102 protein-coding genes and 1 pseudogene (1 of these 103 running past the window's edge) are annotated in these 115343 nt (G+C 64.1%); 60 read left to right on the plus strand and 43 right to left on the minus strand.

Features of this window, described 5'->3' with window-relative positions:
- The first annotated feature begins 408 nt into the window (after positions 1-408).
- The 4 genes from AB4037_RS05605 to AB4037_RS05620 all read left to right on the plus strand — a co-directional run bounded on the left by AB4037_RS05605 (position 409) and on the right by AB4037_RS05620 (position 4425).
- Positions 409-1299 (plus strand): phosphotransferase, encoded by an 891-nt coding sequence (locus AB4037_RS05605; RefSeq protein WP_441770834.1) that lies wholly within the window; start codon positions 409-411, stop codon positions 1297-1299.
- 93 nt (positions 1300-1392) lie between these two features.
- Entirely contained in the window at positions 1393-3837 is a 2445-nt protein-coding gene (locus AB4037_RS05610) for a GcvT family protein (RefSeq protein WP_441770835.1), read from the plus strand.
- Positions 3838-3898: 61 nt separating this feature from the next.
- A complete protein-coding gene (locus tag AB4037_RS05615; protein WP_434959733.1) occupies positions 3899-4132 on the plus strand; it encodes a CopG family ribbon-helix-helix protein in 234 nt (77 codons plus the stop codon).
- 5 nt (positions 4133-4137) lie between these two features.
- Positions 4138-4425, plus strand: coding sequence for a type II toxin-antitoxin system RelE/ParE family toxin (locus AB4037_RS05620; RefSeq protein ID WP_441770836.1), 288 nt, complete (start codon positions 4138-4140; stop codon positions 4423-4425).
- Positions 4426-4433: 8 nt separating this feature from the next.
- On the opposite strand, the gene AB4037_RS05625 is transcribed toward AB4037_RS05620, so the two are convergent.
- Both AB4037_RS05625 and AB4037_RS05630 read right to left on the minus strand, forming a co-directional pair.
- The gene (locus AB4037_RS05625) at positions 4434-5468 is read right to left on the minus strand and encodes an aldo/keto reductase (RefSeq protein ID WP_441770837.1); all 1035 of its coding nucleotides are present in this window, start codon (positions 5466-5468) and stop codon (positions 4434-4436) included.
- A 30-nt stretch (positions 5469-5498) separates the two neighbouring features.
- Positions 5499-6680, minus strand: a complete 1182-nt coding sequence (locus AB4037_RS05630) for an MFS transporter (protein WP_434958802.1) — start codon at positions 6678-6680, stop codon at positions 5499-5501.
- A gap of 116 nt (positions 6681-6796) precedes the next feature.
- On the opposite strand from AB4037_RS05630, the gene AB4037_RS05635 reads away from it, so the two are divergent.
- Positions 6797-7705: a LysR family transcriptional regulator gene (locus tag AB4037_RS05635; protein ID WP_441770838.1), complete on the plus strand. Its 909-nt coding sequence runs from the start codon at positions 6797-6799 to the stop codon at positions 7703-7705.
- Positions 7706-7785: 80 nt separating this feature from the next.
- On the opposite strand, the gene AB4037_RS05640 is transcribed toward AB4037_RS05635, so the two are convergent.
- Complete coding sequence (locus tag AB4037_RS05640; protein ID WP_441770839.1) at positions 7786-9150, minus strand: NAD(P)-binding domain-containing protein; 1365 nt, start codon at positions 9148-9150, stop codon at positions 7786-7788.
- 450 nt (positions 9151-9600) lie between these two features.
- Between AB4037_RS05640 and AB4037_RS05645 the strand changes: the two genes are divergently transcribed.
- The 12 genes from AB4037_RS05645 (at position 9601) to AB4037_RS05700 (ending at position 25210) form a co-directional block, all read left to right on the plus strand.
- Positions 9601-9807, plus strand: coding sequence for a DUF1674 domain-containing protein (locus AB4037_RS05645; RefSeq protein WP_434958799.1), 207 nt, complete (start codon positions 9601-9603; stop codon positions 9805-9807).
- Positions 9808-10018: 211 nt separating this feature from the next.
- On the plus strand, positions 10019-10255 hold the full coding sequence (locus tag AB4037_RS05650; RefSeq protein WP_434958798.1) for a hypothetical protein: 237 nt from the start codon (positions 10019-10021) through the stop codon (positions 10253-10255).
- A gap of 808 nt (positions 10256-11063) precedes the next feature.
- Positions 11064-13514: a PAS-domain containing protein gene (locus AB4037_RS05655; RefSeq protein WP_434958797.1), complete on the plus strand. Its 2451-nt coding sequence runs from the start codon at positions 11064-11066 to the stop codon at positions 13512-13514.
- A gap of 77 nt (positions 13515-13591) precedes the next feature.
- A complete protein-coding gene (tsaE, locus tag AB4037_RS05660; RefSeq protein WP_441770840.1) occupies positions 13592-15124 on the plus strand; it encodes a tRNA (adenosine(37)-N6)-threonylcarbamoyltransferase complex ATPase subunit type 1 TsaE in 1533 nt (510 codons plus the stop codon).
- A 139-nt stretch (positions 15125-15263) separates the two neighbouring features.
- Complete coding sequence (locus AB4037_RS05665; RefSeq protein WP_441770841.1) at positions 15264-15986, plus strand: nucleotidyltransferase family protein; 723 nt, start codon at positions 15264-15266, stop codon at positions 15984-15986.
- Between the two features lie 69 nt (positions 15987-16055).
- The gene (locus AB4037_RS05670; RefSeq protein WP_441770842.1) at positions 16056-16673 is read left to right on the plus strand and encodes a LysE family translocator; all 618 of its coding nucleotides are present in this window, start codon (positions 16056-16058) and stop codon (positions 16671-16673) included.
- A gap of 117 nt (positions 16674-16790) precedes the next feature.
- The gene (gene gyrB, locus AB4037_RS05675) at positions 16791-19217 is read left to right on the plus strand and encodes a DNA topoisomerase (ATP-hydrolyzing) subunit B (protein WP_434958793.1); all 2427 of its coding nucleotides are present in this window, start codon (positions 16791-16793) and stop codon (positions 19215-19217) included.
- A gap of 137 nt (positions 19218-19354) precedes the next feature.
- Positions 19355-20281 carry a polysaccharide deacetylase family protein gene (locus AB4037_RS05680; protein ID WP_441770843.1) on the plus strand — a complete coding sequence of 309 codons (927 nt, stop codon included), beginning with the start codon at positions 19355-19357 and terminating at the stop codon, positions 20279-20281.
- 452 nt (positions 20282-20733) lie between these two features.
- Complete coding sequence (locus tag AB4037_RS05685; protein WP_434958791.1) at positions 20734-21684, plus strand: phosphoribosylaminoimidazolesuccinocarboxamide synthase; 951 nt, start codon at positions 20734-20736, stop codon at positions 21682-21684.
- A 631-nt stretch (positions 21685-22315) separates the two neighbouring features.
- Positions 22316-23389, plus strand: coding sequence for an acyltransferase family protein (locus AB4037_RS05690; protein ID WP_434958790.1), 1074 nt, complete (start codon positions 22316-22318; stop codon positions 23387-23389).
- Positions 23390-23851: 462 nt separating this feature from the next.
- Complete coding sequence (locus AB4037_RS05695; protein ID WP_434958789.1) at positions 23852-24082, plus strand: helix-turn-helix domain-containing protein; 231 nt, start codon at positions 23852-23854, stop codon at positions 24080-24082.
- Between the two features lie 396 nt (positions 24083-24478).
- A complete protein-coding gene (locus tag AB4037_RS05700) occupies positions 24479-25210 on the plus strand; it encodes a glycerophosphoryl diester phosphodiesterase (RefSeq protein ID WP_434958788.1) in 732 nt (243 codons plus the stop codon).
- Positions 25211-25214: 4 nt separating this feature from the next.
- Here the strand turns inward: AB4037_RS05700 and AB4037_RS05705 are convergent, their stop codons facing one another.
- The 5 genes from AB4037_RS05705 to AB4037_RS05725 all read right to left on the minus strand — a co-directional run bounded on the left by AB4037_RS05705 (position 25215) and on the right by AB4037_RS05725 (position 29911).
- On the minus strand, positions 25215-25958 hold the full coding sequence (locus AB4037_RS05705) for an MBL fold metallo-hydrolase (RefSeq protein WP_441770844.1): 744 nt from the start codon (positions 25956-25958) through the stop codon (positions 25215-25217).
- Positions 25959-25988: 30 nt separating this feature from the next.
- Positions 25989-27065, minus strand: a complete 1077-nt coding sequence (locus AB4037_RS05710) for an ABC transporter ATP-binding protein (RefSeq protein ID WP_441770845.1) — start codon at positions 27063-27065, stop codon at positions 25989-25991.
- Between the two features lie 13 nt (positions 27066-27078).
- Positions 27079-27870: an ABC transporter permease gene (locus tag AB4037_RS05715; protein ID WP_441770846.1), complete on the minus strand. Its 792-nt coding sequence runs from the start codon at positions 27868-27870 to the stop codon at positions 27079-27081.
- A gap of 2 nt (positions 27871-27872) precedes the next feature.
- Entirely contained in the window at positions 27873-28736 is an 864-nt protein-coding gene (locus AB4037_RS05720; RefSeq protein ID WP_434958784.1) for an ABC transporter permease, read from the minus strand.
- A 92-nt stretch (positions 28737-28828) separates the two neighbouring features.
- Complete coding sequence (locus AB4037_RS05725) at positions 28829-29911, minus strand: polyamine ABC transporter substrate-binding protein (RefSeq protein ID WP_434958783.1); 1083 nt, start codon at positions 29909-29911, stop codon at positions 28829-28831.
- A 121-nt stretch (positions 29912-30032) separates the two neighbouring features.
- On the opposite strand from AB4037_RS05725, the gene AB4037_RS05730 reads away from it, so the two are divergent.
- On the plus strand, positions 30033-30656 hold the full coding sequence (locus AB4037_RS05730; RefSeq protein ID WP_434958782.1) for a TetR/AcrR family transcriptional regulator: 624 nt from the start codon (positions 30033-30035) through the stop codon (positions 30654-30656).
- Between the two features lie 60 nt (positions 30657-30716).
- On the opposite strand, the gene AB4037_RS05735 is transcribed toward AB4037_RS05730, so the two are convergent.
- Complete coding sequence (locus AB4037_RS05735; protein ID WP_441770847.1) at positions 30717-32006, minus strand: CynX/NimT family MFS transporter; 1290 nt, start codon at positions 32004-32006, stop codon at positions 30717-30719.
- Positions 32007-32242: 236 nt separating this feature from the next.
- On the opposite strand from AB4037_RS05735, the gene AB4037_RS05740 reads away from it, so the two are divergent.
- Entirely contained in the window at positions 32243-33910 is a 1668-nt protein-coding gene (locus AB4037_RS05740; protein WP_441770848.1) for an amidohydrolase, read from the plus strand.
- Positions 33911-34008: 98 nt separating this feature from the next.
- Positions 34009-35361 carry a hypothetical protein gene (locus AB4037_RS05745; protein WP_434958779.1) on the plus strand — a complete coding sequence of 451 codons (1353 nt, stop codon included), beginning with the start codon at positions 34009-34011 and terminating at the stop codon, positions 35359-35361.
- Between the two features lie 84 nt (positions 35362-35445).
- On the opposite strand, the gene AB4037_RS05750 is transcribed toward AB4037_RS05745, so the two are convergent.
- The 5 genes from AB4037_RS05750 to xdhA all read right to left on the minus strand — a co-directional run bounded on the left by AB4037_RS05750 (position 35446) and on the right by xdhA (position 42831).
- Positions 35446-35781 carry a hypothetical protein gene (locus AB4037_RS05750; protein WP_434958778.1) on the minus strand — a complete coding sequence of 112 codons (336 nt, stop codon included), beginning with the start codon at positions 35779-35781 and terminating at the stop codon, positions 35446-35448.
- Between the two features lie 171 nt (positions 35782-35952).
- Positions 35953-37896, minus strand: a complete 1944-nt coding sequence (locus AB4037_RS05755) for a solute carrier family 23 protein (protein ID WP_441770849.1) — start codon at positions 37894-37896, stop codon at positions 35953-35955.
- Between the two features lie 175 nt (positions 37897-38071).
- Entirely contained in the window at positions 38072-38962 is an 891-nt protein-coding gene (gene xdhC, locus AB4037_RS05760) for a xanthine dehydrogenase accessory protein XdhC (RefSeq protein ID WP_441770850.1), read from the minus strand.
- Positions 38955-41339 (minus strand): xanthine dehydrogenase molybdopterin binding subunit, encoded by a 2385-nt coding sequence (gene xdhB / locus AB4037_RS05765; protein ID WP_441770851.1) that lies wholly within the window; start codon positions 41337-41339, stop codon positions 38955-38957. The genes xdhC and xdhB overlap by 8 nt, the downstream gene beginning before the upstream one ends.
- Complete coding sequence (xdhA, locus tag AB4037_RS05770; RefSeq protein WP_441770852.1) at positions 41332-42831, minus strand: xanthine dehydrogenase small subunit; 1500 nt, start codon at positions 42829-42831, stop codon at positions 41332-41334. The genes xdhB and xdhA overlap by 8 nt, the downstream gene beginning before the upstream one ends.
- A gap of 540 nt (positions 42832-43371) precedes the next feature.
- Here xdhA and guaD point away from each other — a divergent pair.
- Positions 43372-44703, plus strand: coding sequence for a guanine deaminase (guaD, locus tag AB4037_RS05775; protein WP_434958774.1), 1332 nt, complete (start codon positions 43372-43374; stop codon positions 44701-44703).
- Positions 44704-44759: 56 nt separating this feature from the next.
- Here guaD and AB4037_RS05780 read toward each other — a convergent pair whose 3' ends face one another.
- Positions 44760-45002, minus strand: coding sequence for a hypothetical protein (locus AB4037_RS05780; RefSeq protein ID WP_441770853.1), 243 nt, complete (start codon positions 45000-45002; stop codon positions 44760-44762).
- 38 nt (positions 45003-45040) lie between these two features.
- On the opposite strand from AB4037_RS05780, the gene AB4037_RS05785 reads away from it, so the two are divergent.
- The gene (locus AB4037_RS05785; protein ID WP_441770854.1) at positions 45041-46498 is read left to right on the plus strand and encodes an NCS1 family nucleobase:cation symporter-1; all 1458 of its coding nucleotides are present in this window, start codon (positions 45041-45043) and stop codon (positions 46496-46498) included.
- Between the two features lie 106 nt (positions 46499-46604).
- Here the strand turns inward: AB4037_RS05785 and dctA are convergent, their stop codons facing one another.
- Both dctA and AB4037_RS05795 read right to left on the minus strand, forming a co-directional pair.
- A complete protein-coding gene (dctA, locus tag AB4037_RS05790; RefSeq protein ID WP_441771182.1) occupies positions 46605-47909 on the minus strand; it encodes a C4-dicarboxylate transporter DctA in 1305 nt (434 codons plus the stop codon).
- A 373-nt stretch (positions 47910-48282) separates the two neighbouring features.
- A complete protein-coding gene (locus AB4037_RS05795) occupies positions 48283-49290 on the minus strand; it encodes a carbon-nitrogen hydrolase family protein (RefSeq protein ID WP_441770855.1) in 1008 nt (335 codons plus the stop codon).
- Between the two features lie 529 nt (positions 49291-49819).
- Between AB4037_RS05795 and AB4037_RS05800 the strand changes: the two genes are divergently transcribed.
- Entirely contained in the window at positions 49820-50782 is a 963-nt protein-coding gene (locus AB4037_RS05800; RefSeq protein WP_441770856.1) for a hypothetical protein, read from the plus strand.
- A gap of 13 nt (positions 50783-50795) precedes the next feature.
- On the opposite strand, the gene AB4037_RS05805 is transcribed toward AB4037_RS05800, so the two are convergent.
- Positions 50796-51698, minus strand: coding sequence for a LysR family transcriptional regulator (locus AB4037_RS05805; protein ID WP_434958771.1), 903 nt, complete (start codon positions 51696-51698; stop codon positions 50796-50798).
- Between the two features lie 320 nt (positions 51699-52018).
- Between AB4037_RS05805 and gcl the strand changes: the two genes are divergently transcribed.
- The 6 genes and pseudogenes from gcl (at position 52019) to AB4037_RS05835 (ending at position 59446) form a co-directional block, all read left to right on the plus strand.
- Positions 52019-53794 carry a glyoxylate carboligase gene (gcl, locus tag AB4037_RS05810; protein WP_441770857.1) on the plus strand — a complete coding sequence of 592 codons (1776 nt, stop codon included), beginning with the start codon at positions 52019-52021 and terminating at the stop codon, positions 53792-53794.
- Positions 53795-53974: 180 nt separating this feature from the next.
- Positions 53975-54624 (plus strand): annotated as a pseudogene (locus AB4037_RS05815) (hydroxypyruvate isomerase family protein).
- 179 nt (positions 54625-54803) lie between these two features.
- Positions 54804-55571, plus strand: coding sequence for a 2-hydroxy-3-oxopropionate reductase (locus AB4037_RS05820; protein ID WP_441771183.1), 768 nt, complete (start codon positions 54804-54806; stop codon positions 55569-55571).
- A gap of 32 nt (positions 55572-55603) precedes the next feature.
- Entirely contained in the window at positions 55604-56878 is a 1275-nt protein-coding gene (locus tag AB4037_RS05825) for a glycerate kinase type-2 family protein (protein WP_441770858.1), read from the plus strand.
- Positions 56878-58128 (plus strand): allantoate amidohydrolase, encoded by a 1251-nt coding sequence (locus AB4037_RS05830; protein WP_441770859.1) that lies wholly within the window; start codon positions 56878-56880, stop codon positions 58126-58128. The genes AB4037_RS05825 and AB4037_RS05830 overlap by 1 nt, the downstream gene beginning before the upstream one ends.
- 94 nt (positions 58129-58222) lie before the next feature.
- Positions 58223-59446, plus strand: a complete 1224-nt coding sequence (locus AB4037_RS05835; protein WP_441770860.1) for a M20/M25/M40 family metallo-hydrolase — start codon at positions 58223-58225, stop codon at positions 59444-59446.
- Between the two features lie 663 nt (positions 59447-60109).
- On the opposite strand, the gene AB4037_RS05840 is transcribed toward AB4037_RS05835, so the two are convergent.
- The gene (locus AB4037_RS05840) at positions 60110-61381 is read right to left on the minus strand and encodes a urate hydroxylase PuuD (protein ID WP_441770861.1); all 1272 of its coding nucleotides are present in this window, start codon (positions 61379-61381) and stop codon (positions 60110-60112) included.
- Positions 61382-61615: 234 nt separating this feature from the next.
- Here AB4037_RS05840 and AB4037_RS05845 point away from each other — a divergent pair, with 234 nt between their 5' ends.
- From AB4037_RS05845 to puuE, 4 genes are all read left to right on the plus strand, one after another.
- Complete coding sequence (locus AB4037_RS05845; protein ID WP_441770862.1) at positions 61616-61765, plus strand: hypothetical protein; 150 nt, start codon at positions 61616-61618, stop codon at positions 61763-61765.
- Positions 61758-62711 (plus strand): LysR substrate-binding domain-containing protein, encoded by a 954-nt coding sequence (locus AB4037_RS05850; RefSeq protein ID WP_434958763.1) that lies wholly within the window; start codon positions 61758-61760, stop codon positions 62709-62711. Before AB4037_RS05845 ends, AB4037_RS05850 begins: the two co-directional genes overlap by 8 nt.
- 220 nt (positions 62712-62931) lie before the next feature.
- Complete coding sequence (gene uraH, locus AB4037_RS05855) at positions 62932-63285, plus strand: hydroxyisourate hydrolase (protein WP_434958762.1); 354 nt, start codon at positions 62932-62934, stop codon at positions 63283-63285.
- A 3-nt stretch (positions 63286-63288) separates the two neighbouring features.
- Positions 63289-64719: an allantoinase PuuE gene (gene puuE, locus AB4037_RS05860; protein WP_441770863.1), complete on the plus strand. Its 1431-nt coding sequence runs from the start codon at positions 63289-63291 to the stop codon at positions 64717-64719.
- Between the two features lie 353 nt (positions 64720-65072).
- Here puuE and AB4037_RS05865 read toward each other — a convergent pair whose 3' ends face one another.
- Entirely contained in the window at positions 65073-66134 is a 1062-nt protein-coding gene (locus AB4037_RS05865; RefSeq protein ID WP_434958760.1) for an AI-2E family transporter, read from the minus strand.
- Positions 66135-66145: 11 nt separating this feature from the next.
- Here AB4037_RS05865 and AB4037_RS05870 point away from each other — a divergent pair, with 11 nt between their 5' ends.
- From AB4037_RS05870 to AB4037_RS05890, 5 genes are all read left to right on the plus strand, one after another.
- On the plus strand, positions 66146-66283 hold the full coding sequence (locus AB4037_RS05870) for a hypothetical protein (protein WP_441770864.1): 138 nt from the start codon (positions 66146-66148) through the stop codon (positions 66281-66283).
- Between the two features lie 96 nt (positions 66284-66379).
- Positions 66380-66856, plus strand: a complete 477-nt coding sequence (locus AB4037_RS05875) for a DUF992 domain-containing protein (RefSeq protein WP_441770865.1) — start codon at positions 66380-66382, stop codon at positions 66854-66856.
- Between the two features lie 437 nt (positions 66857-67293).
- Complete coding sequence (gene glgX, locus AB4037_RS05880) at positions 67294-69411, plus strand: glycogen debranching protein GlgX (protein WP_441770866.1); 2118 nt, start codon at positions 67294-67296, stop codon at positions 69409-69411.
- A 133-nt stretch (positions 69412-69544) separates the two neighbouring features.
- Positions 69545-69922, plus strand: coding sequence for a response regulator (locus AB4037_RS05885; protein ID WP_434958756.1), 378 nt, complete (start codon positions 69545-69547; stop codon positions 69920-69922).
- A 150-nt stretch (positions 69923-70072) separates the two neighbouring features.
- On the plus strand, positions 70073-70561 hold the full coding sequence (locus AB4037_RS05890) for a response regulator (RefSeq protein ID WP_441770867.1): 489 nt from the start codon (positions 70073-70075) through the stop codon (positions 70559-70561).
- A gap of 9 nt (positions 70562-70570) precedes the next feature.
- On the opposite strand, the gene AB4037_RS05895 is transcribed toward AB4037_RS05890, so the two are convergent.
- Complete coding sequence (locus AB4037_RS05895) at positions 70571-71800, minus strand: MFS transporter (RefSeq protein ID WP_441770868.1); 1230 nt, start codon at positions 71798-71800, stop codon at positions 70571-70573.
- A 150-nt stretch (positions 71801-71950) separates the two neighbouring features.
- On the minus strand, positions 71951-72742 hold the full coding sequence (locus AB4037_RS05900) for a response regulator (protein ID WP_441770869.1): 792 nt from the start codon (positions 72740-72742) through the stop codon (positions 71951-71953).
- A gap of 389 nt (positions 72743-73131) precedes the next feature.
- Between AB4037_RS05900 and AB4037_RS05905 the strand changes: the two genes are divergently transcribed.
- From AB4037_RS05905 to AB4037_RS05915, 3 genes are read left to right on the plus strand one after another with little or no spacing between them, the layout of a single operon-like run.
- Positions 73132-73353, plus strand: coding sequence for a NepR family anti-sigma factor (locus AB4037_RS05905; protein WP_441770870.1), 222 nt, complete (start codon positions 73132-73134; stop codon positions 73351-73353).
- Positions 73340-73897, plus strand: coding sequence for a sigma-70 family RNA polymerase sigma factor (locus tag AB4037_RS05910; RefSeq protein ID WP_441770871.1), 558 nt, complete (start codon positions 73340-73342; stop codon positions 73895-73897). The genes AB4037_RS05905 and AB4037_RS05910 overlap by 14 nt, the downstream gene beginning before the upstream one ends.
- Positions 73898-73929: 32 nt before the next feature.
- Positions 73930-75597 (plus strand): histidine kinase dimerization/phosphoacceptor domain -containing protein, encoded by a 1668-nt coding sequence (locus AB4037_RS05915; protein WP_441770872.1) that lies wholly within the window; start codon positions 73930-73932, stop codon positions 75595-75597.
- 500 nt (positions 75598-76097) lie between these two features.
- On the opposite strand, the gene AB4037_RS05920 is transcribed toward AB4037_RS05915, so the two are convergent.
- A complete protein-coding gene (locus AB4037_RS05920) occupies positions 76098-78083 on the minus strand; it encodes a response regulator (RefSeq protein ID WP_441770873.1) in 1986 nt (661 codons plus the stop codon).
- Positions 78084-78727: 644 nt separating this feature from the next.
- Between AB4037_RS05920 and AB4037_RS05925 the strand changes: the two genes are divergently transcribed.
- From AB4037_RS05925 to AB4037_RS05935, 3 genes are all read left to right on the plus strand, one after another.
- On the plus strand, positions 78728-79006 hold the full coding sequence (locus AB4037_RS05925) for a DUF2934 domain-containing protein (RefSeq protein WP_434958748.1): 279 nt from the start codon (positions 78728-78730) through the stop codon (positions 79004-79006).
- A 233-nt stretch (positions 79007-79239) separates the two neighbouring features.
- A complete protein-coding gene (argS, locus tag AB4037_RS05930; RefSeq protein WP_441770874.1) occupies positions 79240-80979 on the plus strand; it encodes an arginine--tRNA ligase in 1740 nt (579 codons plus the stop codon).
- Between the two features lie 83 nt (positions 80980-81062).
- On the plus strand, positions 81063-82004 hold the full coding sequence (locus AB4037_RS05935) for a Gfo/Idh/MocA family protein (protein ID WP_441770875.1): 942 nt from the start codon (positions 81063-81065) through the stop codon (positions 82002-82004).
- A gap of 15 nt (positions 82005-82019) precedes the next feature.
- Here AB4037_RS05935 and AB4037_RS05940 read toward each other — a convergent pair whose 3' ends face one another.
- From AB4037_RS05940 to AB4037_RS05965, 6 genes are all read right to left on the minus strand, one after another.
- Positions 82020-82772, minus strand: a complete 753-nt coding sequence (locus AB4037_RS05940; RefSeq protein ID WP_441770876.1) for an SDR family NAD(P)-dependent oxidoreductase — start codon at positions 82770-82772, stop codon at positions 82020-82022.
- Positions 82773-82838: 66 nt separating this feature from the next.
- Positions 82839-83843 (minus strand): substrate-binding domain-containing protein, encoded by a 1005-nt coding sequence (locus AB4037_RS05945; protein ID WP_434958744.1) that lies wholly within the window; start codon positions 83841-83843, stop codon positions 82839-82841.
- A gap of 40 nt (positions 83844-83883) precedes the next feature.
- Positions 83884-84792: an ABC transporter permease gene (locus tag AB4037_RS05950; protein WP_441770877.1), complete on the minus strand. Its 909-nt coding sequence runs from the start codon at positions 84790-84792 to the stop codon at positions 83884-83886.
- A 313-nt stretch (positions 84793-85105) separates the two neighbouring features.
- Positions 85106-86092: an ABC transporter permease gene (locus AB4037_RS05955; RefSeq protein ID WP_434958742.1), complete on the minus strand. Its 987-nt coding sequence runs from the start codon at positions 86090-86092 to the stop codon at positions 85106-85108.
- A complete protein-coding gene (locus AB4037_RS05960) occupies positions 86089-87636 on the minus strand; it encodes a sugar ABC transporter ATP-binding protein (RefSeq protein WP_441770878.1) in 1548 nt (515 codons plus the stop codon). Before AB4037_RS05960 ends, AB4037_RS05955 begins: the two co-directional genes overlap by 4 nt.
- Positions 87633-88652: an aldo/keto reductase gene (locus tag AB4037_RS05965; protein WP_441770879.1), complete on the minus strand. Its 1020-nt coding sequence runs from the start codon at positions 88650-88652 to the stop codon at positions 87633-87635. Before AB4037_RS05965 ends, AB4037_RS05960 begins: the two co-directional genes overlap by 4 nt.
- Before the next feature lie 343 nt (positions 88653-88995).
- Between AB4037_RS05965 and AB4037_RS05970 the strand changes: the two genes are divergently transcribed.
- From AB4037_RS05970 to rhaM, 3 genes are all read left to right on the plus strand, one after another.
- The gene (locus AB4037_RS05970; protein WP_441770880.1) at positions 88996-89865 is read left to right on the plus strand and encodes an amidohydrolase family protein; all 870 of its coding nucleotides are present in this window, start codon (positions 88996-88998) and stop codon (positions 89863-89865) included.
- A 124-nt stretch (positions 89866-89989) separates the two neighbouring features.
- Positions 89990-90814, plus strand: a complete 825-nt coding sequence (locus AB4037_RS05975; protein WP_441770881.1) for a FadR/GntR family transcriptional regulator — start codon at positions 89990-89992, stop codon at positions 90812-90814.
- A gap of 85 nt (positions 90815-90899) precedes the next feature.
- Entirely contained in the window at positions 90900-91217 is a 318-nt protein-coding gene (gene rhaM / locus AB4037_RS05980) for an L-rhamnose mutarotase (RefSeq protein WP_434958737.1), read from the plus strand.
- Positions 91218-91240: 23 nt separating this feature from the next.
- On the opposite strand, the gene AB4037_RS05985 is transcribed toward rhaM, so the two are convergent.
- Together AB4037_RS05985 and AB4037_RS05990 are read right to left on the minus strand one after the other, a co-directional pair.
- A complete protein-coding gene (locus tag AB4037_RS05985; protein WP_441770882.1) occupies positions 91241-91738 on the minus strand; it encodes a hypothetical protein in 498 nt (165 codons plus the stop codon).
- 6 nt (positions 91739-91744) lie between these two features.
- On the minus strand, positions 91745-92479 hold the full coding sequence (locus AB4037_RS05990) for a M48 family metallopeptidase (protein ID WP_441770883.1): 735 nt from the start codon (positions 92477-92479) through the stop codon (positions 91745-91747).
- A 93-nt stretch (positions 92480-92572) separates the two neighbouring features.
- Here AB4037_RS05990 and epmA point away from each other — a divergent pair, with 93 nt between their 5' ends.
- Positions 92573-93616 carry an EF-P lysine aminoacylase EpmA gene (gene epmA / locus AB4037_RS05995; protein ID WP_434958734.1) on the plus strand — a complete coding sequence of 348 codons (1044 nt, stop codon included), beginning with the start codon at positions 92573-92575 and terminating at the stop codon, positions 93614-93616.
- A 253-nt stretch (positions 93617-93869) separates the two neighbouring features.
- Here the strand turns inward: epmA and typA are convergent, their stop codons facing one another.
- The 3 genes from typA to AB4037_RS06010 all read right to left on the minus strand — a co-directional run bounded on the left by typA (position 93870) and on the right by AB4037_RS06010 (position 97308).
- On the minus strand, positions 93870-95696 hold the full coding sequence (typA, locus tag AB4037_RS06000) for a translational GTPase TypA (RefSeq protein WP_434958733.1): 1827 nt from the start codon (positions 95694-95696) through the stop codon (positions 93870-93872).
- 255 nt (positions 95697-95951) lie between these two features.
- Positions 95952-96362 carry a GFA family protein gene (locus AB4037_RS06005; RefSeq protein WP_441770884.1) on the minus strand — a complete coding sequence of 137 codons (411 nt, stop codon included), beginning with the start codon at positions 96360-96362 and terminating at the stop codon, positions 95952-95954.
- A 178-nt stretch (positions 96363-96540) separates the two neighbouring features.
- Complete coding sequence (locus AB4037_RS06010; RefSeq protein WP_441770885.1) at positions 96541-97308, minus strand: class I SAM-dependent methyltransferase; 768 nt, start codon at positions 97306-97308, stop codon at positions 96541-96543.
- 178 nt (positions 97309-97486) lie between these two features.
- Between AB4037_RS06010 and AB4037_RS06015 the strand changes: the two genes are divergently transcribed.
- The 5 genes from AB4037_RS06015 to AB4037_RS06035 all read left to right on the plus strand — a co-directional run bounded on the left by AB4037_RS06015 (position 97487) and on the right by AB4037_RS06035 (position 101220).
- Positions 97487-98269 carry a helix-turn-helix transcriptional regulator gene (locus AB4037_RS06015; protein WP_434958730.1) on the plus strand — a complete coding sequence of 261 codons (783 nt, stop codon included), beginning with the start codon at positions 97487-97489 and terminating at the stop codon, positions 98267-98269.
- A 41-nt stretch (positions 98270-98310) separates the two neighbouring features.
- Entirely contained in the window at positions 98311-99219 is a 909-nt protein-coding gene (gene sppA / locus AB4037_RS06020; RefSeq protein ID WP_441770886.1) for a signal peptide peptidase SppA, read from the plus strand.
- A 185-nt stretch (positions 99220-99404) separates the two neighbouring features.
- On the plus strand, positions 99405-99692 hold the full coding sequence (ihfB, locus tag AB4037_RS06025; RefSeq protein WP_434958728.1) for an integration host factor subunit beta: 288 nt from the start codon (positions 99405-99407) through the stop codon (positions 99690-99692).
- A 30-nt stretch (positions 99693-99722) separates the two neighbouring features.
- A complete protein-coding gene (locus AB4037_RS06030) occupies positions 99723-100091 on the plus strand; it encodes a LapA family protein (protein WP_434958727.1) in 369 nt (122 codons plus the stop codon).
- 172 nt (positions 100092-100263) lie between these two features.
- Positions 100264-101220: an ornithine cyclodeaminase family protein gene (locus tag AB4037_RS06035; RefSeq protein WP_441770887.1), complete on the plus strand. Its 957-nt coding sequence runs from the start codon at positions 100264-100266 to the stop codon at positions 101218-101220.
- A gap of 148 nt (positions 101221-101368) precedes the next feature.
- On the opposite strand, the gene AB4037_RS06040 is transcribed toward AB4037_RS06035, so the two are convergent.
- Positions 101369-101842, minus strand: coding sequence for a MarR family winged helix-turn-helix transcriptional regulator (locus AB4037_RS06040; protein ID WP_434958724.1), 474 nt, complete (start codon positions 101840-101842; stop codon positions 101369-101371).
- 224 nt (positions 101843-102066) lie between these two features.
- On the opposite strand from AB4037_RS06040, the gene AB4037_RS06045 reads away from it, so the two are divergent.
- Together AB4037_RS06045 and AB4037_RS06050 are read left to right on the plus strand one after the other, a co-directional pair.
- The gene (locus tag AB4037_RS06045; RefSeq protein ID WP_441770888.1) at positions 102067-102495 is read left to right on the plus strand and encodes an organic hydroperoxide resistance protein; all 429 of its coding nucleotides are present in this window, start codon (positions 102067-102069) and stop codon (positions 102493-102495) included.
- Between the two features lie 127 nt (positions 102496-102622).
- Positions 102623-103324, plus strand: coding sequence for a hypothetical protein (locus tag AB4037_RS06050; protein ID WP_441770889.1), 702 nt, complete (start codon positions 102623-102625; stop codon positions 103322-103324).
- A gap of 24 nt (positions 103325-103348) precedes the next feature.
- Here the strand turns inward: AB4037_RS06050 and AB4037_RS06055 are convergent, their stop codons facing one another.
- Entirely contained in the window at positions 103349-104173 is an 825-nt protein-coding gene (locus AB4037_RS06055; RefSeq protein WP_434958721.1) for an alpha/beta fold hydrolase, read from the minus strand.
- A gap of 141 nt (positions 104174-104314) precedes the next feature.
- Here AB4037_RS06055 and AB4037_RS06060 point away from each other — a divergent pair, with 141 nt between their 5' ends.
- Entirely contained in the window at positions 104315-104623 is a 309-nt protein-coding gene (locus AB4037_RS06060; protein WP_434958720.1) for a putative quinol monooxygenase, read from the plus strand.
- 12 nt (positions 104624-104635) lie between these two features.
- Here AB4037_RS06060 and AB4037_RS06065 read toward each other — a convergent pair whose 3' ends face one another.
- Positions 104636-105004: a GFA family protein gene (locus AB4037_RS06065; RefSeq protein ID WP_434958719.1), complete on the minus strand. Its 369-nt coding sequence runs from the start codon at positions 105002-105004 to the stop codon at positions 104636-104638.
- 93 nt (positions 105005-105097) lie between these two features.
- Here AB4037_RS06065 and AB4037_RS06070 point away from each other — a divergent pair, with 93 nt between their 5' ends.
- Entirely contained in the window at positions 105098-105505 is a 408-nt protein-coding gene (locus AB4037_RS06070; protein ID WP_434958718.1) for a hypothetical protein, read from the plus strand.
- A gap of 4 nt (positions 105506-105509) precedes the next feature.
- Positions 105510-106283 (plus strand): AcvB/VirJ family lysyl-phosphatidylglycerol hydrolase, encoded by a 774-nt coding sequence (locus tag AB4037_RS06075; RefSeq protein ID WP_434958717.1) that lies wholly within the window; start codon positions 105510-105512, stop codon positions 106281-106283.
- On the opposite strand, the gene hemW is transcribed toward AB4037_RS06075, so the two are convergent.
- The 6 genes from hemW to nadE form a co-directional block, all read right to left on the minus strand.
- Entirely contained in the window at positions 106228-107388 is a 1161-nt protein-coding gene (gene hemW / locus AB4037_RS06080) for a radical SAM family heme chaperone HemW (protein ID WP_441770890.1), read from the minus strand. The two genes, AB4037_RS06075 and hemW, sit on opposite strands and share 56 nt — an antisense overlap.
- Positions 107389-107524: 136 nt before the next feature.
- Entirely contained in the window at positions 107525-108685 is a 1161-nt protein-coding gene (locus AB4037_RS06085; protein WP_441770891.1) for an enolase C-terminal domain-like protein, read from the minus strand.
- Between the two features lie 50 nt (positions 108686-108735).
- A complete protein-coding gene (locus AB4037_RS06090) occupies positions 108736-109161 on the minus strand; it encodes a DUF1284 domain-containing protein (protein ID WP_434958714.1) in 426 nt (141 codons plus the stop codon).
- A complete protein-coding gene (locus tag AB4037_RS06095; protein WP_434958713.1) occupies positions 109158-109748 on the minus strand; it encodes a biotin transporter BioY in 591 nt (196 codons plus the stop codon). The genes AB4037_RS06090 and AB4037_RS06095 overlap by 4 nt, the downstream gene beginning before the upstream one ends.
- 166 nt (positions 109749-109914) lie before the next feature.
- Complete coding sequence (locus tag AB4037_RS06100) at positions 109915-110583, minus strand: GntR family transcriptional regulator (RefSeq protein WP_434958712.1); 669 nt, start codon at positions 110581-110583, stop codon at positions 109915-109917.
- A gap of 62 nt (positions 110584-110645) precedes the next feature.
- Positions 110646-111455, minus strand: coding sequence for an ammonia-dependent NAD(+) synthetase (nadE, locus tag AB4037_RS06105; RefSeq protein WP_441770892.1), 810 nt, complete (start codon positions 111453-111455; stop codon positions 110646-110648).
- Between the two features lie 200 nt (positions 111456-111655).
- Here nadE and mutS point away from each other — a divergent pair, with 200 nt between their 5' ends.
- Together mutS and AB4037_RS06115 are read left to right on the plus strand one after the other, a co-directional pair.
- A complete protein-coding gene (gene mutS / locus AB4037_RS06110; protein WP_441770893.1) occupies positions 111656-114385 on the plus strand; it encodes a DNA mismatch repair protein MutS in 2730 nt (909 codons plus the stop codon).
- A 100-nt stretch (positions 114386-114485) separates the two neighbouring features.
- Positions 114486-115343: the 5' end (the start) of a [protein-PII] uridylyltransferase gene (locus tag AB4037_RS06115; RefSeq protein ID WP_434959729.1), read on the plus strand. It continues 1914 nt past the right edge of the window; 858 of the gene's 2772 nt are visible here — the first part of the coding sequence; it begins with the start codon at positions 114486-114488; the stop codon falls past the right edge of the window.

Raw genomic sequence — 115343 nt, forward strand, 5'->3', positions numbered from 1 at the left:
ACCCGATCTGTCCACCCGATCTGTCCGGCCGGCTACCATGTCACCGTTGCACTCGAATCACAAAAGAACTCCGGCCCTGCCGCAACGTCATTTTGCCAATGGAGACGATGAATCTCCCCTGAAGTCTCTCTTCGAGCCGATCGTAAATCCGATGTCTTAATATCGAACGGCTCTTTCCTAAACGTTCGCAAGCTGACGACTGCATTGCCGCCATCAGCCTTTTCCGGATCCCTTTTGTCGCATGCGACGCGAAAAGCCAAGGCTTAGACGGCATAAGAATTATTAAGGCGTCGGCATCGCGGGCACCGAAGCGCTGCGCAGCCTGGTATTGTGAGACGGGATATCTGGACGATTTGGTACCGATCGGGTTAGGCTCCCTCAACATTGAATAAACCATCCGGAGCCGCCATGCCCAAGGTGCCGCTTCATAGCCCCCGCGAGAGGGCGGCGACCCTGATGTGCTGGCACGGCAGGGTCGATCCGCAGCCGCTCGGCGGCGGCATCACCAACACCAATTTCACCGTCGATGACGGCAGCGGCCGCTATGTCGTGCGCATCGGGGATGACATTCCCCTGCACCAGATCAGTCGCACCAACGAGTTGGCCGCCAGCAAGGCCGCCTTCGCGGCCGGCATCTCGCCGGAAGTGGTGCACCACGAGCCGGGTGCCCTGGTGCTGCGCTTCATCGAGGGGCGCACCTTCACGCCCGAGGACGTGCGCGACCCCCGCAACCATCAGGCCATGATCGACCTCATCCGGCGCTGCCATCGTGAGATGCCGCGCTTCTTTCGGGGCCCCGCGGCGATCTTCTGGGTGTTCCAGGTCGTGCGTGATTACGGCCATACACTGAGGGAGGGAGCGAGCCGGCATCTGCAATTGCTGCCGCGCCTGCTGACCGAGAGCGAACGCCTGGAAGAAGGCGTCGGTCCTGTCGATATCGTCTTCGGCCACAACGACCTGCTCGCCGCCAATTTCCTCGACGACGGCAAGAGGCTTTGGCTTGTGGATTGGGACTATGCCGGCTTCAACTCGCCTTTGTTCGACCTTGGCGGTCTCGCCTCCAATTCCGAGCTCGATGCCGCGGCGCGCGAAACCCTGGCGGAGGCCTATTTCGAACGGCCCATCGATGACGGGTTGCGCCGGCGCCTTGCCGCCATGACTGCGGCCTCGCTGCTGCGCGAGACGCTGTGGAGCATGGTGTCCGAGATCCATTCCAGCCTCGATTTCGACTATGCCGGCTATACCGCCGAGAATCTGCGGCGCTACGAGGCTGCCTATCAGGCGTGGCGGGACGAGTAGTCCCTGGGAGCGCGGGCGTCCTCGCCCGCTGTTTCCTCCATGCGTCGTGTTTCCAAGAGCGGGCGAGGACGCCCGCGCTCCCAGGAGATCTCCATGTCCGACCTGCCCACTTCCGCCAAGATCGTCATCATCGGTGGCGGCATCATCGGCTGTTCCACCGCCTATCACCTCGCCAAGATGGGGCTCACGGACGTGCTGGTGCTCGAGCGCGGCAAGCTCACCTCGGGTTCGACCTGGCATGCCGCCGGCCTGGTGGGCCAGCTCAGGACCAATGCCAACATCACCCAGCTCCTCGGCTATTCCGTCGCCCTTTATGACCGGCTGGAGCAGGAAACGGGCCTCGCCACCGGCTGGAAGCGCAATGGCGGCCTCAGGCTCGCCTGCAACCAGGAACGCTGGACCGAGGTGAAGCGCCAGGCCACCACGGCGACCTCCTTCGGCCTGGAAATGCAGTTGCTCAGCCCGAAGGAGGCTCAGGACCTGTGGCCGTTGATGCAGGTGGACGACGTAGTCGGCGCCGCCTTCCTGCCGACCGACGGTCAGGCCTCGCCGTCCGACATCACCCAGTCGCTCGCCAGGGGCGCGCGCATGGGCGGCGTCAGCTTCCGCGAGGGCGTGACCATCACCGGCATCGAGGTCGAGGGCGGCGCCGCCAAGGCCGTGCTTACCGATCGAGGCCGCATTCAGGCCGAAAAGATCGTGATCTGTGCCGGCCAGTGGTCGCGCGAGATCGGCCGCATGGCTGGGGTCAACATCCCCTTGGTGTCGATGCAGCATCAATATCTGATCACCGAGCGGATCGAGGGCATCACCTCCAACCTGCCGACCTTGCGCGATCCCGATCGCCTCACCTATTGGAAGGAGGAGGTCGGCGGCCTGGTGATGGGCGGCTATGAGCCCAATCCGAAGCCCTGGGCCAATACCTCAGCCACCTCGCCATTCGAGTTCCAGCTCCTGGAGAACGATCTCGACCATTTCGAACCACTGATGGAGCTTGCCATCGGTCGTGTGCCCGCCATGGAAAATGCCGGCATCAAGCAGTTCATCAACGGGCCCGAAAGCTTCACGCCGGACGGCAATTTCATCCTCGGCGCGGCGCCGGAAACCCGAGGTATCTATGTCGGCTGCGGCTTCAACGCCTTCGGCATCGCCTCGGGCGGTGGCGCCGGCATGGCCCTGGCCGAATGGGTGGCCAAGGGCGAGCCTCCCTATGATCTGTGGGCCGTCGACATCCGCCGCTTCGGCAAGAACACGCTCGATACCGGCTGGGTGCGCCAGCGGACCATGGAGGCCTATGCCAAGCACTACACCATGGCCTGGCCCTTCGAGGAGTACCAGTCCGGCCGTCCCTTGCGCCGCTCGCCGCTCTATGACCGGCTGAGGGCGCAGGGCGCCGTGTTCGGCGAGAAGCTCGGCTGGGAGAGGCCCAATTGGTTCGCTGCCGCTGGCGAGGACGCCAGGGACGTCTATAGCTATGACCGCCAGAACTGGTTCGCTGCCGTCGGCCGCGAGCATAAGGCCTGCCGCGAGGTGGCCGTGGTGTTCGACCAGACCTCCTTTGCCAAGTTCACCGTGAAGGGGCGCGATGCCGACAAGGCGCTGTCCTGGCTCTGCGCCAACGACGTGGTCAAGAAGCCGGGCAGCCTCAGCTACACCCAGATGCTCAATCGCAAGGGCGGCATCGAGACCGACCTCACCGTGGCCAGGCTCGGGGATGGCAGCTACTACCTCGTCACCGGCACCGGCTTTGCCAGCCATGACTTCGACTGGATCCGGCGCAACGTCCCCGATGGGCTCGATGTCCAGGTCGAGGACGTCACTTCGCAATTTGCCGTGCTGGTGCTGATGGGCCCCAAGGCGCGCGAGATTCTCGGCGGGCTTACGGCTGAGGATCTCTCAAATGCCGCGGCGCCCTTCGGGAGTGCCAGGCCGTTGCACATCGCCGGGGCACGCGTCCTGGCGCTACGCGTGACCTATGTCGGCGAGCTCGGCTGGGAACTGCATGTGCCGATGGAGTTTGCGCTGACGGTCTATGACGCGCTGATGGCAGCGGGTGCTCCGCTCGGCCTGGTCAATGCCGGTTATCGCGCCATCGAATCGCTGCGCCTGGAAAAGGGCTACCGGGCCTGGGGCGGCGAAATCGGGCCGGACCATTCGCCTTTGATGGCTGGGCTCGGCTGGGCGGCGAAGCTGAAGAAGGACATCCCCTTCCTCGGCCGCGAGGCGCTGCTCGACCAGGCCGCCAAGCCGCTGCCGCGCCTGCTCGCGGGCTTCACCGTCGCCGATCCCGAGGTCATCCTGCTCGGCCGCGAAACCATCTATCGCAATGGCAAGCGCTGCGGCTGGCTGGCCTCGGCCGGCTTCGGCTACACGGTGGGCAAGAATATCGGCTACGGCTATGTGCGCGATCCCGCCGGCGTCGATGCCGACTATGTGCTTTCCGGCAGCTACGAGCTCGAAGTCGCCACCGAACGGGTGAAGGCGCAGGTGTTCCTCGAACCGCTTTACGATCCGAAGATGGAGCGGGTGAAGGGGTGAGGGCATATCTTGTGAACCTATGTGGTTCGATTATATTCAAAAAGAACCACATAGGTGCGGCATGAGTGCTTTCACAGTTCGACTCGCAGACGAAACGACGGACAGGCTCGACCGCCTGGCCGCCAAGCTTGATCGCTCGCGATCTTACGTCGCTGCTCGGGCGATTGAAGACTTTGTCGCCCGAGAGTCTTGGCAGCTTGCGGAGATCGAAGCGGGCCTTGCCGATGCCAATCGGGGAGACTTCGCCACGGACGCCGAGGTCGAAACCGTTCTGGCCAAATATCTGCGGTCCTGACGGGCGTGGCAGTCCTGCGTTGGACCAGGCGGGCGCTTGGTCGTCTCGATTCCATAGGCGATCATATTGCTCGTGATAACTCAGCAGCGGCCAAGCGAGTGGTTGCGCGAATTGTGTCGGCAGCCGAGCATTTGAAAGCCAATCCGGCCCTGGGTCGAGCGGGACGGATCGGCGGTACGCGTGAACTCGTTCTGGGCGATATTCTCTATATCGTTGCCTATCGTGTTGCGGACGCCGATATCGAAATACTCACGATTTTACACACGTCGCAGGAATGGCCTGAGGCTCTCTGACCCCCCCCTCACACTGCCGGCGGGTTCAGGCGGGCAAAGCCTTCCTGGCGGCGATAGGGGAAGTGGGGATAGGCCGCTTCCACGCTGCTGGCCGCGTCGAGCTTTTGGCGCTGTTCCGGCGTCAGGCTCCAGCCGATGGCGCCGAGATTCTGCCTGAGCTGTTCCTCATTGCGGGCGCCGATGATCACCGAGGAGACGGTGGGGCGGCTCGTCAGCCAGTTGATGGCGATCTGCGGCACGCTCTTGCCGGTTTCTGCGGCGACCTCGTTCAGGGCGTCGATGACGCGGTAGAGGCGTTCGTCCTCGACCGGCGGGCCGAAATCGGCGGTCTGGTGCAGACGGCTGCCGGCCGGCAGCGCCTGGCCGCGCTGGAGCTTGCCGGTGAGGCGACCCCAGCCGAGCGGGCTCCAGACCAGGGCGCCGACGCCCTGGTCGAGGCCGAGAGGCATCAGTTCCCATTCATAGTCGCGGCCGATCAGGGAGTAATAGGCCTGGTTTGCGACATAGCGTGTCCAGCCATGCCGGTCGGCGATGGCGAGCGACTTCATGATCTGCCAGCCCGAGAAGTTGGAGACGCCGAGATAACGGACCTTGCCTGCCTGGACGAGGCCGTCCAGCGTCGAGAGCACCTCCTCGATCGGCGTGCCCGCATCGAAGGCATGCAGCTGCAGGAGGTCGATATGGTCAGTGCCGAGGCGGCGGAGCGCAGCCTCGACGGAGCGGATGAGACGCTCGCGCGAGGTGCCGTAATCGCCGGGTCCGTCACCCATCGGCAAGGCGGTCTTGGTCGAGATCAGCACTTCGCTGCGCCGGCCCTTGATGGCGGCGCCGAGAACCTCCTCGGATGCCCCATTGGAATAGACGTCGGCGGTGTCGAACAGGGTCACGCCGGCTTCCAGGCAGATGTCGAGAAGGCGGCGCGCCTCCTTCTCATCCGTGGTACCCCAAGCGCCGAACAGCGGGCCGCTGCCGCCGAAAGTGCCGGCGCCGAAACTGAGGACCGGCACTTTCAGGCCGGATGCGCCGAGACGACGATAGTCCATGATGATGTCCTTTCGAGAAACGGAACTAGATCAGGCCGACTGGCCGATGGCCTCGGGATGGCGGTCGAGCGCGGCACTCCACAGCGTCAGCACGAGGGCGGCGGCGACCAAGACAGCACCGATCAGGGGCGTCATACCCAAGCCGAGCGGTGAAGCCACCACCAGGCCACCGATCCAGGCACCCAGTGCGATGCCGAGATTGAAGGCGGCGATATTGAGGGCAGAGGCGACGTCGACGGCGGCCGGGCGATGGGCCTTGGCAAGCTGCACCACATAAAGCTGCAAGCCCGGCACATTGGCGAAGGACAAGAAGCCGAGAGCTGCCAGCGTCACCAGGGTCAGCATGGGCGAGGCCGCGGTGAAGGCGAAGGCGGCCAGCACGGCAGCCTGCAGGGCGAACAGGACGATCAAGGCCTTGGCGGGATTGCGGTCAGCGATGCGGCCGCCGACGAGATTGCCCACGGCGATCGCCGCGCCATAGAGCACCAGGATCAGGCTGACGCTGCCGGCGGCAAAGCCGGTGATCTTCTCCAGGATCGAGGCAAGATAGGTGAAGGCGACGAAGGTGCCGCCATAGCCGAGCGCCGTCATGGCGAAGACGAGCAGCAGGCGGCCGCTGCCGAGAACCCGGACCTGATCGATCAGCCTGGCCGGCGGCGCCTTGCGCAGCGTGGCGGGCAGCAGCACGGCGATAGCAATGAAGGCGATCAGGCCGAGGCCCGCGACGCCCCAGAAGGTGGCGCGCCAGCCGAAGCTCTGGCCGATGAAGGTGCCAAGCGGCACGCCGGTAACGATCGCCACCGTCAGCCCCATGAACATCATGGCAATGGCCGAGGCACGACGATCGGGTGCGACAAGATCGGCTGCGATGGTGGCACCCACCGAGAAGAACACGCCATGGGCGAAGGCAGAGAGTACGCGGGCGACCAGCAGCAATTCATAGCTGGGGCTGAGCGCGGCCGCGCTGTTGCCGACGACGAACAGCGCCATCAGGCCGAGCAGCAGGCCCTTGCGGCCAAGACGTCCGGTAAGGGCGGTGAGGATGGGTGCGCCGAAGGTGACGCCGAGGGCGTAGACGCTGACGATCAGGCCGGCGAGCGGCAGGGTGATACCGAGATCGGCGGCGACCGTCGGCAGCAGGCCGACGATTACGAACTCCGTGGTGCCGATCGCATAGGCCGCGATCGTGAGGGCAAGGAGGGCGAGGGGCATGAGAATGGTCCCGATAAGGGTGAATGAGTGTTGGAACCAATATGATCGCTACGCATTGCCACGATAATCCGGCATAATGAGTGAATAGCTTTGAATTCAATTCATAAGAGGCTGCCATGGACAATCGGGCCGGCGAAATGGAGGTGTTCGTCACCGCAGCCGAGTTGCACAGTTTCTCGGCCGCCGGGCGCAAGCTGCATCTGTCCCCCTCGGCGGTGAGCAAGCTCGTTACCAGGATCGAGGACAGGCTCGGCGCCCGCCTGCTGGTGCGGACCACGCGGACCCTGCAGCTCACGCCCGAGGGGGAGACCTATCTCGCGCGCGCCCAGGCCATCCTTGCCGACATCGCAGAGACGGAGCGGATGATTTCGAGCGGTGGCGAGGTCGTGCCATCAGGGCGGCTGCGTGTCAGTGCGTCGGTGGGATTCGGGGCGCGCTGCGTGGTGCCGGTACTGCCCGATTTCCTGGCGCGCTATCCCAAGGTCGAGCTTGACCTCTCCCTCACGGACGAGGTCATCGACCTCGTCGAGGAAAGGGCCGACATCGCGATCCGTTCGGGCCCCCTTCGCGATTCGGGGCTGAAGGCGCGCAAGATCCTGGAAAGCCGGCGGGTGATCACTGCTTCGCCCGGCTATCTCGCCCGTCATGGCATGCCCGACAGGCCCGAGGACCTCGAGGGGCACAATTGCCTGCTGTTCAACTTCCGGCGCGGCCTCGACAGCTGGCCGTTCCGCGACCCCGGCTCGGTCATGGTGCGGCGTGTGCAGGTCACCGGCAATCTCATGGCCAATAATGGGCCGACCATGCGCAAGCTCTGCATGGACGGCCTCGGGCTGGTGCGCCTCGGCCGTTTCCACGTTCAGCCGGATATCGATGCCGGGCTGTTGGTGCCGGTGCTGGAGGACTACAACGCCCTCGACGTCGAGCTGATCCATGCCGTCTTCGTCGGCCATGACCACCTGGCCGCCCGCATCCGCGCTTTCGTGGATTTCCTGGCTGAAAAGATCGGGCGGGAGGAGCGTTGATCCCCTGGCGGTCCCAGGAAACGCAAACACCGGCCCCGCGTGAGTCGGGGCCGGCGTCCTGAATTCCGATCGCGGCTGCCTTACGCCACCTTGGTGGCTGCCTCCGGCTCCGTGCGCAGATAGGTTTCCATGCTGTCGTCGAGCGCCTCCACCCAGCTTGTATGGTGCTTGGGCGCCATGGTGCCGGTCATCAGAGAGCGGTAGCCATGGTCGCGGAAGCCCATGATGTCCTCCATCTTGTGGTGCTCCCACTCCATGAAGGTCTTGTTGGTGGCTTCGATGTCGAACTGCGGATAGTCGGTCTCGGCCAACAGTTCCTTCACATAGTCGCCCTGGTACCAGATCATCTGCTCGGCATTCTCGAGAGTTTCCTCGCGGGCACGCCAGGCGTCGAAATTGGCCTTGAGCTCGGCTTCCGGCGGCAGCTTGATGCGGCCCATCATCACGTCGCGGGCCCACCAGGCCTGCACGTCGAACATGTTGAAGGTGTAGAACTGGTCTTGCATGCCGATGTAGAAGAGCTGCGGGTTCCCGTCGAAAATCACGCCCTTGTAGAGATGGTCGGCCCACAGCCGGTTGGCCGTCTTCAGGCGCAGATCATCCGGCAGGAACGGGAAGTGGTGCTGATAGCCCGTGCACAGGATCAGCGCGTCGACCTCCTTGCTGGAACCGTCGGCGAAATAGGCCGTGCGGTTTTCGAGGCGCTGCAGCAGCGGGCGCTCCTCGAAATTGGCTGGCCATTTGAAGCCCATCGGCTTGGAACGGTAGGTGGTGGTGACGGACTTCGCGCCATATTTCCAGCATTGCGAGCCGATGTCCTCGGCCGAATAGCTGCGCCCGACAAGCAGGATGTCCTTGCCCTTGAATTCCAGGGCGTCGCGGAAGTCATGCGCATGCAGCACGCGGCCGTTGAAGTTCTTCACGCCCTCGAAATAGGGCACGTTCGGCGTGGAGAAGTGACCGGAGGCGACAACGACATAGTCGAACTCCTCGTCATACATGCGGTCTTCGGTGCGTTCATGCGCGGTTACCGTGAACTTCTTGGTGGCTTCGTCGAAGCGCACCATGCGCACCGGCGTGTTGAAGCGCACCCATTTACGCACGTCCGCCTTCTCGACGCGGCCCTTGATATAGTCCCACAGCACCGCGCGCGGCGGGTAAGATGGGATCGGCTTGCCGAAATGCTCCTCGAAGGAATAGTCGGCGAATTCCAGGCATTCCTTGGGGCCGTTCGACCAGAGATAGCGGTACATGCTGCCATGCACCGGCTCGCCATATTCGTCGAGGCCCGTGCGCCAGGTGTAGTTCCACAGTCCGCCCCAATCGGACTGCTTCTCGAAGCAGACGATTTCGGGAGTGGAGGCGCCCTTTCGGGCGGCGGATTGGAAGGCGCGGAGCTGAGCCAAGCCCGAGGGACCGGCACCGATCACGGCAACTCTTGTCATATATTCTTCCCCTCTGCCGTTATGGCGGTTGGTTTGAGCGTCTGGATTTCTATACTTATTGGCGCTCCGCCGGCCTCGTTCAAAGCCGTCGCCGCGCTGCTTGGCCGCCGCTGGCCCGATGGGGCTTGCTTGCATGACGCCGGGTGGGAGATGCTCGCCGGCATGCAATCCAAGCTCCGCGAACTTCACTGCGGATAATATTTATTTCCTGACTATAATCTCACCTGCCGCTGTGACAAGTCGGCTCTTCGTTTTTTTGATCTGGCTCCCATCTACGGGGAGAGTCTGCGGAGCGGGCTTGCCATTCCGACATGGTGAGCTTCACCTTCCAAAGGTCAAGTCTCATGGTCTTTGCGAGCGGGCAAGGCATTGCTCGCCGCTTCCCGCGAAATCGAGCCGGCTTTCGCAGAAGTACTTGATCGAACATACCATATTTGCGATGGAGGACCCATGTCTGCTCCTGAATCCGACACGCCTCCCAATGCTGCGCCCGGCAAGGTCCTGAGCGAAGCGGCCAAGCGCGCGCTCGTGGAGGCGGCCGAGCGCCGCAAGGCGGAAAAGCCGGTCGAGCGTCCGCGCGAGATCAATGGCCGCGATGGCCCCGAACCCGTGCGTTATGGTGATTGGGAAGTGAAAGGCATCGCTTCCGACTTTTGAAGCCGTCATTGCCGGATGTATGGCAGCGCGTTGATCGCAGAATTGCCGCAAGTATTGCTGAATTGTTTCCGATGTATTCCTATCAGTAAATTCGTCATCACGAATAATTCACGCCTCAGATCTTTCTCGTGAATTGCGAGTGTGGACGCTACGTCGTACCTTCTGGATCATTGCACGCTCGTTTTTCATATGAGTTTTCGAGGAGATGGTCATGAAGATCTTTGCGATTTCTACGATTGCAGCGTTTGGTATCGTTCTTGCCGCTACGGCCGCCAATGCCCATGGCCGTCTGGTTACCGGGCCTGAATTATACGGTGCGCCCGCCTCGGCCCAACAGACGGGTGACAGTGATCAGCGCTTCGGCACCAGCGACAATGCCGTCCAGCCCCGCAAGGTCCATGCCGTCCAGCACGGTGCCCACCGGCTTCCTGACAGCCAAGCCTACTGAACTGCCACGCCGGACGTTTCATCACCTAGGCGTAGAAAGGCGTTCTTTTCCATCAGATCATAGTGAAGTGATATTGCGCGCCGCCCCGCTTGCCGGGGCGGCGTTTTTGTTGTGCTGCCGATTGCATGTTCCCTCGGAGATTTCCGCCGGCGATCAAGGCTTGTTAAGCCGGTAGTAACCATAATCGGTGCCAAGATGGCGGGTCGCTTCGTCATGTCTGGTTCCCTCATTGGGAGCCTTCACCTGCAAATTTCCTTGCATAGCCGCCGAATGACCTCTTCCGGCGGGAGTCAAGGGGAGGGTAAAGTGAACTGATTCGGGGGACGGGTTCACGGTCGTGCAGACCGGGAGGCCGCGCCTCCGCGCAAGGCCGGACGTCATGCGCAATGACAGCCGGTTCCCTTTGTGGGCGGGGCCGATCTCCATTCGGTCCGCGGGGCCCGCAAATGTGCGAGGGCAGGGCGCGTCGGTGCCTGCGCCCTTGGCAGACGGGGTCGCAGCAGCCTGGCGGTTTCCGCCCGTCGAAGGACGGGCGAGGCTGTCGCGGTCCTGCCAACGTCGCGTTGCGTTTCAGGGTGAGCGGAACGTCATTCGCCGGCGCCTGTCCGGTACCGAAGGGATTCGTCGAAGCAAGATGCGACAGGACAGACGGCAAGCCAGGCACAAAGGGTGGAGATTCCCAGGCGGACTCCCAAGCAGATTCCTGCTGATCGGGCCACGGACCCGATCAGCAGGAATCTGCAAGATATCAAACACAAGCAGAATTTCCTGGCGAGGCCCATCCGCGGACCTTGCCAGGAAATTCTGCTTGGCCGCTGGCATTTCCTTGACGGCCATGCTGCCCGTATCTGCCGCATTGGCCGCCGATGCCGTGCCGGCGACATCGGGCCTGTTCGGCAATCTCTCCAGTGCCGATCGCCGCATCCTTGCCATGCTGGCTCTGTTCGCCGGCCTGCTGATCCTGGCAACGGGCCTCGCCGTATTCTATCTGCGCGCCCGCAATGCCTGGCTCAAGCGCGACCGCGTCGCCAAGGCCGAGGCGCAGGTGCTGGCCGCCCGCGCCGAGCGTGCCGAAGCCCTGCTGATGTCCGAGCCGCAGCTGATCGCGGTCTGGTCCGGCACCGAGGACCTGCCGCTGCTATCGGGTGAACTGCCGGGCGTCGCCATCTCTCCCTCCCGCCGCGGCCTGATTGGTACGGGTTGGCTCGATTATCACGATACCCGCACATTGGAGGAGCACATCGCGGCGCTGCGCGGACGCGGCGAGAGCTTCCACATGGTGGCGCGCTCGCGCCATGGCGGTTATGTCGAAGCGGATGGCCGCGCCATTGGCGGTCGTGCCGTGCTCAGGCTGCGCGACGTCACCGGCGACCGCCTGGAACTTGCCCGTCTCGCCGACCGGCATCGCCGCGCCAGCGAGGAGATCGAGGCGATCCGTTCTCTGCTCGACGAGGCGCCGGTGCCGCTCTGGCTGCGCAACGCCAACGACAAGCTGGTCTGGGTCAACAAGGCCTATGCCAGGGCTGTGGATGCCCAGGACGAGAACGACGTCCTCAGCGGTGATATCGAGCTGCTCGACCGGCCGGCGCGCGAGGAGGCCAATGCTGCGCGGCATGATGGCAAATCCTTCCTCAAGCGCGTGCCTGCTGTGGTCGGCGGTGCCAGACGCACGCTCGACGTGATCGACATTCCCTCTTCCCGCGGCTCGGCCGGCATGGCGATCGACGTCTCGGAAGTCGAGACGATGCGGGCCGATATCGGCCGCCAGATCGAGGCGCATGTGCGCACCCTCGACCAGCTCGCCACCGCCGTGGCGATCTTCGATGCCGATCAGCACCTCACTTTCTACAATGCATCCTTTGCGGCGCTCTGGCAGCTCGACGCGGCTTTCCTGGACGGCAAGCCGACCGACAGCGAGATCCTCGACCGCCTGCGCGCCCAGCGCCGCCTGCCCGAGCAGGCCGACTTCAGGGCCTGGAAATCGAAGCTGCATGAAGCCTATCGCGCCTTCGAACCGGCCGAGCATTGGTGGCATTTGCCTGATGGCCGCACCTCGCGCGTGGTTACCACGCCCAATCCGGCTGGTGGCGTCACCTATCTGTTCGAGGACGTCACCGAGCGCATCGATCTGGAGGCCCGCTACAAGGCGCTGTCGCGCGTCCAGGGCGAGACGCTGGAAAATCTGAAGGAAGGCGTCGCCGCCTTCGGGTCCGACGGCAGGCTGCGCCTGTCCAATCCGGCTTTCGCCGCGATCTGGCGGTTGCCGCAGGAGATGCTGGAGCAGCGTCCTCATATCGACGACGTGGTGTCGCGCTGCTCGGTCCTGTTCCGCGACGAGGCGGTCTGGCAGGCGCTCAAGGGGGTGATCACCTCCTTCGGCGATGCCCGCCATTCCACCGACCAGCGCATGATGCGGGTCGATGGCACGGTCATCGACGTCGCCACTGTGCCGCTACCGGATGGCGGCACGCTGGCCACCTTCACCGACGTCACCGATTCGGTGAATTTCGAGAACGCCCTGGTCGAGAAGAACGAGGCGCTGGAGGAAGCCGCCCGCTTGAAGAACGACTTCGTCCACCATGTTTCCTACGAATTGCGCTCGCCGCTGACCAACATCATCGGTTTCGTGCAGCTGATGGCCGATGGCGCCGCCGGGCCGCTGAACGAGAAGCAGCGCCAATATGCCGGCTATATCAAGACCTCCTCCGACGCGCTCTATGCCATCATCAACAACATCCTCGACCTCGCCACCATCGATGCCGGCGCCATGACGCTCGACCTCGGCAAGGTCGATATCCGCGAAGCCATGCAGGGCGTGGCCGAGGCAGTGCAGCCGCGCCTGGCCGAGACCGGTGTCCGGCTGGAGATGAAGGCGAGCCAGGCCATCGGCAATTTCGAGGCCGACGGCCAGCGCGTGCGCCAAGTGTTGTTCAACCTGCTCTCCAACGCCATCGGTTTCTCGCAGGCAGGCGGCACCGTGACGCTCTCGGCCCTGCGCAAGGGCCAGGAGATCGTCTTCCGCGTCGAGGATCGCGGCCGCGGCATTTCCCAGGCCGTGATCGATCGCGTCTTCGACCGCTTCGAATCCCATGGCGGCTCGAGCGGCCATCGTGGCGTCGGCCTCGGCCTGTCCATCGTGCGCTCCTTCGTGGAGCTGCATGGCGGCACGGTCGAACTGGTCTCCGAGGAAGGCCGCGGCACCATCGTGACCTGCCGCTTTCCGGTCGATGCTTCCGCCCACAGGGAGGCTGCCGAATGATGAAAAGCCTGCCTATCCGCGTGGATCGCGCTCCATACCTCAACGACTATGCTCCGACGATCTGAAGGCCCAGCCCATTGACCGATCTCCTGACCCACCAATGGACCGTCGACCTCCCGAGCGAGGCGGCGACCGAGCTGCTTGCCCGCGACCTGGCGGCGACGCTGCGGGCCGGCGATCTCGTCACCCTCTCGGGCGATCTCGGCGCCGGCAAGACCGCCTTTGCCCGCGCCCTGATCCGTGAGATTGCCGAGGATCCGGAGCTGGAAGTCTCCAGCCCCACCTTCACGTTGATCCAGCTCTACGACACGCCGGTCTTCCCGGTCGTGCATGCCGATCTCTACCGCATCGGCCATGCCAGCGAGCTGGACGAGCTGGGCTGGGACGAGGCGCCCGACGGTGCGCTGGTGCTGGTCGAATGGCCTGAAAAGGCCGGCGAGACGCTTCCCGCCGACCGACTCGACATCCGCTTCGTGCATGCCGGCCGCAGCGAGACCGCTCGGCGCGCGACGCTGACGGGCACGGGCGAGTGGTCGTCCCGGCTGCGCCGCTTCTCGCAGACCGGCGATTTCCTGCGCCATGCCGGCTGGCAGGATGCGTCACGTGAACATGTCCAGGGCGATGCCTCGACCCGTTCCTATGCCCGCCTCAGGCGCGGGGACTCCACGATAATCCTGATGAATTCGCCGGCCCGTACCGACCGCACGCCGGTGCGCTACGGCAAGACCTACAGCCAGATCGCCCATATCTCCCAGGATGTGAAACCCTTCGTGGCGATGGCGAAGGGGTTGACGGAGCGCGGCTTCTCGGCACCGCAGATCCTCAAGGAGGATCTGCTGCATGGCCTGCTCCTGCTGGAGGATTTCGGCACGGACTTCATTGCCGAGGACAACAAGCCGGTTGCCGAGCGCTATGGCGTGGCCATCGACCTGCTCGCCCGCCTGCATGGCATGGAGCTGCCGGATACGCTGCCCGTCGCATCGGCCATCAACCACAAGATCCCGCCCTTCGATCACGGCGCTCTGGATATCGAGGTCGAGCTTCTGATCGAATGGTACATGCCGATGATTGGCGCGCCCCAGTTGTCGCAACGCAATCGCGATCATTTCACGGCGCTCTGGCGCTCGGCCCTCGCGCCCGTCGTCAAGGGCGAGCAGAGCTGGCTGCTGCGTGACGTGCATTCGCCGAACCTGATGTGGCTGCCCCAGCGCGAGGGCATCAAGCGCATCGGCCTGCTCGACTTCCAGGACGCCATGATCGGCCCGCCCGCCTATGACGTGGCTTCGCTTTGTCTCGATGCTCGGGTGAGCGTGGACCAGGAGCTCGAACTCCAGCTCCTGACGCGCTATGTCAAGGCGCGCCGCGGCGCCGATGCGGCTTTCGATCCCCCCGGCTTTGCGCGCGCCTATGCGGTGATGGCGGCCCAGCGCAATACCAAGCTGCTCGGCCTGTTCGCCCGTCTCGACAAGCGCGACGGCAAGCCCGCTTATCTCAAGCATATTCCACGCATCCGAGCCTATCTCGACCGCGCTTTGGCCCATCCCACCTTGGCCGACCTGAGGGAATGGTTTGAGACCTTCGTCTTCGCGATAGAAGCGAAGATGTCATAATACCAAGAGTCATTGAAAATGACTCTTGGTTCCTTCTGACGGTTTTCGTCAAATCTTTGATTTGATTTCGAAAATCGTCAGGTGTTCAAGCTGGGAATGCGCCAGCATTTTTTAAGCTTGATATGAGGACCGGTATCACATGACCCGCCCCTTCTCGACCGCCATGCTGCTGGCGGCCGGCCTCGGTAAGCGCATGCGCCCCCTGACCGATATCAGGCCCAAGCCGCTGATCGAGATCGCCGGCAAGCCGCTGATCGATCATGTGCTCGATCGTCTCGCCGCATCGGACGTCGAAACAGCGGTGGTGAACGTTCACTATCTCGCCGAGCAGATGGAGGTCCATCTCGCCGGCCGGCATCAGCCGAAGATCCTGATCTCCGACGAACGCGCCGGCCTGCTCGATTCCGGCGGTGGCGTGCGCAAGGCCCTGCCCTTGCTCGGCAAGGCCCCCTTCATCGTCTGCAATTGCGACAGCTTCTGGATCGAAGGGCCGCAGAACAATCTCGAGGCGCTCATGGCGGCTTGGGATCCCGAACGCATGGACATCCTGATGCTGGTGGCGGCGACGGCAACCAGCATCGGCTTCGACGGGCGGGGCGACTATCATCTCGACAGCCGGGGCCTGCTCTCGCGCCGGCGGGAGAACGAGACCGCCCCCTTCGCCTATGCCGGGGTGCTGCTGATCAAGCCCGAACTGTTCGAGGGCACGCGTGAGATCTTCTCCCTGAACCGGCTGTTCGATGCAGCCGAGACCAAGGGCCGCCTGTTCGGGCGGCGTCTCGACGGCGTTTGGCTGCATGTCGGCACACCCGAGGCCGTCGGCGCGGCCGAAGCGAAGATCGCGCAGTCGGCGCTGGAGTGATCGGCGGTCCCAGGAAGCTTCCCACCCCGGCTACGACCGGCTATAAGGGGTTCCCACCGGAGCCTTCTCATGCTCGATCCCGCTGCCCTCGCCGTCTATGCCGGCGCGCTGTTCGTGGCCGCGGCCCTGCCGGGGCCGGGCATCGCGGCGTTGGTGGCGCGCGTGCTCGGCAAGGGCGTACGCGAGAGCCTGGGCTTTGTTGTCGGCATTGCGCTCGGCGATCTCGTCTGGCTCGGATTTGCCGCGGCCGGCCTGGCCGTGCTGGCGCAGAGCTTCGCTGGCGTTTTCCTGGTGATCAAATATGCGGGCGTTGCCTATCTGCTCTATCTTGCCTGGAAGTTGTGGACGACGGCGAACCTCGCCCAGGCCGTCGATAGCGACACTCGCAGCGAAAGCGGCTGGCGCAGCTTCCTCGGCGGTTTGTCGATCACCCTCGGCAATCCCAAGGTGATGGTGTTCTACACCGCGCTTTTGCCCAACCTGATCGATCTCGGCCATCTTTCGCCGGCGAGTTTCGTCGAGCTCGCCATCGTCACCGAAGCGGTGCTTGCGGCCGTGTTTGCCTTCTATATCGCCCTGGCCGGGCGGGCCCGGTCCCTGCTCACCAGCCCACGGGCGATGCGGCTGCTGGCGCGAAGCTGCGGCACCATCATCGCCGGTACGGCGGTGACGATCGCTACGCGATGAAAGATGCCAGTCATCCACTGATAAATATCTGATAAATCACAAAAATGTGCCGTTTTGGCATGAAATTCGGGTCGGGAATCCCTATATTCCTTTCCGAATCAAGGAATGAGTTGCTCAATGGCTGAACCCGCTTTGTCCGACACGCCCGAAAATGACTATGGCGCCGACAGCATCAAGGTCCTCAAGGGCCTGGACGCGGTGCGCAAGCGCCCCGGCATGTATATCGGCGACACGGATGACGGCTCGGGCCTGCATCACATGGTCTACGAGGTCGTCGACAATGCGATCGACGAGGCGCTGGCTGGCCATGCCGATATCGTCACGGTGACGCTCAACCCCGACGGCTCGGTCACCGTCACCGACAATGGCCGCGGCATCCCCACCGCTATTCATGCCGAAGAGGGCGTGTCGGCGGCCGAAGTGATCATGACGCAGCTGCATGCCGGTGGAAAGTTCGACCAGAACTCCTACAAGGTCTCGGGCGGCCTGCATGGCGTCGGCGTTTCCGTGGTCAATGCTCTCTCCTCCAAGCTCACTTTGCGTATCTGGCGCGACGGCGGCGAGCACACGATGAGCTTCAGCCATGGCGATGCCGACGCGCCGCTCAGAATGGTGGGGCCGGCCGGCGATAAGCGTGGTACCGAGGTGACCTTCCTGCCCTCGACCGGCACCTTCACCAAGGTCGAATTCGACTACGCAACCCTGGAGCGGCGCCTGCGCGAGCTCGCCTTCCTGAATTCCGGGGTGCGCATCGTGCTTACCGATCGCCGCCATGGCGGCGAGAAGAGCGAGGAGCTGATGTATGAAGGCGGCCTCGACGCCTTCGTGCGCTATCTCGACCGCTCCAAGACCGCACTGGTGCCCGCGCCCATCTATGTGAAGGTCGAACGCGACGGCATCGGCGTGGAAGCGGCGATGTGGTGGAACGACAGCTATCACGAGACGGTGCTGTGCTTCACCAACAACATTCCCCAGCGCGACGGCGGCACCCACCTGGCCGGCCTGCGCGGCGCCCTGACGCGCCAGGTCACCGGCTATGCCCAGTCCTCCGGCATCTCCAAGAAGGAGAAGGTGGAAATGACGGGCGACGATTGTCGCGAAGGCTTGACCTGCGTGCTCTCGGTCAAGGTGCCCGATCCCAAATTCTCATCCCAGACCAAGGACAAGCTGGTTTCCTCCGAGGTGCGTCCGGTGGTGGAAAGCGCCATGAACGAGGCGTTGTCGACCTGGTTCGAGGAGCATCCGGCAGAGGCCAAGGTCATCGTCGGCAAGGTGGCGGAAGCCGCCGCCGCGCGTGAGGCCGCCCGCCGAGCCCGCGAACTCACGCGCCGCAAGGGCGTGCTCGACATTGCCTCCCTGCCCGGCAAGCTCGCCGATTGCCAGGAGCGCGACCCCGCCAAGTCCGAACTCTTCATCGTCGAGGGTGACTCGGCCGGCGGTTCCGCCAAGCAGGGCCGTTCCCGCGAGTTCCAGGCCGTGCTGCCGCTGCGCGGCAAGATTTTGAATGTGGAGCGGGCGCGCTTCGATAAGATGCTGTCCTCCGAGCAGATCGGTACGCTGATCACCGCTCTCGGCACCGGCATCGGCTCGGAGGAATTCAACCCGGACAAGCTGCGCTACCACAAGATCATCATCATGACGGACGCCGACGTCGACGGCAGCCATATCCGCACGCTGCTGTTGACCTTCTTCTTCCGCCAGATGCGCGAGATCATCGACCGCGGCCATATCTATATCGCCCAGCCGCCGCTCTATAAGGTCTCGCGCGGCAAGTCCGAGCAATATCTCAAGGACGAGCGCGCGCTCGAGGACTATCTCATCGACACCGGCGTCGAAGGGGCGGTACTGCGGCTCGGTAGCGGCGAGGAACGCGCTGGCCAGGATCTGCGCGGCGTCATCACGGATTCGCGCACCATCCGCACCCTGCTCGGGCAACTCCACAGCCGCTATAACCGCACCGTGGTGGAACAGGCTGCCATCGCCGGCGCACTGAACATCGGGGTGGTGGCAGATCCCGCACTGGCTCAGCAAGCGGCCGAGGAGACCGCCCGCCGCCTCGATGAAATCGCCGAGGAATTCGAGCGTGGCTGGACCGGCCATCTCGACAGGGGCGGCTATGTCTTCGAGCGCATGGTGCGCGGCGTCAAGGAAACCCACACGCTCGACGCCCAATTGCTCGCCACCGTGGATGCCCGCCTGCTCGACGAGCGCTCTCAGGCGCTGCGCGAAGTCTATGGCAAGCCGGCGACCCTCACGCGTCGTGGCGAGGAGGTCGAGGTGCACGGTCCCGTGGCCTTGTTCGAGATGCTGACCAATGCTGCCCGCAAGGGCCTGTCCCTGCAGCGCTACAAGGGCTTGGGCGAAATGAATCCCGACCAATTGTGGGAGACCACGCTCGACCGCAATGCCCGCTCCCTGCTCAAGGTGCAGGTGAAGGAGGTGGTCGAGGCCGAGGACATCTTCACCAAGCTGATGGGCGACATCGTCGAGCCGCGCCGCGAGTTCATCCAGGACAATGCGCTGACCGCCCAAGTCGACGCCTGAGGCGTGGCATGCGCCGGTGGCTGCAGGCGCGGATCCGATTTTGCGATCGGGTCCGGTGCCGTAGGCTGCCGACGTCGTATGGATTTTGCCGAGAACTGATTGCCGCTTTTCGGCGCGATGCTCTGGCGGGCGTCCTCGTGATATTAGCCGGTATCGGTCTGGCGCGGGCCGAGCCGATGAAAAGCGTCGCCATCACCTTTGATGACCTGCCCTTTGCTGGCGCGGTGGGGGCGAGACTGGGCAATATCTCGCCGGTCGAGGTCGCCGCACGCAACAGTGAAGTCCTGGCGACATTGCGCCGCCATCGGGCGCCTGCCATCGGTTTCGTGGTCGAGACGGCCGTACAGGGCGTCGGGAGGCCGGCGACGGGCATTCTCGAGGCCTGGACCCGCGAGGGCCTGTCGCTCGGCAATCATGGCTATGCCCATATCGACACCAACAGCCTCGATCTTGCCGGCATCAGGGCCGAGATCGAGCAGGGCGAGACAACGATCCGGCCCCTGATGGCCAAAGCCGGCCAGCCGCTGCGCTTCATGCGCTTTGCCATGAATCACACCGGCGATACGCCGGAGAAGCGCGATGGCATCGCTGCCTTGCTGGCTGAGCGCGGCTACGAGCCGGCAGCCTCGACCATCGACAGTTCCGACTATATATTCGAACAAGCCTATGGCCGCGCCTTGGCGGCAGGCGCCGTGGGCGACGCCGGGAAGATCCGTGCGGCCTATCTCGACCATACCGATCGGCAGATCGATTATTATGCCGGGCTGAGCCGACAGGTGCTCGGCCATGAGCCGCCACAGGTGCTGCTCCTCCATCTCAACCGCCTCAATGCCGCCGCGCTGGAAGAGATCCTGATGCTGTTCGAGCGCAAGGGCTATCGCTTCGTCACATTGGCCGAAGCACAGGCCGATCCGGCCTATGGTCAACCCGTCCGTTTCGTCACGCATTTCGGCCCGATGTGGGCTTATCGCTGGGCACGCGATCGTGGCATTGCCGTCGACGGCAAGAGAGAAGTCGAGCCGCCGCAATGGGTGGTGGACTATCAATCAAGCCAAGCAAAATGACCCGCCGAACGGTTCGATCGAAGTGAGGGGAGATAAGGGGCGGTTTGCTCTGAAGCCGCCAAAGTCGCGCCTAGTCATCCGGCGTTCGATAGGCCTGAGGCCTCTTGGACCGGTTGCCCAGTCCTTGGCTGAGTCTATGGGCTCAGTCATCGAAACGGAACCGGTTCCCCGCGATCCGTTAATACCTATGATAGCAGAAGTCCGGGGTGAGTTGAACCCTGGAATTGCCGGTGCTTGCCCCCAAGCCGGTTCCTCATGATCGGGCCATGGCTATGATCACGAGAAATCGGCAAGACATCAAACATTTGTGGATCCTCCTGCCCACCGGATTTGCGGGCGTACATGGGTCCGGCACGGCAATGATCCGACATCGGGAACGGTGCGGCGGGTGTGACATGGCGGACGGGCCGTGCCATAAGCGCCGCATCCCCTTGCCTCAACACGGTCTTCCCATGCCCGATATTGCCGCCCTGCAAGATGCCTTCATCCCGGAACTGCCGAATTACTATCGCGGCAAGGTGAGGGAGAACTATGATCTTGCCGATGGGCGCCGCATCATCATCGCCACGGACCGCCTGAGCGCCTTCGACCGGGCGATCGCCAGCATCCCCGGCAAAGGGCAGGTGTTGACGCAGACGGCGCGCTATTGGTTCGAGCATACCGGCGATATCTGCCCCAATCATGTGCTTGATTATCCCGACCCCAATGTCGTGGTCGGGCAGAGATTGACGATCCTGCCGGTGGAGATCGTGGTGCGCGGCTATCTCGCCGGTACGACGGGTACTTCCATCCTGACCCTCTACAAGCAGGGCCAGCGCGAGATGTATGGCACGCGTTTTCCCGACGGCCTGCGCGACAACGAGGCCTTGCCGCAGGCCATTATCACGCCGACGAGCAAGGCTTTCGATGGGGGCCATGATGAGCCGCTTTCGGCCGACGAGATCATCGCCAAAGGTCTGCTGAGCCAGCGTCAGTGGGATGAAGTGTCCGGCTATGCGCTGGCGCTTTTCGCTCGCGGCCAGGCCTTGGCCCGTGAGAAGGGGTTGATCCTGGCCGATACCAAATATGAATTCGGCACCGACGGCGAGGGGCGCATCGTCCTGGCGGACGAAATTCATACGCCCGATTCCAGCCGATACTGGTTTGCCGCCAGCTATCCGACGCGCTTTGCTGGCGGCGATAAGCCCGAAAGCTTCGATAAGGATTTCGTGCGCAACTGGGTGGCGGCGCGATGTGACCCTTATAAAGAAGCGATCCCTGCCATTCCCGCCGAACTCATCGCCGAAACCTCGAATATCTATATTCAGGCCTATGAGACGATAACCGGACAAGTCTTCGAAAGCCCGCACGGTGCAGACAAGCCTCTGGAGCGCATCCGCCGCAATCTCGCCCGTTACTTTTGAGGAATCGGGCAAACCGGCCCTTTCCATCCTGTCAGGCTTGGCCGCGCCCTCGAAAAAGGGCGCGGCCAAGTTCTATGGTCGCCTATGTTGCATAGCTCGAACATTACTGCTTGGCGATTGTGCCTGAGGTGCGACGAAGATTGACTTCACCAGGCCAGCTTATCTTGGAAAGCATTTACGTTGCATTCATTGAATCTTGAATGAATTTCTGCAAAGAAAACCAAATCATTGCAGTATGTATTCAATATTATTTTCAATTAACGCGAATTAGTTTTTATATATATAGCATGAATTGTAAGAATATATAATATTTTTGTTTTATCATGGTTAAGAGTGTTGCAATTATTCGATTTTTGTGCAAACATTCCCGTGCGTCACTATGGAGTTACGGCTAGGAAAAATCCTGCGCTGGCAATGAAGGTCGGCTGTTTGGGTGGGCGCAGTCGGCGGCGATGCGGTCGTGCCGGCTTCATCATGCGGCTTCGCAGTCACCGGCAATAGGCCGATGACCCTCAAGCGCCTTACGCTCCGAGGAAGGCACTGCATATCGCGAAGACGCGTGGAAACAAGGCGTTAGAGCAATGAGGCGTTCAGGCATGAACGCCCTTGCTCAAGACAAGGCGAGGTAAGGATGCAGCGTCATTTCGCGATCCCCGGCAATGGGGCCGCCAAACCGCATTTCCTGTTGCTCGACGGTTTGCGTGGCTTTGCCGCATTTTGCGTGATGCTGATCCATCTCGGCAGCTGGCTGGCGGTACCCTGGGTCGCCAGGAACAGCTATCTGGCGGTCGATTTGTTCTTCTGCCTCAGCGGCTATGTGCTGTCCTATGCCTATATGGGGCAGACCCGCTCGATGGATAGTTTCAAATTTCTGCGCGTACGTCTGCTGCGCCTCTTGCCGCTGACAGTCCTCGCCCTCGCCATCAGTGCCGCCTATCTCGTTGTCCGCGGCGCCATCGAGCACGCGCCGGTTCCCTATGCCGAGTTGCTGAATGCGCTGATGCTCTCCACCTTCAGCCTGCCGAATTTCAGCGCTCCTGCCGAAATCGGAGGGCCCAGCTTTTTCCCGCTGAATGTACCGCAATACACCATCCTGCTCGAGATCACCGCGAATCTGCTGTGGTGGCGCCTGCGTCACACCAATCTGGAGAAGGTCGCCGCCGCCATCGCCCTGGCCTGCCTGTGCGTCCTGATGATCACCGGCTTGGGCGGGGATACCCCCAATACCTTCCTTGCCGGCTTCCCGCGCGTCGGCGCCTCGTTCTTCATCGGGGTCGTGCTCTATCAGATGCGGGACAGGATGCCGGCGTGGGAGGGATGGACGGTTGTATTCGGGCTGCTGGTCGGCGTGATGGCCATCTTGTTCTTCTGGCCGACGGAACTGCCGCGGGCGGTGCAGCTCACCTGGGTGGCTCTGGTTTCGCCCGCTTTGGTGGTGGCGGGCGCCAGGGCTCATTGTTCGGGCAGGCTTGCATCGTTTTGCTCGACCGCGGGTACCGTATCCTACCCGCTTTATTGCCTGCATTTTCCGATCTTCTGCTGGGTCAACGGCCTCTACCGCTCGTTCTTCGGTGCGCAGAATTTCTATGTCGAAGCTCCCATCGTCGTGGTCGCCGCGATCATCGGCGGTTTGCTGGCGCATTATTGCTATGATGTTCCCATTCGCCACTATCTGAGTGCCAGGGCAAAGCGTGTTCATGCCTGAATTGTTTTTGTTGTAATTCTTTGTTTTAACGTTCTTTTTTGACCTCCTCGGATGTCGCCAGATCGCGAAATGGCCCGGATGTGGGCGACCCTGCAAAGGACGGCTTGATCTCCCGGGCGCGAGCTGTCAGTATCCGTGCGTGGCGACCATGGCAGGTGGAGTGCGATCCTTGCCGGTGGTCAAAAAGCCTGATTCGCTCCTGTTCCAACCAAGACAGATTAAAGGCAATACCTAAGGAAAGGGCCGATCTCCCTAGGCCTTTTCCCGTGTTTGATCGATATTGCAAAGCTGAAACAGTAGCTTAAGTAGTCCCTCGTGCAGTGTTGTGCTCGCAATGCACAAGCCGCGCAGACGGATACTTGGCAAATCGTTAATTGGAAGGCATGTTGTGCCGCCTTCACCATCCAGGACGGGAGACACACAACAAATCCATTTCCCCGGTTCTCAACAAGGAGGATTTATATGTCCCATACCGGAAGCGATCATACCCTTGCCCAGACCTGCACTTCCTCGGTGCCCGTCGGTACGGACCTCTTCAGGCAGGTCCGCGAAGCCAAGGGATACAGCAGGGAAGATCTCGCGGTCACCTGCGGTCTCACGGTCGATGAGATAGAAGACCTCGAACTGGGCAACGATGTCAGCCCCGCGCATCTGCGCCGCGTCGCGGCCGCCCTCGGCTTGCCGAGCGAATAACCGGCTGAGCCTTCCCTTCTGAACTGCCTCAAGGGCCTGACGCCCTGGTGCAAAGCGTGGGCTTTGCGAGGTGGTTCACTCAAGCGGACCTGGTCCAAACCGAAAGCCGGCACCGCCACAGTTCGTTCAATCGTCTCATGACCTAAGATTTGAGGTTGGCGTTCCCGGGGGGTGAACCCAGCCGATCCGAGGTCGGTCCAGGAACCGGTCCTCACGAAAAATCTGAAAAAATCAAAATTGCGTCTCCGCATCCCTATCCGGGTGCGGGGACGGTGCGTCTGGATCGGCCTGCCGTCGTGCGAAGAAGTGGGGGCAGCTGGGTTCGTGATCTTGCCATTGGCGGCGCTTCGGGCCATGGAGCGTGTGATCCTCTTGATCCGCTTCTGGAGACCGACGATGCCCCTCACCCTTCCCCGTGTCATTGGGCATCGCGGCGCTGCCGCGCACGCGCCGGAGAACACGCTCGAATCGATCCGCTGCGCAGCAGCCTTTGGCGTTGCGATGGTCGAGATCGACGTGCAGCTCAGCAAGGACGGGGTGCCCGTCGTCATTCATGACGATACGCTGGAGCGAACCACCACGGGGCGGGGACCGGTCATCGACCTTACCTGGCAGGAGCTCCAGGCTCTCGATGCGGGTGTGCGCTTCGGCCGTCCATTCGCCGGCGAGCGCATTCCAGACCTGCCTTCGGTGCTTGCACTGTGCAAGGAGCTGAAGCTTGGCCTCAATGTCGAGATCAAGCCCTCGCCTGGCACCGATGTTCGCACCGCAGAGGTCGCCCTGAAGACGATCCGCGCCTTTGGCCCGACCGGGGCGCCGCTGATTCTCTCCTCCTTCTCGGTCGAAAGCCTGGAAGCGGCGAGAGACCTCGCCCCCGATCTGCCGCGTGGCTATCTGATCTGGGATCGCCCGGCCGATTGGGCCGACATTGCCGACAGGGTGGCAGCGGCCTCTATCAATTTCGACCAGGAGCGCGAGACGCCCGAGAGCATCGCCGCCTACAAGGCGACTGGACGTCCGCTGCTGTCCTATACCGTCAACACCGCCGAGCGGGCGCTGGAGCTGTTCTCCCTCGGCGTTGCCGGCGTCTTCACCGACTTCCCGGGCCGCATCCTGCGGGTGGCCTGAAGCGTCACGCCGGCGGCACACTCCTGCCCTTGCCTTCGAGCCAGGTGCGGATCAACTGACGGTAGCGCTCGCCGCTGAAGCTGGGAAAATGCCCGCCATGCACAATGCGGACGGGCAGGCGCAGCAGCCGCTCCATCGAGGCGACGTAGTCCTGTGCGTTGGCGTGGTAGGTGTCCTCGATCAGCGGCCCGTCATAGAGGATGTCGCCGGAAAACAGCGTCGCTGTGCGTTTTTCCCACAGCGCGATGCCGCCCGGTGAATGGCCGGGCGTGTGGATCACCTCGAAGACGCGGTCACCGAGGTCGATGATATCGCCATCTTCCAGGAGGCGTGTGGCCGGTGCCCGCTTTACGGCATAGCAGGTCGAGCAATAGGGCTCCGGCGGCAGGGCGTCGAAAATCTCGTCGGTAACATAGGGATCGGCCAGGGTATTCTGCCGCGTCGGGTTGGCGAGAAGATCCGCTTCGGCACTATGGACGGCGCGGCATTCGAACTCGTGATGGCAGCCGATATGGTCGAAATGGGTGTGGCTCGCCACCGCGATCAGGTCCTGCTCGGTGACCATGGGCACCCATTCGCGCAGGGACACCACGCCCATGCCGCTATCAACCAGCATGTCGCGGTCGCGCCCGCGGACATGCCAGATGTTGCAGCGATAGAATTCCTGGATATGGGGCTCGCCGATGGCGGTGATGTCGTCGGCAAGACGCCTTACCTCGTACCATTTATCGGGGCTTATCCGCTGCATCGGGCGTTTTCCTGTTGTCGTCCGGACGCGTCAGGACAAGATCACCACATCATCGGGCTTGACCGCAAGCGCCAGAGACTGCCCCTCCCTGAGGCTGGCCGATTGCGGCAGATGCGCGACCAGGGCCGGCCCGGCGGCGGGTTGGAGATGGCAGCGGTAATGCGTGCCGAAGAAAGCCCCGCCCGTGACTATGGCCTCGCCCAGTGAAACCATCGGCCCTTCCTCGCCCGCCGTCGGGCGGAAATGCTCGGGCCGGATGCAGAGCGTCACCGCCTCGTTCCTGCGAGGCTCGCCCGTGGTGAAGCCGGCGCAGGGCAGCACGACACTGCCCAGGGCGGTATCGATGCGGGTCTGATCGCCCGAGAGATCGGCGACCTCACCGGCAATGAAATTGGCCTCGCCCATGAAGCCGGCGGAGAACAGCGAGCGCGGCCGCATATAGACCTGGGACGGCGGCCCGAAATCCTCGATATGGCCTGCATTCATCACCACGATGCGATCGGCGATGGCCATCGCCTCCTCCTGGTCGTGGGTGACATGCACGAAGGTGGTGCCGACCCGCTTCTGGATCGCCTTCAGCTCGTCCTGCATCTGGCGACGCAGCTTGAGGTCGAGCGCGCCGAGCGGCTCGTCGAGCAGCAGCACGTCGGGATCGACAGCCAAAGCGCGGGCAAGGGCGACGCGCTGGCGCTGGCCTCCCGACAATTCATGCGGCTTCTTGGCGGCCGCCTTGTCGAGGCCGACCAGTGCGAGGTAGCTCAGCGCCTTCTCGTCGCGCTCGGTCCGCCCCATGCCGCGCATGCGCAGGCCGAAGCCGACATTGTCGATCAGGCGCATATGCGGGAAGAGGGCATAGTCCTGGAACATGGTGGTGGTGGGCCGCCGCGCCGGCGGCACGTTCGTCATGTCCTTGCCGCCGATCAGCACCTGCCCGGCGCTCGGCGTCAGGAAGCCGCCCAGGATCGAGAGCAGGGTGGTCTTGCCGCAGCCGGAAGGGCCGAGCAGCACGATGAACTCGCCGGCCGCGATCTCGAGCGAGACATCGTCCAGGGCGGTGAAGGCCCCGAAGGTCTTGCTGGCATTGCGGACGGAAACCGAGGCGGTCATGATTTCGGTTCTCTCATGATTTCTTGGCCCTTCCGAAGACGGTGAGTTCGACGATGACCAGCACCAGGATGGAGATGAGGAAGACCAGCGAGCCGATGGCGTTGGTCTTGGGGTTGAGGCCCGAGCGCAGGAGATTCCAGATCTCGACGGGCAGGGTGACGTCGAAGCGGGACAGCAGGAAGGCGATGATGAATTCGTCCCAGCTGAAGGTGACGGACAGGAAGAAGGCGGCGAGGATCGAGGGCGTGAGCATCGGGGCGGTGACCAGCGCCATCACCTTGAGGTCGCTGGCGCCGAGATCGCGGGCGGCTCGCTCGATGTTGATGTGGTGGTCGCCCATCGAGGAATAGATGATGGCAAAGCACAGCGGCAGGTTGATCACCACATGGCCGATGCTCACCGTCCACAGCGAGAGCGGCAGGTGCAGGGCGTTCAGCACCGTCAGCAGGCCGAGGGCGATGATGAGGTAGCTCACCGTCATCGGCGCGATCAAAAGGCCGCGTTGCAGCGCCGAGCCGGGCAGCTTGTAGCGCGCCAGGGCATAAGCGGCGAGGAAGCCGAGCAGGCAGGCGACGACAGAAGAGCCGATGCCCACCATGAGGGAATTGAGCATGGCCGCCATCAGCTTGCCGTCGGCGAACACCGCCCGGTACCATTGCAGCGAGGCCCCGTTGAACGGCGGCACCGGCAGGCGGCCGTCCTGGAAGGAGAACAGCACCAGCACCGCCACCGGCAGGAAGATGAAGCCGAAGATCGCCACGGCATAAAGACCGCTGAGGGCGTTGAACAAGGTCTTGCGCGTCATGCTCAGGCCCTCTCGATCTTCAGCCAGCGCGCGCAGGCGACATAGGCCAGCGTCACCACTACCATCAGGATGATCGACAGGGTGGCGGCCATGGGCAGGTCGGCCCGGCGCCCGAGCTGGAGCATGATGATCTGCGGCAGAACCAGCTCGTTGTTGCCGCCGAGGATCTGCGGGGTGACGTAGTCGCCGATGCAGAGCACGAAGGTGAGGAACGCTCCCGTCATGATGCCCGGCAGGGTCAGGGGGAGCACCACATGCCAGAAGGTCTGCAGGCCGTTGGCGCCGAGATCGGCCGCGGCCCGCCGGTAGTTCGGCGAGAGCTGGATCAGATTGGCATAGATGGTCAGCGTCAGCAGCATCACGAAGAAATGCACGAAACCGATCACGGTGGCGGTGCGTGTCGAGGCGAGGTCGAGTGGCTCGCCGATCACCCCGAGCGCGAGCAGTGCCTGGTTGATCACGCCGGCCTTGGAGAGCACCAGCAGCCAGGCATAGGAACGCACCACATAGGAGGTCCAGAACGGCAGCACCGCCAGGATGAGGGCGAGGCGCTGATAGCGCTTGGGCACGCGTTCGGCGATGATCCAGGCGAGGGGATAGGCGAGCAGCACCGAAAGCACCGTCACCATCGCCGTGATTTCCAGCGAATTGACGAGGCCCTTGAGAAGGGACTCCTTCTGGATGAAAGCCAGGTAGTTGTTCAGATTCCAGCTCTGGACGATCTGCCCGCCCTGCAGCGACCACAGGCTCATCGCCGCCATGAAGCCGAAGGGCACGATGAAGAAGGCCAGCGTCCAGCCAAGCGCCGGCAGGACGAAGCCCCAGGCCCTGCGATGCTCGGCTGCTTCGAGACTGGATGCGGTCATGAGGGCTCCTTGGAGCGCGGACTTCCAGTCCGCTCTTCCCATCCTGCAAGCGAGGCGTTTTCAAGAGCGGACTGGAAGTCCGCGCTCCAACCTCACTGCTGCATCATGTCGGTCCAGGCGTCCTGCATCTTCTTGTCGAGATCGGCATTGGGCGCGGGATAGAGCTGAGCCTTGGCGAGATAGCCGGCCTGGTCGTTCCAGCGCAGGGCCGTCTTCTGGGCATCGGTCAGGTTGTCGCCGGCGCGTCTGTTGGCGGGCATCGCCCAATAGCAGGAGGAGGTGGCGAGGCGCGCCTGGCCTTCCGGGCTGAGGATGTATTGCACGAATTTCAGGGCCAGCTCCTTGTGGGCGGCATCCTTCATCACCCCGATCGACTGCGCCCAGCGCACAGCGCCCTGATCCGGCACGGTCCAGTCGAGATTGGGCTTTTCGGCCGAGAGCGCTGCGGTGATCCATTCGCCGCCACCGACCAGGATGTCGACTTCGCCCGTGGCCAGGGCGGTCTGCGAGGCGGTGACCTCGCTGACCTGCTTGGAGACCTTCTTCATCGCGGCAAGTTTTTCCTGGATGGCCGGCAGGTCGGCGTCCGAGAGCTCGGCCGTCTTCTTGCCGAGGCCGACCTGAACCAGGCCCATCACCGGCATGTAATAGTCATAGATGGCGATGCGGCCCTTGTATTTGTCGGACCACATCACCGACAGGTCCTTCATGTCCTTCGGGTCGACCTTGGTCTTGTCGTAGGAAATCGTGTTGTAGCCGAACTTTTCGGTGGCGGCGTAGATCTTACCGTCCTTGCTGTTCTGGGCCTCCATGCGCACTTCCGGGAACGTGTCGGCCAACGGCAGGGCATCGGCGGGCATTTCGGCCAGCAGATTCTGGTCGACGGCGCGCTTGACGTCGATGGCGTCGATCACCAGCACGTCCCAATCGCCCGGCCGGGACTGGGCGATGATGGAGAGGCCCGCGCCGGTGCCTTCATAGGTCTTGAGGTTGACCTTGACGTTGTTGGCCTTCTCGAAGGGCTCGATCAGGGCCGGGTCGGTATGGTCGCACCAGACCAGGGCATTGAGCTCGTCGGCGGCACGGGCGGTTGCCATGCTCGAAAGGCCGGCCGTGCTGGCGAGGATGGTGGCGAGGAGGAGACGGCGCGCAGGGGCGCGGCTTGCGAATGTCATGTCAAACCTCTGGCTGGCGGCACGCATTGACGGTGCTCTAATAAAGAAATTGAGTGAGTTCATTTTTTAAGTCAATATCAATTTTAGAACACATTCAGAGGATGCGGCCAAGGGAGGTGATATGGCGGGGCTACGCGCAAAGCAGAAGGCGGACAGGAACCGGCGCATCCTCGAGGCGGCCACGTGGCTCTTTCGGGACGTGGGCTATGATAGCGCCAGGATCGAGGACATCGCCGAACGCGCGGAAGTATCGGTCGGCACTCTCTACAACTACTACCAGAACAAGGGCGACATCCTGCTCGCGGCCGTCACCATGGAGGTAGAGGAGGTGCTGGATGCGGGCCGCCGCATCGTGGCCAATCCGCCTGCGACCGTCGCGGCGGCCCTGCAGGCACTGATCGAGCAATATTACGACCATTCCCTGGTCTATCTGTCCAAGGAGATGTGGCGGGTTGCCATGGCGCTGTCGATCCAGCAGCCCGACAGCCCGTTCAGCCGGCGCTACACCGAGCTCGACCGGCGGCTCTGTGGGCAGGTCTCGAGCCTGGTCCAGACCTTGCAGAGGCGCGGCGCCGTCCGTGCGGATGTAGACGCGGCCGCAGCCGGCGAGATGTTCTTCAACAATCTCAACCTGATGTTCATCGAATTCGCCAAGGACGAGGCCATGCCCCTGGAAGCGCTGAAGGCCCAGGTGGAACGCCAGAACCGGCCACTGTCAGGCTTGATCGCGGACACAGGGACTTGAGGCGGACCAGAACCGGCCGCGACGAGCCTTCTCCACTGCGTGAAGAAGGTTCGTTACGCCTCACTCAGCCTTCACCTGCACCATCTTGTCCTGCCCCGCTTCCAGGGCACTCCAGGCGGCGATGAGGGCGAAGGCGATGAACAGCAGCGTCGGTGCCGCAAAGCTGCCGGTGATGCCGCGCAGCAGCCCCGCAAGCAGCGGGCCGAAACCGGCAATGATATAGCCGAAGCCCTGCGCCATGCCGGACAGGCGGGCGGCGACATGCGCATCGGGCGAGCGCAGGATGATCAGCGTCATCGCCACCGCGATCAGGCCACCCTGGCCGATGCCGCAGAAGATGGCGCCGATCCAGGTGAGCGACAGGGGCAGCCAGTAGCAGCCGGCAAATCCGACCGCGCCGCAGGCGAGCAGGACAAGGCAGACGAGGCGCTGGTCGCGCCCGCGCATGGCCAGAGGCGGCGTCGCCAGGCAGGCCAGCATCTGCACGACAACGGAGCCCGACACCAGAAGCCCCGCACTGGTGCCTTCCATGCCGCGATCGCGCAGCATCGGTGCCATCCAGCCGAAGACGATATAGGCCATGGCCGATTGCAGGCCCATGAACAGCGTGACTTTCCAGGCGAGCCTGTCACGGAACAGCCCCTTGACGGCCGGCTTGGCGGCAGCGTGGTCATGGCCCGCCTTGAAAGCCTGCGGTGCCCAGATCATGGCGGCGGCGAGTGCCGGCACCCCCCACAAAGCCAGCGCGGCGGGCCAACTGCCGGACAGTGCCTTTTCGAGCGGCACGGTAAAGGCCGCGGCAGCGGCCGCGCTGCCGCACAGCGCCATGGTGTAGAGCCCCGTCATCAGGGCGATCTGCTTGGGGAAGTCGCGCTTGACCAGCCCGGGCAGCAGCACATTGATCATGGCGATGCCGGCGCCGGCCAGGAAGGACCCGACGAAGAGGAATGGGGCCTGGCCGAGGCCGCGCAAACCCGTGCCGAGCGCGATGGTCAGCATGGAGGCGAGGATGACGCGTTCTGCCGAAAAACGCCGGGCAAGGCTCGGGGCGGGGAAAGAAAAGATGCCGAGGCAGACCACCGGCAGCGTGGTCAACACGCTCGACCACAAGGAATTGAGACCGGTGTCACGCACGATTTCCGGCAAGACGGTCGACAGGCTCGAGAACACCGCCCTGAGATTGGCGGCGATCAGCACCAGGCTGACGCCGAGCAGGACGCGCGCCGTCAGGCTCGCTCCACCGGGTTCCGGCCCTTCCTCGACATCGATCAGCGGCTCTCCCGGTGGGGGATGCAGTGCCTCAGGATCGGCGGAAGGCCGCAACGGCTTCTCAAAGGATCTGTCGGTCAAACAATGTTCGTTTCGAAATGGAGGAAAACAACGGGCAGCCGGTGCGGGAAAGCGGCGCGAATAGTCCTAGCAATAGAGACATCGGCCATGGCGCTCAACCATCCTGCGTCCCGATGCATGCAGGGGAGGCATGCGCCAAAACGCGGCAGGCCCGCGGTGCCTCAATAGCTTGCCCGGCCTGCCGTAATAGGCTCTGTTGCGCGCCTTATTGCAACGGCAGGATTTCCGGGGGGCACATGCCGCAGGCCGATCTCATCATCCACAATGCCCGCATTCTCACCATGGATGAGGAGCGCCCGCGCGCCCAGGCCCTGGCGGTCGCCGGCAACCGACTGCTCGCCGTGGGCAGCGACAGCGAGATCCTGGCTCTGGCGGGGGAAGGCACAAGGCGCATCGATGCCAGGGGTGGCACCGTGCTGCCCGGCCTCAACGAAGCCCATATGCACATCTTCGGCGGCTCGGTGTCTCTCACCCAGCTTTCCCTGTTCGGCGTGAAGGGGTTCGAGGCCCTCAGGCTGGCCGTCACCGCCTATGCGGCCGCCAATCCCGATCTTCGCCTGCTCGTCGGCCTGTCGGCCGACTACACCATCCTGTCCGAGACCGAGAAGGTCAGCCGCCACCATCTCGACGCCATCCTGCCGGATCGGCCCTTCATGATGCTGGCGCCCGATCGCCATACCGCCTGGGCCAATACGGCCGCGCTGAAGGCGGCCGGCATCCTCGAGGGGCGCGACGTCGGGGTGGGCAACGAGATCGTCATGGGCGAGGATGGACTGGCCACCGGCGAGCTCAAGGAAACCAATGCGATCGATCCGGTGGCGGAGATGGGCGTTACCGCCGGGCGCGACCATCTCGGTATCGGCACGGGCGGGGATCCCGATCATGTCACGCCCGAGGAGCGGGCTTCCGATCTGGCGCTGATCCGCCGGGGCCTCGCCTATTGCGCCGAACTCGGCCTCACCAGCGTGCAGGCCATGGATGGCAATCTCTACCAGCTCGAAATCCTGGAGCAGATCGAGCGCGAGCATGGCTTGCCGGTGCGCGTGCGCATGCCCTTCCACATGAAGAACTTCATGGATCTGAGCATGATCGAGGCGAAGGCGGCAGACTGGCGCCGGCACTTCGACAACGACAGGCTGCGCTGCGATTTCGTCAAGGTCTTCGTCGATGGCGTCACCGAATCCGGCACCGCCGTGATGGTGGACGATTATGCCGACGAACCGGGCTGGAAGGGCGATCCACTGTTCACGCGCGAGCATTTTGCGCGCGTCGCGGTCGAGGCCGACAGGCTCGGCCTGCAGGTCGCCGTGCACGCCATCGGAGACGGTGCCGTGCGCATCGTGCTCGACGGTTATGAGGCCGCGCGCAAGGCCAACGGGCCACGCGACAGCCGGCATCGCATCGAGCATGTCGAGGTCGTCCATCCCGACGACGTCAAGCGCTTCGCCGAGCTCGGCACGGTGGCGTCCATGCAGCCCACGCATCCGCCCGGCTCGGCGGGCCTGCCCCTGGAACCCTATCTCACCCGCATCGGCGAGGCGCGCTGGCCGCTCGCCTTCGCCTGGCGGACCCTGAAGGATGCCGGCGCGCGTATCGTCTTTGCAACAGACTGGCCGGTCTCGCCATTGTCGCCGCTGAGCTGCATCCAAGATGCGATGACCCGTCAGTCCTGGAAGGACGGCATGCCCGACCAACGCCTGAGCCTGACGGAAACGCTTGCCGCCTATACCAGCGAGGGAGCCTGGGTCGAGTTCATGGAAGACCGCAAGGGCCGGCTCAAGCCCGGCTACCTTGCCGATATCGTGATCCTCTCCGGCGATATCGAGGCCACGCCTGCGGCCGAACTGGCGGCGCTGCGTCCGGTCGCGACGATCTGCGACGGCAGGATCACCCACCAGGCCTGAAACCCGGTCCGTTCACGAAGGCGTCACGACTTCGGTCGTTTGCTGTTCCCCGGGCAAGGCTTGGCTCCACTGCCAAGCCTTGATTGTGGGGACATGCGATGCCGGGTCGCAAGAGTGCCGTCATTCTCACGCATGGCATGGGCGAGCAGATGCCCATGGCGACCCTACGGGGCTTCGCCGAAGCCGTCTGGGTTCACAATCCTGACATTGACGGGCGCCGGCGGGACGATCCGCCGAAGGGTGGAAACCCGGTCTGGTGGAAACCGGACACACGCAATGCCTCCTACGAACTTTATCGCATCACCACCCGGTCAGGCGGTCATCACGAGGGAAGCGACGCGCCGCGAGTCGATTTCTTCGAATTCTACTGGGCCGATCTCACCACGAGCACCACCACGGCCCAGTTGCGCGATTGGTTCATGTCGCTGCTCCTGCGTCGGCCGGGCCGGGTTCCCAGCGATGTCCGTGGCATCTGGCTGGCTCTCTGGATCGCCACGATCGGGGTGATCGGCCTCCTTTCTCTGCAGGGCCTGGCACAAATCCTCGATTGGAAGCTGGATAGCTGGGTGAAGGGGCTGCTCTGGGTCTTCACGGCCCTGAGCGCCATCTTCATCGGCTTCGCCGTCGCCTATTTCGGCGATGTAGCGCATTACATTCGGGCCAAGCCTGCCAATATCCAGGCGCGCCGCGAGATTCGGAAACGCGGCCTCGAACTCTTGCAGACACTCTCGAGGAGCGGCGAGTATGACCGCATCATCCTGGTCGGCCACAGCCTGGGCAGCGTCATCGCCTATGACCTGGTCCGGCTCCTGTGGGCGGAAGAATATGCGGCACGGACATTCGCGCCGGCGGGTAGGGTGGCGGATGCCTTGGCGGCGGTGAGAAAGGCGGGCGAGGACCTCAATGCAAAACCCTCCGACGCCGGTCTCCTCGATGCCTATCAAATCGCGCAAAAGGGGCTGTTCGCAGGCCTCCGGGAGGCGCATTCAGACCCGAGGAAACGCTGGCTGATTTCCGACCTCGTCACCCTCGGCTGCCCGCTCACCCATGCTGAATTTCTGATTGCGCGCGATCTCGAGGCCCTGAAGCAGGATGTCGAGGCACGCCGGCTGCCGAGTGCCCCGCCGGCCACGGAAGCCTCGGGCGATTATGCCTATCCTGTGCCCGATCCGACGGCGGCAGCGATGCGGCTGCACCACGCGGCCCCCTTCTCGCTGGTGCGTTGGACCAATATCTACGACCCGGGCAAGCTGGCCCTGTTCGGCGATATCATCTCGGGGCCGGTTCGCGGCAATTTCGGCACAGGCGTCAGGGATGTCGCTGTCAGAATAAGCGGGCGGGTGCCCCTGATCGGGCGGATCTTCACCCATACCCGCTATTGGGATGAGGATAAGGGAGCCGCCCAGAGCCTGGTGGCGCTGCGCCAGGCTCTGAAACTCGACGAACGATAGCACGAGCCCAGAATCGGGCGAACCCAGCAAGCAAACCTGCCGTTCCCGGCACGTTCGAGGGCTGTAGGCTCTCGGTGCCAACTCTCAGGATTTCTTGGGCTTCTTCTCCGGCAGGGGCAGGCTCGCCGCCTTGGAGTCGGAGGCATTGGCCTTCCCGGAACTTTCCTCCGACGCTTCTTCGGCTTCCTCAGCGCCACTACCGGCGAGCCTATGCTTGATGGCCAAAGCATAGATCGTGTTCAGGACGTTCCGATCAGTCAATTCCGGATCGCTGAGGGCGAGGAAACCTGCCCGGGCGATACGTTTGCTGTTCGCCTTGGAGACTCGCCCTACAATATACGCATGGAGCTCTTCGTCGGTCAGACCCGACGTCGCTCCTTCAATCAGATATTCATAAATTTTCTTCTTGGTGTCGCCCACGTGTCGGTCCTTCGATTGTGAATCGGGCAGACCATGCGTCATCGGGGTGTCACAAACAACCCTGCCCGGGCGGCACCGGCGCGAGGCAAGGATTACAAACGCCGAAAGCCCCCGGCAGGCGATGCGGGGGGCTTTCTTCGCGATCCGTCTGGCGTCAAGCGCCCGGGCGCTTCACACGAACCGCTCCTGCAATTGCACCAGATGGGAGGTGGCGATCGGATTGGCATTGGCGACGAGCTTGTCGAAGCGATGGTTGGCGATCTTGGCGATTTCGATCAGGCCCGTGGAACGCTCGACCGTCGGCGAGTTGGCCATGCGCGACCAACCGGTCGCCAGCACCCGCTCATAGCGCTCGACTTCATGCGCGCAGATGATCAGCGGGAAGCCGAAATGCTTGCGATAGGCCACGGCCAGCCTGTTCACCTCGGCCAGATCTTCATTGTCGATGCCTGCATCGGCGTGATCCAGCAGATAGGTACTGCCTGCGTCGCCTTCGCTGCCGAGATCGGCGAAGGAGTTCAGCAATTGCAGCTGTTCCGCGGCCGAGCCGGTGAGCAAGGCGTCATGGAAGGCCGAGCGCAGTGCGATGGTGTCGGCGAAGGGCCGCAAGGCATAGGCCCGTTCCAGCACCCAGGGCGTATTCTCGACCAGGCCGCCGAAGGTCCTGGCGAATTCGGCGCTGCTCATCTTGTTGACGTCGGCGAGGGTGACCAGTGTATGGCCGGGGCGGCCGGCCACGGCGGGGCTGTGCACCTTGCCGACATGGTTGAAGATGATGTTGAGCGCAATGGCCGAAATGGCGCCCAGCGTGATGCCCGAGCCGAAGATGATCTGGGCCCATTGCGGAAAGGCGTTGGCCACGAAGGGTTGCGACGTCACCAGCATGCCCAGGCCCACGCTGGTCGAGACGATCACGATGTTGTTGTGATTGTTGAAATCGACCTTGCTGAGCGTCTGGATACCGACCACGGCCACCGCCGCGAACATGGCGAGCGCGGCGCCGCCGAGCACGGGATGCGGGATGCCGGCCACGATGGCAGCCGCCTTGGGCAGCGAGCCCAGGATGATCATGATCACGCCGGCGGCAACGATCACCCAGCGGCTCTTGACCTGGGTAAGCCGGACCAGGCCGACATTCTCGGCAAAGCAGGTATAGGGAAAGGAGTTGAGCACGCCGCCGATGAAGGTGGCGACGCCGTCGGCCCGGATGGCGCGGCCGATGTCCTCGGGAGCGATGCGCTTCTTGACGATCTCGCCGGTGGCGAAGACGTCGCCGGTGGTCTCGACCATGGTGATGATCATCACCACCATCATCGACAGGATGGCGGTGATCGAGAAGGTCGGCCAGCCGAAATAGAAGGGTGAGGTATAGCCGACCCAGCCGGCATTGGCGACTTCGCTGAAATGGGCATCGCCCAGGGCCCAGGCTACCAGCGTGCCGGCGACCAGGCCGATCAGCACCGCGACGGTCTGCATGAAGCCGGTGAACACGCGCTGGATGCCGACGATCAGAGCCAGCGTGCCGAAGGCGTAGGCGAGGTTCTTGAGCAAGACCGGGTCCTGCATCGCGTTTGGCCCCTTGCCCACCACGATGTCGTTGGCGGCCACGGGCAGCAGCGCCACGCCGATGATCAGGATCACCGACCCCGTCACCACCGGCGGGAAGAAGCGGGTCAGCCTGGCGAAATAGGAGGCCACGGCGAAGGTGAACAGGCCGGCCACCAGCACGGAGCCATAGATGGAAAGCAGGCCTTCGGTGCCGCCGCCGACGGCGAGGCCGATGGCGATCATCGGGCTCACCGCGGTGAAGGTCACGCCCTGGAGCAGCGGCAGCCGGACGCCGATATTGCCGATGCCGACCGCCTGGATGATCGAGGCGATGCCGCAGGTGAAGAGGTCGGCATTGATCAGGTGGATCAACTGCTCGGGGCTGAGCTTGAGCGCGCTCGCCACGATGATCGGCACCAGCACCGCACCCGCATAGAAGGCGAGTACGTGCTGGAAGCCATAGGTCGCCAGCTTGGCGAAAGGCAGGACCTCATCGACGGGGTGCACCCGCGCCGTTCGCTCCGAGGCGGTGCCGGACGCCTCGCTGATCTGGGTTAGCGTTGTCATCGGGTGTCTTCCCTCCTGAGTTTGGCGGCCATCGCACCGGACTCAGCAGGGTGTCGACGGCATTCTTATTGCTGTGGCATGGGCGTGCAGAGGCGATCCTCGCCGCGAGCGGGAGAAGGGCGCCGGTACTTCAGGTCAGGTTCTGGCCGGAGTCTGGCCGGTACGAGACCGGCGATCAGCCGGTCGAGGCTGCGATGCCCGTCTTGGCCGGAGCCCAAGCGGGGCGTTGCAGCCTGGCGGCGCGCTGGGCGAAGCATCGCACCAGCTCGGCCGCCGTCAGGCTGGCAATGATCTCGGGGCGCTTGTCGTCGACATCGGCGCCGCCGATCGGGCAGGTCAGTTCACCGAGCATGGTCAGGGTGCCGCTGTTGCGCAGGAACTGGCTTTCGAACCGCTTGCGCTTGGTCTTGGAGCCGATCATGCCGACATAGGCGGCATCGCGGCGTTCCAGGGCCGCCTCGGTCAGCCGGTAGTCGAGCGCATGGCTATGGGTGAGGATGATATAGGCGGCGCCGGCCGGGGCGTCCGCGATGGCATCGGCCGGATCCTCCAGATGGCGCACGCGGCAGTTTTCGGGCAGGCCGGCGAGCATCTCGGCGCGATCGTCCACCAGCGTCACCGCGAAAGGCAGCAGGCAGAGCATGCTCGCGAGCGCCCGGCCGGTATGGCCGAGCCCGAATACCAGCACCGGCGGCCGCGCATCCATGAGCTTGGCCTCATGGTCGCCCAGCCAGGCGGCCACCTTGGTGGTCACCGGCTCGAAGCGCAGGGTGACATGGCCGCCGCAGCACTGGCCCATCATCGGGCCAAGCGGCAGGTCCATGCTCTGTGCCTTGGGGCCGCGCCCTTCCTTGCCTTCGGCGATCATGGACCGCGCCACGTCGATGGCATGGAATTCGAGATGGCCGCCGCCGATGGTGCCGGCAACCGCATGGGATGTCACCAGCATCAGCGCGTCGACGCCGCGCGGCGTCGAGCCCAGCGCCGCCGCGATCTCGACCAGAATGGCCTGGCGGCCATCGGCTTCGATCGTGGCGAGGAGCTTGCCGATCTCGAGATCAACCATGGCCCCCGCTCCTCTCCCGCACCTTCGCGCGCATCGCCTCGACGGCGAAGAGGACGCGCTCGGGCGTGGCGGGCGCATCGAGATCGGGGAAGATCTTGTGGTCGCCGATGCTGGCCACCGCATCCGACAAGGCGTGCAGGACGGAGACCGGCAACACCAGCGGCGGCTCGCCCACGGCCTTGGAGCGGTGGATCGAAGGCATGTGGTTGGGCTTGTTCAAGAGGTCGATGTTGAAGATGCGCGGACGGTCCGAAGCCACCGGGATCTTGTAGGTGGAGGGCGCGTGGGTGCGCAGGCGCCCCTTATTGTCCCACCACAATTCCTCGGTGGTCAGCCAGCCCATGCCCTGCACGAAGCCACCTTCGATCTGGCCGATGTCGATGGCCGGATTCAGCGAAGCGCCGACGTCGTGCAGGATGTCGACCCGCTCGACCCGGTATTCGCCGGTGAGCGTGTCGATCGTGACTTCCGAGGCGGCGGCGCCGTAAGAATAGTAGTAAAAGGCGCGCCCGCGGCCGGCCTTGCGGTCCCAATAGATGTCCGGGGTGCGATAGAAGCCGGAGGAGGAGAGCTGGATGCGGTTGCTATAGACCTCCTTGACGAAATCCGGCCATTCGATCTCGCGATTGCCGACGCGCACGCGGCCGGGCAGGAATTCGACCTGGTCGGCGGGAATACCGTGCTTCTCCACGGCGTAGGCGACCATGCGCTCCTTGATGTTGTTGCAGGCGTTCAGCGCCGCCATACCGTTGAGATCGGTGCCGGAGGAGGCCGCTGTCGGCGAGGTGTTGGGTACCTTGGCGGTGGTGGTCGGCGTGATCTTGACCATGTCGAGATCGATTTGAAAGGCCTGCGCCACCACCTGGGCGACCTTGATGTAGAGGCCCTGGCCCATCTCGGTGCCGCCATGGTTCACGCTCACCGAACCATCGGTATAGACGTTCACCAGCGCGCCGGCCTGATTCTGCCAGCTATTGGTGAAGGAGATGCCGAACTTCACCGGCGTCAGCGCGATGCCGCGCCGGAAGACGCCACCCTGGGCATTCTGCCTGGCGTTTTCGGCGCGGATTTCGGCGCGTCGGGCCTGATAGTCGCTCGATGCCTCGAGCTTGGCGATGATCTCGGCCGAGAGGTCTGCCTCCACCGTCTGGTGATAGGGGGTGAGGTCGCGGCCCGGCCCGCCATAGAAGTTGAGCTTACGGATTTCGAGCGGATCCTTGCCGGTGGCATAGGCCACTTCCTCGATCAGGCGCTCGGCGCCGATCGCACCCTGCGGCCCACCGAAACCGCGGAAGGCGGTGTTGGAGACGGTATGGGTCCGCAAGGGCTGGGCGTTGAGGCGCACGGCCGGATAGAAATAGGCGTTGTCCGCATGGAAGAGTGCGCGGTCGGTCACCGGGCCGGACAGGTCGGCCGAGAAGCCGCAGCGGGCGGCGAACAGGATATCGACAGCCAGGATATGGCCTTCATCGTCGAAGCCGACTTCGTAGTCGATCACGAAATCGTGGCGCTTGCCGGTGGCGACCATGTCGTCGTCGCGATCGGGCCTGAGCTTGACCGCCTGGCCGGTGCGCCTTGCCGCCAGGGCAGCGATGGCGGCGAAGATGTTGCCCTGGGTCTCCTTGCCGCCGAAGCCGCCGCCCATGCGGCGGATCTCGCAGGTGATGGCGTTGCTCGGCACATCCAGTACATGCGCCACCGCATGCTGGATCTCGCTGGGATGCTGGGTGGAGGAATAGAGGGTGACGTCGCCGTCCTCGCCCGGCACGGCGAGGGCGATGTGGCTTTCCAGATAGAAATGCTCCTGGCCGCCGAGATTCATCGAGCGCTTGATGCGCCGGGGGGCGGCAGCCATCGCCGCATCGAGATCGCCGCGGTTGAGGCTCATCGGTTCGGCGACGAGGTCCAAGCTACCGGATTTCTGGCCGTCCTTACGGGCGGCGGCGATGTCGAGAACCGCAGGCAATTCCTCATAGGTGATCTTGGCCTTGGCCACAGCCAGGCGCGCCTCGTTGCGGGTGCGGGCGATCACGGCGAAGATCGGCTGGCCGTAGAACATCACCTTGCCCTCGGCGAAGACCGGGTCGTCGTGATGGTTGGAGGGGCTGACATCGTTGACGCCGGGAACATCGGCCGCTGTAAGCACCAGTTCGACGCCGGGACTGTCCTTCACCGCCGAGAGGTCGATCTCCTTGATCAGGCCATGGGCACAGTGTGACAGGCCGAGAGCGGCATGCAGCAGGCCTGCCGGTTCGGGCATGTCGTCGATGTAGAGCGCCTCGCCGGCCACGTGCTTGTGACCGGAATCGTGACGGGTGGATTGATAGACGCCGCCGGTGACCTGATCGCGATTTGCAGCGAAGACGGGCTTATGCATGGGCGTCACTCCGGAGGATGCCGGCAACCCGGTGGACGGAACCGGTGGTGGTCTCGGCCTGGAAACGGCGGATCAGATTGGCGGCTACCGTCGAGCGGTAGCGTGCGCTGGCGCGCCAGTCGTCGAGAGGCTTGAAATCACTGGCCAAGGCGAGGGCCGCAGCTTCGGCGGCTTCGGCATTGAAGGCCCGGCCGGCGAGAGCCGCCTCGGCCGCGGCTGCGCGCTTGGGCGTGGCGGCCATGCCGCCGAAGGCCAATACGGCATTGGTGGTCAGGCCCGCCCCATCCAGCTCGAGGCGGAAGGCGGCGCACACGGCCGAAATGTCCTCGTCGAAACGCTTGGAGATCTTGGAGACGTGGAACAGCGTGCCCGGCCTGGGCTTGGGCACGATCAGGGCCTCGACGAAATCGCCAGGCTGGCGGTCCTGCTTCTTGTAGGCGATGAAGAACTGCTCGAGCGGCACGGTGCGCCGCTCACCGCCGCGCCGCAGCGTCACGCTGGCGCCGAGCGCGATCAGGAGCGGGGGGGAATCGCCGATAGGCGAGCCGTTGGCGACATTGCCGCCGATGGTGCCGGCATTGCGCACCTGCTCCGAGCCGAAGCGGCGAATGAGTTCGTCGATCTGCGGGTCGAGTGCGCCCAGCGCGGCGCGCGCGTCGCTGACCGAGACCAGGGCGCCGATGACGAGGTGGTCGCCCTTGTCTTCGATGCGGTCGAGTTCACCGACGCGGCCGAGCGTGATCACGGCGGCCGGACGCAGCAGCATCTTGGTGATCCACAGGCCGACATCGGTGGCACCGGCCACCAGGGTGGCATCGGGATGGGCGGCCGTGAGTTCGGCGAGCTGGTCCGAGGTGGCGGGAGCGAACAGCCTGCGCCCGCCTTCGGAAATCTCGATGACCTCCCGGTCGGCAAGACCGGCCAGCTTGCGGGCGATCTCGGCGCGGCCGACATTCAGCGAGTCGGTGCTGGAGGCCTCGATCTCATAGGCCCGGTCGAGCGCCGATACGATCGGGCCATAACCGGTGCAGCGGCACAGATTGCCGGCAAGAGCCTCCTCGATGCGCTCGCGCGAGGGCGCTTCGGCGGCGCCCAGCCACAGGGCGGTCAGCGACATCACGATGCCCGGCGTGCAGAAGCCGCATTGCGAGCCGTGCAGCTCCACCATCGCCTGCTGGACGGGGTGCAGGCCTCCACCAGCCTTCTTCAGATGCTCGACGGTGACGATGTGGCAACCGTCGAGAGTCGCCAGGAAGCGGATGCAGGCATTGATCGCCTCATAGCGCAGTTCGGTCTTGCCGCCGCCCTCTTGGCGCAGCCGTCCGACCAGCACGGTGCAGGCGCCGCAATCGCCCTCGGCGCAGCCTTCCTTGGTGCCGATGAGCCGGCGCTCGTTGCGCAGCCAGTCCAGCAGCGTCAGCGTGGGGTCGAAGCCCTCGAGCGAGAACTGGCGATCGTTCAGTAGGAATCGTACGGTCCGGCGCATGATCATCCATGTGGTTTTGGCGAGGACTGTTGACCAGTTTCCCGGTGTAGCCAACCCTGCAGCATAGTCGATGAAGGCACTGAAGCGAGCCAGGCGAAAATGCCCGGCCCCGAACATACCAATGCATGCCCGGCGACTGGCGACCCGAGAGTGGGTGCGCGGCGACGAACATGCCGGAGGGCTGGAGCCCGGCCGATCCACAACGGGATCGGACTATGTTTGGGGGTGTCGATCCGGCCTCCCTGCGCCGGCGCCTCCTCCCAAGATTTCAACCGGGCTCGTTCCTGGCCTCTTTGTAGCACTTATAATTTCTCGTGGGGCGTCGCAGCGGTAGACAGGCCTCGCATGAAGGACTTCCCAATAAAATGTGACAATCGCCTGAAAGGGATATGGTTATGATGACTGGCATGATCGGTGAGCCATGCCATGGGATCCTGACGCAGTCGCAGGTCCCACGCTGGTGCCCGCATTGAAGGCACGGCGTCTTCACCGGAGAAAAGCGCTCTAGTCGCGCGCCCTGTGCGCCAGCCAGAAGGAAGTGACGTTGTGACGACGAAGGATATCTCGCGGGCGGATACGGCCCTGCGCGGCCGCCTGTTGTGGTTCGTAGAGCGCCCGGAGGAGCACGGCGCGAGCGCCGTGCGTTATATCGAGGACGGTCTGCTGGTCCTGGCCGGCGGCAAGATCCTGGCGGTCGGCGAGACGTCCGTTCTGCGTCCCCAGCTTCCCGCCGGCGCGGTTGTTCACGATCATTCGGGCAAGCTGATCACGCCCGGCTTCATCGATCCGCATATCCATTTGCCGCAGACGCAGGTGGTGGCGTCCTGGGCAGCCCAGCTGCTCGACTGGCTCAATACCTACACTTTCGTCGAGGAGCAGAAATATGGTGATCCGGCCCATGCGGCCCGCGGCGCCGCCTTCTTCTTCGACGAACTGCTTTCCAACGGCACCACCACGGCGGTCGCCTTCTGCTCGGTACATTCCACTTCGGCGGAAGCCTTCTTCGCCGAATCCGAGCGGCGCAACACCCGTATGGCCGCCGGCAAGGTGATGATGGACCGCTATGCGCCCGATGCTCTCACCGACACCGCCAAGTCCGGCTATGACGAGAGCAAGGCCCTGATCGGACGCTGGCACGGCCGAGGCCGGCAGCTCTATGCCATCGCGCCACGCTTTGCCATCACCTCCACGCCCGAGCAGCTCGAAGCTGCTGCCACGTTGTCGCGCGAACATCCGGACTGCCTGGTCGAGACCCATATCTCCGAAAATCTGGAAGAAGTCGCCACCGCCAAGCGGCTCTATCCCGACTGCGCCGACTATACCGCGATCTACGAGAAATACGGGCTGCTCGGCCCGAAGTCGCTGATGGGGCACTCGATCCATCTGTCCGAGAGCGAGCGCCAGCGTTATGCGGATGCCGATGCGGTGGCGGTGTTCTGTCCGACCTCCAACCTCTTCCTCGGTTCGGGCCTGTTCGACTGGAAGGCGATGCGCGATCCTGCCAGGCCGGTGCGCATCGGCGTCGCCACCGATATCGGCGGCGGTACCTCCTATTCCATGCTCCAGACCATGAACGAGGCCTATAAGGTGCTGCAATTGCAGGGCCAGCGCCTGGATTCGCTGGCGCTGTTCCATGCCATGACGCGCGGCAATGCCATTGCCATCGGCCTCGAAGATCTGATCGGCAGTTTCGAACCGGGCCATGAATGTGATGCCGTCGTGCTCGACGCCAAGGCGACGCCGGCCATGGCACATCGCATGGAGACGGTGACCACCCTGGCCGAGGAGCTCTTCGTGCTGATCACGCTCGGTGATGACCGCGCGGTGGAGGAGACCTATGTCATGGGCGAGCCGAAGAAGCCGCGCAAGCGCAGCTGAGACGGAGTATCTGGCCTGAGTTCGCCCACCGTCGCGGATTGGCGACGGTGGACTTTTTATTGCCGGCCTGCTGCGACTTTGCGCGCGCCCATGGTTTGCGGCTGTGCAGGTTGCTTCTCATTCGAGCAGTATTGGCTGAGCTGGCGATCGAGAGAGGTCAGTACAGATAAAATATCGGTTCTTATTGTTTTGATGTTGATTGACTTGTCTCTTGAGAAGGCTCTGACTGCGACATGCAGGGCCAAGATTCGGCTCAGCCATGACGAATGGAATTGCCGCCGGACATTACCAGACGTCATGCCATGATCTCCGGCGGGCAGGGCAGGAGAGTCGATAAATGGAGATCAAGGGGGCATCGCCCGACCTCTACAACGAGGATCTGGCACCGGCAAAAGTCCGCAATTGGGGGCCGTTCAGCATCTTCAACGTCTGGACATCGGACGTGCACAGCCTGTGGGGTTATTATCTTGCGGCCAGCCTGTTCCTGTTCTGCGGTGGCTTCGTCAATTTCATCGTGGCCATCGGCATCGGCTCGCTGGTCATCTACGCGCTGATGAACCTGGTGGGTTATGCCGGCGTGAAGACCGGCGTGCCCTATCCGGTGCTCGCCCGGGCCTCCTTCGGCATCTGGGGCGCGAACCTGCCGGCTCTGGTGCGGGCCGTGGTTGCCTGCTTCTGGTATGGCGCCCAGACATCGGCCGCCTCGGGGGCCATCGTCGCGCTGCTGATCCGCTCGGAGAGCTTGGCCCAGTTTCATCGCGACGTGCATTTCCTCGGCCATTCCGGGCTCGAAGTAATCTGCTTCGTGGTGATCTGGGCCCTTCAGCTCCTGATCATCCAGAAGGGCATGGAGACGGTGCGTCGCTTCCAGGATTGGGCCGGCCCGGCGGTGTGGGTGATGATGCTGATCCTGGCGATCTATCTCTGCGTCAAATCCGGCAGCTTCGCCTTTTCCAGCGATATTCCCCTCGAGGTTCTCCTGGAGAAGACCAAGGATGCCGGCGTGCCCGGCACGCCCGGCTCCTGGACCTCGCTGTTTGCGGTCGCGGCGATCTGGGTGACCTATTTCTCAGCGCTCTATCTGAATTTCTGCGATTTCAGCCGTTACGCGCCCGACAAATCAGCGGTGCGCACCGGCAATCTCTGGGGTCTGCCGGTCAATCTGGTACTGTTCTCCATGGTGGCTGGCGTCACCACCATCGCGGCCTATGACGTCTATGGCGAGGTGCTGCTGCATCCCGACCAGATCTCGGCGAAATTCGACAGCTGGTTCCTGGCTCTCCTCGCCGCGCTGACCTTCGCGGTGGCGACGCTGGGCATCAATGTCGTGGCGAACTTCGTCTCGCCGGCCTTCGACTTCGCCAATGTCTTCCCGCGCCGCATCGACTTCAAGAAAGGTGGCTATATTGCAGCGCTGATCGCCTTGGTGCTCTATCCCTTCGCACCCTGGGAAGGCAGCGCCGCCAGCTTCGTCGGCGTCATCGGCTCCACCATGGGGCCGATCCTCGGGGTGATGCTGGTCGACTATTATCTCATCCGCAAGGGCGAGATCGATGTCGAGGCGCTCTATCGCGAGGATGGCGAGTTCCGCTTCCAGGGCGGCTGGCATGTCAAGGCGCTGATCGCAGCCGGCATCGGCGCGCTGTTCTCCTCCATCCTGCCCAACCTGACCAATTGGCTGCCGGCCTGGTGGGGCATCTATGGCTGGTTCTTCGGCGTCGCCATCGCGGGCGTCATCTACTATGTGCTGCGTTCGCTGGCGCCGGGCGTGAAGGTGTCGGGGGCAAAGGCGTAAAAGGTACTCGGGCGAGGGAGATGCGCCGCCGCCGCTCCCTCGTTCCGTACGAAGCTGGGGCGATGTCCCCATCCCCGACTCAAAGTGGGGCGAGTGGCCTTCTTTGTCAGTCCGCCATGTCGCCATTCTCTTCGAGCACCTTGGCGGCTCTTGCCCGGTCGAGGTCCCCTTCCCAGGCGGCGATGACCACGGTGGCGACGCAGTTTCCGACGAGGTTGCCGACGGCGCGGGCCATGCCGATGAACCAGTCGACCGAGAGGACGAGCACGAGGCCGATGGCGGGAATGGAGGGGATCGTGTTGAGCGTGGCCGCCAGGATCACGATGGCCGAGCCCGGTACGCCGTGGGCCCCCTTCGAGGTCAGCAGCGAGACCCCCAGCACCAGAAGCAGATCCCCGAGCGACAGCGGCGTGTTGGTGGCCTGGGCGATGAAGACGACAGCCAGCGTGAGATAGATCGAGAAGGCATCGAGATTGAAGGAATAGCCGGTGGGAATGACGAGGCCGACCACCGATTTGCGCACGCCCAGATGCTCCAGCTTGCGCATCACCTGCGGCAGGACGGCGTCTGAAGAGGCGGTCGCCAGGACGATGGCGAGTTCCGCGCGCAGATAGGCCAGGAACCGGAAGATGTTCAGGCCGGTCATCCACATGATGCTGCCCAGCACCACGATGACGAAGGCGGCGACGGCGACATAGTACAGGCCGACCAGCGAGACGAGTTGCTGCAGCGATCCGACGCCGTATTTGCCGACCGTGTAGGCCACGGCGCCGAGGACGCCCAGGGGCGCGAGGCGCACGATGAGCGACATGGCCTTGAACAGGATCGTCGCCACTGCATCCACGAAGGAGGAGATCCTTTCCGCCTTCTCGCCGCCCACGAGCGCGAGGCTGATACCGAAAACGATGGCGAAGAACAGGACTTGCAGCACGTCATTGCGCGCGAGGGCATCGATCGAGGTGGTCGGGATGATGTTGAGGATGAAACTGCCGACGCCGGCGCCCTGCATCTTGTGCGCATTGTCGGCATAGCTGCCCATAGCGCCGGCATCGAGCTTAGTGGCATCGACATTCATGCCGTGGCCGGGGCCGGCGACGAGGGCCAACAGCAGGCCGAGGGCGAGGGCCACCGTGGTCACCACTTCGAAATAGATCAGCGCCTTGACGCCGACGCGCCCGACCTTGCGCAGGTCCCCGGCGCCGGCGATGCCGTGCACCACCACGCAGAAGACGATCGGCGCCACGATCATCGAGATCAGCTTGAGGAAACCGTCGCTCAGGACCTTCAACTGAACGGAGAAGCCCGGCGCGGTCATGCCGAGCACGACGCCGAGCGCGAGCGCGACGAGAACCTGGAGGAAGAGGGAATTGATGAGTGGTTTTCGGTCGGCCGGGGCCGTGATGGCATCCATGGTCATCGGAATAGTCCTGTCCGAAGGGGCAGCGGTCGGTGGTTGCCCCGCAACCGGCCGGCACGTCCTGCGCCTGAGGTGACGACGAGCCCACCCCCGCGTCGCCGACGGCGCGCGTCAGGCTCGCTCAGGAAATTCAAGCAAGGAGCATGCCAGCTGACATTCGCCGTGGCCTTCGTGCCGAAGGGTGGACACCCTCTTGCGCAGCATTGATGCGGCGACAGTGACCAAAGGCGCCCGGCGGCAATGCAGTTCACATAAGGAGGAAACGCTCCGATTTGTCATTGCCGGGTCAAGCCCGGCAATGACAAAGGTCGTGCAAACTCGAAGACGCTTAAGTGAACGGCATTGGCCTTTGGGTCTCTTTTGCCGATCAGAACGAAGTGCGGGCGTCGCTTCTGGGATCGCCGTCTATCTTATGCGACTCGTAAAGATCGGAGCGGGCGGTTCGTCGCCATGGCCGCGCGGGATGCTCGCGATCGGCCGAGATGTCGGTGACGACAAGGGCCGCCCCGCCGTCTGCCGGGCATTGGGCTTTCCATCGGCCGTCCGGCGCGGCTATTCCAGCGGGGATCGTCACGCTTTGCGGCGCATGGGCGGCGTAACTGACCCAATAGGCATTGCTGGCGGCATGTCCCAATGCCTCCGCCGCGAAAGGCGGTGCGGCCGATGGGGTCTCTCCCGTCGTCGAGAACAGAACGCAATCGACATCCAGACTCTCATACTCGGTGAATATCTCCGGATAGTGCGCCTCCATACCGAGCGCACAACCGAAACGGAGGTCGTCGACCTCGAAGGTCACCGGGCCTTTCCCCGGCGAATACATGAAGGAGATCTTGGTGTTCGAGAGCAGGCGCTCGTCATAGCGGGTGACGAGGTCGCCGCGATCGGACACGACATAGAGGCTGTTGTGCGGCCGGTGCGGCGGCGTGAGGCGATGGACCGACCCGAACACTGTCCAGAGCCCGAGTTCCCGCGCGAGCGTGCTGATCATGTCCAGTTGCTCGCGCAGAACCGCCCAGTCGAATCGAGTCCAGTCGGAAGGGCCGATATCCCCAGGGCCGTTCTGCGACATGATGCGCTTGTTGGGGGAGCAGGTTGCGCCCTCCGGGAAATGGATGAGCCGCGCGCCTTCCTTATGAGCCTCACGCATCAAGCGCCGCATTTCCTCGCCAGTGGCGCGGAACCCGGAACTATCGCGGGGATCGTTGAAGAGCGAGGTTTGCGCGACCGCCAGCCGTAGCGATTGCGTGTCGGCATGGCTCGGCGACGGATCATGTCCCGATGTCTGGCGAATATGTCTGAGAGCGGCGGTATAGGACTCGCCCGTTTTGGCTGCGCGCGCACGGACACGGCGCTTGAGATTGCCATTCTGCGTCATTGTCAGGCCTTTCACGCCCCGGACGCAAGTTCCCCAGCAACCACGCCCGAAACGATCGGACCACGACAACGACCCGAGACAGAAGTCCCTTTGCCTCCGTTTAAGGCCATGCTGGGGAAGGCCTTGGGAGGTTGGGCGTCGGTCACGCCTATGCGCAAAAATGTCGGCCCGGTGGTAATTCGTCAAGTGGCCATGGACCCGTGCAAACCCGCCGCGGCAACCTCCCTAGTCCATATTACCCAGGGGCGTTGCCGAGCTCGAAGCTCTCCACCATGCCTTCCGAAGTCTGGAGGCGAATGCGGACGAGATGGCTTGGAGCATGCCACAGGTCTACTTGCTTCAAGATCGGAGAAAAGCTTCTCTCTCTCATAATAATTCTCTCCTGTGGCACCGATTGTGTCGAATTTTTCTCAAGCGGTAGGTATCTACCGTCCGACGCTTTACATAATTGTCAAATAATACTTCTTGAGAGATATGGAGGTGCCTGTATAGACTGTGTCATATACTTCGCAGTTCATTCGGGGTGGCAATGAATTGGAACGGCGCCTTTCCTTTCGACAGTCACGACATGTCGGTGCTTTACACCATGGAGGTCGCACGGCACGAGGAGCGGCAAAGGCGCGGTGCCGAGATCGCAGCGGCCAATGCCGCGCTCGATATCTATGCCGGCATCGATGGCACCGGCCCCTATTCCGACCGGGCCTATGAGGCGGAGTTCGGCGATAGTTTCGTACAGCGCCTGCATCGGAGCTGGGGCAACGAAGCGCGATATTACCGGCGCGGCCCGAGCCTCGACGGCGTCTCGACGCCGGCCCTGGGGATCGGCGCCTATCGCTCTGTGCGTGAGCGCTATCGGCACAAAGCGTCCGGACCCAAACGTATCTTCTTAGCCGGCTATAGTCGTGGCGGTGCGGCAGTGGTCTATACCGCTTCGCTGCTCGCGCTGGAGGGGATTGCCGTCGACGGTCTATTCCTGTTCGATGCGGTCGACAGGCAGCCCTTCAATGCGCCGCTCTTCATTCCACCCAATGTCCGGGTGTGCTTCCATGCCCGCCGGGATCCGAAGACGGGTTCACGGTCGCTGTTCGGCAGCTATGCGACACGGCGCATGCCGGGCGCGCCCACCATTTACAAGCAGCAATATTTCTTCTGTACCCATGGCGGCATGGGTGGCACGCCCTGGGGCGTCGCCGATCCGGACGGCATTATCAACGAATCCAACGATTATCTGCCGCCCGGCGCCGGCGGGGCGCGGCGTCCGTCCGTTTCGGCGGCGGAGCGGCTGGCCGGCGACCGGACGACCCGCGAAATCCTGAAATATACGGCACCGGGAGCCTATGGCGCCCTGGAGGCCTATGACGCCTACAAGCATTTCGGCAGGACAAAGGTGACCTTGGCCCAGGAGCAGGCCGAGTCGGCCCGGGTCTGGATCTGGATGTCGACGGCCCTGAAGGTCCTGCGCCGGGAACTGGCTGCCGTCCCGGTCTCCTGAGCGGCGGAAACGTTTATTGGCGGCCCGGCCGGGCCCGCCAATCGGCCAGGAAGCGGCGCGCGAAGCCCAGGAAGCGTGCCAGCACCGGGCTGGGCTCGCGCTGATAGACCATGCTGACGTCGGCAGTGGGGGTCGGTGGCACGAGGTCGCGGTAAATAACTTCGGGCCGCGACAGGGCGCTGACGCTGCGCGGGGCAAGGGCGATGCCGAAGCCCGCCGCGACCAGGCTGGTGAGTGAATAGGATTCGATCACCTGTTGGCTGATGCGGGGAATGAAGCCGGCCTCTACGCAGCATTGGCGCAGATAGACCGCAAAGCTGGAATCACGCAGGCGCAGGAAGACATGCTCGTCCTCGTGGAGTTCGGCGAGAGCGATGGAGCCGCGCTCGGCGAGGCGATGGCCTGATGGCAGGAAGACGCCGACAGGCTCGCGCCAGGCGGTCTCGCGGACGAGTTCGGCATCCTCGGGCGGCATGCGCAGGAAGCTGACGTCGACGGCCCGGGTCGAGAGCGCATTGAGCTGGGCTTCGGGGGCCATTTCGTGCAGGCCGATCACCACGCCCGGAAAGCGGCGCCGGTAGTCCGCCATCAGGGCGGCGAGCGGGCCGAGCAGCATGGAGCCGGTTGCCGCCACGTTGAGTGCGCCCGTCATGCCCTGGCCGATCGCCTTGACCTGCGTCGCGGCAAGTTCGGCGCTGGCGATGATGCTGCGCGCATGGGCGAGAAAGGCCGTGCCGGCTTCGGTGAGCATCACCTTGCGGCTGGTACGCAGGAACAGCACGGCGCCGAGCTCATGCTCGAGGTCGCGGATTTGCTGGCTCAGCGGGGGCTGCGAGATGTGCAGGCGCTGCGCGGCGGCCGTGAAGCTGAGTTCCTCCGCCAGGGCGATGAAGTAGCGCAGATGGCGCAGTTCCATGGCAGCCACCGATCCATATCTTTTAGCTATTGATTATACCGAACCATATATTGGACTAATAGTCGTTCCCCTGCAATCTTCAGGCAGCAATGAGCGGGAAAGACCGCTCCGTCGAACAATTCATACCGCCTTGGATTCGATCCCGTCGGTCGCATGCGAGGCGCGATTTTCAAGAACGACGTTCAATCCCGTTGAATCGAATATCGTTCATGATTTCAAAAAGATAGACGCGTCTTTCCGATCCAGTCGGATCGGAAAGCGCTATGAAACCGACGCAAATTCCGATCCGCGGATCGAAGAATGCTTGAGGAGAAACGCTCATGGCCCGCATGACCGCGGCGGAAGCTGCTGTGCACATCATGGAGAAGGAAGGCGCCCAGTGTGCTTTCGGCGTCCCCGGTGCTGCAATCAACCCGCTCTATGCCGCGCTGCGCCCGCGCAACCAGATCAAGCATGTCCTGGCCCGCCATGTCGAGGCGGCGTCCCACATGGCCGAAGGCTATACGCGTGCCAAGGCCGGCAATATCGGCATTTGCATCGGCACCTCCGGCCCGGCCGGCACCGACATGATCACGGGTCTCTACTCGGCGGCGGCCGATTCCATTCCAATTCTGTGCATCACCGGCCAGGCGCCGCGCGCCCGTCTGCACAAGGAGGACTTCCAGGCCGTCGACATCGCCGCGATCGCCAAGTCCGTCACCAAGATGGCCGTCACCGTGATGGAGCCCGCCCAGGTGCCCGGCACCTTCCAGCAGGCCTTCCATCTGATGCGCTCGGGCCGCCCCGGCCCCGTGCTGATCGACCTGCCCTTCGACGTGCAGACGGCCGAGATTGAGTTCGATCCGGAAACCTATGAGCCGCTGCCCGTCTACAAGCCCAAGGCCACCCGCGCCCAGATCGACAAGGCCATCGCCCTCCTCCAGGCGGCCGAGCGCCCGCTGATCGTGGCCGGCGGCGGCATCATCAATGCCGATGCCTCCGACAAGCTCGTCACTTTCGCCGAACTGACCGGCGTGCCGGTGATCCCGACCCTGATGGGCTGGGGCACCATCCCCGACGACCACCCCTTGATGGTGGGCATGGCCGGCCTGCAGACCAGCCACCGCTACGGCAATGCCACGCTGCTCGCTTCCGACTTCGTGCTCGGCATCGGCAATCGCTGGGCCAACCGGCACACCGGCACGGTGGAGGTCTACACCAAGGATCGCAAATTCGTGCATGTCGACATCGAGCCGACCCAGATCGGCCGGGTCTTCGCGCCCGATTACGGCATCGCCTCGGATGCGGGCCTGGCCCTCGATGTCTTCATCGAAGCCGCCCGGGAACTGAAGGCGCAGGGCAAGCTCAGGGATCGCTCCACGTGGCTGGAGGAATGCCGCGAGCGCAAGAAAACCCTGCTCCGCCGCACCCATTTCAGTGAGACGCCGATCAAGCCGCAACGCGTCTATGAGGAGATGAACAAGGCTTTCGGCCGCGACACCACCTATGTCTCGACCATCGGCCTGTCGCAGATCGCGGCCGCCCAGTTCCTGCATGTCTACAAGCCCAGGGGCTGGATCAATTGCGGCCAGGCCGGTCCGCTCGGCTGGACGCTGCCGGCGGCGCTCGGCGTCTGCGCTGCCGATCGCAGCGCTTCGGTGGTGGCGATCTCGGGCGACTACGATTTCCAGTTCCTGATCGAGGAGCTGGCCGTCGGCGCCCAGTTCAACCTGCCTTACGTGCATGTGCTGGTGAACAACGCCTATCTCGGCCTGATCCGCCAGTCCCAGCGCGGCTTCAACATGGACTTCCAGGTCCAGCTCTCCTTCGAGAACATCAACACGCCGGAACTGGGCGTCTATGGTGTGGACCATCTCAAGGTGGTCGAGGGCCTGGGTTGCCGCGCCATCCGCGTCACCGATCCCGAGAAGCTCTATGACGCCTTCCAGGAGGCCAAGCGCCTGGCCGCCGAACTGCGCGTGCCGGTGGTGGTCGAGGTGATGCTGGAGCGCGTCACCAACGTCGCCATGGGCACCGATCTCGACAAGGTCACGGAGTTCGAGGATCTCGCCCTCGACGCCTCCGACGCGCCCACCGCGATCGCGCTGCTGGACTGAGTTTTTACCCTCCCCTGGAGGGGGAGGGTCGGCCAATAGGCCGGGGTGGGGTGAGAACCGCTGCCCCTGGCCAATGTGATTGAATGAGAGCTCGTTCTCCGACGGTCGAGCCATCACCCCACCCCGACGCTACGCGTCGACCCTCCCCCTCGAGGGGAGGGTAAGTCACCGGGAACCGCCATGCCTAAATTTGCCGCCAATCTGACCATGCTGTTCAATGAAGTGCCGTTCATGGAGCGCTTCGCGGCAGCCGCCCGCAACGGCTTTGCGGGCGTGGAATATCTGTTCCCCTATCCCTTCCCGGCGTCCGATCTGGCTGCCGCCCTGAGGCGCTGGACTGCAAGCTGGTCAACTGCCTGGCCGGCATCGCGCCTGCCTCCGTCGATGCGGGGCAGGCAAGGGCCACCTTCGTCGAAAACATCGGCTACGCCGCAAGCGAGTTGAAGAAGGCCGGCATCCGCCTGGTGATCGAGGCGATCAACACGCGCGACATTCCCGGCTTCTACCTGACCAACACCCGCCAGGCGGCCGAGATCATTGCCGAGGTGGGCTCGGACAATGTCGGGCTGCAATACGACATCTACCACATGCAGATCATGGAAGGGGATCTGGCCCGCACCATCGAAAAGCACCTGCCTGAGATCTGGCACGTGCAACTGGCCGACAATCCCGGCCGCAACGAACCGGGCACCGGCGAGATCAACTACCCCTTCCTCTACCAATGGCTCGACCAGCACGGCTACGCCGGCTGGATCGGCTGCGAATACAAGCCCAAGGGCGAGACCGAAGCGGGCCTGGGCTGGTTCAAGGCGGCGGGCGCCGCTCGCTGAACCTATCGAGGCACTTGCCTTCTCCCCCTGCGGGAGAAGGTCCCGGCAGGGGGATGAGGGGTCTTGCGATCCCATGCCGGTGCGGTGGTTCACCCCTTATCCGCCCCTATCGGGGCACTTTCTCCCTCAGAGGGAGAAGGCGACTGGCTGGCGCTTGCGCCTAAGGAACAAGGATCTTCATCATGAATATCGGCTTTGTCGGACTTGGCATCATGGGCGCCCCGATGGCGGGGCACCTGATTGCGGCCGGCCACACCCTCTTCCTCAACACGCTCGGCAATGTGCCCGAGGACCTGATCAAGGCCGGCGGCAAGGCCGAGCCGAGCGCCGCCGATGTCGCCCGCAAGGCCGACATCATCATCACCATGGTGCCCGACACCCCGGACGTGGAGACGGTGCTGTTCGGCAAGGGCGGCGTCGCCGAAGGCCTCTCCGCCGGCAAGCTCGTCATCGACATGAGCTCGATCTCCCCGGTGGAGACCAAGAAGTTCGCCAAGCGCATCAACGAGCTCGGCGTCGACTATCTCGACGCGCCGGTCTCGGGCGGCGAGGTCGGCGCCAAGGCCGCCTCCCTCACCATCATGGTCGGTGGCCCGGAAGCTGCCTTCGAGCGCGCCAGGCCGCTCTTCGAGAAGATGGGCAAGAACATCACTTTGGTCGGCGGCAATGGCGATGGCCAGACCACCAAGGTCGCCAACCAGATCATCGTCGCCCTCAATATCGAGGCCGTCGGCGAGGCCCTGCTGTTCGCTTCGCGCGCCGGTGCCGACCCGGCCAAGGTGCGCCAGGCCCTGATGGGCGGTTTTGCCGCCTCGCGTATCCTGGAAGTGCATGGCGAGCGCATGGTCAAGCGCACCTTCGATCCGGGCTTCCGCATCGCCCTGCACCAGAAGGATCTCAATCTCGCCTTGACCACGGCCCGCCAGCTCGGAGACGCTTCCGTCTGATCACAAAACGCTTTGGCACAGAAAGGTTCGCCATGCCTGAACGGGCATTGTTGACATCGATGTTCGAGGCGGCAGTGGCTGCGGCGACACCTTCTGCCTGCATGCCGGCCTTCCTGCCGCGGCCGCCGAAGGGGCGGACCATCGTGGTCGGGGCCGGCAAGGCCGCTGCCGCCATGGCCAAGGCGCTGGAAGAGTCATGGCCCGGCCCGCTCGAGGGCCTGGTAGTGACGCGTTACGGCCATGCCGTGCCGTGTCAGCGTATCGCGGTGATCGAAGCCGCCCATCCCGTGCCGGACCTCAACGGCGTCAGGGCGGCGGCACGCATGCTCGCCCTGGTGGAAGGGGCTGGCGAGGACGATCTCGTCATCGCGCTGATCTCCGGCGGCGGCTCGGCCCTGCTCAGCCTGCCGGCGGAAGGATTGCTGCTTTCCGACAAGCAGGCGATCAACAAGGCGTTGCTCAAATCGGGCGCGCCGATCGACGAGACGAACTGCGTGCGCAAGCATCTGTCCGCCATCAAGGGCGGGCGGCTGGCCGCCGCCGCCTTCCCGGCGCGTGTCGTCAGCCTGGTGATCTCGGACGTGCCGGGCGACGATCTCGCCGCCATCGCCTCCGGCCCCACCGTGGCCGATCCCACCACCTTTGCCGACGCCAGGGCCATCCTTGCCCGCTACGGCATCGATGGGCCAGCACCGGTGATCGCTCATCTCGAAGCGGCCCAGGAGGAGACACCCAAGCCCGGCGATCGGCGCCTCGCACGCGGCGAGATCCATCTGATCGCCTCGCCGCAGCAATCGCTGCTGACAGCGGCCGCGGTTGCCCGCAAGGCTGGCATCACCCCGATCATTCTGGGCGATTCCCTGGAGGGGGAAGCCCGCGACGTCGGCATCGTCATGGCCGGTATCGCCCGCCAGGTCGCCCAGCACGGCCAGCCCGCAGCCGCACCCTGCGTGCTGATCTCCGGCGGCGAGACCACGGTTACCGTGCGCGGCAAGGGGCGGGGTGGGCGCAATGTCGAATATCTGCTCTCGCTTGCGATCAAGCTCGGCGGACAACGTGGCATCCATGCCCTGGCCGGTGATACAGACGGTGTCGACGGCGCCGAGGAAGTGGCCGGTGCGATGATCGATCCGACAAGTCTTGCACGCGCACGCGCCGCCGGGCTTGATCCGATCGCCAGCCTCGACAACAACGATGCTCATACCCTGTTTCAGGCCCTTGGCGACCAGATCGTCACCGGTCCGACCTTGACCAACGTCAATGATTTCAGGGCTGTGCTGATACTGCCCGAAGGAATGAAGCTGTGATGAGATTAGCCCTCGCAACATCAGCCATCCCCAGTGGTGTCCGTGCCATGGCCCGGCTCGATGAGTTGGCAATCTGCTCCGCCGACGAGGGAGCTCTGACCCGGCTCTATCTCACGCCTGAGCATGCCGCGGCCATCGCGCTGGTGAAGGGCTGGATGGAAGAGGCCGGCATGTCGACGGAGCTCAATGCGGCCGCGACGCTGATCGGCCACTATCCCGGCGCCACGCCCGATGCGCCCGTGCTCATCCTGGGTTCCCACATCGATACCGTGCGCAATGCGGGGCGCTATGACGGCAATCTGGGCGTGATCGTCGCCATCGAGGCGGTGGCGGCGCTGCATCGCGCCGGCGAGAAGCTGCCCGTCGCCATCGACGTCGTCGCCTTCGGCGACGAGGAGGGTGTGCGCTTCCCGGTGACGCTGACGGGATCGCGCTCGCTCGCCGGCACCTTTCTATCCGGCAATCTCGACGCCACCGACAAGGCCGGCACCAGTCTACGCCAGGCCCTGATCGATTTCGGCTGCGATCCCGACGCCGTGTCCCGCCTCGGCCGCGATCCCCGCCGCACGCTGGGCTATGTCGAGGTCCATATCGAACAGGGGCCGGTGCTGGAGGCGGAGGATCTGCCCGTCGGTGTCGTCACGGCCATCAATGGCGCCAGCCGCTTCAAGGTCGAACTCACTGGCAAGGCCGGCCATGCCGGCACGGTGCCGATGGGGCTGCGCCTCGATGCCGGCGCGGCTGCGGCCGAGATGATCCTGGCGACCGAGCTGATCACCACCACCTCGGGTGATCTCGTTGCCACGGTCGGCGCCTGCGAATTCCGCCCCGGCGCGGTCAACGTCATCCCCGGCAGTGCGCATTTTTCGGTCGATATCCGCAGCCCCGACGACAACATCCGCAACGCCGCCGTCACCGAGCTGACGGCCCGGTTCGAGGCGATCGCGGCCCGTCGCGGCGTCGCCTTCGCCATCCAGAAGACCTATGACGAGCCCGCGGCCCGTTGTGATGACGGCCTGATCGAGACCTTCGAGGCGGCGGTGGCCGCGACCGGCCTCAAGCCCCTGCGGCTATCGAGCGGCGCTGGCCATGACGGCCTCGCCATGATCAGCCTGTGCCCGATCGCCATGCTGTTCCTGCGCTGCAAAGGTGGTGTCAGCCACAACCCGGCCGAAGCCGTCCTCACCGAGGACGTCGGCGCTGCCCTGGAGGTGCTGATCGACTTCCTCAAGCGCCTGCCCGCCTCCTAACTCTTTACCCTCCCCTGGAGGGGGAGGGTAAAGCAACCGAACCTTCGAGGCCGATCTGGAATTGGCCCATCCACCCCATCTGAACGAGACCATAATGAGCATCAAGGACACTATCCGCACCTATCTGGAAAGCGAGCGTGAGCGGCAGACCGAATTCCTCGCCGAACTCGTGCGCACCCCGTCCGACAATCCGGTCGGTGATTGCGCCGCCCATGCCGAGAAGGCCGCGCGCCTGCTCGAGGGCCTCGGTTTCACCGTCGAGCGCCATGTCGTGCCCGAGGCGCTGGTGCGCCAGCATGGCATGATCTCGGCCACCAATCTGATCGTGCGCAAGCGCTTCGGGGACGGGCCCGTCATCGCCCTCAACGCCCATGGCGACGTGGTGCCGCCCGGCGAGGGCTGGACGCGCGACCCCTATGGCGCCGAGATCGTCGATGGCTGGATGGTGGGTCGCGGCGTCGCCGTGTCGAAGTCCGACTTCGCCACCTATGCCTTCGCCCTGCTCGCTCTGGAAAAGGTCGGCCGCGAGCTCAAGGGCACCATCGAACTCCATCTCACCTATGACGAGGAAGCCGGCGGCGAGATCGGCCCGGGCTGGCTGCTGTCGGAAGGCCTGACCAAGCCGGATCTGGCGCTCGGGGCCGGCTTCTCCTACGCCGTCGTCAATGCCCATAATGGCTGCCTGCATCTCGAAGTCGAGGTGAACGGGCGCTCGGCCCACGCCGCCAAGCCCTGGACAGGCGTGGACGCGCTCGAAGCCGCCACCAATATCCTCGGCGCCCTCTATACGTGGCGCGCCTCGCTGGCCCAGCGTGTTTCGGCGGTGCCAGGCATCGGCGCCCCGCAGCTCACCATCGGCCTCATCCATGGCGGCATCAACACCAATGTCGTGCCCGACCGGGTGACTTTCCGCCTCGACCGGCGCATGGTGCCGGAAGAAAAGGGCGGGGACGTCGAGGCTGAATTGCGCAAGGTGATCGAAGGCGCGGCCCAGGCGAGCTCTGCTGCACGCGTCGAGGTCCGCCGCATCCTGCTGGCCGAGCCGCTGACGCCGCTGCCGGGCTCAGAACAGCTCTCCGAAGCGCTGACCCGCGAGGCAAGCCGCGTGATGGGTGTGCCTGTCACCACCAATGGCGTGCCGCTCTATACCGATGCCCGCCACTATGCCGCCAAGGGCATTCCGATCGTGCTCTACGGTGCAGGTCCCCGCACCATCGAGGAGGCCAACGCCCACCGCGCCGATGAGCGGCTCTATTTGCCCGACCTCTACAAGGCGACCGAGGTCGTGGCCGCTGCGCTGGCAGATCTGCTCTCCTGATTCAGCGCAGGCGAGGGAAAGGTCACCGTGCCCGCACGCCTGCCTTCACTCGTTGGACCCGATTTGCCGAAGGGCCTTCCCCGCAAGGGGGAGGCCCTTTGTTTAGAGAGGCCCTTTTCGAGCGCCGGCGATCCCTGTCTCGACCGGCCGTCGCGCCCGGCCGTGCCCGTCGCTTCTGCCGGCGGGACCGGGACGGGTGGCATCGTTTCGGGCTGCACATCGGTGTTTGCACACGGTCGCCAAACGGACGGTTGGGGAGGGTGGGCAATGCGATATCCGCCGAGCGCTGGCGCGACGGTGACGCGATCTCGTTGCATGCGGCGACCGTTCGATGCAGCGTCGCCGGGACGCTGTGATCGGTTGTTTTGGTCGCGATGCCTGCATGCGGCAGCACGCAGCCGAGGCAGGACGTCGTCTCCCTTCTTATTGAGTCCGGCAATTTTATCGCGCGCGATACCATCGCTCGGCAAGGAGAGATGGCAGGCCACTTGCAATGTCGGGCGTGATGCTTGTTCGTCCTGGCGTCAATGGCCCGCCTCCTCACGCAACAGCGGAGCGGCATGCCGACAGGACCTGCCTGGCCCGTCACGCAAAAAAGGCCCCGCGAACGGGGCCTTGCACGATGGTTCTGGGAAGGGAGGAGGGATTGGTGCCGGCCCGGCCTCAGCGGCCGGCGAGCTGAACGGCTGGCTTGGCTTGCGCCGCGGCCTTCTCACGCCTGAGCACCCAGTCGCGCACCACACGGCGTTCTTCCGGGGTCATCTCGGTGACGTTGTTCGGCGGCATCGCATGCGTCATCACCGACTGCACGAACACTTCATGCTCGTTGCGGGCGATGTTGGTAGGCGAGTCGAGGAGCACGCCCTTGGGCGGCATGTTGATGCCCTGATAGACCGGCGTCTCGGCATGGCACATGGAGCAGCGGCTGGTGATGATGTCGTGCACCGCCGCCGGAACGGTGGCGGCGAGGACGGTTTCGGTTGCCGCCGGCGCCTCGATGGCGCCGAGGTCGAAGGCATCGCGGAAGGCCGGCGAGCGGAAGGCGCTGATCCAGATGGCGCCGAAGATCAGGATGGCCGCAAGCGCCCAGGTCCACCACTTGTCGCCGCGTCCGGCATGGCGTTCGTTGTAGAACACCCGGATCAGCGCGCCGGCGACCAGGATCAGGCCGACAACCAGGAAGGCGAAGGGACTGGAATAGGTCAGCGGATAGTGGTTGGACAGCATCAGGAACAGCACGGGCAGCGTCAGATAGTTGTTGTGCGCGGAGCGCTGCTTGGCTGCCTTGCCGAGCGCCGGATCGGGCACCTGCCCGGCCTTGAGCGCGGCGATCACCTTGTGCTGGTTGGGGATGATGATGAAGAACACATTGGCCGACATCATCGTCGCCATCAGCGCGCCAGTGTGGATGAAGGCGCCGCGGGCCGAGAACATCTGCTGGAAGAACCAGGCCATGAACACCACGAAGACCAGGCCGATGCCGGCCAGCAGCGTCTCGTTCTTGCCGATCGGGGATTTGCACAGGAAGTCATAGACCAGCCAGCCGGCGGCCAGACCGCCAATGCCGACCACCAGGGCCACGGCCGGCGACAGCACCCGGACGCTGGGATCGATCAGGAGCAGGCTCGACTGGGCGTAATAGACCCACAGCAACAGGCAAAAGCCGGTCAACCAGGTCGAATAGGACTGCCATTTGTGCCAGGTGAGGTGCTCGGGCAGGAAGTCCGGCGCCACCAGATATTTCTGCACCTGATAGAAGCCGCCGCCATGGACTTCCCAGGCTTCGCCGCCCTGCCCCGCGGGGATCTTCGGGGTGGGACGCATGCTCGCGTCCAGATGCATGAAGTAGAACGAGGAGCCGATCCAGGCGATTCCGGTGATGACATGTGCCCAACGCAACATCAGACTGCCCCATTCGTACAGGGTCATCAGCATTGATTATTTCCTCCCATTTCCGTCGTAGTCCGCAAAGCCGTCCTTTACTACGGGCTTACGGGCTGCATGATTGTTCCCCACAGTCACGGCAACAAATGCCGCCCTGTGGAGCTGACAGGCAAGAATCTCGCCAGTTTGATGACCTTCGACCCTCATTCAGATCGTCGAATGGGTTCGAAGGTGGATAGTCGATCCAGGCCAAAGATATTGGCCGCAAGCAGAACGAGGTGAAGCATGATCAAGCAGAAGCGAGGTTTTGGCCGGCGCTCCGGGTGTGCCGGTCAACCGATGACAATTGCTCCCGGTGACCTTCGTTTCATCCCGTCGAAGCTGGTCGAAACCACAGCCGACGATCTGCCTTACGGAACCGCCCGCCATGCTTGAAAATTTCCGTTCCTTTGCCCGTGCCGTCGAAGCCGGCAGCTTCTCCGAAGCCGGCCGACGCATGCGCGTTTCCGCCAATGTGATCAGCCAGCGTATCCAGGCGCTGGAAAACCACCTCGGCTGCCGGCTGTTCAATCGCACCACCCGCAATATGGGCCTGACCGAACAAGGCCGGATCTTCTACGACCACGTCATCGATGCCCTGCACACCATCGAAATGGCCGAGGCCAATATTGGCGAGCTCGGTGCCATGCCGCTCGGTTCGATCCGGGTCGCCGCGCCGCTCGGCCTCGGCCGGCGTCTTGTCGGCCCGACCGCAGCGGCCTATCGCGATGCCCACCCGCAGATCGACGTGCAGTTGCGCCTGTCCGAGCGCCGCCTCGACATCATCGCCGAATCCTGCGACCTCGCGCTGCAATTCGTCACCTATGCGGACAGTTCGATGATCATGCGCAAGATCGCCGACGCCGAGCGTGTCCTGTGTGCCTCCCCCACGTATATCGAACGCACCGGCATGCCGATGACGCCAGCCGATCTGGCGCGCCACCAATGCCTGCTGCTGCGCTTTCCCGGTTCGCGCGAGTTCCGCTGGTCTCTCAGCCAGGACGGGGATGAGATCAGCGTTCCGATCAAGGGCTCGCTCGATGCCGATGACGGCGATGTGCTCACCGCCTGGGCGCTCGACGGGCGCGGCATCGTGCTCAAGCCGGTCTACGAAATTGCCGATGCGCTTGCCCAAGGTCGTCTTGTTCCCGTTCTGACCGCCAATCCGCCACCGCCTGCCACGCTGGCCGTGCTCTATCCGACGCGAAATCTCGTACCGCTCAAGGTGAAGGCTTTTGCCGACCTGTTGGTCGAGCGGGGCCGACGCTATCTCGCGACCGAACTCGCCCGACTGGGTCCCCTGCCGTCAGGCCTGTCATCCTTGCAGGAGAATGAAGCCTGACACGCTCCATCAAGCCTGAGGATGGCCTGCAGCAGAAGAGTATTCTTTACCGAAACATCTTCACAAAATATTTGGAAATGCCGGGCCGCAAATTCGTTATCGTCTGGGGTGCGGCTTGAATGGCCGTGCCAGATTTCCGGAAGCAAAAACATTTCACGATCCGGGTGGATCGCAAGGGCGCGCTCCAAGCCGCTCAGGGACAGGATTGGGTGAGGACGATATGGGAAGGCTCTCCACGCATGTGCTCGACGTCAGCCGGGGCAAGCCCGCGCAGGGCGTGACCATCGAACTCCAGCGTCTGGATGCATCGGGCGGGCGCGTCACCGTGACCACGACGACGACGAACCAGGACGGCCGCACCGATCAGCCCCTGATGGTGGGCGATGCCTTTGTGCCCGGCGTCTATGAACTGGTTTTCCATATCGGCGCTTATTTTCGTGGTCTCAGTGCCATCGGTGCCGGCGAATTTCTCGATGTCGTGCCCCTGCGCGTAACGCTGGCCGACAAGGACGGACACTATCACGTGCCGCTGGTCTGCTCGCCCTTCAGCTATTCCACCTATCGGGGTTCGTGAGCGATGAGCGAGACGTCACAAGCGCCCTATGATCGCGATCTCATCGGCTATGCCGGCAAGCCGCCGCAGGCGGCCTGGCCCGGCAAGGCGCGGGTCTGCCTGCAATTCGTGGTGAATTACGAGGAAGGCGGCGAGAACTGCATCCTGCATGGCGATGCGGCCTCGGAAGCCTTCCTGTCCGAGATCGTCGGCGCCCAGCCTTGGCAGGGCCAGCGCCACATGAACATGGAATCCATCTACGAATATGGTTCGCGCGTCGGTTTCTGGCGCCTGCACCGGATGTTTACCGAGCGCCGGATCCCTGTCACCGTCTTCGGTATCGCCACAGCCATGCAGCGCAATCCCGGGGCCGTGGCCGCCATGGCCGAGGCCGGCTGGGAAATCGCCAGCCATGGCCTGAAATGGATCGATTATCGCGACTACACCAAGGAAGGCGAGCGCGAGCATATCGAGGAAGCCATCCGCATCCATGCCGAACTCACCGGTTCCAGGCCGCTCGGCTTCTATCAGGGCCGCACCTCAGCCCGGACGCTGGAACTGACCATGGAGGAAGGTGGCTTCCTTTACTCGGCCGATTCCTATGCCGACGAACTGCCCTATTGGGTCGAGGGGCCCCGCGGTCCCCAGCTGATCGTGCCCTATACGCTCGATGCCAATGACATGCGCTTCGCCACGCCCCAGGGCTTCAACAGCGGCGATCAGTTCTTCGCCTATCTCAAGGACAGCTTCGACACGCTCTATGCCGAAGGCGGCGAGCAGCCGGCGATGATGTCGATCGGCCTGCATTGCCGCCTGGTCGGCCGGCCCGGCCGCGCCGCCGCGCTTGCCCGCTTCCTCGATTATGCCCGCGGCCATGCCGATGTCTGGTTCGCCACCCGCCTCGACATCGCACGCCATTGGATCCGCCAGCACCCGCCGGAAGGCGGCTATGTGCCGACGCGCATCAACCGGGCTCTGTTCGTCGAGCGTTTCGGCGGCGTGTTCGAGCACTCGCCCTGGGTGGCTGAGGGCGTCTATGACAAGGGGCTGACGCCGGCCGAGGATACGGCCGAAGGCCTGCATGCGGCCATGACGAAGGTGCTGAACGTAGCTTCCGACGAGGCCAAGCTCGCCTTGATCATGGCGCATCCCGATCTGGCCGGAAAACTCGCCCAGGCCAAGATGCTGACCGCCGAATCCTCCGCCGAACAGGCCTCTGCTGGCCTCGACCGCCTCACGCCGGAGGAACTCAAGCGGTTCACCGAGCTCAACGACGCCTACAAGGCCCGGTTCGGCTTCCTGTTCATCATGGCGATCAAGGGCCGCTCGAAGGCCGAGATCATCGCCGCCTTCGAGCGGCGCCTGCAGCATGACCGGGCCCAGGAATTCGCCGAGGCCCTCAAGCAGATCGGCGAGATCGCCCGCCTCAGGCTGAAGGACATGCTGCCCGGCTGAGCGGCGGCAAGGGGAAGGGTAGCGCGCCGACCGCAAGATGGTTGCACCGTCGTCGTGGCGACTCACCCCTTCGAGGTCGCGTCGCCCCTCACCCGTACCCTCTCCCCGCGAAAAGCGGGGCGAGGAGGACTTCGACCGAGCGCCTCATGCCGGAAACGCGCGATCTCGCCTGACCGTGGGGAGAGATGAAAGACAACAGGACCATTCGCGACGACTGCGCTCCCTCGCCCCGCCTGTTGCGGGTGTCGTCCACTCCATTTGGAGTGGACTGGGGTAAGGGTGAGGGGTGGCGCCACCGTGAGCGGTGAGCCATGGTCACCGCACTTCCTTCAACCTCGCTTCGCGAGACAACTTCAGGCTTCCAGGAAACGGCCGATATTGTTGAGGGGGCCGACCCCGTCGCAGATGATCTTGAGGATGGCGAGCATCGGAACCGCCAGGATGGCGCCCGGCGCGCCCCACAGCCAGAACCAGAAGATCAAGGCGAGGATGATCAGCACCGGGTTAAGCGTGAAGCGCCTGGCCAGCAGCATCGGCGTGACGATCTCGCCCTCGATCAGATGGATCACCAGATAGAGCCCGGCCGGCAGGAAGGCCGCCAGCATCGTGTCGAACTGCAGCAGGCCGGCAAAGGCGAACAGGGCGACCCCGAAGAAGGGCCCTATGATCGGCACGAAATTGAGGGCGAAGGCGACGACTCCCCACAGGATCGGATCGCCGAGCCCGGTGGCCCACATGGTCAGGCCGGTGGCCAGCCCCACCAATCCGTTCATCACGGTGATCGTGGCCAGATAGATCGAGATGTTTTCCTCGATCTGCTGCGACAGCGTGACGACCTGCCGCTTGTCGCTGAAGCGGGGCAGGATTTCGACCATCCTGCGCAGGAAGGTGTCCCCCGATACCAGCAGGAAGTACAGGATCAGGATCGTTTCGAAGAAACCGCTGGCGAAATGCTGCGTGCCCCGGAAGGCCGCACCGAGAATGTCGACATTGGCGCCCCCACCGGCGCCGATCTGCTGCATGAAGCTCTGGAAGGTCTGGATCGGTCGACTGAGGACGGACAGGCGCTCCTGCAGTCGCGGCAGGGCTTCCGGCAGGCGGGTTGCCCATTCGGTGGCCGGCCCCGCGACGGCGGCCCCCAGCCCTACGAACAGGCCGAAGAAGACGAAGATCATCAGGAGGGCCGCGATGCTGCGCGGCAGGCGAAGCCGCTCAAGCTGGCGCATGACTGGTTGAAACAGCAGTTTCAGCACGAAAGCAAGCACCAGCGGCAGGATGATGTCGGCAGCGACATAGGCGATCGCCAGGCTCGCCAGGACCAGCAGGCAGGCCTGGATGATGGTTCGGGGATCAAGAGGAAGGCGTGCCTCCTCCAGTTCGCCTTTGATGTCCGTCTGGGCGGTGGGTGTGTTCACTGGAATAGGTGTTGTCTGATCTTGCATGCAAGGCCCTGCTGGTGGTCCGAGGCTGCCGCATCGAGGCATTGGAATGCCCGAGCCCGATCTGCAGCGTAACGTCCAACGTGGTTGGCGGCATCAGAGTTCCGGTCGATCCGGATGTGTGATGCCGCAATCGCACGCAGGACCATCGCGGAACCATCCATGACACGGATGGTTAGCATCCGTGAATGCTTCGGCAATCATCGACGAAAGGATGTTCCATGCGTGGTTCCACTGTCGTGGCTGGTACAGCTTTGGCGATTGCACTCGCCTGTGGGGGTACGGCTTCCGCCGCCTCCAGTGTCCGGCTCGGCGTCTTGCGCTGCAATGTCGCCGGCGGGCTCGGGTTGATCGTGACGTCCTCCAAGGAAATGAGCTGCGTCTTCAGATCCAATCGGGGCTATTCGGAACGTTATTACGGCACGATCCGAAAATTCGGCCTCGACATCGGCCGCACCCAGCGTGGCGTGTTGGTCTGGGGCGTGTTCGCGCCCGGTCAGGGCCGCATGCGTGGTGCGCTTGCCGGCAATTATGGCGGTGTCGGTGCATCGGCGACGCTCGGGGTCGGCGGCGGGGCCAATGCACTCGTCGGTGGATCGGGACGTTCGATCACCCTGCAGCCATTTTCGGCCCAGGCCCAGACCGGCATTGGTTTGGCCGCGGGCGTTGCCGCACTCGATCTGCGGGCTTTCCGCTGAAGCCGATCGAAGAGCGCCAGGGCCGTCACGAATCCAGCGTCGCGACGGCCGCGGCGCTTTCCGGACCTTATGCGTTTCATGTGAAACCGGATCTGCGACGATGCCCGGGGAGTGGGGTGGTCTCATAGTCTGGTGTCAAAACGTAAAGTTAGGTATTCTGGTATTTAAAATTGAATATATGTGACAATAATATCAGAGCAATATCACTCGGTTTTAAAGTAAGGACATTGCGTACTTTCATGTACATGCGGTTGCGAAAAAATATCTTAAACGAAAGAGGTCTTATCCAAATAGCATTGCCTGTCTGCCGTTTCGCGATGGGGTGCAAATGCTTGCATCTGCCCATGTTGCAGTGCAATGTGTGACGGTGATGCGTTGCATCTCCCGCTGCTCGATGCGCGGGTGGCTCGCAGGACGACCGAACGGGAGACGACGGTATGACCCAGTTCTTCGGCACGAGGGTGCGTGAGGGACATCCCCATCCGCGCGGCGCGATCTGGGACGGGGCCGGTACCAATTTTGCGCTGTTTTCGGCGCATGCCAGCAAGGTCGAGGTCTGCCTGTTCGACTCGAGCGGCGAGCAGGAACTTGAACGCATCGAACTGCCTGAGTTCACCGACGAGATCTGGCATGGGTATCTGCCCGATGTCAGCCCCGGCACGCTCTATGGCTATCGTGTGCACGGCCCTTACGAGCCGAAGGCCGGTCACCGCTTCAATCCCAACAAGCTCCTGCTCGATCCCTATGCACGCGCCCATGTCGGCGCGCTGAAATGGGATCCGGCCTTGTTCGGCTATACGCTCGGCGAGGGCGATCTCAGCTTCGACACGCGCGACAGCGCCCCCTTCATGCCACGCTGCATGGTGGTCGATGCGCGCTTCGACTGGCCGGGCAATCGCTCGCTTGTGCCCTGGGACCAGACCATCATCTACGAGACCCATGTAAAGGGGTTCACCAAGCGCCATCCCGGGATCGCGCCGGCCCTGCAGGGCACTTATGCGGGCCTCGCCTCGATCCAGTCCCTCGAGCATATCCGCTCGCTTGGCGTCACCACGGTCGAACTCCTGCCGGTGCATACCTTCGTCGACGACGACCAGTTGCTCCAGCGCGGCCTCAGGAACTACTGGGGCTATAATTCCATCGGCTTCTTCGCACCCGATCCGCGCTATGCCGCCGATCCCCCGGGCGTGCTGGCCGAATTCAAGCAAATGGTGGCGCGCTGCCACGATGCAGGCCTCGAGGTCATCCTCGACGTCGTCTACAACCACACGGCGGAGGGCAACGAACTCGGCCCGACCCTGTCGTTCAAGGGCATCGACAACGCCTCCTATTATCGGCTGATGCCCAACGAGCCGCGCTACTACATCAACGACACCGGCACCGGAAACACCCTCAATGTCAGCCATCCGCGCGTGATCCAGATGGTGACGGACAGCCTGCGCTACTGGGTGAACGAGATGCATGTCGACGGCTTCCGCTTCGACCTCGGTACCGTGCTGGCCCGCGATGTCGACGGCTTCAATCCCGACAGCGGCTTCCTCAAGGCGGTCAGCCAGGATCCCGTGCTGGAGAACGTCAAGCTGATCGCCGAGCCCTGGGATGTCGGGCTCGGTGGCTATCAGGTCGGCGGCTTCACACCCGGCTGGGCCGAGTGGAACGACGTCTATCGCGATACCGTGCGTGACTTCTGGCGGGGCGAGGCCCGGCCTGCAGCCCTGGCGCCCCGCCTGTGCGGCTCACCGGACAAGTTCGACCATCGTGGCCGCAAGTCTTGGGCCTCCGTCAACTTCGTCACCGCCCATGACGGTTTCACGCTGCGCGACCTGGTTTCCTATAATGACCGCCATAACGAAGCCAATGGCGAGGACAATCGGGACGGCAGCTCCAACAACCGCTCCTGGAATTGCGGCGCCGAAGGGTCAAGCGACGACATAGCCGTCAAGGATCTGCGCGAACGCCAGATGCGCAATTTCCTGGCGCTGCTGCTGCTCTCGCAGGGGACGCCGATGATCGTGGCCGGCGACGAGTTCGGGCGCAGCCAGCAGGGCAACAACAATGCCTATTGCCAGGACAACGAGATCAGCTGGCTTGATTGGCAGGCAGCGCAAGAGGGCAAGGCGCTCACCGATTTCGTCCGCAGGCTGACGGTTCTCCGGCGCAAATATCCGATCCTGCGGCGATCGCGTTTTCTGATCGGCGAGCGCATCAACGAGGCGATCGACGTGCGCGAGGCGACCTGGATCCATCGCAGCGGCGAGGAAATGACGAGGCCGCGTTGGGACGATGCCGATGAACCCTCCTGCTTCGGCCTGTTGCTGGACGGCCGGGCCCAGGCCAGCGGCATCCGCAAGCGTGGAGCGGACGCCACACTGCTCGTCCTGCTCAATGCCCATCACGAGACGCTGAACTTCACCTTGCCGCCCTGCTATGACGGTTCGGCGTGGAAACGCCTGATCGCCACCGATGATCCGGATCTACCTGAAACGAACATCGCCGTCGGTCAGGCCTATGCGCTCTCCAGTCGTTCCCTGGTTCTGTTCGAGCGGGTCGATTGAACCGGCCCTGTTTTCCCGTCGGATAGGCTATAGTGCCGTGAGTGCCCGAAGCGCCCATTTCAGCAGCTAGTGATTCTCCGTTCCGGAAGCGGTTTTCCGGCAGCAATCCCGATTTGAGTTCGAGATCCGAAGCATGGCCGACCACGACAAGAGAACCATTCTCGTCGTCGAAGACGAGGCAGTCATTCAGTTGCTCGTCGTCGATATCCTGAACGATCTCGGCTTCGCCACGCTTGAGGCCAAGGATGCCGATTCGGCCATTTCCCTTCTGAAGAGTGCTGATAGCATCGATCTGCTGATTACGGATATCGGGCTGCCGGGCATGAATGGCTGGGATCTGGCTCGGCTGGCACGCCAGGCCACGCCGGCCCTGAAGGTGCTCTTCCTCACCGGTTACGAGGCTGCCGAGCGCCAGGATCTCGAAATGGATGAAGGGCAGGACGTCATCGTCAAGCCCTTCGAGACCGGTGAATTCGAGGCCAAGGTCCGGTCGATGCTGCCCGCAGGCTGAGCCGGAACAAAGGCGAGCTTCGGGCGTTCGTTCCCCAGAGCAGCATATTGAAGCGACGACGCGGCCTTGTTCCAACCCGTTGTTTCAACACGCCTTTGCGATGCCAACCCATCGCAGGACGTCCTGACGGAGCCTGAGGGGACAAGAGTCGTGAAACAGCAAGCCTTCGCCGAACCGGCAATGCACAACGCACCGGAACACCATGCCGGCCCACGCAAGCCGGCGCATGGCAGCCCCGGTGCCGCACCAGGACGTGACGATATCGCTAGCTCCCCTCCGGTAACAGTGGTGCTGGTCGACGATGACAAGGATGTCAGGCTGATCACGGCCGATCTGCTCGAAGATGCCGGCTTCAGGGTTTTGCAGGCGGCGCGCGCCGAGGCGGCGCTCGACATCCTGGCCTCGAACGGGGATGCCCGGGTGCTGATCACCGATGTTCGCATGCCCGGGCCGATGAGTGGCTATGACCTCGCCTTGAAGGCCAGGGAGCGCTGGCCCACGCTGGAAATCATGTTCGTCTCCGGCTTTGGCTTGCCGGAGCGCCGCCGGCTCTATTTCGACTGCCTTCTCGTCAGCAAACCCTTCAATCCCGACGACTTCGTCAACAAGGTGCGCGGTCTGGCGGATCGGGCAGGCTGAACCGCCCGCTCAGGCCATGTCGGGCAGGGCTCGCAGTCTCGGCACGCGGGAAAGCAGGATCACCAGGAGCTGCACCAGGAAGCCGATAGCCGCCGCACCCAGGCAGGCCGCCGCGCCGGCGTGAGAGGCGATGAAGGCGCCCGCCGCCGCTCCGACTGGCCTCGCGCCGAAGGTTGCGGTCATGACCAGCGCCGAGACGCGTCCGAGCATGGCGTTGGGTGTAACCGCCTGCCGGAGGGTGGTGGTGGTGATCGTCCACAGGATCGGTCCGGCACCGAACAGGAAATAGCTGAATCCGGCTATGATCGGGGAGGGGAACCATACGGTCCCCAGCATGAGGAGCGCGGCGCAGAAGCCGCCAAGCGGCCCGAGCACGATCATGGTGCCGAACGAGACGCGCCGCGCCAGCATCGGTGCGGCGCTGGCACCGGCAATCATGCCTGCGCCGTAGATGCCGAGGGTGATGCCGACTTCAAAGGCCGTCATCCCGAGGACTTGCACGGCATAGGCGACATAGATGGCCTGGATGCAGAACCAGCCGATGTTGAAGAAGACGGCGGTGAGGAGGATGGGCCTGAGCAGGTCGTGGCTGGTGACGAAGACGGCGCCCTCCTTCAAATCGTGCAGGAGCCTGCGGCCGGTATGAGCCGCCATGTCTTCCTTCGGCAGGCCGGCAAGTAGGACCACCGCCCAGATCGAGAGGATGGTGGAGAGGACATAGGCGACCGGTGCGCCGATCCAGCCGACGAGGGCGCCGCCCAGGGCCGGGCCGCCGGCATAGGCGGCACTGCGCGCCAATTCCAGCCAGCGATTGGCGTCGGCAAGCTGGGCGCGTGGCACCAGCGTAGGAATCAGAGCCGGCGCAGCCACGCTGTAGCACACGGTGCCGATGGCACCGGCGCAGCCGAGCAAGGCCAGCAAGAGCAGATTCATCTGGCCGAGGCCGAGCAGCAGGATGGTGAGCGCGAGGGAGAGCGCCCGCAGCGCTTCCGATGCCACCATCAGTCCTCGCCGCGAAGCGCGATCGGCGACCAGACCGGCCGGGATGGAGAGCAGGAGAAAAGGCAGGGTCTGTGCGGTCTGCAGCCAGCCCGTCTCGGCGGGGCCGGCGGCAAACAGGATCACGGCCGCCAGGGGAGCGGCGGCGAGGGCGATCTGTTCGGAGAGCTGGGCAAGAAGATTCGACCAGCCGATGCGCCGGAAGGCCGGCGGCAGGCGGTCGGGGTGGAACGTCCTCATGACAATCCTCGGCAAGAAAGGGCTGCCGGGACAAAAGCCGATGGCGCGAGTGCCAGCCACCCGTTTCCTGTGCCTGCCGTGGAGGCGGAGCTTATCGGGCTCTCAGGACGAGATTCGCCTGGACGGCACGCATCAGTGCTGTCGTGGTCTTCAGGCTGGGCGCAGACTGGCCCGCTTGTCGAAGAACAGCGCCTGGCTAATGGTGGCCTTCACGATTTCAGGCCGGAAGGGTTTGGTGATCAGGAAGGCCGGTTCAGGCTGCTGGCCGGTCAGCAGCCTTTCAGGATAGGCGGTGATGAAGATCACCGGCAGTTCCACGCTCGCCAAAATCTCGTTCACGGCCTTCAGGCCGGAACTGCCGTCGGCGAGCTGGATGTCGGCGAGGATCAGGCCTGGCGGATGCTCCCTCACCCGGGCGAGCGCCTGGGCATGGGTGCGTGCGATGCCGACGACACGATGTCCGAGTTCCTCCACGATCGATTGCAGATCGAGCGCAATGATCGGCTCGTCTTCGATGATCAGGATCTCGGTGGCAATCTGGCGAGCGACGTCCTCGGTGGCCTCGGTCACCAGGGCGATGACTTCCTTTTCGTCGATGCGCATGATGGTGGCGGCCTCTTCCGAGGCAAAGCCTTCCATCGTGGTCAGCAGGAACGCCTGGCGCGAGCGCGGTGCCAGGCGCTCAAGGCGCTGTTCCGGCGAGATGCCCTCGACCTGCTTGGCAGGCTCCATGTTCAGAGACAGGGAGGACCACAATCTCAGGAACACCTGATAGAGCGCGATGCGCGGCGGCAGGGCGCGCGGAAAGGACGCTGGGTCGGCAACCAAGGCCTCCAGCGTCTCGACCACATAGGCGTCGCCGCTGGCCTGGCTGCCGCTCAGAGCCCGGGAAAAACGCCTCAGATAAGGCAGTTGCGGCGCGATCTCGGCTGCGATCGACATTGTGTTTGCTCTAACTCTTTGTTTCGACGCGTCTTTGCGATTCTAGGTGATTCCGTCCCATCGCAAAACGCTTTGATCGGTCGCTCATGCGGCCCGGAAGAGCACCACAGACGAATAGTTCCTGACAATGAATTTATTTCTTCGACAGGATGGAACGTATCCGAAGGGGGATGCGTTTCGCCGATTGGCATTGCATGATCTCTTCACCCAAGACAGGCCTTCTCGCCTGCTCAGGTCGAATTTACCGGCGAAGCCCGTGGTTGGGCCTCGCCGGGAAATTCTGCAAATGTTTGGTATCTTGCAGGTTCCCCTCCATCGGACCCATGGCGATCCGTGAGGAACCTGCTTGGGAGCGATGGTGGTGCCGGTGCCGTTTCACGGGAGTAGTGATGTCGAGGAATAAGAAGCCAGACGAGGATCTGCCCACTCAGAGCCCCCCGGGTGACGGCAAGCTCGATCCACAGATCCGCGACTATGTCGCTCGCTCCCTCCAGGCCCATTACGAATCGATCGTCCGGGCCCCCGTGCCTGACAGGTTTTTGACACTCCTGGCCGAGCTCGAAGAGCAGGAGAAGAAGGCCGGGGAGGGCAAGGACGATGAGCGGCGATAGCTTCAAGGACGGGCTCGTCGCACATATTCCCAGTTTGCGTGCCTTTGCCGCGTCTCTGTCGGGCTCGATCACCCTGGCGGACGATCTGGTGCAGGATACGCTGCTGAAGGCCTGGGCCAATGCCGACAAGTTCGAGCCAGGCACCAATATGCGGGCCTGGTTGTTCACGATTCTGCGCAACATCTACTACTCGCTCTACCGCAAGCGTTCGCGCGAGGTGCAGGACAGCGATGGGATCTATGCCGAACGTCTAGCCGTTCACGCCGACCAGGAAGGGCATCTGGCGATCGCCGATTTCACGGCGGCCCTCGCCAAGCTGCCCGAGGAGCAGCGTGAGGCCCTGATCATGGTGGGTGCCTCGGGCATCTCCTATGAGGAGGCGGCGGAGATCTGCGGCGTCGCCCTCGGTACCATCAAGAGCCGCGTCAACCGGGCGAGATCGCGGCTGACCGAGATGCTCTCGACCAATGATGCGGACGATACGGGGCCGGATGCCAAGATGCTGGCCGCCCTGCGGGTCGGTGGACGCGAGCCTCCCTCGTGACGGCCCGCTTTCGCCATACCTTTAATAAGGTCTTGGCCTTCGATACGGTCCAGGCCAAGCTTCTGACCTTCTTCCTGTTGGTCGCCATACCGGTCGGCGCCATCACCAGCATCATAGCGGTGGTGACCTATCGCGACAACGTCAAGACGATCGAGACGTCCCAGGCGCAGACCGTCGGCAATTTCGTCGTCCGCATGGGCATCTGGTATGTCGGCGTGCTCCGGGGACTGATGATCTCGGCCGCCGAGGTTACGACGGGCGCCTCCTGCGAGGCGGTCGGCAAGGCCAATGTGGGGCAGCTCGACGGCTACCAGGCCCTGCTGATCCAGGGTGACGGCGGCCCGACCTGCCTGTTTTCCGACATATCCGGCCTGGACCAGGCCGCTCTCGCCGCCGAACTGGCGGCGCAGGCCGCCAAGCCGGTGATCCAGCCCCGCGCCGTGCTTTCGTCGGTGACCAGCCGTTACGATTCGATTGTGCTCGCGGGCGAGCGCCGGCTCGTCGTCTATGCCAGGCGCGAAGGCAAGCCGGATGCGCCGGGCTGGCAGGCGCTGCTGGTGATCGCCCCGCAGGCCCTCGATCGTGTCTTCAATCTCGGCGAGGGCGATCGCGATTTCGTCGCTGCCCTGATCACCGCGCATGAGGATATCGTGTTCGCTCGGGGGCGCCCAGCCGGCGACAATGGCTGGCTGCCGGGCAAGGGCACCTTTCCCGTCACCCGTCAGCGCTGGGTCGCCGTCAGCGGAGCCGGCCAGACGCGGGTCTATTATGCCATGCCGGCGGCGGCACCCGATCTCTACATCGTCGCCAGCTTCCGCGACATTCATCTGCGGGCGGCGCGTTCGCAATTCCTTTTCCTGCTGCTGGCGCCCCTCGCCGCCCTGCTCTTGCTGCTGGTGGTCTTTGCCCGGGTGATGAAGCGGCATCTGGTGCAATGGCTCAAGGGCATCGAGGCCGCGTCCCGGGCCCGGCGGCATTCCGGCTGGGGGCGCGTACCGCTCAGCGCCCAGATGCCATCGGACATTCGCAATGTGGTCGTCGCCTTCAACGACATGGTGGAGGAGCAGGAAGCCCGCGAGAATCGCCTGCAGACGACGCTTGCGGCCAATCACGCCCTCACCCGAGAGTTGCATCACCGGGTGAAGAACAATCTCCAGGTGATGCAGAGCTATATTGGCCTTTCCAAGAACGCCTATGCCGGCGATGCCCGCATGGCCCTGAGCGAAGCCGAATGCCGGGTTCACGTGCTGTCGGCCGCCTACCGGGGAGCCCTGTCCGAGGGCGAGATGCATCCGGTTGCGATCGAGCCCTTCCTTCGCGACGTCACGCTGGTGATCGGCAGGTTGCTGTGCCACCCCGGACAAGACGTGACTTTACGTGGCCTCACCGAGACGACGCTGCCGGTGGATCGGGCGATCCCCCTCGGCTTACTCGTGGTCGACTATGCCTCCACGATCCTGCATACCGGCTCGGCACTCGTCCTTACCCTCGATATCGAGGATCTCGATGGCGGGCGGTTCGGTTTCGGGTTTTCCGCCGACAGGCCGGTCGAACCACCACAGTCCTCGCGCATCCTGCTGGGCCTCGTGCAGCAGCTCGACGCGGCCGAGACGAAGGACGTCGTCACGCGCGATCTGGGCGCCTGGGAACTGGCCGTCGCAGGCGATGAGGAGAAGCAGATGGGAGGCCGGGCGCCCTGAAATTTTTTACCGGCGCAGCGCCTTCAATCGACGCTTCCGCAGCGGAATAACTCTTGCCAACGGTCGTATAGTGCCTATGTTTTCCAGGAGGGTACCGGCAGGCGGCCGTCGGTTTGGCGATGTTCTCCCGCTGGTGCTGCTCAGGCTAGGTGCCGCCTTATGTCCGGTCCCGGCTGGATTGTTAGGAAATTGTAACTGAACTTTGCGCCCCCTGGCGCGTTAACAATCAAGCATGATCGGACGTTCGGCCGAGTATCAGGGGTATAGAACATGATGAACACTCTGCTTGCGGTTCTTTCGACCTTACTGGCCACGGGGCTTTGCGCCCTCGCGGTAGCGTCGATGCGCCAGCCAGCCCGCGTCAGGGTCGTCGCGCGGCGCAACAGGCGGTTCCCGCCCCGGGACTGAGCCGGTTTCATAGCAAGTAGGACGGAATGGGGGAGGAACGCGGGTTCCTCCCCCATTCCGTTTATTGTGACCGTTCCTGCTGAAAATCCGTCTCATCCGTCGATCGCCGCCCGGATGCGGCGCGAGAGCTGGTCGATCGAATAGGGTTTGTAGAGCGGCCTCGTGTCGAGGCCGGGAATGTCGACCCGGCCATTGTCGTCCGGTGCATAGCCGGTGGTGAACAGCACCTTGATGTCCGGGGAATGGGCTCGGGCGCGGCTGGCGAGCTCGCCGCCGTTCATCCCGGGCATAACGATGTCGGTGAACAGCAAGGTGATCTGGCGGCCGGCTGCGACGAAACCGAGCGCCTCGCTCGGGGATGCGGCTTCGAGAATGGTGTAGCCGAGCCCACTCAGGGCTTCCACTGCCATGGAGCGCACCCTTTCCTCATCTTCCACCACCAGCACAATCTCACCGGGATGGCCATGGAAGGTGGCGGGAAGTCCGTCCCATAGGGGGCGCTGGGCCTCGGCAGCCTCCGACCGCGGCAAATAGAGCCGGATGGTGGTGCCCTGTTCCGGCATGGATGCGATGGTAACGTGACCGCCGGTCTGGCGCACGAAGCCGAAGACCTGGCTGAGGCCCATGCCGGTGCCCTTGCCCACGCCCTTGGTGGTGAAGAAGGGGTCGAAGGCGCGAGCGGCCACTTCATCCGACATGCCGATACCCGTATCCATCACAGCCACACTGAGATAGGGGCCGGATGCGATGCCGAACTCCTCGGCCTGGCTGCGGCCCAGCATGACATTGCTGGTCTCGATGCTGAGTTCGCCCCCGTCGGGCATGGCGTCGCGGGCATTCACCGACATGTTGAGCAGGGCGTTCTCCAGCTGACTCCTGTCGGTCTCCACCGCCCAGCCGTCCGGAGCCAGGATGGTGGTGATGTGGATATGCTCGCCGAGCGTGCGCGACAACAGATCGGTCATGTCGGCGATCATGGCGTTGGGCGACACCGCTTCCACCGTCAGCGGCTGCTGACGGGAGAAGGCGAGCAGGCGCCTGGTCAGCGCAGCGGCACGCTCGGCGCCGTCGAGCGCGCCGTCGATATAGCGCCCCACATTGGTCTGGCCGCGTTCCAGCTTGCGCTTGAGCAAGGTAAGGCCGCCGATGACCACGGCCAGCATATTGTTGAAATCATGGGCGATGCCGCCGGTGAGTTGCCCCAGGGCCTCGACCTTCTGCAACTGATGCAGGCTGTTCTCAGCCGTCGCCCGGGCGGCTATGGCGGCCTGGACGCGCTGCTCCAGCGTCTCGTTGAGTTCGCGAAGCTCGGCCTCTGCCTGTCTCTGCCTGGAAATGTCGGTGTTGGTGCCGAACCAGCGCAGGATGCGGCCGGTATCGTCCTTGACGGGGGCGACGCGGGTGAGGAAGGGTCGGAAGACGCCATCCCTGCCGCGGAGCGGGAAGACCATCTCGAAAGCGCTGCCTTGTTCGAGCGACTCCCGCCAGCCGCCGATGATATCAGGCAGCTTCGCGCGGTCATGTACCGACCGCCAGCCCCATCCCTGCATCTGCTCGAACGAGGATCCCGTATAGTCATACCAGCGCTGATTGTACCAGTAGATGCCGCCATGCGCGGCGGCCATCCAGCACAGGATCGGGATGTTGTCTGCCAGGGTGCGGAAATTGGCCTCGCTCTCGCGCAGGGCCGTTTCGGCCGAGCGGATGCGCAGCAAGGCGCGGACGGAAGCGACGAGCTCGACCGGCTCCCAGGGTTGGGCGAGGCAGGAATCGGCGCCAGCTTCCAGCGCCTGCATGCGATGATCACCCGAAACGAAGGAGGCCGAGGTTTGCAGCACCAGGGTTTCGGGATAATCCCGCTTGATGATGCGGCAAAGATCATAGCCGCTGATGTCCGGCAGCCTCTCTTCGAGAAGCACCAGGGTCGGCCGTCGCTCGCGGACCAGGACGAGAGCATCGAAGCCCGAGCCTGCCTCGACCACCTCGATTTCGCTCGCTCGGCCGAGAGCCTCGGTCTTGGTGCGCCGATCCGCTTCATGATCGTCGAGGTTGAGGACGAGATGGCGTCGAAACTCCATTGTACACCCACCTCGATGACGGCCCTGCCATAGGCGGGCTCCAGTCCGCATCCTAATACCAAGTTCTAAAAATATTGATCCGGGGAGGACATGCTTTACCGGGTGCGACGCCCACAATGGGTCAATATTTTTCAACCTGGGCATACATGGACGCCCACAACGTTTTGCTTGGGAGAACGCCCCGCATGGTGGAAGGTTCCGGCTCGATGCACAGCCGGTCTTCGAACGGTCCGGCGTCCTTGGCGCCCGTCGCCACGGCCCGATACTGCCGTGCCCAAGGGCGTGAAGCTTGACAGATGGGGTCATTCAAAGCGCTTTGAGATGTCGATTTTGGTTGTAATCCGGCGTCCTCACTCTATCTTAAGCATGGTCGTGCGCCCGCCTTCCGAAGATTACTCCGCCAAGGGGGAAGGAAATTGATCGCAGTGGGGAACCGCGGGGATCATGGCGGGTTGAGGTTAGGTACCACAGCGCGATGATTGTCATGCCTGGCTTGTTCCGGGCACCCGGATGACATGCGTTCAAGGTCGTCCGCGGGGACCGGAAGCGGCCGATCGTGGCAGATCCATGTCGAGCCTCATGAAGGCGTGCATGCTCTAGGCCATGGGCGTTCCTTGCCATAACCCAGACCGGGAGAGACATCGATGAGCAATGAGATAGAACAAAAGATCCGCGACAAGGCCCATGAATTGTGGGTTTTGGACGGACAGCCGGAGGGGCGCGAATTGTTCCATTGGGACTTGGCGCGCCAGCTCGTCCTGCAGGAGAATACGGCGGAGTTCACGCTTGTGCCGACGCCGCCCTGCGTCGAGGATTTGATCGACCCTCTGGCCGCACCGGACAATCTGCGTGAGATCCCGGACCTGACCCATCTCGGGGAAGAGGCGGTGGAAGCCGAAGTGCCGCTCAAGAGGATCGCTTGAGCCCGATCGCCGAAGGTGGGCTTGTCCCTCCGAATGGCCGGGGCGCAGGGTGCGTTCCGGCCCGAATTGCGGTGGCTTGCGTCGCCTCTGCATTTTCCAGACCCAATCTTTGAAAATACGCCCTTTCGAGCGGCTGAAATCGCAAAATCCGGCCCCGATGTGTGCCCGACACTTGCCTCTGCGCCGCAAGGTGCTTACTGCGAACGCTGACCGAATTGATAGGAAGCGTCCGCATGTCTGCCTCTTTGAACCGCCTCGTCGACGAGATGTTGGCGAATGCCTTTTCAGCCTGTGGATTGCCGACCGAAACAGCCCGTGCCGCCCGCTCCACGCTGCCTGAGCTTGCCGACCTGCAGTGCAACGGCGCCATGCCGCTGGCTAAGAGCCTCAAGCGCAATCCACGCGAACTGGCAGAGCAGGTGGCCGAAAAGCTGAGGGACCTGCCGGCCTTCAAGGAAGTGTCGGTAGCCGGCCCCGGCTTCCTCAATCTGCGCCTGTCCGATGCCTTCCTGTCCGAATGCGCCGCCGCCCAGGCCGCCTCGCCCGATCTCGGCATCGTCCAGCTTCCGGCGGACACCGTAGTGCTCGACTATGGCGGCCCCAACGTCGCCAAGGCGCTGCATGTCGGTCATATCAGGGCGCTGGCAATCGGTGAGAGCCTGAGGCGTATCAATGCGGCCCAGGGGCTGGACGCGATTTCCGATATCCATCTTGGTGACTGGGGCCTGCAAATGGGCCAACTGATTTCGGAGATTCGCCTGCGCTGGCCCGACCTCGGCCCGGGCGAGACGCCGGATCTGACAATGGACGATCTGCAGCGCCTTTATCCGGAGGCTGCCGCTGCCTGCAAGGCTGATCCCGCCCGCATGGAGCTCGCCCGCGCCGCCACGGCCGCTTTGCAGGCCGGCGATCCCGATGCCACCGCGATCTGGCAGAAGCTGCGCGACATCTCGCTGACGGCTCAGCGCGAAGACATCGATCTGCTCGACACACATTTCGACCTTTTCCTGGGTGAAAGCGATGTGCAACCGCTGATTCCGGACATGATCGCCGACATGCGGGCCAAGGGTGTGGCCGTCGAGAATGACGGCGCCCTGATCGTCGACGTCGCCATTCCCGGCGACAACAAGCCGATGCCGCCGCTGCTGCTGCAGAAGAAGGATGGCGCGGCGCTCTATGCCACCACCGATCTCGCCACCATCGTGGCCAGGGTTCGGGATCAGGATCCCAGCCGCATCATCTATGTCGTCGATCAGCGCCAGGAGCTGCATTTCCGGCAGGTCTTCCGCGCAGCCGAACTGGCCGGGATCGCGCCGGGCGTGGAATTGATCCATGCCGGCTTCGGTACGGTGAATGGTGCGGACGGCAAGCCCTACAAGACCCGCGACGGCGGCGTTGCCCAGCTCAAGGATCTGCTCGCCGATGCGATCGAAAAGGCGCGTCAGCGCCTCGACGAGGTGATCGCAAGGCGCTCGGTCGATCCCGCGTTGGACCTCGACACGCTGGCTCGTCAGGTCGGCATCGGCGCGGTTAAATATGCGGATTTGTCGTCGTATCGCCTCTCTGGCTACATTTTTGACATCGAGCGGATGACCGCCCTGGAGGGCAAGACCGGTCCCTATGTGCAGTATGCCTGCGTACGTACCGGCTCGATCCAGGCGGAGGCCCGGCTCAAGGGCTTCGAAGTCGGTCCGATTGCGGTCGAGGCGCAGGCCGAGCGCAATCTGGTGCTCGAATGCACCCGGTTGCCGGAGGTGGTTGCGTCTGCCACCCGGAACAACGCGCCCAACGAGATCGCCGACCACGTGTTCACGGTCGCCCAGGCTTTCAGCCGCTTTTACGATGCCTGTCCCGTTCTCAAGGACAACACCGAGGCCGAGCGTGCCTCGCGCCTGGCTTTGTGCGGCCTCGCGCGCGCCGTGCTGGAGAAGGAACTGTGGCTGCTCGGCATTGAAGTGCCGGAGAAGATGTAACGTCAGGCGCGGGAGTCTCTTCCCGCGCTTCCCGTTTGCTGCTACGCACGCCTCTAATTGACTGACAAATAGAGGCAGATAGCATGAGCCAGCATTCCATCGCCATCATCGGCGTCGGCAAGATCGCGGTCGACCAACATCTGCCGGTCATCGCCAAGAACCCGGCCTTCCGGTTGGCGGGCCTGGTCAGCCAGCGCGGCATCGAGCAGCCCGGCGTGCCGACCTTCCGCACGCCGGCCGAACTCTATGCCGCCCTGCCGGATCTCGACGCGGTGGCGATCTGCACCCCGCCTTCCGTGCGCCACCAGGTGGCGCTGGAGGCGCTGAATGCCGGCATGAACGTGCTCCTGGAAAAGCCGCCCGCCCCGACCGTGAGCGAACTGGCCGATCTCGTGCGCCAGGCCGCTGCCCGGCGCTGCGTGCTGTTCGCCACCTGGCACTCGCAATACAATGCCGGCGTCGCGGAAGCGAAGAGACATCTTGCCGACCGGAAGATCGCATCCCTCGCCATCACCTGGAAGGAGGACGTGCGCCGTTGGCATCCAGGGCAGGAATGGATCTGGCAGCCCGGCGGCTTTGGCGTGTTCGATCCCGGCATCAACGCCCTGTCGATACTCACCGAGATTGCGCCGGAGCCCTTCTTCGTCACGGCCGCGACGCTGACCTATCCCGCCAATCGCGATACGCCGATCGCGGCCAAACTTACCTTCGCCTCCGATGCCGGCCAGCCCGGCGCGGCGTTGACGGCCGAGTTCGACTGGCGCCAGACCGGAGACCAGACCTGGACGATCGAGATCGTCGTGGAGGACGGCACCAGGCTCACTCTCAGCGATGGCGGTTCGAAGCTTGCCGTGAACGGAACGCTGGTCGTGACGGAGCCGATGGCCGAATATGAGGGCATCTACGCCCGCTTCGCCGACCTGCTCGATCGTGGCGAGAGCGCGGTGGATGCCGCTCCCTTCCATCTGGTCGCCGACGCGATGGTGGTGGGCAAGCGCGAGACGACCGACGCCTTCGAGTGGTGATCGCTCGAAGCGGCCTCAATAGGTTGCCCGGCCGCCCGAGAGATCGAACACCGCGCCCGTGGTGAAGGAATTCTCCTTGGTGGCCAGCCAGCAGATCATCGCGGCCGCCTCGGCGAGCTCCAGCATGCGTCCGCGCGGAATCTTGGAGAGGATCATCTTCAGGAATTCGGGATCCTGGCTCATCGCCATCGTCGTCTTGGCCACGGCGGGCGTTACCGCATTGACGGCAATGTCGTATTTGGCGAGTTCCTTGCCCAGCGACTTGGTCAGGGCCAGCACCCCGGCCTTGGTGGCGGAATAGGCCGGTGCGCCGGGATTGCCTTCCTTGCCGGCGACCGAGCTCAGATTGACGATGCGTCCGTAATTGCGGGCGATCATGTGCGGCACCACGGCATGGCAGACGTGGAAGGTGCCGACCAGCCCGACATGCACCACCTCGGCGAAGGCCTCAGGCGGGTATTCCCAGGTGTTGGCGTTGGGACCGACGATCGCAGCATTGTTGATGAGCACGTCGATCTGGCCGAAACGCGCCAGGGTCTGCTTGACGCCGGCCTCCACCGAGGTGAGGTCGCCGATATCGACGTTGAGGGCTTGGACCTTGCCGTCCCGGCCATATTTGGACTCCAGGGCCTGCAGGAGGGAAGCATCCCGATCCCAGATCGAAACGTTGCCGCCGCTGGCCAGAATGCGTTCGGCGACCGTCAGCCCGATGCCCTGGCCACCTCCGGTGACGATGGCGGCCTGTCCTGCAAAATCGTAGCTGTTCATGGGAACGTCCGGGGAAACTGAGGTGAGGGAAGGCCGGCGCGGGCGAGTTCCCGCGCCGGGTCGGAATCAGAAGTTGAACTGGTCGATGTTGCCGGCGTCGAAGGTCGTCAGCTCGGCCTGGGTGTTGATGATGTGATCGGCCCCGATGGTGATCTGCCCGAGACCGGGAACCTCGAATTTGGTGCCGGGCTCGTTCTTGATGGTGCCATTCTTGACGCCCACGGCGAAATAGGAGGTAAGCAGGCCTTCATTATAGGGGCTCCAGAGCTGGAAGGCCTTGAGCGTGCCGTCCTTGATGAAGGGTCGCATCTGGTTGGGCGTGCCGAGGCCGGTGAGCGTGATCTGCTTGGCCTTGCCCTGGGTCTGCAGCACCTGCGCCGCCGCGGCGACGCCTACGGTGGTTGGCGAGATCACGCCCTTGAGGTTGGGGTATTTCTGGATCAGCGCTTCCATCTCCGTGGTGGATTTCTGCGGATCGTCGTCGCCATAGGCCACGGTGACCAGCTTCATCTTGGCATATTTGGGATTGCTGGCGAGGCTCTCCTTCATCGCCGCGATCCAGGTGTTCTGGTCGGGTGCGTCGGTGGTGGCGGAGAGGATGGCGATCTCGCCTTCATAATTGATCTGCGAACCGAGGAGCTCGACCTGGCTCGGCCCGGTCTTGGTGAAGTCGACGGGCAGGATGCCGGCATCGCGATGGTCGAGATTGCCGACGAGGTCGCCATTAACAGCCAGCACCAGGATGCCGCGCGAGCGGGCGCGGTCGAGCACCTGGTTGAGGGCATCAGGGCTGTTGGGGGAGATGGCGATCACACCGACGCCGCGCTGGGTCTGCGCGGTGATGAAGGGGATCTGCGAGGTGGCTTCGGCGGTCGCCGGGGCCTGCATGTCGAAATCGCAGCCGACCTTGGCGCAACCGTCCTGGAAGCCCTTCACCAGTGAATCGAAATAGGGATTGCCGGTGTTCTTGGGAATATAGACGATCGAGACCTTGTCAGCCGCCTGCGCATTGACGGCGGCGGTCAAAGCGAGCCCGAGCGACAGCCCGAGTAGAAGCGTTTTCCTCAGCATGGTTCCCTCCTGATGATGATCGCAGGCCGGTTTCTCCCGGCTATCTCTGGTTGCGGGCGTAGATCGTGTTGGTCGCGATGATGGAGATGATGAGAAGGAGGCCCATCACCGTGAGCTGGTAGGTCACGGGGATGTTGGCGACCGTCATGCCTGTGGCGATGATCACCAGGAGCCAGGAGGCGATGAAGGTGCCAGCGATGGTGCCGCGCCCGCCGAAGATGTAGGTGCCGCCGAGCATGACGATCAGCACCATCTGCAGCTCGCCGCCGGTGGCGAGATCGTAGCGCACCGAGGCCAGCCGCGAGGCCGCCAGCAGGCCGCAGAGTGCGCTGGTGAGGCCCATCGCCAGGAACAGGGCGAACTTGATGCGCCTGACCTTGATGCCGGCATGGCGCGCGGCGATCTCGCTGGTGCCGATCTGGTAGATCTGCCGGCCCAGAATGGTGGCGCCGAGCACGAACGCCAGCACCAGCGAGGCGGCGGCAAAGATCAGCACCGGCACGGGCACGCCGAAGAGGGTGCGATAGTCGATGCCGACGAACCAGGCCGGGAACTTGCCGATGGATCTGTCGCCGGCCAGCACCTGGGCGAGGCCGCGATACATGATCAGCGTGCCGATGGTGACCATCAGCGAGGGCAGGCGCAACCATAGCACCATGAAGCCGTTGAAGGCGCCCATGCCGAGGCCGGCAGCGAGGCTCGCCGCCATGGCCCAGCCGATCGGCAGGCCGGCCTGGTACGCGGTGCCGAACAGGCAGGCCGTGAGGGCCATGGTGGAGGCGGGAGACAGGTCGATTTCGCCGGCGATGATCACCAGGGTCAGCACCAGGGCGATGATGGAGAATTCGGCGTAGTAGGTGGCGCTTTCCAGGATGAAGGTCAGCGAGGCGAAGAAGGGCGAGAGCAGGCAGGCGATGACGATAGCGCCAGCCAGCAGCACCAGGGTCATGGTCTCAGGCCGCACCAGCACCGTACGCCAGAGCGGCAGCGGCTTGGCGGCGTCCTGCGGGGAGACGGCGGTGGCGGGGGTCTGGCTTATGGGAGCCTCCTTTGCCGGCCGAGGCGCGGGTTTTTTACCCTCCCCTGGAGGGGGAGGGTCGGCCTGAAAGGCCGGGGTGGGGTGAAAAAGTGCGAAGGTGGTAATGATGGAGCCTGTTCCTGTGAAGAAGACACCCCACCCCGAGGCTTCGCCTCGACCCCAGGCACTTCCAAGGGGAAGTGCCGATCCCTCCAGGGGAGGGTAAAATGCGTGCCGGTGCTGGTCATGCCGCATCCCTCGCCAAGAGGCCCTTGAGGCCGCCCTGCCGGACGCTGCGGTCGATCACCAAAGCGGCGAGGATCACTGCGCCGTAGATCGCCTGCTGCCAGAAGCCGGACACGCCGAGGATCGGCAGGGCCACGCTGACGGCGCCCAGCAGGAGCACGCCAAGCACGGTGCCGGCGACCGAGCCCGAGCCGCCATTGATCGATACCCCGCCGATGACCACGGGCGCGATCACCGTGAATTCGAAGCCGACGCCGGTGATGCCGGGATTCACATAGCCGAAGCGCGAAGCGTACATCACGCCTGCGAGCCCGGCGAGCGCCCCGGACAGCACGAAGACCAGCACGGTGATCGGCGCGGCGCGGATGCCGCGCAGCGGCGCCGCCACCGGATTGGAGCCGATGGCATAGATCTGGCGCCCGAGCCTGGAATAGCCGAGGAAGAGATAGGTTGCGATCGCCACGGCAAAGGCGATCAGGATGATCCAGGGGATGCCGAAGACCGGCGACGTCTGGCTGAGCTCGATCAGGCCTCGCGGAATATATTGCGGATCGACCTGGCGGGCGTCGGAGATGAAGAAGATCAGGCCGCGATAAAGGCTGAGCGTGCCGAGCGTCACGATGATGGACGGCAGCTTGAAGGTCGTCACCACCAGCCCGTTGACCAGGCCGAGCAGGGCGCCGACGGCGATTGCGGCGATGACGCCGACCAGGACAGGCAGGTCTGGATGGTCACGCCAGAGCATGCCGGCGACGATGGCGGAAAAGCCGAGGATCGAGCCGATGGAGAGGTCGACATGGCGGGCGACCAGCACCATCATCTCGCCCATCGCCGCCACCATGATCAGGGGCACGGCCAGCAGCACGATGCGTAGCGTTTCGGTGGAGAGGAAGCGCGGCTGGATCAACCCGACGATGAGGGCAAAGAGCGCGATCATCACCACGATGCCGGCTTCGCGGCGGCGGAAGAGTTCAGCGATGTTCATGCGGCGGCTAGTCCATCCCGGCTCGACTTGCGGCGCGGCACGGCGGCCTGCATCACGCTCTCCTCGGTGGCCTCGCTGCGGGGGAGATTGGCGGTAAGGCGTCCCTCCGACATCACCAGCACGCGGTCACTGAGCGCCAGGAGTTCCGGCAGTTCGGAAGAAATCAGCAGCACGGCCCGGCCCGAGGCGGCCAACTCGCCGATCATCTCGTAGAACTCTGCCTTGACGCCGATATCGATGCCGCGCGTCGGTTCGTCGAGGATGAGAACGTGCGGATCGGTGAGCAGCCAGCGCGCCAGGATGGCCTTTTGCTGGTTGCCGCCCGAAAGCTCGCCGATGGGCTGGCGCTGGCTGGCGAGGCGTATGCGCAATCGGCGCACCTGTTCCCGGGCGATCGAACGCTCGAGGGCGCGACGGATCACGCCGCCCGGAGCGATCCTGCCCGGCACGGCCGCGGTGATGTTCTGCTCGACCGGCAGGGTGCGAAAGATGCCGGCGACCGCCCGGTCCTCCGGCACGAAGGCGAGGCCATGGGCCACCGCATCCGCCGGCTCGCGGATGGTGACGGTCTTCCCGTCAACCGCGATGCTGCCGCTGGCGGCGGGAACCACGCCGAACAGCGCGCGGGCGACATCGGTGCGGCCGGCACCGACCAGGCCCCCGAGGCCGACGATCTCGCCCTTGCGCACCTCGAAGCTGATATCCTCGAACTTGCCGGGCAGGCTCAGGCCCCGCACTGCCAATGCAACCGCCCCGATCTCGGACTTGTGCTGGGGAATGTAGCCCTTCACCTCCCGGCCGATCATCAGGCGGATGATGTCGGCGTCGGAGAGCCTGGCAGTCTCTTCGGTGGCGATCTTGCTGCCGTCCCGGAAGATGGTGACGCGGTCGCACAGCGCCCGCACTTCCTCGAGCCGGTGGCTGATGAAGATGATGGTGCGGCCTTCCTGCCGGAGCTGGCGGGCGATGCCGAACAGGGTCTCGACTTCCTTGGGCGTCAGCGGGGCCGTAGGCTCGTCCATGATGATCAGGCGGCTGTCGCTGGCCAGCGCCCGGGCGATTTCCACCATCTGCTGGTCGGCGATGGAAAGACCGCGCATCGGCTTGGCGACATCGATGGCGATGCCGAGCCGGGCCATCAGGCCCTCCGCTTCGCGCCGGAGTTCGCTCCAGCGCACCCGCCCGAGTGCCGGGCCTTGATGGCGGCCGAGCACGAGATTTTCGGCGACGGAGAGATCGGGAAAGGAGATCGGCTCCTGATGGATCAGGGTGATGCCGAGCTTCTGGGCGATCAGGGGCGTCGACACCTCGACGGGCGCCCCGTTCAGGGTGAGCGAACCGCGGCTGGGCCGATGCACGCCGGCGATGATCTTGGCGAAGGTCGATTTGCCCGCCCCGTTCTCGCCGAGCAAGGCGTGGATTTCGCCGGCATGGAGGTCGAGGTCGACATCGCGCAGTACCTCCACGCCGGCAAACTGCTTGGAGATGCCGCGGGCCGAGATCAGGATCGGCAGCTCCGTTGCAGGTTTGCCCGCATGGTTCATGGCGTGGGCGCGTCCTTGTCGATCAGGCCTTCCGTCTTGAGGTCCGACCAGAAGCCGGGAGGGATCGGGGCGTGATGCGAGGCGACGTTCTCCACCATCTCGCTCGGCTTCACGGCGCCCGGGATTTCCGAGACAACGGCAGGGTGGGCCAGCACGAATTGCAGCGCCGCCGCCGGCAGGGCGACGCCATGGGCCTTGCAGACCGCCTCGATGCCACGCACCTTGGCCTGCACGGCCTCTGGCGCCTTGCTGTAGTTGTAGTTGGCGCTGCCGCCGGAACCGGTGACCAGGATACCCGAGGCGAAGGGGGAGCCGATGACGACGCTGACCTTGCGCTTCACGCATTCGGCCATGCCGGTATGCAGGCAGCCCTGGTCGATCAGGGTGTAGGGCATCGCCACCAGCACGAAGTCGAGATCGACCAGCGGAGCTACGGTCTCCAGGGCGTCGGCAGTGTTGATGCCCATGCCGATAGCCTTGATCTCGCCGCGCTTCTTCAATTCCTCCAGCGCCTTGATGCCGGAATAGACCAGGTCCTTCTTGCGATAGCCGAAATCGGGGCCCTGATAGGCGGCGTCGAGGTCGTGGATGACCAGGGCGTCGATGGTGTTGAGGCCGAGCCGCATCATCGACTGCTCGTAGGAGCGCATGATGCCATCATAGCTGTAGTCGTAGCGGTGCTGGAAGGGCAGGCCGCCGAGCCACATCTCCGATTTGAAGGTGGTGGGATCGAAGGGACGTTCGAGGATGCGCCCGACCTTGGTGATCAGTTGGTATTCCTGGCGCGGCCGATGCCTGAGGCCGTAGCCGAGGCGATGTTCGGAGAGACCGAGGCCATACCAGGGCGCGGTATCGAACAGGCGCACGCCCGCATCCCAGGCGGCGTCGATGGTGGCGATGGCATCGGCTTCGGTCACCAGGCTGTAGAGCTCGCCGAGATGTGCCGCGCCATAGCCGAAGGTTGGAACGGTCATCGCCGTCTGGCCGACGCGGCGGCGCTCGAACTCCTTGGGCATGCAGGCTCTCCGGGGCATTTCTGGTTTTGCGGTTTCGGCCGCGTTTGCGAATAAGTTGTCAGACAAAAATTAGTTTGACAAGTTTTTACTGACTGACGGAGAATGGCCGTAAGACCCAATGCGGTTTACTTAAGCGCCTTCGAGTTTCCACGACCTTTGTCATTGCCGGGCTTGATCCGGCAATCCAGCTCCAAGCCCGTTACGGGAGCGGGCTTCTGGATGACCGGGTCAAGCCCGGCTATGACAAATCGGGGTGTTTCTTCCTTAAGTAAGCTGTGTTTGGCCAAGGCCGGCATCGATGCAGAAATGCCGGATGCGACTTCGCGCTCACGTTGAGGATGCCATGCCCGATTTTCCCATCATCGACACGCATCTTCACGTCTGGGATCATACGAAGCTGAAATATTCGGCTTTCGAAGGCAGCCCGCTGTTTTCCAGGAACTACCATGTCGAGGACTACAGGCGCGATCTCGGCTCGGTCGAAGTCGAGGCCATGGTCTTCCTTGAATGCTATGCCGATTTCTGGGAAGGCGGCGGCCAATATCTCGACGAGATCCGCTTCGTCGAGGAGGAGGCCCGGCGCGATCCCGGCCTCAGGGCGATCGTGCCGATGGCGCCGCTGGAATGGGGCCGGCGGGCAGAGCCGATCCTGGCTGAGATGAAGGACAAGCACCCCATGGTGCGAGGCATCCGCCGCATCGTCGAGTTCGACGCCGATCCGCGTGCCCTGACCCTGTCGGACAACTTCGTCGAAGGCGTCAATCTCCTCGAAGAATTCGGCTACCATTTCGAGATCAACGTCCATCACCACCAGATGGACATCGTGCGGGACTTCGTGAAGCGCATCCCGCATGTGCCGATGATCCTGGATCATTGCGGCAAACCCGGCGTCAAGGAAGGCGCCATCGCGCAGTTTCGCGACGATGTGAAGGAATTGGCGCGCTGCCCCAACCTTTTCATCAAGCTCTCCGACCTGCCGGTGGAGGCTGACCTCGCGAACTGGACCGATACGGACCTCAGGCCTTACATCGACGCCACCTTCGAGAGCTTCGGCATCGACCGCACCCTCTTTGCCATGGACTGGCCGATCTGCCTGCAGGCCACCAGCATGACGCGCTGGGTCGAGACGCTCGATCGTGCCACGGCGGGTTTTTCTGAAGTCGATCTGCGCAAGTTCTACCGGGATAACGCGAATTCCTTCTACCGCCTGTAGCGTTTTGCGATTTGACGGACTCACCAAGAATCGCAAAGACGCGTGGAAACGAAGAGCCGGAGCAAAAGTGCGTTTTCGTCAAAACGCGCTTTGCTCAGGGCCTGTGAGGCAGTAAGGCAGTCCTGTGAGCAAGCTGATCAAAGACCCCGATTTCAGCGATCTGGCGGCCCTGGATGCCGGCGAGGCCGTCTCCGAACCATTCGGCGGCGGCGCGCTGGAGCGGCGTCCGATCGCCGAGCAGGTCGCCACCCGCATCATGGGCATGATCAAGTCGGGCAATCTTCGATCCGGCGACCGCCTGCCGACCGAGCAGCAGATGGGCATTGCCTTCGGCATTTCGCGCCCGCCCTTGCGAGAAGCACTCAAGGCGCTGACCCTGATGGGCGTGCTCGAAAGCCGCCAGGGCGGACGCTATAGCGTCACCGACCTGTCGCCGAGCCGCCTGGTGGCGCCGTTCTCGACCATGCTCTCCTTCGCCGACTACGACGTGCGCGAGCATTTCGAGGCGCGGGTGGTGGTCGAACTCGAACTGGTGCGTCTCTGCGCCGAACGGGCTGATGAGGAGACACGGGCACGCATCCTCGAATTGGCCGTCGACGGCCGCGCCTTCCACGAGGATCCGGTTGCCTTCCGCCTGCTCGACATCGAGTTGCACCGGGCCCTCTATGGCGGCGGCCACAGCCGCCTGCTCGCTGCGATGGCGGAAGGGCTCTACGATGTCGGGCTCGACGTGCGCCGCGTCGCCAGCGCCCTGCCCGGTGTGATCGAGATCAGCGTAGCCCAGCATGTCGAGATCGCCGAGGCCGTGATGGCCCGCGATGCCGCGGCGGCGGTGGCTGCCTATCGCCGGCATCTCGAACATGTACGTGACACCTCCAGCCAGGCGCAGGAGGTGATCGGCGGCGAGATGGCCGCTCGGGACGCCGCTAACCGGCCCGACAAGCGCTGATCGCGGATCGCCGGCATAACCGGAATTGCCTTCGAGAGAACACCCCAAGGAAACGTCGCAAGCAAACGTCGCAAGGAAACGCTCCATGCCGGACCGCATCGCTTTTCGCATGAACCTGAACCCCGGCCAGGCCGCCGAATATGAAAAGCGCCATGACGAGATCTTTCCCGAGCTGGTGATGCTGCTGAGGCAGGTCGGCATCTCCGACTACACGATCTGGCTTGACCCGGAGGACCACCATCTCTTCGCCATCCTCACCCGCAGCGACGACCACAAGCTCGACCGATTGCCCGACGAGGCGGTGATGAAGCGCTGGTGGGCGTTCATGGGCGACATCATGGCCACCAATCCGGACAGTTCCCCGGTGCAGGTGCCGCTGAAGCGGGTGTTCTATTTGCCATAGAGCCGGTGAGAGACAGGCGGCACCTAAACGTCTTCCTCGCTGTCCCTTTCATAGAACAGCCCATGGACCTCATATCCGGGCCTGGTCCGAATGGCCTCTGCGCGAATGATTTGCGCTCGGACGAAGGGCTCATCCACTCCGCCGGCCCTGAGGATCGCATCGGGTTGGATGCCCTCCAACCAGGTTGTCACGGTGGAACGCGGCTGAGACGTTGCAATGAAAATATAGCCAAGAGTCGGCCAGTCTTCTTCGTCGTCAAATCCCCAGATCTGGATGGCAACGTCTGCCACGTCGTCACGACCGCGGACATCCATGAGGCGGTCGCGAAAGGCCTCTATGCCGAAGGTGAGAATGGCCCGACTGGAGACGGCGTTACGTGTGATTCCTGCTGTAAAGAAATCTTCGATGGCGACAATTGGCAGTCTGTTGGTCCCATCTCGCTTGAAGACGTGATCCTGCTCATGCACGAGCCGGCGCAAGTTCGAGCGGTTTCTTTGGGCGTCCTCCGCTTTCTCCGGCATCTCCGCTCACCCGTAGCGGTGCAGCCCGGCACCATGCGACTTCAGCCAGGCCCGGGCTTCCTCGGTACGGGGACAGAGCTGGTGGCACAGGCGCCAGAAGCGGGGCGAGTGGTTCATTTCCTTCAGATGCGAAACCTCGTGCGCAGCGAGATAGTCGAGCACGAAGGGCGGCGCCAGGATCAGGCGCCAGGAGAAGGCCAGCGCCCCGGTCGAGGAGCAGGAGCCCCAGCGGCTGGTGGTGTCCTTGACGCTGATCGGGCCGTGCTTGACACCGAGCGCCGCGGTATGGCGCGCGACGGCCGCCTGCACCTCGCGCAGAGCCTGTTTCTTCAGCCAGTCGGTGAGGCGGCGCGGCAAATGCTTGATATCGCCATGCACGACGAGGAGGGGCGGCGTGCCTGCCTCGATCTTTGCGGTACCACGGCCCTCGCGATGCTCGATGCGGTGCGGCACGTCGCGGATGGGCACCATGGCGCCGTCGGCGAAGCTGACATCCTGGGCGAGCTTGGCCAGCTTCAGGGCGATCCAGCCGGCATGCTTGTCGGCGAAGGCCTTGGCGGTGATCAGGCTGCCACGCGCCGGCATGGAGAGCACGATGTCGCGCTGCGCCGTACGCACCCGGAGCGTGTAGCGGCGCGCCGAAACCAGCCGCCTGACGGCAACCGGATAGGTTGTCGCCCCGATCCTGACGGTGATCTGCTCGGGTTGGGGCGTCGGATTGCGTCGAAACAGCGATATCATGCTCGAATCAGGTTTGAGCCGCCATCATAACCCGGATTGCGGTTTTGCCGCGGCTGGCGTAGGGGCGAGGCAATTCATCTCAAAGGATCCGCCATGTATTCCGATCCTACCCCCTGGTGGCAGCCGTCGGCCCATCAGGATCGCCGGTCCTTCCTGATCGGGCGCAACCGGCTGATGACGGCGCTGCGCGGTTTCTTCACGGCGGAGGACTTCACCGAGGTCGACACTTCAATCCTGCAGGTCTCCCCCGGCAACGAGGCGCATCTGCATGCCTTCGCCACCGATCTGATCGATGCCGATCTTTCGGTACGCCGGCTTTATCTGCACACCTCGCCGGAATTCGCCTGCAAGAAGCTGCTGGCGGCGGGGGAGGAGCGCCTGTTCACCTTCGCCAAGGTCTTCCGCAACCGCGAGCGGACCGGCACCCATTCGCCCGAATTCACCATGCTGGAATGGTATCGCAGCGGCGAACCCTATCGGAAGCTGATGGACGATTGCGCCAGGCTGCTGGCCCTTGCCGCCGAAACGGGCGGCCTCAAGCGCTTCAGCTATCGCGGCGTGGAGACGGACCCCTTCGCCGAACCCGAGAAGCTCAGCGTCGCCGAGGCCTTCGAGCGCTTTGCCGGCATCGATCTCCTGGCGACGCTCGACAAGGACGGCAGCAGCGACCGTGACGCTTTGGCCGACGCCACTGTTCGGGCCGGCCTGCGGGTTGCCGCCGATGATACTTGGTCCGACATCTATTCCGGCGTGCTGGTGCAGAAGATCGAGCCCTATCTCGGCCTGGGACGCGCCACCATCCTCCACGAATATCCAAGCGTGGAGGCGGCGCTGGCCCGCCGCACCGCCGATGATCCGCGCGTGGCCGAGCGCTTCGAGCTCTATGCCTGCGGCGTCGAGCTCGCCAATGCCTTCGGCGAGCTGACCGATGCCGAGGAGCAGCGCCGCCGCTTCCAGGCGGAGATGGACGAGAAAGAGCGTATCTATGGCGAGCGCTATCCGATCGACGAGGATTTCCTCGCTGCGCTTGCCATCATGCCTGAGGCCAGCGGCATTGCCCTTGGCTTCGACCGGCTTGCCATGCTGGCGACGGGCGCAAGCCGCATCGACCAGGTAATCTGGACCCCGGTGGCGTGAGGCTGTGAATAGCGGGGATATGTTGCGTGAGAGGCCACAATCTCGACAAAAGGACCTGTGAGCTTTCACCCCATGCCGTTGACGCGGCACGAACTTGATCCGCGAGAGACCTCATTGCACCGCCGGCCCTAGGGTCGGCGGTTTTTTCTGCAGGAAGCGTCCGCGGTCCCAGCCGGCTGCCACGCTGCACCGTCTTCAAAAACAAGAGGGCCGGTGCTGAGACCGGCCCTCTTCAGAGATCGTTTGGCGGCTCTTACGCAGCCGCGTCGCGGGCGCGATCGGCTTTCTTGCGCTCGTTGGGATCGAGGATGGCCTTGCGCAGGCGGATCGACTTCGGCGTGACCTCCAGGAGTTCGTCGTCCTGGATCCAGGCGATCGACTTTTCCAGCGTCATCCGGATCGGTGGCGTCAGGCGCACGGCTTCGTCCTTGCCGGAGGCCCGGACGTTGGTGAGCTTCTTGCCCTTGAGCACGTTCACTTCCAGATCGTTCTCGCGATTATGCTCGCCCACGATCATGCCCTGATAGACCTTCCAGCCGGGCTCGATCATCATCGGGCCGCGGTCTTCCAGGTTCCACAGCGCATAGGCCACGGCCTCGCCGGCGTCGGTGGAGATCAGCACGCCGTTGCGGCGGCCGGCCACCTCGCCCTTGAAGGGGGCATAGGCATGGAACAGGCGGTTCAGCACGGCGGTGCCGCGGGTGTCGGTGAGCAACTCGTTCTGATAGCCGATCAGGCCCCGGGTCGGGGCGTGGAAGACCAGGCGCTGGCGGTTGCCGCCGGAGGGGCGCATTTCGATCATGTCGGCCTTGCGCTCCGACATCTTCTGCACCACGGCGCCGGAGAATTCCTCGTCGACGTCGATCACCACTTCTTCGATCGGCTCCAGGACTTCGCCGGTGGTCTCGTCCTTCTGGAAGACCACGCGCGGGCGGGAGACGCCGAGTTCGAAGCCCTCGCGGCGCATCACCTCGATCAGGATGGCGAGCTGGAGTTCGCCGCGGCCGGAGACGATGAACGAGTCCTTGTCGACCGATTCCTCGATCTTCAGCGCGACATTGCCCTCAGCTTCCTTGAGCAGGCGGTCGCGGATGACGCGGCTGGTCACCTTGTCGCCCTCGGTGCCGGCGAGCGGGGAATCGTTGACGGTGAAGGTCATCGACACGGTCGGCGGGTCGATCGGCTGGGCGATGATCGGGTCGGTGACTTCGAGCGCGCAGAAGGTGTCGGCGACGGTGCCCTGGGTCAGGCCGGCGATGGCGACGATGTCGCCCGCCTCGGCTTCCTCGACCGGCTGGCGTTCGATGCCGCGGAAGGCAAGCACCTTGGAGACGCGGCCCTGCTCGATCACCTTGCCGTCATGCGAAAGCGCCTTGATCGCCATGTTCGGCTTCAGCGTGCCCGAGGAGATGCGGCCAGTGAGGACGCGGCCGAGATAGGGGTTGGCTTCCAGGATGGTGGCGAGCATGCGGAAGGGACCGGGCTCGACGGTGGGCTGCGCGACATGCTTGAGCACGAGGTCGAACAGCGGTGCCATGCCGTCGTCATGCGAAGCCTCGGGGGAGGTCCCCATCCAGCCCTGCTTGCCCGAACCGTAGAGGATCGGGAAGTCGAGCTGCTCATCGGTGGCGTCGAGGGCGGCGAAGAGGTCGAACACCTCGTTGATCACCTCGGTGGTGCGGGCGTCGGGCTTGTCGACCTTGTTGATGGCGACGATCGGCTTGAGACCGATCTTGAGGGCCTTGGCCACCACGAACTTGGTCTGCGGCATCGGCCCTTCGGCGGCGTCCACCAGCACGATGGCGCCATCGACCATGTTGAGGATGCGCTCGACCTCGCCGCCGAAATCGGCGTGGCCGGGGGTGTCGACGATGTTGACGCGGGTATCCTTCCACACCACCGAGGTAGCCTTGGCCAGGATGGTGATGCCGCGCTCCTTCTCGAGATCGTTCGAGTCCATCACGCGCTCGGCCACGCGCTGATTGTCGCGGAAGGCGCCAGACTGCCGCAGCAGTTGGTCAACCAGCGTGGTCTTGCCATGGTCGACGTGGGCGATGATGGCGATATTGCGAAGTTGCATAGGTTAAACCGGGTTCCTGGCTAAGGCGAAGTGCGTTCAGACGGAAACGCTCTTCTGCCCCAACTCGTTGTTTCCAAGCCAATCCGATGGATTGGCGAGAGCGATTGTGCGATTCCCGACGTTCCACCAAATCGCAAAAATGCTTGAGCCGATGGCATCGGGCCGCGCCAAAAAGGGGATCGTCTGTCGGATTTTGCGCCGCAATATCACAGGAGAGGGGGGCGCGGCAATGGCGCAGCAGCCAACTAACGGCTCCTAGCCGTCCTTTTCCGGCTCATATTCCAAGAATGTCGGCAGGTCATCGGCCGTCGCGAACCAGGAAACCTGGCTGCGGGTCCAGATATGCTTGCGGGGCGGCACCAGCGAGGGGTCGTCGAGCGTGCCGATATTGATGCTGATCTCGGACGCAGACTCGCGCAGCCGGAATTCGATCGAGGCGCCGCAGTCGCCGCAGAAGCGGCGCTCCCCGAAACTGGAAGAGTGATAGACGCGCGGCTCGCCCTTCACATAGCCAAAGGTCTCGACGGCAAAGAGCGCCCAGGGCTGGGCGGGCGCTCCCGAAATGCGCTGGCAGATGCGGCAATGGCACCAGCCGGCATCGAGGGGCACTGCCTGCGCTTCGTAGCGGATCGCCCCGCATGCGCAGCCGCCGGTCAGCAGGGCCATGGCATCCCCTCCGTCAGGCCGCAGATGTGTTCGGCCTTCCAGCTTCCCAGCTTACAGATTCGCATGGGAAAGGGGGAGGTGGGTTTTGATACGACGGTGTTTCAATAAAGACCTGCGGTATCGGCGATGAGGCCGATACCGCAGGAACGGGCGAGCGCCGGCTGACAGGGCGGAAAACCTAGCGCTGCGCCACGAAGACCGCGTTGTCGAGGACGAAGGACCCGTCGGCCTCGACTGCGAAGTGCTGGCGCACCTCCTCCGACATCGCAGCCTGCAGGGCACGGATGGCCTCGACGAAGACCGGCGGCGTACGCATGCGCGTGATCCAGGAGGTAAATTCGAGCGGCTGTCGCCCCGGCGTCGTCGTACCCAAGGTGAAGCCGGCGGCGGCGAGCATGGCCTGCCATTCGCGGATCGAATAATCGCGGACATGCGAGGGGTCGCGCAGCATCTCGAAGGCCTGCAGGAAGGTGTCACAGACGGCCCGCGCCGGGGCGATGGCATCGGCGATCACCAGCGTGCCGCCTGGGCGCAGGACACGGAAGGCTTCCTGCAAGGCTGCGGGCACGTCGCCCCAGTGATGGGCCGAATAACGGCTGAGTACCATGTCGAAGCTGGCTTCGGCAAAGGGCAACTGCTCGACCGAGCCCTGGCGGGTGGCGATATTGGCAAGGCCGCGCCTGGCGGCTTCCTCGGCGACGGCCGCCAGCATTTCCGACGAGAGATCGTAGGCGACCACCTGAGCCGCGACCGGCGCGGCCGCGAAGCTGACATGCCCGCCGCCGCAGCCCAGATCCAGCACGTGAGAGGGATGCCGTGCCGCGATCGCTTCGGCCACCAGAGCGAGATCCTCGCCCTTGGCATGGACGGAGCTGGCGACGTAGGCGGCTGCCTGGGAGCCGAATTGGCTGGTGACCAGGTTTTCCAGGGTGGCCGATCGGGCCATGGTTCTTACTCCATAAGGCTGAACACGCGGCTGAAGCGTTTGTGATTCGATCGCCTGATACAGGGCGGGCGGTGCCTGTATTGAGGCTCGCCCACTCCCCCGAGAGCAGACTGGAACGTCTCTAGTTTCTGATTTACACTGGTACCAGATCCTTTTTTATCCTGGTATGAAAGTTGCCATGACAGCGGAGTCGGATCAGGCGCGCCGCCAGCAGCTCGGCGAATTCCTGCGGTCTCAGCGGGCGCGGCTCACGCCCGATCTTTTCGGCCTGCAGGGCGGGGCGCGGCGGCGAACGCCGGGCCTGCGCCGCGAGGAAGTGGCCCAGCTCGCCGGCCTTTCGACCACCTGGTACACCTGGCTGGAGCAGGGGCGGGACATATCCCTGTCCGCCCATGCGCTGGGGCGGCTTGCCAATGTCCTGAACTTTTCGCAGGCCGAGCGCGCCTATCTGTTCGATCTCGCCGGCAAGCGCGATCCGCAGGCCAGCACCGAATCCGAGCCGGCAGCACCGCCGGCCCTGCTCACCGCCCTCGATACCATCGCCGGCCCGGCCTATCTGCTCGACCACCTCTGGAACGCACTGGGCTGGAATGCCCAGGCGGCGGAACTCTTCAGCGGCTGGCTCGACGGCGACAATGACCGCAACCTCCTCGCCTATATTTTCCTCAGCCCGGCCGCGCGGGAGCTGATCGAGGACTGGGAGGGACGGGCTCGTCGGGTGATCGCCGAGTTCCGCATCGATTACGGCCATCACATCGAGGAGGAGGCGATGCAGGCACTCGTCGGCGGGCTTGTGACGCGGAGCCCCTTCTTCGCGCAGGCCTGGCCGATCCATAGCGTGATCGGCCGCGAAGGCGGGCTGCGGCGTTTCAATCATCCCGCGCGCGGGGCGCTCGAATTCCAGCAGATCACCCTCAATCCGACGACGCGGCCGGATCTCAAATTCGTCATGCTGGTGTGACTGGTTTTGGGGGCGGGTCTTCGGACCCGCCTGCCTCTCCAATGAGCGCTGCGGTTCCAGGCGGGTCCGAAGACTTTCTGGCTGTCGCCTTGGTGGTGGCCTATCTCGCCATTGTCGGCACCGGCGCCCTGCAGCATCGCAGCCCGCATATCGCCCGCATCAAGCTCGACGGATTCGTGGGGGACCAGACCGCCAATCTGAAGCTGTTCGATCAGATTGCGACGTCCCAGGCCGAGGCGGTGATCGTGCGGATCAACTCCCCCGGCGGTACGACCTCCGGCGGCGAGGCGCTCTATGACGGCCTGCGCAAGCTCTCGGCCAGCAAGCCGACGGTCGCCTTCATCGACGGGCTCGGGGCGTCCGCCGCCTATATGGCCGCCGTCGGCACCGATCACATCGTCGCCCGGCGGTCCTCTCTGGTCGGCTCGATCGGCGTGCTGGTGCAATATCCCAATGTCTCCAAGCTGCTCGATACCCTCGGTGTCAGCGTCGAAGCGGTGAAATCCTCCCCGTTGAAGGCGTCGCCGGACGGGTTCACGCCGACCAGCCCGGAGGCGCGGGCAGCACTCGCCTCCATCGTCAACGACACCTATGGCTGGTTCAAGGACCTGGTGAAGGATCGGCGCAAATTTGATGATGCCGGCCTTGCCGCCGTCGCCGACGGGCGCGTCTTCACCGGCAAGCAGGCACTCGATCTCAAGCTCATCGACGAGATGGGCGACGAGACCACCGCGATCGCCTGGCTGAGCAAGGACAAGCCGCGCATGAAGGCGCTGCCGGTCGAAGACTGGGACAAGCCTTCCACCACCTCCTCCTTCCCCTTTGCGCGCACGGGACTGGCCTGGCTTGCCGACAGCCTCGGCATCACCAGCCTGGGCGATGCCATCCGGACGGCACCAGATACGCCGCCGGCTGCGCTTGACGGGCTTGTTTCGGTTTGGCACCCTTGAGGCATTCGTGTCTCACGGTCTGTCGGGACCATAGTAACGTGTCAAACAAGGCATTGTAGAGCATCAACAAGACCTGGAGCGGGCGTACGCTTGGGCTCGATCCGTATCATGCTGTAAGGGAGCTTGGACGCGATTCGCGTCGAGCGAACGAAATTTCACAAGACCGGCGACTCACGGGAACGAAAATGATCAAATCCGAATTGGTTCTGAAGATTGCGGAAGCCAATCCGCACCTCTATCAGCGCGACATCGAAAACATCGTCAATGCCATCCTCGACGAGATCGTCAATGCGATGGCCAAGGGCGACCGGGTCGAGTTGCGCGGCTTCGGGGCTTTTTCGGTGAAGGCCCGTCCCGCTCGCATCGGCCGCAATCCGCGTACCGGCGCGCATGTGCCCGTGGACGAGAAATTCGTGCCTTTCTTCAAGACCGGCAAGGACATGCGGCTGCGACTGAACAAGTCGACGGCCTGACACAATTATCGTGCCGGAGCGGGGCAGGTCATGAAGCGCATATTCTATTATTTCATCCTGATTCTGGCCCTGATCGTGATGGCGGCCTTTGCCATCGCGAACAAGCAATGGATCGCCGAAGGCGTAGCTTTGTCCTACGATCCCACAGCGCCGGGCGCCGAAGCGACCACATTGCATCTGCCGATGTTCCTGATCCTGTTCGGGGTCCTGCTTGTCGGCATGTTGATCGGCGGGATCACCGTCTGGCTGAAGCAGAGCCGTTTCCGCCGCGCCGCGCGGGTCGCCCAGGTCGAGGTGGAGCGCAATCGCAATGAGCTCGACCGCCTGCGTAGCCAGGCTGGCCCCGTACCCGAAGCACGCGACAGCCATGCCGTCCTGCCTTCGAGCGTGCCGTTCTGACGCTCCCGGTGTGATCGTTTCGCCCTGATCGGAACATCGTGCCGAAAAGTGGGCACCGGTTTTCGGCAAAAACGATGCTGTAGGCCGATCTGTTTCCTGCAACCGGATCGGTTATACTTCCCGCTCCGGGCCATACGGCCAAAACCTTCTTGTTGCCTCGGACGAAACAGCCATGCGCGTCATCACCGCCGATGAGATCGATGGCCTTCTGACCTTTCCCGATCTGATCGAGGCATTGCGCTCGGCCTTTGCGGCCGATTTCGTCACGCCGCCACGACAGCATCTTGAAATCGGCCACGGCGCCGCTGCGGCCACTGCCCTGATCATGCCGTCCTGGACCGGCGATGCACCGGGGCCGGGCGCCTTCCTCGGTACCAAACTGGTGAATGTGTTCCCGGCCAATGGCGCCCGCGGCCTGCCGGCCGTGCTCGGCACCTATGTCTTGATGTCGGGCGAAACCGGGGCGCCCCTGGCGGCGATCGATGGCACCCGGCTGACCCATTGGCGCACGGCCGCCGCTTCGGGGCTCGCCGCCTCCTATCTGGCCCGGCCTGATGCGAACCGCCTTGCCATGGTGGGCGCTGGCGCGCTGGCACCCTTCCTCATCCGCGCCCATGCCAGCCAGCGACCGATCAGCGATGTGGCGATCTGGAACCATCGGGCGGAACGCGCCGAAAAGCTGGTGGAGGAACTGGGCCAGCAGGGGATTACGGCTCGATACGAGTCGGATCTCGAGCGCGCGGTGCGCACAGCCGACGTGATTTCCTGCGCCACGCTGTCCAACCTGCCCTTGGTCAAGGGAGCCTGGCTGCGGCCGGGCATGCATCTGGACTTGGTCGGCGCTTTCAATCTGCAGATGCGCGAGGCCGATGACGAGGCCGTACGTGCCAGCGATCTGTTCATCGACACGCCGGGTGCCCTGATCGAGGGCGGCGACATCGCTCTGGCCCTCAAGGCCGGCACGATCAGTCAGGATGATATCCGGGCCGATCTGGCCGACCTCACCCGGGGGAGGCATCCCGGCCGTGATTCGAGCGAGGCGGTGACGCTGTTCAAGTCGATCGGCAGTGCGTTGGAGGACCTCGCCGCGGCGATCCTGGTGTGGCGCAAGGCCGGCGGCGAAGGCTGACGACCTGTCCCGAAGAGATCGGTTCATGTCACGTCATTGCGAGCGCAGCGAAGCAATCCATACTCTCGCATGCCGGTCGGACTGGATTGCTTCGCTACGGTCACAATGACGAATTTAGTATCGCTTGCGTATAAGGGCCAAGCTGCCGCTATGCCGCATCGCTTGCCTGTTTCTGATGCAGGTCCAGGGCTTCCCGCAGCCATTCCAGCCAGTCCTTGAGGGCGCCCGCCTGGCCGGCTTCGAGACCGGTGTTCGTGGTGATCTGGGACGGCACGACGCGGGCCTTCTCGCGCAGGGCCTTGCCTTCGGCGGTGAGGGAGATGCGAACCTGGCGCTCGTCATGGCTGTCGCGCCGGCGTTTCAGCAGCCCCGCTGCCTCCAGGCGTTTGAGCAAGGGGGTCAACGTATTGGTTTCCAGGAAGAGCCGGGCGCCGATCTCGCCGACCTTGAGTCCGTCCCGTTCCCACAGGCAGAGCATGACCAGATATTGCGGATAGGTCAGGCCGAGCGGATCAAGCAGAGGCTTGTAGGAACGGCCAAAGGCATTGTTGGCGGCGTAGAGCGCGAAGCAGAGCTGGTTCTGCAAGAGCAGCGGCGTGAACTCGTTGGAAGACGATTCCATCGGTGCCTCCTTTGGCGCAACGTTCGGTGCCGGCTGCACAAGCCTAGCCGGCGAGCTTCAGCCGCGAATCATATCGCACACGACAGGGATGCAGAATCATTTTCGCAGACTTTCCCGCCAAAAATCGCCTTTCCGAAAAAATGCTCCTCCTGTCAAAATAAATATCGCGCACGATATAAATGTGTGCGATATAGAGCGTGTATTCAACCCGAAGGGAGTTCGTCATGAAGGTTCTCTACACCACCGCAGCCCGTTCCGATAACAATGGCCGCGACGGCGGTCGCTCCGGTACCGTGGATGGCCATTTTTCGGTCAAGCTGGATCTGCCCAAGGAACTCGGCGGCGCCGGCGGCCCCGGCACCAATCCGGAACAGTTGTTCGCCACCGGCTACGCCGCCTGCTTCATGGGCGCGCTGCGTTTCGTGGCCGGCAAGGAAAAGGTTACCCTTCCCGAGGATGCCAGCGTCACCGCCACGGTCGGTATCGGACCGCGTGACGATGGTGCCGGCTTCGGCCTCGATGTCGCTCTTGCCGTCGCGCTGCCGGGTATCGACCATGCCCGTGCCGAGGATCTCGTCGCCAAGGCCCACATCGTTTGCCCCTATTCTGAGGCGACCCGCAAGAATCTCGACGTCCGCCTCAGCGTGGTCTGAGGCCGTTCGCGACCGGCATTCGGTACCGGGCGTGCGGATCCTGTGGGGAGACGTGCGCCTGGCCGTGCCGGGCATGGCTGGCATGGTGATTCGGCGCTAAGCAGGGAACTCTGCCCGGAGTTCCCCTATGTCACTGCCTCGCCCCTGGCGTGAAGTCCTGCCGCAGCTTTTGTCGACGGCGCTGATCCCGCTCACCGTGGCCGGGATCGGCTGGTACTACACGCGGTGGCAGCAGAATCTCGCCGATCTGCGCACCATGATCGACCTGATGACCGATGCCGCGCCGGAGAAGCGCAAATATGGCGTCGCCATGTTCGAATATCTCCTCAAGAACGACAAGGTGCCGGTGGAGTTCATCACCGCGCAGCTCGATTATGCCAATTCGTCTTCGGACCGCGATTTGCTGCCCCTGCTGGAGAACGCGGTGCAGAAGGCCTCGCTCGTCAACACTTCGGTGAAGTCGGCCTATGAGGAGGCGACGGCAAGGTTGCCGAGCCGCATCTTCGTTCACGCTCTCAACGACACGCAGCGCCCCTGCGCCAATATCCTGCTCGACGAGATGAAGGACGGCGACAAGGCGGCCATCACATTCCCGTCGGTGCTATCAGCCAAATGGTCGGGCGAAGCGCATGAACTGCGCTACTTCAAGGCATCCGACCGCAAGCGCGCCGAAAGCCTCGCCGAACTCTTCGCTTCCGTCGGCCTGCAACTCACCACCAAGGATCTGTCGACGAGCTGGAGTGGGGCGCGGGATTCGCGCCCCAACACCTTCGAGATCTGGTTCGGTAATCCGGCCCTGCCAGTGAATTGCCTGCAGCCCAGGAAATAGGCCTGGAAACAAACCCGACCGAGGTCAGGCTGCCGCGGCCGCCTGCCGGATGGCTATCCGGGCAATGTCCCTCGCCAGCTTGGCGGCATGGGTCACCATCACGCCGTGGGCTATGCCTTCATAGACCAGCAGCTCGGCTTCCGGGATCAGGGCGGCGAAGCGCTTGCCGGTGCTTTCCAGCGGTGCCGAGACGTCGCGGTCGCCATGGATCAGCGTGACAGGCACCCTGAGGGCGGTGGCTTCGGGGCGCAAATCGGTCTCCACGATCGCGCGCTGCAGATCGATCAGGATGCGCCGCGAACCGCCCAGCACCATGTCTACAAGCCCGTCCAGGGTGTGCTTGCTGGCCCCGGGTGCGAAAGGTTCGATATTGGCCTCGAGCCAGGCCGGCAGGTTGTCGGCAAGCTGTTCCATCAGGGCCTCGATGGCTTCCCTCGGCCGCCCCTGATCGTTGCCCGGTCCGGCGACGAGGCAGGGGCCCTGGGCCCCGACCAGGACGATGCGCCCGATCCGCCCTGCCCCGTGGCGGCTGATATAGCGCAGCACTTCGCCGACGGCGCAGGAATGGGCGACCACGGTGAGGTCGCTGAGGCCGAGCTGAGTGATCACGGCGTCGAGGTCGTCCGCTAGCGCGTCGAAATCGACGGTGCCCGGATCGCTCGAGTGACCATGGCCGCGCCGATCATAGGCGATGGTGCGCAGTCCCTGGGCGTTGAGCCCGATCATGGTTTGCGCCCAGATGCCGGAATCCATTGCCCAGCCGGCAAGCAGTAGCACGGGAGCGCCCTGGCCCCAGTCGCGAACGAAAAGACGGTGGCCATCGGCGATCTCGACGAAAGGTGCGGTCATGGCGGTTCCTCCGGGTTGAGAGGCCGCCATTGTGCCGGGAGCCGAGGTGGCACGCGATTACGCCCAAGGTAATCGCCTTCCTCGACCCGCTCACTATCCTCGGTGGCGTTGGCGGCGGGAATGCCGCAGGAGGACAGTCAAATGAGCGTGACCTATCTGATCGGCTTTGTCGTCAACCCCGGGCAGCGCGAGCGCTTCCTCGGCATGCTGAACACATTGTTGGACACGATGCGTCATGAAGCGACCTTCGTGAACGCCACGCTCCATGGCGATCCCGCCGATCCCTGCCGTTTCCTGCTTCACGAAACCTGGGTCGATCATCAGGAGGTGCTCGACGTGCAGCTCAACCGGCCCTATCGGCAGGCCTGGCACAAGGCTCTGCCCGAATTGCTGGCGGAACCTCGCTCCGTATCGATGTGGCAGCCGCTTCGTGCCGACCGGAAGGATTGACCGCCGGCGTGGCTACCACAGGTTCCGGCCGTCGATGACGGTGACGGGCACGGCCTCCAGGTCGAAATCGTCGAAGAGCCTGGCGTTGATGCTGATCTTGGGATTGTCGAAATCGGGCTCGCCGGTCGACCAGTCCGGCGTCTGCGTATAGGTGCCGCAGCCGCAGGTTGCGCAAAAGTGATGCTGGATGGTCTTCGACCCCCAACGATAGGTCGCGACCTGTTCGGGCGGCGAGGTCAGCCGGAACTGCTCGGGCTTGTAATAGGCCCAGAGCGAGCCGCGCTTGGAACAGAAGCTGCAGGTGCAGCGTGTCACCTCCTGCGGCGCCTCGCTCAACTCGAATGTCGTGCCGCCGCAATGGCAGCTGCCTTTGAGAGCCATGGCTTGTTCCTTTCCAATCTTCGCTGTAGCTCTTGATAAAGCCTGTCTGCTGACATCTTCCTGTCAGCAGTGATCCGCTAAAACGAGAGCCTGATGAGCGCTGCCCGCAAGATCCACACCTTGACCTTCCATCTCCTCGGCATCAGCGGCGAGGATGCCATGGATGATATCATCGATGAGATCGAGGAGTTCGCCGATGGCGTGGAGTGGCCGATCGAGGCGCCTGATGCCTTCAAGCACAAGGTCAGCGAGACCGATCCGGACACGGGCTGCGCGGTGGAGCTGCCGGTGCGCGCCAGCCTTGCCGGAGAGACCATCGCCGGCGAAAAAGCCGATTTTGCCGGCGCCATCGCGCTGATCGAGCATTTGCGCCAGCTCTCGGCCCGCCATCGCTTCGATGTCGAAATCACCTTCGACAAGGAGATTGTCGGCACCATCGACAAGGGGGCCTATAGCGAGACCCTGCGCCAGGGATTGGTCGAACCCTGGCAGGTTGGGTAGCCATTTGCGCGGGCGATCGGGCTGGCGTGCCGTTGCCGCGGGGCTGGCAACCGCCATGATGCTGTTCGGCTCAGCACAAATCGCTGCCGCCCAAGCCTCCGCAACCGATAGCCGACTCGTGGACCTGCCGCTCGAGATCTCGGCGCCGCCGGCCGGACACGGCGCGGTCGTACTCTTCCTGTCGGGTGATACCGGTTGGGGAAGGCTGGAACGAAGCCTGACTCGCCGCCTCGCCCGGGCCGGCGTTGGTGTCGTCGGGCTCGATGCGCGCCGTTATTTCTTCACCAAACGCTCGCCTGTCGAGCTGGCACGGGATATCGAGCGTGTCCTCACCGTCTATCGCCGGCGTTGGCATGCCGGCCGCATCGTCCTAGCTGGCTATTCCTTCGGTGCCGACGCGCTGCCTTTCGCCTGGCCGTTGCTTTCGGCGAAAACGCAACGGGAAACCAGGCTGATTGCCTTGATAAGCCTTTTGGCCGAGGCCAATTTCCGCATCTCGCTCCTGGAAATGCTGAACTTGCCGGCGGCGGACGATACGCCGGTCGCGCCAATGCTGCGCGGCCTTCCCGTTCGCAAGGTGGTCTGTCTCTATGGCCGGGAAGAACGCAGCGCCTGCACCTTGCCCCAACTTGCGGGAGCCGAGCGCATCGCGCGGCCCGGCGGGCACGACCGCGACGGCGATGCCGGCGCCGCGGTGCAGGCGATCCTGCGACATCTGGCGCTCAGGCTGCCAACTCCGCCACCACCGCATCGAGCAGCGGAAAGCCCGCGCGGGTAACGCGAACCCGGTCTTCCCGGCGCTCGATCATGCCGTTTTGCTGCAGGCCGGCCAACGTAGCGTCCGCCATGGGCCGGCCGCGCAACCGGGCGAGGCGGGCAAGATCGATGCCCTCGGCGAGGCGCAGGCCCATCAGCAGCATTTCGTCGCCCTGCTGGTCCGCCGTCAGGGCCTGATCGTCGACGAGGCCATGGCCGTTCGTGCGGACCGCCGCGAGCCATTTCTCGGGGCTGCGTTCGGTCGAAAGGGCGCGGCGCATGCCATTGGCATCGATGAGGCGTCCATGGGCACCCGGGCCGATGCCGGCATATTCGCCATAGCGCCAATAGACCAGATTATGCCGGCATTCGGCGCCGGGGCGGGCATGGTTGGAGATTTCGTAGGCCGGAAGGCCGCGTCGCTCGCAGGTTTCGCGGGTGATGTCGAACAGCACGCGCGCATCCTCGTCCGGCATCGGAATGAGCTTGCCGGCGGCGACCAGGCGTTCATACATGGTGTCCGGCTCGATGGTGAGCTGGTAGAGCGAGAGGTGCTCGGCGGCCCGGTCGATGGCCTCGTCGAGCTCGGCCTGCCAATCCCCAGGCCGCTGGTCCGGGCGGGCATAGATCAGATCGAAGGAATAGCGCTCGAAGGATTTGGCGGCGATCTCGACGGCAGCCATGGCTTCGGCCACCGAATGCATGCGGCCCAGGCGCTTGAGATCGGCATCGTTCATGGCCTGCACGCCGAGCGAGACGCGGTTGACCCCGGCGGCGCGGTAGCCGGCGAAGCGCGTGGCGTCGACGCTGGTCGGATTGGCTTCCAGCGAGATCTCGGCATCGGGCGCGATGGTCCAGGCGCCGCCGATGGCATCGAGAATGGCCCCGACCGTCTTCGGCTCCATCAGCGAGGGCGTGCCGCCGCCGAAGAAGATCGATTGGACCTGTCGCCCCGGCGCGATGTCGGCCATATGGGCGATCTCGCGGAGATAGGCCCCGACATAACCGGTCTGGTCGACGCCGCCCTGGCGGACATGGCTGTTGAAGTCGCAATACGGGCATTTGGCCAGGCAGAACGGCCAATGCACGTAAACGCCGAAGCCGGGTTCAGGGGATTTGGGGATCATGCCAGCTCAAGTGGCAGTTGCTCGGGGCTACGTCAATCCCTGGGGGCACGACTTGGAGCGCGGACTTCCAGTCCGCTCTTGGAACCACTACGCTTCAAGAAAGAGGCGGACAAGATGTCAGCGCTCCAGGCGCGCCCTATCCTGCAAGCTCCCTGAACAGCGTCTTCAGCGCCGTATTCGTCTCGAAACCGATGCCCTCGGCCTGTGGCAGTGTTACATAGCCATCGGCAATCACACTGTCGTCGGCAAGGCCGCAGAAGGGCTGGAAGGCGAAGGGGGTGACCTCGGCGCCGCCGAGGCCCAGGGCCGCAGCGAGATGAAGGCCGAACAGGTGCCCACCATGCGGCCAGAAGGCCTGTCTCGCCCAGCCTTCCAAGGTCACGGCCTCGACGATCTGGAGATAGCCGGGCAGGCCGTAGCAATGCACGGGGTCGAACAGCAGCACGTCCCGATCCGGCCGCAGGCCGCCATGGCGGGCGAGGAGCCCGGCCTCCGCCGCCGAAAACAGGGCCTCGCCCGCGCCGATCGGCGGCGTATAGGCCGATGCCAAAGCGGATTGGGTTTCGAAGTCGAGCGGGTCGCAGATGTCCTCGAACCACCACAGGCCAAGGGGCGAAAGCTTCGTGGCTGCCTCCAGGCCGGCCGAACGGTCATAGGCGTTCATGGCATCGACGGCGAGGCGGCCGGGTGCTCCCAGCGCGGCGACGGCCACCTCGATGCGGCGGAGATCCTGGTCGAGGCCGGCGCTGCCGATCTTCATCTTGGCATTGAAAAAGCCGAGATCGGCGAAGCGGCGCATCTCGTCGGCCAGCAAAGAGAGGTCGTCCCGGAGATGGCGATAGCCACCGCTCGCATAGACGCGGACTTTGTTCGTTTCGGTGGAAACGGCGCCGAAACGGCCGGTGAGATGGGCATGAAGCGGTAGTTCAGCCGCCTTGGCGGCGATGTCCCACAGCGCCATGTCGAGGGCACCGATCGCGACGCAGCGCTCGCCATGCCCGCCGGGTTTCTCGCCCGTCATCATCGCCTGCCAGGCCTTGAAAGGATCGAGATTGCCGTCATCGCCGATCAGGGTTTCCGCCGGAGCCTGCAGTAGCCGCGGGGCGAAGCGTTCGCGGATCAACCCGCTCTGGGCATAGCGGCCGACCGAGGCATAGCCATAGCCGACGATCGGCCGGCCGGCTTTCACCACATCCGTGATGATGGCGACAACGCTGGTCGTCAGCGCGCCCTGCCGGGCCGGGCCGGCGTAGCGGGAGATCGGAAGGCTGCGTTCGCGGATATCGAGAATGCGCATGGCGGACAGAGCTGCGGTGTGAGGTGGTCGGCTGGCGCTTCCCTCTTACCTCAATCCCGCCTCACGCGGGACTCCTGGTAGCGGTCGCGAGCCACGGCGCTGCACAGGCCCGACCATTCGCAGCCCACACAGGCTGAACGCGTCAGATTGGCGGCGAAGGCACCACGGAAGCGTGCCAGCAAGGTCGGAGTCAGGGCGATGCGGGTGCCGGTGCGGATAGGCAGGCGCATCAGGGCGCCGACGTCGCGGATGGCGAGTTCGTCGCGCTGGTCGATCCGCGGCTCGTGGCAATGCGAATCGGCCTGTTGCAGCAGCGGGGCGCAGATATCATCAGGCCCCGCCACGATCACGATGTCTTCACCCTGGCTCAATCGCACTGCGATGGCGTCGTAATTGGCGACGAAGCCGGGGCTATAGCCTTTGCCGACATAGGTCAGCATGCAGAGGAGATGGTGGGCACGAAGCCGCACCGTCACCGGGCAGCGCCGGCCTTGCCGCGAACCAGGGCCATCAGGGTGACGGCGCCGATGACCGACTTCAGGAGGCCGCCGAGCAGGAAGGGCACCACGCCGAGCAGGAGGGCCTTTTCCACGCCGATCTGGGCGCCAAGCCAGGCACCGCCGATCGCCAGGCAGAGGGCATTGCCCAAGGTCATGTTGACGAAGGCGAGAACCGGGCGGTTGCCATTCCAGCCGCGCTCGGCCAGCAAGCCACAGAGAGCAGCGACGAGCGGGAAGGAGATCAGATAGCCAGCCGTCGGACCGACGAACAGCAAGGCGCCGATGCTTCCCGTCGCGGTGACCGGCATGCCCATCCAGGCCTCAGCCAGCCAGGCCAGAACCGTGATGGCGCCGAGCCGCCAGCCATAGAGCGCACCGATCAGGGTGACGGCCAGCGTCTGCATGGTCATCGGCACTGGGAACATGGGCACCTGGATATGGGATGCCAGGGCCAGTACGGCCGTGCCTGCGACCACGGCTGCCGCCTGCCAACCGAGGGAGCGCCTGGAGATGTCGAGAGGGCTGAAAGCCGGGATAAGGGAGGGTGTGGCGCTGTGCGACATGGGGGCTCCGCTAGAAATTATAGATAATCTTGAATTCGATGATCTATAGAGGTCACAAAATGGGACGATTGGCAATATCCGGGTGCGCGGGCATCTTGCCCGCCCTTGGAACCGCTGTACCTGCCGGATGAGAAGAGCGGGCGAGATACCCGCGCACCCGGGGGGCTCAGCCGATGATGGCGAAGGCTTCCCGCGTGGCACCGGAGGCCGACCGGACCGGCTTCAGGCCGACCCGCTGCACATGCCGGGTCAGGGTGCCGGCGGCATCGTCGACCTTGCCCGCCCGCAGCGCCGAGAGGATGGCGCGGTGATCCTGGTCGGTCGGGGTTTCCCACTCCGAGCGCCAGGCCGCGAACAGGAAACGGGCGCTGGCGGCATGGAGGTCGTCGATCGCCGCCAGCAGGCGCGGCATGCGGCAGGGCGCGAGGATGAGCCGGTGGAAGCGGCGATTGGCCTCCTCCCAGGACCGCACGTCGGGCGACCGGTCGCCAGCCTTGGTTGCTTCCTCGGCCTCGTCTAGGATGGTGGCGGTGAGGTGCGGTGCGGCCTGGCGCAGGGCCAGCACTTCCAGAGCCGCACGCATTTGCGCGACCTCCTTCACCTCTTCCAGGTTGAAGGCGGCGACACGCACGCCGCGCCGTGGCTCGCTCACCGCCAGGCCCTGTGCCTCCAGGCGCCTGAAAGCCTCGCGCACCGGCACGTGGCTGGTGGCGAACTCTTCGGCGACATGGTCCTGGCGCAGCCGGGCGTCCGGCTCGATCACCCCGGAGATGATGCGATCCGCCAGCACCTTGGCGATGCGGATGGCAATGGTGTCGTCCTTGGGGGTGCTCATGATTTATAGATAATTTTTCTGATCGGTATTGTCGACATCAATCCCGGCCCAGTGCCGGGAGGTTAGCCGGCTGCCACCGGCAAAGCGCGCTTATGGGCGCTGGTGCGATAGGTCGACAGGATGCGCTGATGCGAGGCTTCGCTGATCGCCTTGCCCTCCAGGAAGTCGTCGATCTCGTCATAGGTCACGCCATAGGCGTCCTCGTCTGGCTTCAGCGGCACATTGGTCTCCAGATCGGCGGTGGGCACCTTGAACACCAGCTCGCGCGGTGCACCCAGATGGGCGGCGAGGGCCCGCACCCGTCTCTTGTTCAGGCCGGCGAGCGGCAGGATGTCGGCGGCGCCGTCGCCGAATTTGGTGTAGAAACCCATCACCGCCTCGGCCGCATGGTCCGTGCCGATGACGAGGCCGCGCACGGCCCCGGCGAGGCCGAACTGGGCGATCATGCGCTGGCGTGCCTTGATGTTGCCGTGGTGGAAATCGGCGCGCGCGCCCTCGATCAGGTCGCCGGCTTCGCGTGTAAGCTCGGCCATCATCGCGTCGGCCGCCGGCTTGATGTTCACGGTGACGACGCGATCGGCCTTGATGGTCGCCAGGGAGTGCTGCGCATCCTTCTCGTCTGCCTGCACGCCATAGGGCAGGCGCATGGCCAGGAACCGGGCGTCATACCCCTTGGCTCGCAACCGTTCGACGGCGGCCTGGGCCAGCAGGCCCGCAGTGAGCGAATCGACGCCGCCCGAAATGCCGAGTACATAAGCGCGCCCTCCCGAAGCCTTCAGATAATCGGCCAGGAAGGCGACGCGCCGTTCGGCCTCGGCCGCGGGATCGAAGGCTTCGGGCACGATGATGTCGGGCGTGAGCGGTTGCGGCATGGTCGGGCTTTCACGAGGTTGAATCGGGCGACAACAGGCCATGTTCGTTCCGGAGCGTCAATGACATTGGGGGACCGGGCATCTTCCTACCGGAGAGCGCGCCGGTTACAGGCTGGTCTGAGGACCGGCCCCCCAACCTATCCACAACGTGCCGGCCCCCAGCTCGTGCTCCCTCCGCCCGCATCTGCTAGCGTGCCGCCATGACCTCCACGCCCCGCAAACTCGACACCGCCGACGCGTCTGCTCCCGTCACGCCGATGATGGCGCAATATCTCGAGATCAAGGCCGGCCATCCCGGCGCCCTGCTGTTCTATCGCATGGGCGATTTCTACGAGCTGTTCTTCGAGGATGCCGAGATCGCTTCCAAGACGCTCGGTATCGTTCTGACCAAGCGCGGCAAGCACCAGGGCGAGGACATCGCCATGTGCGGCGTGCCGGTGGTCAGGGCGGACGAATATTTGCAGCGCCTGATCGCCCATGGCCACCGTGTCGCGGTCTGCGAGCAGATGGAGGATCCGGCCGAGGCCAAGAAGCGCGGCTCCAAATCGGTGGTCAAGCGCGGCGTGGTCCGTCTGGTCACGCCCGGTACCATCACCGAAGAGACGCTGCTGGAGCCGACGCGCGCCAATCTGCTGCTGGCTTTGGCGCGACTGCGCATTTCCGACGACGAGGCCCGCTATGGCCTTGCCTTTGCCGATATCTCCACCGGGGAGTTCGGCTTGTCGGAATGCGACGAGGCGGGGCTGCCGGCAGAACTCGCCCGTCTCGACCCCTCCGAAGTCGTCATGGCCGAGACGGTGCATGAGGAGGCTTCGCTGGCCTCCCTCTGGCGCGAATGCCGCGCTGCCGTCACGCCGGTCGGGCGCGACGTCTTCGACGGCACCCAGGCCGAGCGCCGTCTCGCCGCGTTCTATGATGTGGGCACCATCGATGGCTTCGGCACCTTCTCGCGGGCCGAACTGGTCGCCGCTTCCGGCCTCGTCACCTACATCCTGCGCACCCAGGTCGGCCAGAAGCCGGCGCTCGCTCCGCCCCGCCGGGACGGCGCCAATGCGCATATGGCCGTCGATGCCGCCACAAGAGCCAATCTGGAACTGACACGCACGCTCGGCGGCGAGCGTGCCGGATCCTTGTTCGATGCGATCGACCGCTCGGTGACGGCCGCCGGCGGTCGTCTGCTGGCGCAATGGCTGGCGAGCCCGCTGCTGCAGCCCGAGGCCATCGCCCTGCGCCAGGACGCGGTGGCCTTCTTCGCCGAACAGGCCCTGCTGCGCGGCCAGATCCGGGCTCGGCTGAAATCGGCGCCTGATATCGCCCGCTCCATGGCGCGCCTCGCCCTCGACCGGGCCGGCCCGCGCGATCTGGCGGCGCTCAGGGAAGGGCTCGTTGGCATTGCCGGTATCGAAACCCTGCTGCGGCAGCGCGAAACCGAGTTGCCGCCGGTGCTCGCCGGTGTCCTGTCGGCCCTCGCAAGGCCGGACCAGGGCCTGGCGGCGCGCCTTGCCGCGGCCCTGCAGGACGATCTGCCGCTGCTCAAGCGCGATGGCGGCTTTGTCCGCGCCGGCTATGACCAGGCCCTCGACGAGACGCGGGCTCTGCGCGACGAGAGCCGGCGCGTCATCGCCGGCCTGCAGGCGCGCTATGCCGAGGAGAGCCAGGTCCGCCAGCTCAAGATCAAGCACAACAACATGATCGGCTATTTCGTCGAGGTGCCGCAGCAGGCTGGCGAGGCCTTTCTGCAGCCGGGCCTGCGCGAGACCTATGTGCATCGCCAGACCATGGCCGGTGCCATGCGCTTCTCCACCGCCGAGCTTTCGACACTGGAATCGCGCATCGCCTCGGCGGCCGAGCGCTCGCTGGCGAGCGAACTTCAGATCTTCTCCGATCTCGCTGCCGCCCTGCTCGGCGACAACGCTGCCATCCGGGCCGCTACCGAAGCGCTGGCTCTGCTCGATGTCATCGTGGCGCTCGCCGTCCTGGCCGACGAGGAAAACTATGTCCGCCCGCTCGTCGACACCTCGCTGGCCTTCGCCATCGAGGGCGGCCGCCATCCCGTGGTGGAACGGGCGCTGAAGCGCGAGGGCAAGCCCTTCGTCGCCAATGACTGCGAGCTCAGCGGTGAGGCGGAAGGACAGCAGGCCGCCGGCAAGATCTGGCTGCTCACTGGCCCGAACATGGCTGGTAAGTCGACTTTCCTGCGCCAGAACGCCCTGATCGCGGTCTTGGCTCAGATCGGCTCCTTCGTGCCGGCGAGATCGGCCCATATCGGGGCCGTCGATGCGTTGTTCTCGCGTGTCGGCGCCGCCGACGACCTGGCGCGTGGACGCTCCACCTTCATGGTGGAGATGGTGGAGACGGCGGCGATCCTCAATCAGGCTGGGCCGCGCGCGCTCGTCATCCTCGACGAGATCGGCCGCGGTACCGCCACCTTCGACGGGCTTTCCATCGCCTGGGCGGCGATCGAGAACCTCAGCGCCGTCAATCATTGCCGGGCCTTGTTCGCCACGCATTATCACGAGCTCACCCAGCTGACGAAGAAGCTGCCGCGGCTGGCCAATGCCACCATGCGGGTGACCGAATGGCATGGCGACGTCGTCTTCCTGCATGAGGTGGTGGCCGGCGCGGCCGACCGCTCCTATGGCATCCAGGTCGCCAAGCTCGCCGGCATGCCGGCCGCCGTGGTGGAACGGGCGCGGGCCGTGCTGGCGCAGCTCGAGGCGACCGATCGCCAGGCTCCGGCGGCCCGCCTGGTCGACGATCTGCCCTTGTTCGCGGCAGCCCCGCGTGCAACGGCCCAGCCCGCCGTCAAGGCGCGGGACGAACTGACGGAAGCCCTCGATGCGCTCGACCCCAACGACATGACGCCTCGCCAGGCGCTCGATGCCTTGTTTTCCTTGAAAGCCAAGCGCGATAGCGCCAAGAAGGGATAACTGGAGCGCGGACATGCTGTCCGCACCGATGCCGTATCCGCAGGATGGGAAGAGCGGACAGGATGTCCGCGCTCCGACACCCTTCTTCCCAAGGCCTGCAATGCTCGACAAGCCCGATCGTGAGCTCCACCTCGTCCTCGACCGCATGGCGCTCGAAGCCGAGATCGATGCCTTGGCACTGGAGCATGAGGGCCATGCCGATGCCTTGCGCCTGGCGGTGGTCACCCTGCTCAAGGCCACTTTGCGCGACGGCCGCGAGACCATCCATACCTGGTTCAGCGAGGACCGTCTCGGCACGGCCTGCGCCCAGCGCCTGTCCTGGCTCGAGGACGAGATCATCCGGGCCAGCTACGCCTATGTGACGCGTTACGTCTATACCACCCACAATCCGACGGCGAGCGAGCGCATGGCGGTCATCGCAGTGGGCGGCTATGGTCGCGGCACCCTTGCGCCCGGCTCGGACATCGATCTGCTCTTCCTGCTGCCGTCCAAGCAGACGGCCTGGGGCGAGAGCGTCACCGAGGCCATCCTCTACGTATTGTGGGATCTCGGCCAGAAGGTCGGCCACGCCACGCGGTCGATCGACGAATGCCTGCGTCTCGCCCGCAGCGACATGACCATCCGCACTGCTTTGCTCGAAGCGCGCCCGATCCTCGGCGATATGGGGCTGGCGAGCGAGCTTGCCAGCCGTTTCGATCGCGAGCTCGTACAACTGACGGCGACGGAATTCGTGGCGGCCAAGCTCGCCGAGCGCGACGAGCGCCTGATCAAGGCTGGCAATTCGCGCTACCGGGTCGAGCCGAACGTCAAGGAAGGCAAGGGCGGCCTGCGCGATCTCAACACGCTCTACTGGATCGCCAAATATGTCTATCGCGTCAGGGATGCCGCCGATCTCGTCGAGGCCGGCTTGTTCACCCGGCGCGAATATCGTCAGTTCACCCTGGCCGAGGATTTTTTA

This window comes from Labrys sp. KB_33_2 (genome assembly GCF_052114505.1).
In the GTDB taxonomy this organism is placed as follows: domain Bacteria; phylum Pseudomonadota; class Alphaproteobacteria; order Rhizobiales; family Labraceae; genus Labrys.

Excerpts from the sequence above, each read along its gene's own strand:
- AB4037_RS05920 (WP_441770873.1), bottom strand. The coding sequence starts at position 78,083 with ATGGAGTTTCGACGCCATCTCGTCCTCAACCTCGACGATCATGAAGCG.
- AB4037_RS05745 (WP_434958779.1), top strand. The coding sequence starts at position 34,009 with ATGCCGGGTCGCAAGAGTGCCGTCATTCTCACGCATGGCATGGGCGAG.
- epmA (WP_434958734.1), top strand. The coding sequence starts at position 92,573 with ATGTATTCCGATCCTACCCCCTGGTGGCAGCCGTCGGCCCATCAGGAT.
- AB4037_RS05725 (WP_434958783.1), bottom strand. The coding sequence starts at position 29,911 with ATGACATTCGCAAGCCGCGCCCCTGCGCGCCGTCTCCTCCTCGCCACC.
- AB4037_RS05605 (WP_441770834.1), top strand. The coding sequence starts at position 409 with ATGCCCAAGGTGCCGCTTCATAGCCCCCGCGAGAGGGCGGCGACCCTG.
- uraH (WP_434958762.1), top strand. The coding sequence starts at position 62,932 with ATGGGAAGGCTCTCCACGCATGTGCTCGACGTCAGCCGGGGCAAGCCC.
- AB4037_RS06005 (WP_441770884.1), bottom strand. The coding sequence starts at position 96,362 with ATGGCCCTGCTGACCGGCGGCTGCGCATGCGGGGCGATCCGCTACGAA.
- AB4037_RS05935 (WP_441770875.1), top strand. The coding sequence starts at position 81,063 with ATGAGCCAGCATTCCATCGCCATCATCGGCGTCGGCAAGATCGCGGTC.
- AB4037_RS05990 (WP_441770883.1), bottom strand. The coding sequence starts at position 92,479 with ATGATATCGCTGTTTCGACGCAATCCGACGCCCCAACCCGAGCAGATC.
- gcl (WP_441770857.1), top strand. The coding sequence starts at position 52,019 with ATGGCCCGCATGACCGCGGCGGAAGCTGCTGTGCACATCATGGAGAAG.
- AB4037_RS05715 (WP_441770846.1), bottom strand. The coding sequence starts at position 27,870 with ATGACGCGCAAGACCTTGTTCAACGCCCTCAGCGGTCTTTATGCCGTG.
- mutS (WP_441770893.1), top strand. The coding sequence starts at position 111,656 with ATGACCTCCACGCCCCGCAAACTCGACACCGCCGACGCGTCTGCTCCC.
- nadE (WP_441770892.1), bottom strand. The coding sequence starts at position 111,455 with ATGCCGCAACCGCTCACGCCCGACATCATCGTGCCCGAAGCCTTCGAT.
- AB4037_RS05895 (WP_441770868.1), bottom strand. The coding sequence starts at position 71,800 with ATGAGGACGTTCCACCCCGACCGCCTGCCGCCGGCCTTCCGGCGCATC.
- AB4037_RS05795 (WP_441770855.1), bottom strand. The coding sequence starts at position 49,290 with ATGACGCAGAATGGCAATCTCAAGCGCCGTGTCCGTGCGCGCGCAGCC.
- xdhA (WP_441770852.1), bottom strand. The coding sequence starts at position 42,831 with ATGATCATGCGCCGGACCGTACGATTCCTACTGAACGATCGCCAGTTC.
- AB4037_RS05690 (WP_434958790.1), top strand. The coding sequence starts at position 22,316 with ATGCAGCGTCATTTCGCGATCCCCGGCAATGGGGCCGCCAAACCGCAT.
- AB4037_RS06040 (WP_434958724.1), bottom strand. The coding sequence starts at position 101,842 with ATGGAATCGTCTTCCAACGAGTTCACGCCGCTGCTCTTGCAGAACCAG.
- AB4037_RS05700 (WP_434958788.1), top strand. The coding sequence starts at position 24,479 with ATGCCCCTCACCCTTCCCCGTGTCATTGGGCATCGCGGCGCTGCCGCG.
- AB4037_RS05645 (WP_434958799.1), top strand. The coding sequence starts at position 9,601 with ATGTCTGCTCCTGAATCCGACACGCCTCCCAATGCTGCGCCCGGCAAG.
- AB4037_RS05910 (WP_441770871.1), top strand. The coding sequence starts at position 73,340 with ATGAGCGGCGATAGCTTCAAGGACGGGCTCGTCGCACATATTCCCAGT.
- xdhB (WP_441770851.1), bottom strand. The coding sequence starts at position 41,339 with ATGCATAAGCCCGTCTTCGCTGCAAATCGCGATCAGGTCACCGGCGGC.
- puuE (WP_441770863.1), top strand. The coding sequence starts at position 63,289 with ATGAGCGAGACGTCACAAGCGCCCTATGATCGCGATCTCATCGGCTAT.
- AB4037_RS05785 (WP_441770854.1), top strand. The coding sequence starts at position 45,041 with ATGGAGATCAAGGGGGCATCGCCCGACCTCTACAACGAGGATCTGGCA.
- AB4037_RS05640 (WP_441770839.1), bottom strand. The coding sequence starts at position 9,150 with ATGACAAGAGTTGCCGTGATCGGTGCCGGTCCCTCGGGCTTGGCTCAG.
- AB4037_RS05685 (WP_434958791.1), top strand. The coding sequence starts at position 20,734 with ATGCCCGATATTGCCGCCCTGCAAGATGCCTTCATCCCGGAACTGCCG.
- AB4037_RS05615 (WP_434959733.1), top strand. The coding sequence starts at position 3,899 with ATGAGTGCTTTCACAGTTCGACTCGCAGACGAAACGACGGACAGGCTC.
- AB4037_RS05625 (WP_441770837.1), bottom strand. The coding sequence starts at position 5,468 with ATGGACTATCGTCGTCTCGGCGCATCCGGCCTGAAAGTGCCGGTCCTC.
- AB4037_RS05695 (WP_434958789.1), top strand. The coding sequence starts at position 23,852 with ATGTCCCATACCGGAAGCGATCATACCCTTGCCCAGACCTGCACTTCC.
- AB4037_RS05710 (WP_441770845.1), bottom strand. The coding sequence starts at position 27,065 with ATGACCGCCTCGGTTTCCGTCCGCAATGCCAGCAAGACCTTCGGGGCC.
- AB4037_RS05705 (WP_441770844.1), bottom strand. The coding sequence starts at position 25,958 with ATGCAGCGGATAAGCCCCGATAAATGGTACGAGGTAAGGCGTCTTGCC.
- AB4037_RS05635 (WP_441770838.1), top strand. The coding sequence starts at position 6,797 with ATGGACAATCGGGCCGGCGAAATGGAGGTGTTCGTCACCGCAGCCGAG.
- AB4037_RS05945 (WP_434958744.1), bottom strand. The coding sequence starts at position 83,843 with ATGCTGAGGAAAACGCTTCTACTCGGGCTGTCGCTCGGGCTCGCTTTG.
- AB4037_RS05985 (WP_441770882.1), bottom strand. The coding sequence starts at position 91,738 with ATGCCGGAGAAAGCGGAGGACGCCCAAAGAAACCGCTCGAACTTGCGC.
- rhaM (WP_434958737.1), top strand. The coding sequence starts at position 90,900 with ATGCCGGACCGCATCGCTTTTCGCATGAACCTGAACCCCGGCCAGGCC.
- AB4037_RS05610 (WP_441770835.1), top strand. The coding sequence starts at position 1,393 with ATGTCCGACCTGCCCACTTCCGCCAAGATCGTCATCATCGGTGGCGGC.
- AB4037_RS05720 (WP_434958784.1), bottom strand. The coding sequence starts at position 28,736 with ATGACCGCATCCAGTCTCGAAGCAGCCGAGCATCGCAGGGCCTGGGGC.
- AB4037_RS05955 (WP_434958742.1), bottom strand. The coding sequence starts at position 86,092 with ATGAACATCGCTGAACTCTTCCGCCGCCGCGAAGCCGGCATCGTGGTG.
- AB4037_RS05665 (WP_441770841.1), top strand. The coding sequence starts at position 15,264 with ATGACCCGCCCCTTCTCGACCGCCATGCTGCTGGCGGCCGGCCTCGGT.
- argS (WP_441770874.1), top strand. The coding sequence starts at position 79,240 with ATGTCTGCCTCTTTGAACCGCCTCGTCGACGAGATGTTGGCGAATGCC.
- dctA (WP_441771182.1), bottom strand. The coding sequence starts at position 47,909 with ATGGATGCCATCACGGCCCCGGCCGACCGAAAACCACTCATCAATTCC.
- AB4037_RS05630 (WP_434958802.1), bottom strand. The coding sequence starts at position 6,680 with ATGCCCCTCGCCCTCCTTGCCCTCACGATCGCGGCCTATGCGATCGGC.
- AB4037_RS05875 (WP_441770865.1), top strand. The coding sequence starts at position 66,380 with ATGCGTGGTTCCACTGTCGTGGCTGGTACAGCTTTGGCGATTGCACTC.
- AB4037_RS05650 (WP_434958798.1), top strand. The coding sequence starts at position 10,019 with ATGAAGATCTTTGCGATTTCTACGATTGCAGCGTTTGGTATCGTTCTT.
- AB4037_RS06100 (WP_434958712.1), bottom strand. The coding sequence starts at position 110,583 with ATGAGCACCCCCAAGGACGACACCATTGCCATCCGCATCGCCAAGGTG.
- AB4037_RS06010 (WP_441770885.1), bottom strand. The coding sequence starts at position 97,308 with ATGGCCCGATCGGCCACCCTGGAAAACCTGGTCACCAGCCAATTCGGC.
- AB4037_RS05965 (WP_441770879.1), bottom strand. The coding sequence starts at position 88,652 with ATGCCCAAGGAGTTCGAGCGCCGCCGCGTCGGCCAGACGGCGATGACC.
- ihfB (WP_434958728.1), top strand. The coding sequence starts at position 99,405 with ATGATCAAATCCGAATTGGTTCTGAAGATTGCGGAAGCCAATCCGCAC.
- AB4037_RS05825 (WP_441770858.1), top strand. The coding sequence starts at position 55,604 with ATGCCTGAACGGGCATTGTTGACATCGATGTTCGAGGCGGCAGTGGCT.
- AB4037_RS05800 (WP_441770856.1), top strand. The coding sequence starts at position 49,820 with ATGAATTGGAACGGCGCCTTTCCTTTCGACAGTCACGACATGTCGGTG.
- sppA (WP_441770886.1), top strand. The coding sequence starts at position 98,311 with ATGAGCGCTGCGGTTCCAGGCGGGTCCGAAGACTTTCTGGCTGTCGCC.
- xdhC (WP_441770850.1), bottom strand. The coding sequence starts at position 38,962 with ATGGTTGATCTCGAGATCGGCAAGCTCCTCGCCACGATCGAAGCCGAT.
- AB4037_RS06045 (WP_441770888.1), top strand. The coding sequence starts at position 102,067 with ATGAAGGTTCTCTACACCACCGCAGCCCGTTCCGATAACAATGGCCGC.
- hemW (WP_441770890.1), bottom strand. The coding sequence starts at position 107,388 with ATGATCCCCAAATCCCCTGAACCCGGCTTCGGCGTTTACGTGCATTGG.
- AB4037_RS06035 (WP_441770887.1), top strand. The coding sequence starts at position 100,264 with ATGCGCGTCATCACCGCCGATGAGATCGATGGCCTTCTGACCTTTCCC.
- AB4037_RS05840 (WP_441770861.1), bottom strand. The coding sequence starts at position 61,381 with ATGCTGATGACCCTGTACGAATGGGGCAGTCTGATGTTGCGTTGGGCA.
- AB4037_RS06055 (WP_434958721.1), bottom strand. The coding sequence starts at position 104,173 with ATGACCGCACCTTTCGTCGAGATCGCCGATGGCCACCGTCTTTTCGTT.
- AB4037_RS05805 (WP_434958771.1), bottom strand. The coding sequence starts at position 51,698 with ATGGAACTGCGCCATCTGCGCTACTTCATCGCCCTGGCGGAGGAACTC.
- AB4037_RS05755 (WP_441770849.1), bottom strand. The coding sequence starts at position 37,896 with ATGACAACGCTAACCCAGATCAGCGAGGCGTCCGGCACCGCCTCGGAG.
- AB4037_RS05830 (WP_441770859.1), top strand. The coding sequence starts at position 56,878 with ATGAGATTAGCCCTCGCAACATCAGCCATCCCCAGTGGTGTCCGTGCC.
- AB4037_RS05960 (WP_441770878.1), bottom strand. The coding sequence starts at position 87,636 with ATGAACCATGCGGGCAAACCTGCAACGGAGCTGCCGATCCTGATCTCG.
- AB4037_RS05940 (WP_441770876.1), bottom strand. The coding sequence starts at position 82,772 with ATGAACAGCTACGATTTTGCAGGACAGGCCGCCATCGTCACCGGAGGT.
- AB4037_RS05835 (WP_441770860.1), top strand. The coding sequence starts at position 58,223 with ATGAGCATCAAGGACACTATCCGCACCTATCTGGAAAGCGAGCGTGAG.
- AB4037_RS05670 (WP_441770842.1), top strand. The coding sequence starts at position 16,056 with ATGCTCGATCCCGCTGCCCTCGCCGTCTATGCCGGCGCGCTGTTCGTG.
- AB4037_RS06030 (WP_434958727.1), top strand. The coding sequence starts at position 99,723 with ATGAAGCGCATATTCTATTATTTCATCCTGATTCTGGCCCTGATCGTG.
- AB4037_RS06070 (WP_434958718.1), top strand. The coding sequence starts at position 105,098 with ATGAGCGCTGCCCGCAAGATCCACACCTTGACCTTCCATCTCCTCGGC.
- AB4037_RS05885 (WP_434958756.1), top strand. The coding sequence starts at position 69,545 with ATGGCCGACCACGACAAGAGAACCATTCTCGTCGTCGAAGACGAGGCA.
- AB4037_RS05950 (WP_441770877.1), bottom strand. The coding sequence starts at position 84,792 with ATGACCCTGGTGCTGCTGGCTGGCGCTATCGTCATCGCCTGCCTGCTC.
- typA (WP_434958733.1), bottom strand. The coding sequence starts at position 95,696 with ATGCAACTTCGCAATATCGCCATCATCGCCCACGTCGACCATGGCAAG.
- AB4037_RS05845 (WP_441770862.1), top strand. The coding sequence starts at position 61,616 with ATGATCAAGCAGAAGCGAGGTTTTGGCCGGCGCTCCGGGTGTGCCGGT.
- AB4037_RS06015 (WP_434958730.1), top strand. The coding sequence starts at position 97,487 with ATGACAGCGGAGTCGGATCAGGCGCGCCGCCAGCAGCTCGGCGAATTC.
- AB4037_RS05905 (WP_441770870.1), top strand. The coding sequence starts at position 73,132 with ATGTCGAGGAATAAGAAGCCAGACGAGGATCTGCCCACTCAGAGCCCC.
- AB4037_RS06050 (WP_441770889.1), top strand. The coding sequence starts at position 102,623 with ATGTCACTGCCTCGCCCCTGGCGTGAAGTCCTGCCGCAGCTTTTGTCG.
- gyrB (WP_434958793.1), top strand. The coding sequence starts at position 16,791 with ATGGCTGAACCCGCTTTGTCCGACACGCCCGAAAATGACTATGGCGCC.
- AB4037_RS05925 (WP_434958748.1), top strand. The coding sequence starts at position 78,728 with ATGAGCAATGAGATAGAACAAAAGATCCGCGACAAGGCCCATGAATTG.
- AB4037_RS06060 (WP_434958720.1), top strand. The coding sequence starts at position 104,315 with ATGAGCGTGACCTATCTGATCGGCTTTGTCGTCAACCCCGGGCAGCGC.
- AB4037_RS06095 (WP_434958713.1), bottom strand. The coding sequence starts at position 109,748 with ATGTCGCACAGCGCCACACCCTCCCTTATCCCGGCTTTCAGCCCTCTC.
- AB4037_RS06085 (WP_441770891.1), bottom strand. The coding sequence starts at position 108,685 with ATGCGCATTCTCGATATCCGCGAACGCAGCCTTCCGATCTCCCGCTAC.
- AB4037_RS05740 (WP_441770848.1), top strand. The coding sequence starts at position 32,243 with ATGCCGCAGGCCGATCTCATCATCCACAATGCCCGCATTCTCACCATG.
- AB4037_RS05850 (WP_434958763.1), top strand. The coding sequence starts at position 61,758 with ATGCTTGAAAATTTCCGTTCCTTTGCCCGTGCCGTCGAAGCCGGCAGC.
- glgX (WP_441770866.1), top strand. The coding sequence starts at position 67,294 with ATGACCCAGTTCTTCGGCACGAGGGTGCGTGAGGGACATCCCCATCCG.
- AB4037_RS05970 (WP_441770880.1), top strand. The coding sequence starts at position 88,996 with ATGCCCGATTTTCCCATCATCGACACGCATCTTCACGTCTGGGATCAT.
- AB4037_RS05730 (WP_434958782.1), top strand. The coding sequence starts at position 30,033 with ATGGCGGGGCTACGCGCAAAGCAGAAGGCGGACAGGAACCGGCGCATC.
- AB4037_RS05780 (WP_441770853.1), bottom strand. The coding sequence starts at position 45,002 with ATGACGTCTGGTAATGTCCGGCGGCAATTCCATTCGTCATGGCTGAGC.
- AB4037_RS05900 (WP_441770869.1), bottom strand. The coding sequence starts at position 72,742 with ATGTCGATCGCAGCCGAGATCGCGCCGCAACTGCCTTATCTGAGGCGT.
- AB4037_RS06065 (WP_434958719.1), bottom strand. The coding sequence starts at position 105,004 with ATGGCTCTCAAAGGCAGCTGCCATTGCGGCGGCACGACATTCGAGTTG.